This is a genomic window from Faecalicatena contorta (assembly GCF_021531895.1).
Lineage (GTDB): Bacteria > Bacillota > Clostridia > Lachnospirales > Lachnospiraceae > JAFBIX01.
Map to the genome: position 1 here is coordinate 1 of NZ_JAFBIX010000007.1, position 103656 is coordinate 103656.

At 41.3% G+C, this 103656-nt stretch carries 105 protein-coding genes and 1 tRNA gene; 89 read left to right on the forward strand and 17 right to left on the reverse strand.

Features of this window, described 5'->3' with window-relative positions:
* Nucleotides 1-130 precede the first annotated feature (130 nt).
* The 9 genes from JQM81_RS03335 (at nt 131) to rfbC (ending at nt 8272) form a co-directional block, all read left to right on the forward strand.
* Nucleotides 131-514, forward strand: coding sequence for a glucosaminidase domain-containing protein (locus JQM81_RS03335; RefSeq protein WP_331473065.1), 384 nt, complete (start codon nt 131-133; stop codon nt 512-514).
* A 32-nt stretch (nt 515-546) separates the two neighbouring features.
* Complete coding sequence (locus JQM81_RS03340) at nt 547-1128, forward strand: GerMN domain-containing protein (protein WP_235232117.1); 582 nt, start codon at nt 547-549, stop codon at nt 1126-1128.
* Between the two features lie 39 nt (nt 1129-1167).
* Entirely contained in the window at nt 1168-2355 is a 1188-nt protein-coding gene (locus JQM81_RS03345) for a MerR family transcriptional regulator (RefSeq protein ID WP_235232223.1), read from the forward strand.
* Between the two features lie 133 nt (nt 2356-2488).
* Entirely contained in the window at nt 2489-3772 is a 1284-nt protein-coding gene (locus JQM81_RS03350; protein WP_235232118.1) for an AAA family ATPase, read from the forward strand.
* A complete protein-coding gene (locus JQM81_RS03355; protein WP_235232119.1) occupies nt 3765-4409 on the forward strand; it encodes a hypothetical protein in 645 nt (214 codons plus the stop codon). The genes JQM81_RS03350 and JQM81_RS03355 overlap by 8 nt, the downstream gene beginning before the upstream one ends.
* A 118-nt stretch (nt 4410-4527) precedes the next feature.
* Complete coding sequence (rfbA, locus tag JQM81_RS03360) at nt 4528-5424, forward strand: glucose-1-phosphate thymidylyltransferase RfbA (RefSeq protein ID WP_235232120.1); 897 nt, start codon at nt 4528-4530, stop codon at nt 5422-5424.
* 225 nt (nt 5425-5649) lie between these two features.
* A complete protein-coding gene (gene rfbB / locus JQM81_RS03365) occupies nt 5650-6669 on the forward strand; it encodes a dTDP-glucose 4,6-dehydratase (protein WP_235232121.1) in 1020 nt (339 codons plus the stop codon).
* A gap of 23 nt (nt 6670-6692) precedes the next feature.
* Nucleotides 6693-7634, forward strand: coding sequence for a dTDP-4-dehydrorhamnose reductase (gene rfbD / locus JQM81_RS03370; RefSeq protein ID WP_235232122.1), 942 nt, complete (start codon nt 6693-6695; stop codon nt 7632-7634).
* Nucleotides 7635-7663: 29 nt separating this feature from the next.
* Nucleotides 7664-8272: a dTDP-4-dehydrorhamnose 3,5-epimerase gene (gene rfbC, locus JQM81_RS03375; protein WP_235232124.1), complete on the forward strand. Its 609-nt coding sequence runs from the start codon at nt 7664-7666 to the stop codon at nt 8270-8272.
* Nucleotides 8273-8316: 44 nt separating this feature from the next.
* On the opposite strand, the gene JQM81_RS03380 is transcribed toward rfbC, so the two are convergent.
* Nucleotides 8317-9297, reverse strand: a complete 981-nt coding sequence (locus JQM81_RS03380; protein ID WP_235232125.1) for a glycosyltransferase family 2 protein — start codon at nt 9295-9297, stop codon at nt 8317-8319.
* Nucleotides 9298-9530: 233 nt separating this feature from the next.
* Here JQM81_RS03380 and JQM81_RS03385 point away from each other — a divergent pair, with 233 nt between their 5' ends.
* The 7 genes from JQM81_RS03385 to glmS all read left to right on the forward strand — a co-directional run bounded on the left by JQM81_RS03385 (nt 9531) and on the right by glmS (nt 19314).
* The gene (locus JQM81_RS03385; RefSeq protein WP_235232126.1) at nt 9531-10934 is read left to right on the forward strand and encodes an undecaprenyl-phosphate glucose phosphotransferase; all 1404 of its coding nucleotides are present in this window, start codon (nt 9531-9533) and stop codon (nt 10932-10934) included.
* Nucleotides 10935-10955: 21 nt separating this feature from the next.
* The gene (locus tag JQM81_RS03390; protein WP_235232127.1) at nt 10956-12092 is read left to right on the forward strand and encodes an LCP family protein; all 1137 of its coding nucleotides are present in this window, start codon (nt 10956-10958) and stop codon (nt 12090-12092) included.
* Nucleotides 12070-13389, forward strand: coding sequence for an O-antigen polymerase (locus tag JQM81_RS03395; RefSeq protein ID WP_235232128.1), 1320 nt, complete (start codon nt 12070-12072; stop codon nt 13387-13389). The genes JQM81_RS03390 and JQM81_RS03395 overlap by 23 nt, the downstream gene beginning before the upstream one ends.
* On the forward strand, nt 13382-14320 hold the full coding sequence (locus JQM81_RS03400) for a glycosyltransferase family 2 protein (RefSeq protein WP_235232129.1): 939 nt from the start codon (nt 13382-13384) through the stop codon (nt 14318-14320). The genes JQM81_RS03395 and JQM81_RS03400 overlap by 8 nt, the downstream gene beginning before the upstream one ends.
* 94 nt (nt 14321-14414) lie before the next feature.
* Entirely contained in the window at nt 14415-15782 is a 1368-nt protein-coding gene (locus JQM81_RS03405) for an LCP family protein (protein WP_235232130.1), read from the forward strand.
* A gap of 38 nt (nt 15783-15820) precedes the next feature.
* Nucleotides 15821-17350 (forward strand): cohesin domain-containing protein, encoded by a 1530-nt coding sequence (locus JQM81_RS03410; RefSeq protein ID WP_235232131.1) that lies wholly within the window; start codon nt 15821-15823, stop codon nt 17348-17350.
* A 137-nt stretch (nt 17351-17487) separates the two neighbouring features.
* Nucleotides 17488-19314: a glutamine--fructose-6-phosphate transaminase (isomerizing) gene (gene glmS / locus JQM81_RS03415; RefSeq protein WP_235232132.1), complete on the forward strand. Its 1827-nt coding sequence runs from the start codon at nt 17488-17490 to the stop codon at nt 19312-19314.
* A 7-nt stretch (nt 19315-19321) separates the two neighbouring features.
* On the opposite strand, the gene JQM81_RS03420 is transcribed toward glmS, so the two are convergent.
* The 4 genes from JQM81_RS03420 to pdaA all read right to left on the reverse strand — a co-directional run bounded on the left by JQM81_RS03420 (nt 19322) and on the right by pdaA (nt 21218).
* Complete coding sequence (locus JQM81_RS03420) at nt 19322-19603, reverse strand: DUF3791 domain-containing protein (protein ID WP_235232133.1); 282 nt, start codon at nt 19601-19603, stop codon at nt 19322-19324.
* Nucleotides 19604-19606: 3 nt separating this feature from the next.
* Nucleotides 19607-20083: a DUF3990 domain-containing protein gene (locus JQM81_RS03425; RefSeq protein ID WP_235232134.1), complete on the reverse strand. Its 477-nt coding sequence runs from the start codon at nt 20081-20083 to the stop codon at nt 19607-19609.
* The gene (locus JQM81_RS03430) at nt 20080-20295 is read right to left on the reverse strand and encodes a DUF3791 domain-containing protein (protein ID WP_235232135.1); all 216 of its coding nucleotides are present in this window, start codon (nt 20293-20295) and stop codon (nt 20080-20082) included. Before JQM81_RS03430 ends, JQM81_RS03425 begins: the two co-directional genes overlap by 4 nt.
* Nucleotides 20296-20393: 98 nt before the next feature.
* Entirely contained in the window at nt 20394-21218 is an 825-nt protein-coding gene (gene pdaA / locus JQM81_RS03435; RefSeq protein WP_235232136.1) for a delta-lactam-biosynthetic de-N-acetylase, read from the reverse strand.
* A 138-nt stretch (nt 21219-21356) separates the two neighbouring features.
* Between pdaA and JQM81_RS03440 the strand changes: the two genes are divergently transcribed.
* The 13 genes from JQM81_RS03440 to thiI all read left to right on the forward strand — a co-directional run bounded on the left by JQM81_RS03440 (nt 21357) and on the right by thiI (nt 33167).
* Nucleotides 21357-21947 carry a YdcF family protein gene (locus JQM81_RS03440; protein WP_235232138.1) on the forward strand — a complete coding sequence of 197 codons (591 nt, stop codon included), beginning with the start codon at nt 21357-21359 and terminating at the stop codon, nt 21945-21947.
* A 9-nt stretch (nt 21948-21956) separates the two neighbouring features.
* Complete coding sequence (locus JQM81_RS03445; RefSeq protein ID WP_235232139.1) at nt 21957-22931, forward strand: leucine-rich repeat protein; 975 nt, start codon at nt 21957-21959, stop codon at nt 22929-22931.
* Between the two features lie 16 nt (nt 22932-22947).
* A complete protein-coding gene (locus tag JQM81_RS03450; protein WP_235232140.1) occupies nt 22948-24240 on the forward strand; it encodes a VWA-like domain-containing protein in 1293 nt (430 codons plus the stop codon).
* A gap of 292 nt (nt 24241-24532) precedes the next feature.
* The gene (locus JQM81_RS03455) at nt 24533-25393 is read left to right on the forward strand and encodes an Rpn family recombination-promoting nuclease/putative transposase (RefSeq protein WP_235232141.1); all 861 of its coding nucleotides are present in this window, start codon (nt 24533-24535) and stop codon (nt 25391-25393) included.
* 236 nt (nt 25394-25629) lie between these two features.
* A complete protein-coding gene (locus tag JQM81_RS03460) occupies nt 25630-25911 on the forward strand; it encodes a nucleotidyltransferase family protein (protein WP_235232142.1) in 282 nt (93 codons plus the stop codon).
* On the forward strand, nt 25892-26305 hold the full coding sequence (locus JQM81_RS03465) for an HI0074 family nucleotidyltransferase substrate-binding subunit (protein ID WP_235232143.1): 414 nt from the start codon (nt 25892-25894) through the stop codon (nt 26303-26305). The genes JQM81_RS03460 and JQM81_RS03465 overlap by 20 nt, the downstream gene beginning before the upstream one ends.
* Nucleotides 26306-26335: 30 nt before the next feature.
* The gene (locus JQM81_RS03470; RefSeq protein WP_235232144.1) at nt 26336-27838 is read left to right on the forward strand and encodes an ATP-binding protein; all 1503 of its coding nucleotides are present in this window, start codon (nt 26336-26338) and stop codon (nt 27836-27838) included.
* A 17-nt stretch (nt 27839-27855) separates the two neighbouring features.
* On the forward strand, nt 27856-28203 hold the full coding sequence (locus JQM81_RS03475) for an arsenate reductase family protein (protein ID WP_235232147.1): 348 nt from the start codon (nt 27856-27858) through the stop codon (nt 28201-28203).
* A 241-nt stretch (nt 28204-28444) separates the two neighbouring features.
* Complete coding sequence (locus JQM81_RS03480) at nt 28445-29011, forward strand: manganese efflux pump MntP family protein (protein ID WP_235232148.1); 567 nt, start codon at nt 28445-28447, stop codon at nt 29009-29011.
* 45 nt (nt 29012-29056) lie between these two features.
* Entirely contained in the window at nt 29057-30010 is a 954-nt protein-coding gene (gene prmA / locus JQM81_RS03485; RefSeq protein WP_235232149.1) for a 50S ribosomal protein L11 methyltransferase, read from the forward strand.
* A gap of 9 nt (nt 30011-30019) precedes the next feature.
* Nucleotides 30020-30757: a 16S rRNA (uracil(1498)-N(3))-methyltransferase gene (locus JQM81_RS03490; RefSeq protein WP_235232150.1), complete on the forward strand. Its 738-nt coding sequence runs from the start codon at nt 30020-30022 to the stop codon at nt 30755-30757.
* Between the two features lie 43 nt (nt 30758-30800).
* Nucleotides 30801-31961, forward strand: coding sequence for a cysteine desulfurase family protein (locus JQM81_RS03495; RefSeq protein ID WP_235232151.1), 1161 nt, complete (start codon nt 30801-30803; stop codon nt 31959-31961).
* A 24-nt stretch (nt 31962-31985) separates the two neighbouring features.
* Nucleotides 31986-33167, forward strand: coding sequence for a tRNA uracil 4-sulfurtransferase ThiI (gene thiI / locus JQM81_RS03500; RefSeq protein WP_235232152.1), 1182 nt, complete (start codon nt 31986-31988; stop codon nt 33165-33167).
* A gap of 74 nt (nt 33168-33241) precedes the next feature.
* Here thiI and JQM81_RS03505 read toward each other — a convergent pair whose 3' ends face one another.
* Nucleotides 33242-33475: an HPr family phosphocarrier protein gene (locus tag JQM81_RS03505; RefSeq protein WP_235232153.1), complete on the reverse strand. Its 234-nt coding sequence runs from the start codon at nt 33473-33475 to the stop codon at nt 33242-33244.
* A 148-nt stretch (nt 33476-33623) separates the two neighbouring features.
* Here JQM81_RS03505 and mtaB point away from each other — a divergent pair, with 148 nt between their 5' ends.
* The 8 genes from mtaB to JQM81_RS03545 all read left to right on the forward strand — a co-directional run bounded on the left by mtaB (nt 33624) and on the right by JQM81_RS03545 (nt 40102).
* On the forward strand, nt 33624-34907 hold the full coding sequence (mtaB, locus tag JQM81_RS03510) for a tRNA (N(6)-L-threonylcarbamoyladenosine(37)-C(2))-methylthiotransferase MtaB (protein ID WP_235232154.1): 1284 nt from the start codon (nt 33624-33626) through the stop codon (nt 34905-34907).
* 57 nt (nt 34908-34964) lie between these two features.
* Nucleotides 34965-35228, forward strand: coding sequence for an IreB family regulatory phosphoprotein (locus tag JQM81_RS03515; RefSeq protein ID WP_235232156.1), 264 nt, complete (start codon nt 34965-34967; stop codon nt 35226-35228).
* Nucleotides 35229-35233: 5 nt separating this feature from the next.
* Entirely contained in the window at nt 35234-35659 is a 426-nt protein-coding gene (ruvX, locus tag JQM81_RS03520; RefSeq protein ID WP_235232158.1) for a Holliday junction resolvase RuvX, read from the forward strand.
* A 23-nt stretch (nt 35660-35682) separates the two neighbouring features.
* A complete protein-coding gene (locus JQM81_RS03525) occupies nt 35683-35943 on the forward strand; it encodes a DUF1292 domain-containing protein (RefSeq protein ID WP_235232159.1) in 261 nt (86 codons plus the stop codon).
* 6 nt (nt 35944-35949) lie between these two features.
* Nucleotides 35950-36405 (forward strand): Fur family transcriptional regulator, encoded by a 456-nt coding sequence (locus JQM81_RS03530; RefSeq protein WP_235232161.1) that lies wholly within the window; start codon nt 35950-35952, stop codon nt 36403-36405.
* Between the two features lie 27 nt (nt 36406-36432).
* Complete coding sequence (locus JQM81_RS03535) at nt 36433-38100, forward strand: ribonuclease J (protein ID WP_235232162.1); 1668 nt, start codon at nt 36433-36435, stop codon at nt 38098-38100.
* Between the two features lie 93 nt (nt 38101-38193).
* A complete protein-coding gene (locus JQM81_RS03540; RefSeq protein WP_235232163.1) occupies nt 38194-38877 on the forward strand; it encodes an O-methyltransferase in 684 nt (227 codons plus the stop codon).
* Complete coding sequence (locus JQM81_RS03545) at nt 38867-40102, forward strand: peptidase U32 family protein (protein WP_235232164.1); 1236 nt, start codon at nt 38867-38869, stop codon at nt 40100-40102. Before JQM81_RS03540 ends, JQM81_RS03545 begins: the two co-directional genes overlap by 11 nt.
* 116 nt (nt 40103-40218) lie before the next feature.
* On the opposite strand, the gene JQM81_RS03550 is transcribed toward JQM81_RS03545, so the two are convergent.
* The 3 genes from JQM81_RS03550 to JQM81_RS03560 form a co-directional block, all read right to left on the reverse strand.
* A complete protein-coding gene (locus JQM81_RS03550; RefSeq protein ID WP_235232165.1) occupies nt 40219-41259 on the reverse strand; it encodes a PTS sugar transporter subunit IIC in 1041 nt (346 codons plus the stop codon).
* 207 nt (nt 41260-41466) lie between these two features.
* Entirely contained in the window at nt 41467-42318 is an 852-nt protein-coding gene (locus tag JQM81_RS03555) for a response regulator (protein WP_235232166.1), read from the reverse strand.
* 2 nt (nt 42319-42320) lie between these two features.
* A complete protein-coding gene (locus JQM81_RS03560; protein WP_235232167.1) occupies nt 42321-43589 on the reverse strand; it encodes a sensor histidine kinase in 1269 nt (422 codons plus the stop codon).
* Between the two features lie 150 nt (nt 43590-43739).
* Here JQM81_RS03560 and sigK point away from each other — a divergent pair, with 150 nt between their 5' ends.
* The 25 genes from sigK (at nt 43740) to JQM81_RS03685 (ending at nt 67903) form a co-directional block, all read left to right on the forward strand.
* On the forward strand, nt 43740-44357 hold the full coding sequence (gene sigK / locus JQM81_RS03565) for an RNA polymerase sporulation sigma factor SigK (protein ID WP_235232168.1): 618 nt from the start codon (nt 43740-43742) through the stop codon (nt 44355-44357).
* 132 nt (nt 44358-44489) lie between these two features.
* Entirely contained in the window at nt 44490-45206 is a 717-nt protein-coding gene (locus tag JQM81_RS03570) for a FadR/GntR family transcriptional regulator (protein WP_235232169.1), read from the forward strand.
* A 178-nt stretch (nt 45207-45384) separates the two neighbouring features.
* Complete coding sequence (locus tag JQM81_RS03575; RefSeq protein ID WP_235232170.1) at nt 45385-46752, forward strand: aldehyde dehydrogenase family protein; 1368 nt, start codon at nt 45385-45387, stop codon at nt 46750-46752.
* A gap of 14 nt (nt 46753-46766) precedes the next feature.
* A complete protein-coding gene (locus JQM81_RS03580) occupies nt 46767-47684 on the forward strand; it encodes a phosphate butyryltransferase (protein ID WP_235232171.1) in 918 nt (305 codons plus the stop codon).
* A 9-nt stretch (nt 47685-47693) separates the two neighbouring features.
* Nucleotides 47694-48803, forward strand: a complete 1110-nt coding sequence (buk, locus tag JQM81_RS03585; protein WP_235232172.1) for a butyrate kinase — start codon at nt 47694-47696, stop codon at nt 48801-48803.
* Nucleotides 48804-48826: 23 nt separating this feature from the next.
* Entirely contained in the window at nt 48827-50329 is a 1503-nt protein-coding gene (locus JQM81_RS03590; protein ID WP_235232173.1) for a sodium:solute symporter family protein, read from the forward strand.
* Nucleotides 50330-50504: 175 nt separating this feature from the next.
* Nucleotides 50505-52043 carry a YifB family Mg chelatase-like AAA ATPase gene (locus JQM81_RS03595; RefSeq protein ID WP_235232174.1) on the forward strand — a complete coding sequence of 513 codons (1539 nt, stop codon included), beginning with the start codon at nt 50505-50507 and terminating at the stop codon, nt 52041-52043.
* Nucleotides 52044-52051: 8 nt separating this feature from the next.
* Complete coding sequence (gene dprA / locus JQM81_RS03600) at nt 52052-53131, forward strand: DNA-processing protein DprA (RefSeq protein ID WP_235232175.1); 1080 nt, start codon at nt 52052-52054, stop codon at nt 53129-53131.
* A gap of 40 nt (nt 53132-53171) precedes the next feature.
* The gene (topA, locus tag JQM81_RS03605; RefSeq protein ID WP_235232176.1) at nt 53172-55253 is read left to right on the forward strand and encodes a type I DNA topoisomerase; all 2082 of its coding nucleotides are present in this window, start codon (nt 53172-53174) and stop codon (nt 55251-55253) included.
* A gap of 72 nt (nt 55254-55325) precedes the next feature.
* Nucleotides 55326-56108 carry a GTP-sensing pleiotropic transcriptional regulator CodY gene (gene codY, locus JQM81_RS03610; protein WP_235232224.1) on the forward strand — a complete coding sequence of 261 codons (783 nt, stop codon included), beginning with the start codon at nt 55326-55328 and terminating at the stop codon, nt 56106-56108.
* A 92-nt stretch (nt 56109-56200) separates the two neighbouring features.
* Nucleotides 56201-56506, forward strand: coding sequence for a hypothetical protein (locus tag JQM81_RS03615; RefSeq protein ID WP_235232177.1), 306 nt, complete (start codon nt 56201-56203; stop codon nt 56504-56506).
* Between the two features lie 115 nt (nt 56507-56621).
* Nucleotides 56622-56906: a co-chaperone GroES gene (locus JQM81_RS03620; protein ID WP_235232178.1), complete on the forward strand. Its 285-nt coding sequence runs from the start codon at nt 56622-56624 to the stop codon at nt 56904-56906.
* 63 nt (nt 56907-56969) lie between these two features.
* Nucleotides 56970-58595, forward strand: a complete 1626-nt coding sequence (groL, locus tag JQM81_RS03625) for a chaperonin GroEL (protein ID WP_235232179.1) — start codon at nt 56970-56972, stop codon at nt 58593-58595.
* A 110-nt stretch (nt 58596-58705) separates the two neighbouring features.
* Nucleotides 58706-59197, forward strand: a complete 492-nt coding sequence (locus JQM81_RS03630) for a DUF6106 family protein (RefSeq protein ID WP_235232180.1) — start codon at nt 58706-58708, stop codon at nt 59195-59197.
* Nucleotides 59198-59307: 110 nt separating this feature from the next.
* On the forward strand, nt 59308-60762 hold the full coding sequence (guaB, locus tag JQM81_RS03635; RefSeq protein ID WP_235232181.1) for an IMP dehydrogenase: 1455 nt from the start codon (nt 59308-59310) through the stop codon (nt 60760-60762).
* A 210-nt stretch (nt 60763-60972) separates the two neighbouring features.
* Complete coding sequence (locus JQM81_RS03640; protein WP_331473053.1) at nt 60973-62001, forward strand: aldose epimerase family protein; 1029 nt, start codon at nt 60973-60975, stop codon at nt 61999-62001.
* Between the two features lie 91 nt (nt 62002-62092).
* Nucleotides 62093-62785, forward strand: coding sequence for an N-acetylmuramoyl-L-alanine amidase family protein (locus JQM81_RS03645; RefSeq protein WP_235232183.1), 693 nt, complete (start codon nt 62093-62095; stop codon nt 62783-62785).
* 93 nt (nt 62786-62878) lie between these two features.
* Nucleotides 62879-63664, forward strand: coding sequence for a shikimate kinase (locus JQM81_RS03650; RefSeq protein WP_235232184.1), 786 nt, complete (start codon nt 62879-62881; stop codon nt 63662-63664).
* Entirely contained in the window at nt 63664-64167 is a 504-nt protein-coding gene (locus JQM81_RS03655; RefSeq protein WP_235232185.1) for a YqeG family HAD IIIA-type phosphatase, read from the forward strand. The genes JQM81_RS03650 and JQM81_RS03655 overlap by 1 nt, the downstream gene beginning before the upstream one ends.
* Nucleotides 64168-64282: 115 nt before the next feature.
* A complete protein-coding gene (efp, locus tag JQM81_RS03660) occupies nt 64283-64846 on the forward strand; it encodes an elongation factor P (RefSeq protein WP_235232186.1) in 564 nt (187 codons plus the stop codon).
* 145 nt (nt 64847-64991) lie between these two features.
* Nucleotides 64992-65867, forward strand: coding sequence for a DUF5688 family protein (locus JQM81_RS03665; protein ID WP_235232187.1), 876 nt, complete (start codon nt 64992-64994; stop codon nt 65865-65867).
* 134 nt (nt 65868-66001) lie between these two features.
* A tRNA-Arg gene (locus JQM81_RS03670) sits at nt 66002-66073 on the forward strand.
* A gap of 31 nt (nt 66074-66104) precedes the next feature.
* Complete coding sequence (locus tag JQM81_RS03675) at nt 66105-66734, forward strand: hypothetical protein (protein WP_235232188.1); 630 nt, start codon at nt 66105-66107, stop codon at nt 66732-66734.
* A gap of 132 nt (nt 66735-66866) precedes the next feature.
* Nucleotides 66867-67574 (forward strand): AzlC family ABC transporter permease, encoded by a 708-nt coding sequence (locus JQM81_RS03680; RefSeq protein ID WP_235232189.1) that lies wholly within the window; start codon nt 66867-66869, stop codon nt 67572-67574.
* On the forward strand, nt 67565-67903 hold the full coding sequence (locus JQM81_RS03685; protein WP_235232190.1) for a branched-chain amino acid transporter permease: 339 nt from the start codon (nt 67565-67567) through the stop codon (nt 67901-67903). Before JQM81_RS03680 ends, JQM81_RS03685 begins: the two co-directional genes overlap by 10 nt.
* Here the strand turns inward: JQM81_RS03685 and JQM81_RS03690 are convergent.
* The 3 genes from JQM81_RS03690 to JQM81_RS03705 form a co-directional block, all read right to left on the reverse strand.
* Complete coding sequence (locus tag JQM81_RS03690; protein WP_235232191.1) at nt 67900-68721, reverse strand: hypothetical protein; 822 nt, start codon at nt 68719-68721, stop codon at nt 67900-67902. The two genes, JQM81_RS03685 and JQM81_RS03690, sit on opposite strands and share 4 nt — an antisense overlap.
* Nucleotides 68722-68850: 129 nt before the next feature.
* Nucleotides 68851-69225 carry a GntR family transcriptional regulator gene (locus tag JQM81_RS03700; RefSeq protein ID WP_235232192.1) on the reverse strand — a complete coding sequence of 125 codons (375 nt, stop codon included), beginning with the start codon at nt 69223-69225 and terminating at the stop codon, nt 68851-68853.
* Nucleotides 69226-69321: 96 nt separating this feature from the next.
* Entirely contained in the window at nt 69322-69969 is a 648-nt protein-coding gene (locus JQM81_RS03705; protein WP_235232193.1) for a flavin reductase, read from the reverse strand.
* A gap of 189 nt (nt 69970-70158) precedes the next feature.
* Between JQM81_RS03705 and argS the strand changes: the two genes are divergently transcribed.
* The 5 genes from argS to JQM81_RS03730 all read left to right on the forward strand — a co-directional run bounded on the left by argS (nt 70159) and on the right by JQM81_RS03730 (nt 76284).
* Entirely contained in the window at nt 70159-71925 is a 1767-nt protein-coding gene (argS, locus tag JQM81_RS03710) for an arginine--tRNA ligase (protein WP_235232194.1), read from the forward strand.
* A gap of 3 nt (nt 71926-71928) precedes the next feature.
* Nucleotides 71929-73080 carry an alanyl-tRNA editing protein gene (locus JQM81_RS03715; RefSeq protein WP_235232195.1) on the forward strand — a complete coding sequence of 384 codons (1152 nt, stop codon included), beginning with the start codon at nt 71929-71931 and terminating at the stop codon, nt 73078-73080.
* A gap of 92 nt (nt 73081-73172) precedes the next feature.
* Nucleotides 73173-74438, forward strand: coding sequence for a S1C family serine protease (locus JQM81_RS03720; protein ID WP_235232196.1), 1266 nt, complete (start codon nt 73173-73175; stop codon nt 74436-74438).
* Nucleotides 74439-74485: 47 nt separating this feature from the next.
* The gene (gene glyA / locus JQM81_RS03725; protein ID WP_235232197.1) at nt 74486-75724 is read left to right on the forward strand and encodes a serine hydroxymethyltransferase; all 1239 of its coding nucleotides are present in this window, start codon (nt 74486-74488) and stop codon (nt 75722-75724) included.
* 137 nt (nt 75725-75861) lie between these two features.
* Nucleotides 75862-76284 carry a hypothetical protein gene (locus tag JQM81_RS03730; protein ID WP_235232198.1) on the forward strand — a complete coding sequence of 141 codons (423 nt, stop codon included), beginning with the start codon at nt 75862-75864 and terminating at the stop codon, nt 76282-76284.
* Between the two features lie 90 nt (nt 76285-76374).
* Here the strand turns inward: JQM81_RS03730 and JQM81_RS03735 are convergent, their stop codons facing one another.
* The 3 genes from JQM81_RS03735 to JQM81_RS03745 are packed head-to-tail and all read right to left on the reverse strand — an operon-like array spanning nt 76375 to nt 77534.
* Nucleotides 76375-76986: a manganese catalase family protein gene (locus JQM81_RS03735; RefSeq protein WP_235232199.1), complete on the reverse strand. Its 612-nt coding sequence runs from the start codon at nt 76984-76986 to the stop codon at nt 76375-76377.
* Nucleotides 76987-76989: 3 nt separating this feature from the next.
* Nucleotides 76990-77259 (reverse strand): spore coat protein CotJB, encoded by a 270-nt coding sequence (locus JQM81_RS03740; protein WP_235232200.1) that lies wholly within the window; start codon nt 77257-77259, stop codon nt 76990-76992.
* Nucleotides 77256-77534 carry a spore coat associated protein CotJA gene (locus tag JQM81_RS03745; RefSeq protein ID WP_235232201.1) on the reverse strand — a complete coding sequence of 93 codons (279 nt, stop codon included), beginning with the start codon at nt 77532-77534 and terminating at the stop codon, nt 77256-77258. The genes JQM81_RS03740 and JQM81_RS03745 overlap by 4 nt, the downstream gene beginning before the upstream one ends.
* A 137-nt stretch (nt 77535-77671) precedes the next feature.
* Here JQM81_RS03745 and JQM81_RS03750 point away from each other — a divergent pair, with 137 nt between their 5' ends.
* The 19 genes from JQM81_RS03750 to JQM81_RS03840 all read left to right on the forward strand — a co-directional run bounded on the left by JQM81_RS03750 (nt 77672) and on the right by JQM81_RS03840 (nt 97312).
* On the forward strand, nt 77672-78847 hold the full coding sequence (locus tag JQM81_RS03750) for an FtsW/RodA/SpoVE family cell cycle protein (RefSeq protein WP_235232202.1): 1176 nt from the start codon (nt 77672-77674) through the stop codon (nt 78845-78847).
* Nucleotides 78848-78967: 120 nt separating this feature from the next.
* The gene (locus tag JQM81_RS03755; protein ID WP_235232203.1) at nt 78968-79807 is read left to right on the forward strand and encodes a DegV family protein; all 840 of its coding nucleotides are present in this window, start codon (nt 78968-78970) and stop codon (nt 79805-79807) included.
* A gap of 69 nt (nt 79808-79876) precedes the next feature.
* Nucleotides 79877-80134: a hypothetical protein gene (locus JQM81_RS03760; protein ID WP_235232204.1), complete on the forward strand. Its 258-nt coding sequence runs from the start codon at nt 79877-79879 to the stop codon at nt 80132-80134.
* Nucleotides 80135-80344: 210 nt separating this feature from the next.
* The gene (gene mraZ, locus JQM81_RS03765; RefSeq protein WP_235232205.1) at nt 80345-80785 is read left to right on the forward strand and encodes a division/cell wall cluster transcriptional repressor MraZ; all 441 of its coding nucleotides are present in this window, start codon (nt 80345-80347) and stop codon (nt 80783-80785) included.
* A gap of 11 nt (nt 80786-80796) precedes the next feature.
* A complete protein-coding gene (rsmH, locus tag JQM81_RS03770; protein WP_235232206.1) occupies nt 80797-81732 on the forward strand; it encodes a 16S rRNA (cytosine(1402)-N(4))-methyltransferase RsmH in 936 nt (311 codons plus the stop codon).
* A 38-nt stretch (nt 81733-81770) separates the two neighbouring features.
* Nucleotides 81771-82298 (forward strand): hypothetical protein, encoded by a 528-nt coding sequence (locus JQM81_RS03775; RefSeq protein WP_235232207.1) that lies wholly within the window; start codon nt 81771-81773, stop codon nt 82296-82298.
* Between the two features lie 7 nt (nt 82299-82305).
* Nucleotides 82306-84183, forward strand: a complete 1878-nt coding sequence (locus JQM81_RS03780; protein WP_235232208.1) for a peptidoglycan D,D-transpeptidase FtsI family protein — start codon at nt 82306-82308, stop codon at nt 84181-84183.
* 84 nt (nt 84184-84267) lie between these two features.
* Nucleotides 84268-85992: a peptidoglycan D,D-transpeptidase FtsI family protein gene (locus JQM81_RS03785; protein ID WP_235232209.1), complete on the forward strand. Its 1725-nt coding sequence runs from the start codon at nt 84268-84270 to the stop codon at nt 85990-85992.
* A gap of 63 nt (nt 85993-86055) precedes the next feature.
* Nucleotides 86056-87012: a phospho-N-acetylmuramoyl-pentapeptide-transferase gene (mraY, locus tag JQM81_RS03790; protein ID WP_235232210.1), complete on the forward strand. Its 957-nt coding sequence runs from the start codon at nt 86056-86058 to the stop codon at nt 87010-87012.
* A gap of 19 nt (nt 87013-87031) precedes the next feature.
* Entirely contained in the window at nt 87032-88387 is a 1356-nt protein-coding gene (gene murD, locus JQM81_RS03795; protein WP_235232225.1) for a UDP-N-acetylmuramoyl-L-alanine--D-glutamate ligase, read from the forward strand.
* A gap of 13 nt (nt 88388-88400) precedes the next feature.
* Nucleotides 88401-89483 (forward strand): putative peptidoglycan glycosyltransferase FtsW, encoded by a 1083-nt coding sequence (locus JQM81_RS03800; RefSeq protein ID WP_331473062.1) that lies wholly within the window; start codon nt 88401-88403, stop codon nt 89481-89483.
* A gap of 35 nt (nt 89484-89518) precedes the next feature.
* Nucleotides 89519-90265, forward strand: coding sequence for a cell division protein FtsQ/DivIB (locus tag JQM81_RS03805; RefSeq protein ID WP_235232211.1), 747 nt, complete (start codon nt 89519-89521; stop codon nt 90263-90265).
* 137 nt (nt 90266-90402) lie between these two features.
* Nucleotides 90403-91644 carry a cell division protein FtsZ gene (ftsZ, locus tag JQM81_RS03810; RefSeq protein WP_235232212.1) on the forward strand — a complete coding sequence of 414 codons (1242 nt, stop codon included), beginning with the start codon at nt 90403-90405 and terminating at the stop codon, nt 91642-91644.
* A gap of 412 nt (nt 91645-92056) precedes the next feature.
* A complete protein-coding gene (locus tag JQM81_RS03815; protein ID WP_235232213.1) occupies nt 92057-92884 on the forward strand; it encodes a sigma-E processing peptidase SpoIIGA in 828 nt (275 codons plus the stop codon).
* Nucleotides 92850-93590: an RNA polymerase sporulation sigma factor SigE gene (sigE, locus tag JQM81_RS03820; protein WP_235232214.1), complete on the forward strand. Its 741-nt coding sequence runs from the start codon at nt 92850-92852 to the stop codon at nt 93588-93590. Before JQM81_RS03815 ends, sigE begins: the two co-directional genes overlap by 35 nt.
* A gap of 49 nt (nt 93591-93639) precedes the next feature.
* Nucleotides 93640-95253 carry an MBL fold metallo-hydrolase RNA specificity domain-containing protein gene (locus tag JQM81_RS03825; protein WP_235232215.1) on the forward strand — a complete coding sequence of 538 codons (1614 nt, stop codon included), beginning with the start codon at nt 93640-93642 and terminating at the stop codon, nt 95251-95253.
* A 206-nt stretch (nt 95254-95459) separates the two neighbouring features.
* On the forward strand, nt 95460-96236 hold the full coding sequence (gene sigG / locus JQM81_RS03830) for an RNA polymerase sporulation sigma factor SigG (RefSeq protein WP_235232216.1): 777 nt from the start codon (nt 95460-95462) through the stop codon (nt 96234-96236).
* Nucleotides 96237-96367: 131 nt separating this feature from the next.
* Nucleotides 96368-97015 carry an HAD family hydrolase gene (locus JQM81_RS03835; protein WP_235232217.1) on the forward strand — a complete coding sequence of 216 codons (648 nt, stop codon included), beginning with the start codon at nt 96368-96370 and terminating at the stop codon, nt 97013-97015.
* Nucleotides 97016-97048: 33 nt separating this feature from the next.
* Nucleotides 97049-97312, forward strand: coding sequence for a glyoxalase (locus tag JQM81_RS03840; protein WP_235232227.1), 264 nt, complete (start codon nt 97049-97051; stop codon nt 97310-97312).
* 31 nt (nt 97313-97343) lie between these two features.
* Here the strand turns inward: JQM81_RS03840 and JQM81_RS03845 are convergent, their stop codons facing one another.
* Complete coding sequence (locus JQM81_RS03845; protein WP_235232218.1) at nt 97344-97778, reverse strand: hypothetical protein; 435 nt, start codon at nt 97776-97778, stop codon at nt 97344-97346.
* A gap of 151 nt (nt 97779-97929) precedes the next feature.
* On the opposite strand from JQM81_RS03845, the gene pth reads away from it, so the two are divergent.
* Genes pth through JQM81_RS03860 form a run of 3 tightly spaced genes read left to right on the forward strand, consistent with a single transcriptional unit; the run spans nt 97930 to nt 102992 of the window.
* A complete protein-coding gene (gene pth, locus JQM81_RS03850; protein WP_235232219.1) occupies nt 97930-98514 on the forward strand; it encodes an aminoacyl-tRNA hydrolase in 585 nt (194 codons plus the stop codon).
* A gap of 2 nt (nt 98515-98516) precedes the next feature.
* Nucleotides 98517-101861, forward strand: a complete 3345-nt coding sequence (gene mfd / locus JQM81_RS03855) for a transcription-repair coupling factor (protein ID WP_235232220.1) — start codon at nt 98517-98519, stop codon at nt 101859-101861.
* A 51-nt stretch (nt 101862-101912) separates the two neighbouring features.
* Nucleotides 101913-102992 (forward strand): peptidyl-prolyl cis-trans isomerase, encoded by a 1080-nt coding sequence (locus tag JQM81_RS03860; RefSeq protein ID WP_235232221.1) that lies wholly within the window; start codon nt 101913-101915, stop codon nt 102990-102992.
* A gap of 64 nt (nt 102993-103056) precedes the next feature.
* Here JQM81_RS03860 and JQM81_RS03865 read toward each other — a convergent pair whose 3' ends face one another.
* The gene (locus JQM81_RS03865; protein WP_235232222.1) at nt 103057-103503 is read right to left on the reverse strand and encodes a GatB/YqeY domain-containing protein; all 447 of its coding nucleotides are present in this window, start codon (nt 103501-103503) and stop codon (nt 103057-103059) included.
* Nucleotides 103504-103656 lie beyond the last annotated feature (153 nt).

Here is a 103656-nt window from a genome sequence, read left to right on the forward strand (position 1 = left end):
TCAATGCGAGAGGTATACGGCTTAGATAAAGCATTACGCGAGTAAACTCGCATAAGCGGTTCCCGCAAGTCCGGACAGACGGTTTCCCGTCTGCCGGATTTGCGGTGTTACCGCACAGGAATATTCAGCTATTGCAGAGAATGTAAAGCCAGAAGTAGTATTTGGGCAGGCAATGAAAGAAACTGGGTATCTCCAATATGGAGGAGACGTGAAGCCAGAGCAATACAATTTTGCGGGAATTGGTGCAATAGGAAACGGAGTACCGGGAGAATCTTTTGAAAATGTACAGATAGGTTTGCGTGCGCAGGTTCAACATTTGAAAGCATATGCATCGGTTGAGCCATTAAATCAGGACTGTGTAGACCCAAGATTCAAATATCCGACACGAGGATCAGCACCTTATGTTGAATGGTTGGGAATCTCGGAAAATCCGAATGGAAAAGGATGGGCAGCTGCTGTCGGTTATGGATTTAGTCTTATGAAAGATTATATTAATCCGATTTTTGCATTGTAAATATAAAATGTATGAAAAGAGGAGTGCGAATCATGAAAAAGAGAATAATGTTATCTAGCTTGCTATTAGTAGGAATATTATGTTTGACTGCTTGTAGTAAAACCACAGATGCTGAGAAGACATCCGAATCAGCAACACAGGAAGAAAAAGAAAATGAATCTATAGTGGATCAGGAAGAATCTGACCAGGCAGAAGAATCAGAAGAAGTTGGTGATACACAAAAATCCGAAGGACAGCCAGCGGATATTACGATATACTACAGTAATGATGATGCTACAGCATTTACCACTGAGGAAGTACAGATTAACTCTTTGTCTCCAGAAGAAGTATTGAATGCATTAATTGAAAAAGGAGCAATTGCAGCGGATGTTGAGATTCTGTCATTTGAGACAACGACTGTAGACGGAAAATCGACAATATTACTTGATTTCAATGACGCATTCGCTTCTTATATTTCCAGCATGGGATCTACTGGTGAATACTTTGTAATGGGAAGTATCTGTAATACATTCCTGGATGCATATGATTGTGAACAGATTCAGGTTACAGTGGATGGAGATACTTTGTCTACTGGACATGCTGAATATCCAGGCTATATGACAACATTTTCATAGAATTTGACAGGTGAGAGGATACACTGGAAGGAGTACATGATGAAAAAAACAGGTTATTATTCTTCCGGTGAATTTGCCCGTATGGCGCATGTGACTTTGCGGACAATTCGCTATTATGACAAACAAGATATATTAAAGCCCTCCTTCGTGAGCGAAGCGGGGGCTCGTTTTTATACAGATGAGGATTTTGCAAGATTGCAGCAGATTCTTTTGTTGAAGTATCTGGGATTCTCATTAGATGATATTAGGGAGATGACCATTGATGATGCAGATTATCATTTTATGTTGAATGCATTGAATATTCAGCTGAAACTGGTGCAAGATCGTATCGAGCAGATGCAGCTGGTGGAGAAGGCTATTAAGGATACTTCTGAGGCGATTCAGGCGGAGCATACCATAGACTGGAATCAGATGTTGAATCTGATTCATCTGACTGGGATGGAGAAGAGCATGAAGAACCAATATCAGAATGCGTCGAATATATCTGCCAGGATTCATCTTCACAGTCTGTATTCGCAGAATCCACAAGGATGGTTTCCGTGGATCTATGAACAGATGGAGATGCGGTCGGATATGCAGGTGTTGGAGATTGGCTGTGGTGATGGTACGTTATGGAGCAGTAATTTGAAAAAGTTACCGAAAGAAGTGGGGATAACGTTATCGGATATATCAGAAGGAATGCTTCGAGATGCAAGACGAGCTATTGGTATGGAAGATTTGCGGTTTACATTTCGGGTGTTCGATTGTCATCAGATCCCTTGTGAGGATGAGAGCTTCGATTTGGTGGTGGCGAACCATGTTCTGTTCTATTGTGATGATGTTTCGAAGGTGTGTCAGGAGGTACGGCGGGTACTTAAGCCGGGAGGATGTTTCTTGTGTAGTACCTATGGAAGGAACCATATGATAGAAGTCAGCCGTTTGGTCCAGGGATTCGATGACAGAATCGTACTTTCAGCAGATAAATTGTATGAGCGGTTTGGGAAAGAGAATGGTGCTGAGATTCTAAAAGATTACTTTTCGGAAAATGAATGGAGAGAATATGAAGATTATCTGTTGGTTCCGGAACCGGAGCCATTAATCTCTTATGTACTTTCCTGCCATGGGAATCAGGGCCAGTATATTGCGGAACGGTATAAGGAATTTCGTGCGTATGTGAAGAGAAAGACGGATGTGGGATTTCGGATTACGAAAGAAGCAGGGATATTCATTTCCCGAAAGCATATTTAAAATAATAGGGATTATTGTCAGATAATGTCGACAAAACGATGGCAAGAATTTGAATCTTTCCTTGTGATTTTTAATAGTTATTGTTATACTGAACTCAAGATGAATAAATGAAATGGGCAGAAGGTATTTTAAAATGAAATTAATTATTGATAATTTTGCGAAAATAAAGCATGCAGATATAATGATTGATGGGATTACAGTAATAGCAGGAGAAAACAATTCGGCAAAAAGTACAATTGGAAAAGTATTATATTCTTCTTTTAATTCTCTATATGATATAGAAGGAAAGATAGAAAAGCGAAGAATTGAGAATATATATGATGTATGCAATAGGGGTATGCGCAATGCATTTATGCATGAATTACGTTCACCAAGAACGATATCTGACAGAATAAGTAAAGAGTTTAGCAATATTCTTGTGAGACAGGGTACAGTTGATAAATTAAAATATCATAAGATATTAATAGATATTCTAAAAAAATATAATGTAGAATTATCAGAAGAAAGAGTTGAAGAGATTCTTGAAAATACATATGATAAAATTGTTTCGTTAAAGAAAAATGACGATTATGAGATTGCATTAGAATTAATACAGAGATTTTTCACACAGGTATTTGATTCTCAAATCCAATGTTTAAAAGGAGCTGAAAAAAAAGCAAAGGTAACATTGGTAATTAAAAATAAAGAATTATCAATTCAGTTTGAAAATAATGAATGTGTCAAATGGGAGACAGAGTATAATATTTTGCATGAAGCTTTTTTTATTGACGATCCTTTTGTTTTGGATAATTTAACAGGATTTTATTTCTTGTCTAATAATACAATTCGTAATCAATTGATTGAACGATTAAGTGACGATGATCTAATGGAAGGTATATTTGATGCAGTTAAGGCGAAAGATAGTCTAAAAGAGATATATAATATTTTGGATCAGATAACAAAAGGAAAGATATCCGTGCGAAATGGACAATGGGAATTAAGCTCAGAAGAATATCAAGAGCCAGTTCATTTTGAGAATCTTTCAGCAGGGTTAAAGTCTTTTGTATTAGTAAAGATGCTGTTGGAAAAGGGAATTCTTAAAGAAAAAGATGTACTTATTTTGGATGAGCCAGAGATTCATCTTCATCCTGAATGGCAATTGGTTTATGCAGAATTAATTGTTCTTTTGCAGAAAATGTTTGATCTGAGTATTGTAGTTACAACACATAGCCGTGATTTTTTGGAGGCTATAGAATTAAGTGTAAAAAAATATAAGTTAAATGACAAGAGTAATTTTTATTTGTCGAGAATGGAGGATGAATTAGTAGTTTTTGATAATGTTACAAATAATTTGGAAAGAATCTATAACCAACTGGTAACTCCCAGTATGTTATTAGATAAACTTAGGTATGAAATAGGAATGGATGAGGATGAGTAATTTTGATGTATTTAAAGACACAGTAGTGAGATATTTAATGAGAAATGGAATAGAATTATCATTTTTATCTTCTTTACATGAAGTGTCCCTGAATAATACAAATGATGAATCACGATATCTATGTAATAGTGGTGGAGATTTAGAAGTGGTATCTATGGATGTATTAGCAAAAGATGGGTATAGAAAAGTTAAGGCATCTTCCTTGAAGGAGAATCCTATTACTACTGTAGATGCATTTATGATTAACAAAAATAATGAATGGTATTTGATTGAATTTAAAGATTGTCCTATAAGAAGTGATAAAAAAACAACAAAGGATAATATCATTAAAAAGGCATATGAAAATTGGTATATGATATTAGACATGTTTTATACAATGACAGAAGAAGGATATGAAAATGCTATTTTTGACGTGGTAAATCCTGTTAAGTTTGCTAAGTTACATGTTTATTACATATTGGTTTGTAGTGCAGATAAAAATGCAAATATTTATAATCAGGTAAAGAACAAGGCATTGTTAAATCAGAATTATACACCACCTTTTATGCAGAGGTTGAAAGATTATATTTTTAAAGATGCATTTGTCTATACAGAAGATTTTTTTGAGAAAAAATTTGTGAATAATTTTGTTTATTAAAAATTAAAAAAGTACTTGAAGGTGACCTAAGGTCACCTTTTATAATGTGTTTAGACAGGATGAAATCGACTGAATTGGGAACATAATAATTACATACATTACAAAGGAGGTTCCTATTATGAAGGGAATTATATTAGCAGGAGGTTCTGGTACACGCCTGTATCCTCTGACCATGGTAACATCGAAGCAATTATTACCAATTTATGATAAACCGATGATCTATTATCCGATGTCTGTATTGATGAATGCAGGTATCCGTGATATCTTGATTATCTCTACACCACAGGATACACCGAGATTTCAGGAACTGTTGGGAGATGGACACCAGTATGGTGTGAATCTTTCTTATGCAGTTCAGCCAAGCCCGGATGGACTGGCACAGGCATTTATTATTGGTGCAGACTTCATTGGTGACGATACCGTTGCAATGGTTCTGGGAGATAATATATTCGCAGGTCATGGCTTGAAGAAGCGTCTGAAAGCGGCCGTGGAAAATGCAGAGTCTGGAAAAGGTGCGACAGTATTCGGCTATTATGTAGATGATCCGGAACGTTTTGGTATCGTAGAATTCGACCACAACGGAAAGGCAATCTCTATTGAAGAGAAGCCAGAGCATCCAAAGAGCAATTACTGTGTAACAGGATTATACTTCTATGATAACAAGGTCGTAGAGTATGCGAAGAACCTGAAGCCTGGAAAAAGAGGCGAGTTAGAGGTCACAGACCTGAACCGCATCTATCTGGAAGACAATCAGCTGAATGTAGAGCTCCTTGGACAAGGATTTACCTGGCTGGATACCGGAACACATGAAAGTCTGGTAGATGCAACAAATTTTGTTAAGACAGTAGAGACACATCAGCATCGTAAGATCGCATGCCTGGAAGAGATCGCATATCTGAATGGCTGGATCAGCAAAGAAGAAGTCATGAAAGTCTATGAAGTACTGAAAAAGAACCAGTACGGACAGTACCTGAAAGACGTATTAGATGGGAAGTATCAAGAAAACTTGTATTAAAAACGTTACTATTCACAGTTATTTCAGAAGAATAATCAGGCTTTTCGTGTTTACACGTAAAAGAATGGTTATTCTTCTGAAATTGAACTGCGAAGCAGGAACTTCACCCACATAAGCAATCTTAGCTGCATAGTAGCGAGATTGGAGCCTCGAAAAGAGGCGACGATTGCGCATGTGGAGTGAAGAACTGTGAAGAACATTAGAACACAAAAGGAGAATATGATTATGACAATTATTGTAACTGGCGGAGCTGGATTTATTGGAAGTAACTTTATATTTCACATGTTAGAGAAGTACCCGGATTATCGTATTGTATGTCTGGATTGTCTGACTTATGCAGGAAATTTATCCACACTGGCACCTGTCATGGACAACCCGAATTTTAGATTTGTAAAAGAGAGTATCACAGATCGTGAAGCAGTGTACAGATTATTCGAAGAGGAGCATCCGGATATCGTGGTGAACTTTGCAGCAGAGAGTCATGTAGACCGTTCTATTGAGAATCCGGAAGTATTCTTGGATACGAACATTAAAGGAACAGCAGTGTTGATGGATGCTTGTAGAAAATATGGAATTACCCGTTATCATCAGGTATCTACTGATGAGGTGTACGGAGATCTTCCACTGGACAGACCAGATCTGTTCTTTACAGAGGAAACACCAATTCACACAAGTAGCCCATATAGCTCTTCGAAGGCGGCAGCTGACCTGTTAGTGCTGGCATATCATAGAACCTATGGTCTCCCTGTGACCATTAGTAGATGTTCGAACAACTATGGCCCATATCATTTCCCAGAGAAGCTGATTCCATTGATGATTGCTAATGCACTGAATGACAAACCACTTCCGGTATATGGTAAGGGAGAGAATGTCCGTGACTGGCTGTATGTAGAGGATCACTGTAAGGCAATTGATCTGATCATTCACAAAGGACGAGTTGGTGAAGTATACAATATCGGTGGACATAACGAGATGAAGAACATTGACATTGTTAAGATTATCTGTAAAGAATTAGGGAAACCAGAAAGCCTGATTACTTATGTAACAGACCGTAAAGGTCATGATATGCGTTATGCAATCGACCCAACCAAGATTCATAATGAATTGGGATGGCTTCCGGAGACAAAGTTTGCAGATGGTATCAAGAAGACGATTCAGTGGTATCTGGATCATAAAGAATGGTGGGAGACTATTATCTCTGGTGAATATCAGAATTATTATGAGAAGATGTATGCAAATCGTTAATTGTGGCAGCAGGAGGTAATCGTATGAAGGTATTAGTAACAGGCGTTGGCGGCCAGCTTGGGCATGATGTCATGAACGAACTGGCAAGGCGTGGATATGAAGGAATTGGAAGTGATATTGCTCCGGAATATAGTGGAGTGGCAGATGGTTCTGCAGTTACTACAATGCCATATATTCCGATGGATATCACAGATGCAGCTTCTGTAGAAGAGAAGATTACAGAGGTTCATCCAGATGTAGTCGTTCACTGTGCAGCATGGACAGCAGTGGATATGGCAGAAGATGATGATAAGGTTGAAAAAGTACGTGCCATTAATGCAGGTGGCACAGCCAATATTGCGAATGTCTGCAAGAAGCTGGATTGTAAGATGGTATATATCAGTACGGACTATGTGTTTGATGGCCAGGGACTGAAGCCTTGGCAGCCGGATTGTAAGGATTACAAGCCATTGAATGTCTATGGACAGACCAAGCTGGAAGGAGAATTGGCAGTATCTGAGACTTTAGAGAAATATTTCATCGTGCGGATTGCATGGGTATTTGGTAAGAATGGTAAGAACTTTATCAAGACGATGCTGAATGTAGGAAAGACCCATGATAAATTAACGGTGGTGAATGATCAGATTGGAACACCGACTTATACGTTCGATCTTGCAAGATTATTAGTGGATATGATTGAGACAGAGAAGTATGGTTATTATCATGCAACGAATGAAGGCGGTTATATCAGCTGGTATGACTTCACAAAAGAGATCTTCCGCCAGGCAGTAGAGATGGGGCATGAAGAGTATGCAGAAGACAGATTGACCGTATCTCCGGTAACGACCGAAGAGTATGGAATCTCTAAGGCGGTGCGTCCATTCAACAGCAGACTCGACAAGAGCAAGCTGATAGAGAATGGTTTTGAACCATTGCCGACATGGCAGGATGCATTGGGTAGATATCTGAAAGAGATTGAATTTTAATTCGCGTTATAATATAGGAGATGATATAGATGGGACAGATTAAAGTTGAGAAAAATGCCGGTGGAATTCCGGGACTGTGCGTAATTGAGCCGACTGTTCATGGAGATGCCAGAGGGTATTTTATGGAGACCTACAATCAGAGGGATATGGAAGAGGCAGGACTTACTATGAATTTTGTACAGGACAATCAGTCCTGCTCCACAAAAGGTGTCCTTCGGGGATTACATTTCCAGAAGGAATTTCCACAGGGGAAATTGGTGCGAGTTGTGAAAGGTTCTGTGTTTGATGTAGCAGTTGACCTCCGAAGTGATAGTGAGACTTATGGGAAATGGTTCGGGGTAGAATTGACAGAAGAGAATAAGAAGCAATTCTATATTCCAGAAGGATTCGCACATGGGTTTTTAGTGTTGAGCGATATTGCAGAATTCTGTTATAAATGTACAGACTTCTACCATCCGGGAGATGAAGGTGGCTTGGCGTGGAATGATCCGGAGATTGGAATTGAATGGCCACAGTTGACTGGCGCGTACCAGGGGACAGCGTCTGCTGACGGATATCAGTTGGAAGATGGAACAGCATTGAACTTAAGCGATAAAGATCAGCTCTGGGTTGGATTGAAGGATACTTTCCGTTTTTAGAGACAGAACAGGCTGCCAAGATGGCAGCCTGATATTATGAAAAATTAACGCTTTAGAATCTTTCGGGTGGTCCAGTCTTTCACATAAGCAAAAGTATGGATAATAAGCTCGAGTTCAATTTTTATATAATTTGTAAGATGGCGCAGTTGAAACTTTACTTTCTTCTGCGCTTTCATTGTCTGAAGTCCTTCTATGATCCCTTCTTTGTAATCCTTTCCAAAGCCTTTTTTGATAAAGAAAGCATATTTGACAACATATCCTGTAAAAAGCGGAAAAAAGTTCAGAATCAGCTGCAGGATCGGCATATTCTTATAATTCAGATAGATGTTGTTCCTTGCGGATAACTTGACCTTGAAGGAGTTATATTTGGAACCGCTGGTGCCACTGCCTACATGATAGACGAGCGCAGTAGGGCAATAGGTATTCTTGTAGCCATAGATCTTGGCACGGTATCCTACGTCAATGTCTTCCAGATAAGCAAAGTGATTCTCATCGAAATAACCGATCTTGCCAAAAGCCGAGCGTCGGTAAATAGCAGCACCTGCACAGGCGGTGAAGATCTCATCGGCTTCTGTATAGTTGCTCACTGGGCGTCCGGTGCCACGACATACACCCCAGCCGAGAAGTGTATAGAGGTCGCCGGCACTGTCAATAAGTTCTGGGTGATACATCTGAATCATCTTGCTGCTGACAGAGAAGATCCTTGGTGACCGTTCGATTGCCTTGATCATCTCTTCTACATAATGTGGGTCTACGGTGGTGTCGTTATTCAATAGAATGACATAAGGTGTGGTGGAATGTTGGATTCCTACATTCACGGCCTTACTGAATCCGTAGTTTTTATCCAGGGCGATCACTTCAATCTCGGGATAGTGTTCCTTCATATATTCAAGGCTTCCATCAGTGGAAGCGTTATCTACAACAAGAACTTTATAATCTTGGCAAGTCTGTTCTTTTAATGATGCCAGACATGGTTCCATAAAGTGTTTCCCGTTATAGTTAGGGATTACAATCGTTACTTTCATCTTATCAAACTCCATTTTGTGTCGTTATGGGCATATTATATCAAAATTAAGAAGTATATGCCACTGAATTTTGCAAGATATAAATGAAAATATTTCAAAAGTATTAATAGAATGTTAAGAAAAAGTGCATGCCAATGGGTTGTCGATTTTGACAAATTATTGTATTATAAAGTGTAATGGTCAGAACTGTGTGTCTGAAAGACTGGAATATTTTAGAAAAACGGGTGAAAAATGTGATTAAGGATAATCAAAAGTTATTGAATAGATTGCATGTAGTAATGGATGCTTTAGTGATTGTATTTTCATATGTAGCGGCATGGTACCTTAGATTCAAGAGTGGCATCTTCGAGCTGGATCCATGGTTCTTATCGCTACAGGAATATATGAAGGTACTGTTCTTCATTGTTCCGGGGTATCTGATTCTGTACTATGCCTTCCAATTGTATACGCCGAAGCGAGTACAGGGCAGACGTCTGGAAGCATGGCATATTATGCAGGCGAATTCCATAGGACTGATGGCATTCATCCTGCTCTTATATCTGACAAAGCAGCCGGATTTCTCCAGAACCATGATTTTTATCTTCTTCTGTGTGAATGTGTTCTGTGAAGTTCTCATGAGAAATATTATCCGGGAGATTCTGCGTAATATGAGAACACAGGGGTATAACCAGAAGCATATTCTGCTGATTGGTTATAGCCGGGCAGCAGAGCAGTATATTGACCGCATTAAGAGTCATCCTGAGTGGGGATATATTGTCAGAGGAATTCTGGCAGATAATGTTCCGAGAGGAACAGAATACCGAGGGATTAAGGTCCTTGGACGGACAGAGAATCTGACGATCATTCTACCAGAGAACAAGTTGGACGAGATTGCGATCACTCTGGGACTGGCAGAATATCATAAGTTGGAGCATATTGTAGGTATGTGTGAGAAGTCAGGTGTGCATACGAAGTTTATTCCTGACTATAATAATATTATCCCTACCAAGCCTTATACAGAGGATCTGTTAGGACTTCCGGTTATTAACATCCGTCACGTACCATTGAATAATATGCTCAATGCTGTTATGAAGCGTTGTGTGGATATATTTGGCTCGTTGGTTGCAATTATATTGTTTTCACCAATTATGGCGGTGGTAGCGATTATTATTAAAGTGACTGCTCCGGGACCGTTGATATTCAAGCAGGAGAGAATCGGGCTTCAGAATAAGCCATTTTATATGTATAAGTTCCGTTCCATGATAGTTCAGGAGGCTAAGGAGGAGAAAGCAGGATGGACGACTAAGAATGATCCCCGTGTAACTCCGATTGGAAAGTTCATCCGTAAGACGAGTATTGATGAACTCCCACAGCTCTTTAACATCCTGAAAGGTGACATGAGTCTGGTAGGACCGAGACCGGAGCGGCCGCAGTTTGTTGAGAAGTTCAGTGAGGAGATACCAAGATATCGAGTAAAGCATCAGGTGCGTCCTGGTCTTACAGGATGGGCACAGGTCAATGGATATCGTGGAGATACTTCCATCCGTAAGCGGATTGAATACGATCTCTATTATATTGAGAACTGGACTTTGGGATTTGACTTTAAGATTATATTTTTAACATTTTTTAAAGGTTTTGTTAATAAGAACGCTTATTAGTCTATACGAGGGAGATACAGTATGAGTAAAAAGAAGCGTATGAGTAAGAAGGCTGAGCGTGAAGAACGCAAGAAGCGTAGACGAAGAAAGAGAAGAAAAAGAATCGCTGTCTTATTCGTTGAAGTAGTGATATTGGCTGCCTTATGTGTAGTGGCATATGGCATCTTTAAGCTTGATAAGCTGGATATGAATGTTCTGAATCTGGATAATCTAGAAGCGTATCGGGACACAGGACCGTATACCAATATTGCATTGTTTGGTCTGGATTCCAGAAATGGTGAATTAGAGGGCGGTGTACAGAGTGACTGTATCATGATCGCAAGTATCAATAATGAGACACATGATGTCAGGATTGTGTCTGTGTACCGAGATACACTTCTTCAACAGGCGGATGGAACTTATGAAAAGGCGAATTCAGCTTATAATATCGGAGGTCCGGAAGATGCAATCAGCCTGTTGAATCGGAATTTCGATCTGGATATTCAGAATTATGTGAGTGTGAACTTCAGTGCGTTGGTGGATGTGATCGATGCATTGGGCGGAATTGAGATGGATATGACTGCAGAAGAAGCATTTTACAGTAATGGATATGCCTTTGAGACGGCGCAAGTGGTAGGACAGGAGATGATTCCGATTGAAGAAAAGGCGGGAACCCAGCTGTTGGACGGTGTTCATGCGGTAGGATATGCCAGAATCCGTTATACGGAAGGAAATGATTTCAAGAGAACGGAGAGACAGAGAGTGGTATTGCAGAAAGTGGCAGAAAAGGCAAAAAAAGCGAATGTTCTTACATTGAATGAGATTGTTAATAAGGTGTTTCCGCAGATCTCTACGAATCTGACGATTAAGGATATGTTAGGATTCGCGGCACATATTCTGGATTATAATATCGTAGATACTTCTGGATTCCCATACGCGGTAACGACAGATGAGTCTGTACGAAATCATGAGGGCTCTTATGTTATACCTATTGATTTTGTAGGTAATGTGACACAATTGCATGAGAATTTATTTGGTGAGACTTCTTATCAGCCATCAGAAAAAGTACAGCAGATACATGATGATATTATCTATCTGTCAGGAGTGACAGAGGATACCAATGCCATGGAGTCTACATTTGAAGGAGATATACACGATGAGGGAACGCAGTCGGAATAATATTATATTGGAATATGGAACATATATGCTGACATTTTTCGCCAGCTATATCGCATCTCTTGCTGGGTTTTATTATCTGTCAGGAGCAATTCTCATAGGAGAAGCACTATTTCTGTATGCGCATTGGGTATGCGAGACTGGTGGTCTGGTAGAATTGCGGGCATTATTTACATTGGCCTGGGTCGGCGGTCAGGGGATTGCCTGCCTTCAGCTAAGTAAGTTACAGACAGATTGGAGTTATATTACCTGGCTATGCTTTTTCTTGATCTATGCCGGATTCGGCATTGGGTATGAGTGGGGACAGAGATATGGTAAGATAGAAGAAAAAGAGCTGGAGAAGAATGAGAAGCAGGCGAAAAGATTGTTCCAATGTATGATTGGACTGGCGGTTGCATCGGTAGTATGCTTTGCATTTGAAGCGTTGAAAGTAGGATTTATTCCATTGTTTTCGAGTGAACCACATGCCTATTCTTATTTTCATGTGTCGGGGGTACATTATTTCACGATTAGTTGCATCCTGATTCCGGCGATTACTATATTATATGTGAAGGTCAGTAATGGAATATCAATCATAAATAAGCTGATTCTGGCAGTTACGAATATAATTGCGATAGCCATTCCGTTTTTGTGTGTTTCTAGATTCCAGCTATTATTTGCAGTTGGGTTTGCGGTGGTTACATATATTATAGTCAATAAGAAGATTCGTCTGCGGACGATGGCAATACTGATTGTGGCAGTAATTCCAATTTATGTTATCCTGACGGTATTCCGACATCATGATGTGACTTATCTGAACAGCATCTTCGAGATGAAGTATGAGAAGATGCCAATCTTCGTCACCCAGCCTTATATGTATGTGGCGAATAATTTTGAGAATTTTAACTGTATGGTAGTGCAGCTGACGGAACATACCTGGGGAATCAGAATGTTGTTCCCGGTATTTGCTCTGACAGGTTTGAAATTCATATTTCCGCAGTTGACATCTTCTGCGGTCTATCTGACGAAACCAGAATTGACTACATTGACGATGTTCTATGATGCATATTATGACTTTGGGATTGTCGGAGTATTCTGTGCAGCACTGATGATCGGAATAGCTGCGAAAGTGTTGACTCGTATTGTGAAGAACAGCAAGAATCCGGTTGCGTATCTGTTCTATGGGCAGCTGGCAATCTATCTTGGGCTGGCTTTCTTTACGACGTGGTTCAGTAATCCGACAACATGGTTCTGGCTGGTATTGACAGGGGTGATGTATTGGTTTGTCGGATATGATGAGAGTAAGAAAAGGAATGAGTAGTAAGATGAGCAATCAGAGTAAGGTGGATGTGGTCATCCCGACATATCATCCGGATGAAAAGTTTGAAGAACTCTTAAGAAGGTTAGGAAAGCAGAGCTATCCGGTGCATCATATCTATGTTATTGATACAAGATCAGACCATTTTCCAGAAGAAGTGGAGCAGATGCCAGGGGTGACGGTGCAGCGTATTCTGCCGGAAGAGTTCGATCATGGTGCAACACGTGACTTGGGGTTATCCATGTCGGATGCGGATGTAGTGGTATTCATGACACAGGATGCTGTGCCTGCGAATGCAAGATTGATTGAGGCATTGGTACGGCCGCTGGAAGAGTATGAGAAGGTAAGTGTATCTTATGCAAGACAACTTCCGGCCAGGGATTGTGATTTTATTGAGCGTTATACGCGTACATTCAACTATCCGGGAGAAAGCAGAATCAAAGGGAAGGAAGATCTCACGGAATTGGGGATTAAGACTTACTTCTGTTCGGATGTATGTGCAGCTTATCGCAGAAAAGTGTACCTGGAATTAGGGGGATTCACGAAGAAGACGATCTTCAATGAAGATATGATTATGGCAGCACAGATGGTGCAGCATGGATATTCTGTGGCATATGCGGCAGATGCCCAGGTGATTCATTCGCACAATTATTCAGGAATCCAGCAGTTCCATCGTAACTTTGATCTGGCAGTGTCACAGGTGGATCACCCGGAAGTGTTTGAGGGGATCCGGTCCGAAAGTGAGGGGATTCGCCTGGTAAAGCGGACTGCGCTGCATCTGATAAAGAGTAAGAAGCCTTATCTGATTCCGTGTCTGGTCTATAAGAGCGGATGCAAGTATCTGGGATACAAATTAGGACAAAAGTATAAGAAATTGCCGCTGTGGCTTGTAAGGTTCTGTTCTATGAGTACGACATATTGGGAAAATCCTTAGAAAACCGCGATTTTTCATTGAAGTTTTGAGGAAAATGGAGTAATATAGTGAAGAGTGTTACCATAAGCAGGAATAGAAGAAAGGATTTTGGATAATGGCAAAAGGAAGAAAGCACTATAGACGTGGTCGCAGATCGAAGAAACGTGGATTTGCTGCCTGGTCATTAGGTAAGAAGATTGGAGCCATTCTTGGTGGAACCGTAGCGTTGGTTGCAGCGGCCGGAGCTGTGATTCTGGCAAGTAAATTGTCGAAGATTGAGACGACAGAGCTGGATAGCGAAGCGTTAAGTATATCAGAAGAAGCGAAGGAACGAGGTACGGGTTATCTGAATGTTGCACTTTTCGGTGTGGATTCCCGTGATAATGAGTTGGATGGGGATACTCGAAGCGATACAATCATGATTGCCAGTCTGAATCGGGAGACTATGGAAGTGAAGATTGTCTCTGTGTATCGTGATACCTTGATGGAGCAAAAAGATGGTACCTTGAATAAGGCCAATTCAGCGTATTCCTTTGGCGGGCCGGAAGATGCACTGGCAATGTTGAATAAGAATCTGGATCTGGATATTGAACATTATGTGACGGTGAATTTTAATGCGTTGATTGATGTGATTGATGCAGTTGGCGGCATTGAGATTGATGTCCAGGAAGAAGAGATCTCTTACATCTGTGGTTATGCGACCGAGATTATGAAGGTGACAGGAAAAGAATCACCTGGAGTGACTGAACCGGGGCTTCAGACATTGAATGGAGTACAGGCGACCGCTTATGCCAGAATCCGATATACGGCTGGAGATGATTTCAAGCGTGCGGAACGACAGAGAGATGTCCTGACGAAGATTATAGAGAAGCTGCAGGGGGCAAGTCTTGCACAGATTAACAAGATTATTGACGAGGTATTCCCAGAAGTGTCTACGAACTTTACTTTGACAGAGATTCTGGAGTATGCCAAGGATGCATTTGATTATCAATTGGGAGAGACGACAGGTTTTCCATTTGACAAATCAACGGATACATTAGCTAATGTAGGAAGTGTCGTAATTCCGGTTACTTTGAGCAGTAATGTGGAACAGCTTCATAAGTTCTTGTATGGAGAGAGTGATACGTATACGGCATCGTCGACGGTGAATTCCATCAGCAGTAAGATTGTAGCGAAAGCCGGTGACAGACAGGCAGACACCGATGAAGCGACACAAGGAATTATGGAACAGCCTGAGGAGACCTATTCTGGCAGTGGAACAGGAAATTCTTCCGGAACGACAGGTGGAAATAATAATTGGAGTGGCGGAACCGGCGGCAATGCAGGAACCGGTGGAAGCAGCGGAACCGGCGGCAATACAGGAACCGGTGGAAGCGGCGAAACCGGTGGAACCGGGGAGACCGGCGGCGGAGAGACCGGCGGCGGAACTGAAGAAACTGGCGGAGGAGAAGCCGGTGGTGGAGCTGACGAGTTCGGTATGTAAGAAGAAAAGTGGAGTATAGAGAAAACGAGGTAGATTACATGAGAAGAATAAGAAAAGCACTTGCTTCATTATTGTTGGTGTGTATGTTATGTCCATGCATATCCACGGTTGTGAATGCGGCATCTGCAGAATTGCGTTTTACAGACCCGTCTACGACCGTAGGCGCGGAAGTTGAAGTAACTGCAAAGTTAACGTCATCAGTGAATATACAGTCTTTGGATGCAACATTGACTTATGACAGTAGTATGTTGAAGTTTATCAGTGGTGATAATGCATCTGGAGGGGATGGAACGATTACACTGTCAGGTAGTGGAAGTGGAACGAGTATGGATTTTATCCTTAAGTTCCAGGCTCTGGAAGAAGGTACTGCGAAGGTTGAGGTGTCACAGGCATCAGGAAAGGATTCTTCTGGTTCTTCTCTGCAGATTACCAATGGTAGTTCAGCAGTAACGATTGGTCCCGGAGATCCGTCTCTGATTACGGAAGATGAGGATACAGGCACAGTCAGTGGAGATGGTCCACAGGTGGAAGTGGATGGCGTACAGTATGTAGTTTCCAATGATTTTTCAGATGCTGTGATCCCGAGTGGATTCGAGAGAAGCGAGATGACCTTTGAGGGAACAACTTGTCAGGTTGTGACACAGGCAGCCAGTGGTGAATCTGCAATGTATCTGACACCGGTGGATGGCGGAGAGGCAGACTTCTTCTTATATATCAGTGACAGCGGAACCTTTATCCCATTCGAGGAAGTGGAGATTGCACAGGATCGATATCTGGTTCTTTTACGGGATGATGGATCGACAAAGCTTCCGAGTCAGTATCAGGAAACGACTCTGACCATGAATGGAAAAGAGTTCACCGCATGGCAAGATACAGACAATGCAGATTATTATATGATCTATGCGTTGAATTCAGATGGAGAGAAGGCGCTGTATCGTTATGATACGGTGGATAAGACATATCAGAGATATGAGCCACAGGCATCTGCCGATGATACACAGACGAAATCATCTCCCAAGGGATTATGGGGTAAGATACTTCGGTTTATTGAAGATTTCCTGGATATTGCAGTCATTCTTGGTGGACTTCTTCTGCTCATATTATTGATTATTATCATTGTGGTTGCTGTCAAGCTGCGTCATCGGAATCTGGAATTGGACGATCTATATGATGAATATGGTATTGATCTGGATGAAGAGGAAGAAGAACAGGCAAAAGGTAAGAAGGCGTCAAAAGGGAAAAACACAGAGAAGAAGGCTTCGGGAAAGGCTAAGAATGAGCCGGCGGTTCGAGTTCCTGCGAAGACAGCTAACCTAAGAGACGAAGATGATTTTGACGATTATGGTGATGAAGACGACTTTGATGAGTTTGAAGAAGTTGATTATGAGGATGCCGATTACGATGATTTTGACGATGAAGTTGATTACGAAGAAGAATACGGCTATGATAACGATGAGCCAGAAGATATCATCGATGACCTGGATGAACTTCTGAGCAGCCAGCCTAAGAAGCGTGGTCATATGGAACCAGATGATACGTTTAAGGTTGACTTTATTGATCTTGATTAATGTTATACGAAGGGGAATGCGGGGCGCATTCCCCTTCGTTCTTTACATTTGAGTGAGAATTTGATACAATACACATTGATAATGCAAAAAAAATATTGTTTTGTACAAATACAAGAACAAAGTAAGGAGAAAAAAATATGTGTGGAATTGTAGGATACATCGGAAATCAACAGGCAGCACCAATTCTCTTGGACGGATTATCCAAACTGGAATACCGTGGATATGATTCTGCCGGCATTGCAGTATACAATGGTGAGAAGATTGATATGGTCAAGTCTAAGGGAAGACTGAAGGTACTGAATGAACTGACACATGATGGGGCAACACTTCCGGGGACAGTGGGAATCGGTCATACGAGATGGGCAACTCACGGTTCACCGTCAGATGTGAATGCACATCCACATTTCAATAAGGATAAGAGTATCGTAGTGGTACATAATGGAATCATTGAGAATTATCTGAAGCTGAAGAAGAAGTTAGAGAAGCATGGATATGAGTTCGTGTCAGAGACGGATACGGAGATTATTGCACACCTGCTGGATTATTATTATCATGGTAACCCATTAGAGGCTGTGACGAAGATCATGCATCGTATGGAAGGCTCTTATGCATTGGGAATCATCTTCCAGGATCATCCGGATGAATTATATGCTGTGCGTAAGGACAGTCCATTGATCGTGGGGCATACAGAGGGAGGAAGCATTCTTGCGTCTGATGTACCGGCAGTTCTTCGTTATACCAGAGATGTGGTCTTTATTGAGAATGAAGAGATTGTCCGCATGAAAGCAGATTCTATGGAATTCTTTAATGTGGATGAAGAGCCGATAGAAAAGAAGGCTACCAGAATTGAGTGGGATGTGAACGCGGCTGAGAAGGGTGGCTATGAATACTTCATGCTGAAGGAGATGTATGAACAGCCGAAGGCAATTACAGACACGTTCTCTCCGAGAATCAAGGATGGTAATATTGTGATTGAAGAATTAGGAATGACAGATGAAGAGATTCAGAAGGTTCAGAAGATTATGATCGTTGCTTGCGGATCGGCTTCTCATGTGGGATATAGTAGTAAATATATCTTTGAAGATCTGACGAGGATACCGGTAGAAGTAGATCTTGCGTCTGAGTTCCGTTACAGGAATCCCATTCTGGATGAGAATACCATGGTGGTTGTCATCAGTCAGTCTGGTGAGACGGCAGATACGTTGGCTGCACTTCGAGAGTCCAAGAAAAGAGGCGCGAGGGTACTTGGCGTTGTGAATGTTGTGGGAAGTTCGATTGCAAGAGAAGCAGATAATGTTATGTATACGTGGGCTGGACCGGAGATTGCGGTTGCAACGACCAAGGCTTATTCTGCGCAGTTGATCGCGATGTATCTTCTTGCAATGAAGTTTGCACATGTAAGAGGGCAGATTGATGACAAAGAGTTGGCAGAGCTGCTGGCTGATCTGAAAGCGCTTCCGGCACAGGTTGAGATGCTGCTGAATAATAAGGAGAATATTCAGAAATTCGCGAACCGCTATCTGGCAGCAAGAGATGTCTTCTTTATTGGACGAGGAATTGATCATGCGATTTCCATGGAAGGTTCTTTGAAGTTAAAAGAGATCTCTTACATTCATTCAGAGGCTTATGCAGCAGGTGAACTGAAGCATGGTACCATATCCCTGGTGGAAGAGGGTACACTGGTGGCTGCAGTTCTTACTCAGAAGGATCTGTATAAAAAGATGATCAGTAATATGGAAGAGGTCAGAACTCGTGGTGCATTCGTTATGGCAGTGACAATAGAAGGTAATACAGATGTAGAGCGAGCAGCAGATTACGTGATCTATATTCCAGAGACGAACAAGTATTTTACCAATTCTCTGGCAATTATTCCTCTACAGCTCTTTGCATATTATATTGCAGTAGGACGTGGATGTGATGTAGATAAGCCGAGAAATCTGGCCAAATCCGTTACCGTTGAATAAGATTCTATTATGAATTGAGAAGCTTTGTAAGGGCATCTTGATAGGCAGTCAGCCTGTCGAGCTGCCCTTTTTGATATTCTTTTTTATAGTGGTATTCTAAGATGATTTCATCTGCAAGATAGTAATCACTTCTGCAATGCAAGTCACTGACACCTTCTTCTATTAATTGGCGTGTAGTAGAACAATAGAAGAGATCCAGGGCATGTTCAGTTGAACATTGCAGCTTTTCAGCAAGTGCAATGACGATTTTGGCGTATTTCATATGAAGGAGAGTTTTATTTGCTTCCATATATTATACCTCGTAATAGGATTGAAAAATCAGATGTTGATCGAGCAGTTCCTGGCTGGTAATACATATCTGATAAGACGGTTTATGGTATTGCAATCGTCCTAGTGTTTCTTCTTCAGATATTAAGTGTTCCAGATATAATTCAATAGTATTGAATACTTTATCATTGGCAATGCCGCCGCGAATCAGATCATATTCAGAAGATGAGATATGTCCTTGTCGGTTCTGTACAACGAAGCGGAGCCATTCAGAATCATAATGCAAAAAGGTCTTGATGCGATATTCATGCAACTTATCTTCATTGAGCTGATATTGGTTAATAATTCCAGGAAGATCCTGGCGTTTGTACTTTTGTACCCATCGTACAGCCTGAGATTCTAGAGGAGTCAGATAGAATCCTTGTCCGAAGTCCAGACGCTTTCTGGAATGTTCGGTATCAGGATGTTCAATTATCTGATAGGAGCCATGGTATAGAATCATAAGACACCTCTTTCTTGCATAATGTGAATCAGATCATCTACGATATATTCTTTACTCTGCGTATGGAGGCTGTCATAGCAAGGTATGACATAGTCATAGAGAAGATTACTTTTTTGAGTGAGTGCCTGATATATTACTTTGGCGTCGGTTTTTTGTTCTTGAGCTACCGATTCAATACAGAAAATTGCAAATTCCAATTCTTGGGTTGTCATGATCATAGACCTCCTATTAATGTTATCATACGTGTTTATCATTGTGATTTCAAGCCTTTTTATCTCCTCGGAGTATGGAAGAATACTCCGAGGTATGTCTATATCTCATCTAGAGATTCGAATGTGTATCCCATCTCTTCCCATTTGCTTAAGAGTTCATCAAGAATCTGAGCATTGGTGCTGGAAGTACTGTGAAGAAGAACAATGGCACCCGGATGGATCCGGGTGAGAAGCTTATCGAAGGCTTCCTCTTTGGTTGGCTGTTTATCTTCGTACCAGTCTACGTAGGCAAGACTCCAGAAAAAAGTGCGATATCCCAGATCTTTGGCCATCTGGAGATTCTCAGTACTGTATTTACCTTGCGGGGGTCGATAGAACTTGTTCATGGTTTTACCGGTGATCTCCTGATACAAGTCTTCTACATCTTTTAATTCCTGTGCAAAGGCTTCTTTGGTTGAGATCTGGGACATGTCGGGATGATGGAAGGTGTGGTTCCCTACAATGTGCCCTTCTTCGACCATTCGTCTGATTAGATCTGGGTTGTCAGAGAGGAAGTTCCCAACTACGAAGAAGGCAGCGGGTGTGTTATGTTTCTTTAGGGCATCTAAGATAGCAACAGTATTGCCATTTTCATAACCACAGTCAAAGGTCAGATAGATGACTTTTTTATCAGTGTCCTTGGCATAATATGCGTTGTATTTTTCTAATTCATCAAAAGTTGCATTTGCGATTGGTGGCTGTCCCTCTTCCTGAAAGCTTAGTCCCCAGTTCTCTGTTGTTGGCAGGACGGATGTGGAAGAGACAGGAGAGTCGGCAGAGTCAGAGGAGATCTGTCTGGAGGCGACAAACCGACCGGCAAAAAAGCAACATATGAAGAGTAGAAGAATACCGATATATCGGATGAATTGGTGGATTGACAGCATAGATACTCCATAGAATATTGTTATCATATATATATGAGAGCTGGAAAACAATCATGTATGGAATCATATGTGCCTATTTCCTTGAAAAGAAAGTGGAAAGAGTGTAAAATACATGGAGTACGAAAGAAGGAAGAGAATATGAAGAGATTAAAGAATAGAATTGGATGGCTGGCAGCGGGAGTATTAGCAACGAATGGATGCTTATTTTGTATGATGTTTCGTGCCCCGAAGAAGTGTTGGGAGCAGGATAAATATGATTGTGCAGTTGTCTGTGGATGTCAGGTAGAAGAGGATGGAACCCCTTCTGATCTGTTGAGGAGCAGGGTGGAGAAAGCAGTGGAACTGTGGAAGGAAAAGAAAGTCCGTTATCTGATTATGTCTGGAGCTGCTGTACATAATGCATATGTGGAAGCTGAGGCAATGAAGCAGTATGCGATGGAACTGGGAGTACCGGAAGATTATATTCTGGAAGAGAAACAGGCGGTCAGTACATATCATAATCTGATGTATGCTGCAAAGTTGATGAGGCATTGTGGCTTTCGGGATTGTGTGGTAGTGACGAACGGGTGGCATCTTCGAAAGGCAGATCACTATGCCAGGAGAAGTGGCGTGCGGTATGTAATGGCTGCAGCAGAGAACCCACAGGAACAGAGCCTGAGACAGACAATCTGCCTATATATAGAGACGAATCTGCATATGTATTTGAACATGTGGAAAGGGTATTATTAATCAGAGAATATGTGGGAGAAGAGAAGTGGGCAGATCTGCCCAGAGATTCATTATAAAGATACGAATCAAGGTATTGTGATTACAAGTTGTTATGGTATCGAAGGACAAATCATCCTGCCGGATGAGATTCATGGCGTACCAATTGTTGGAATTGCCCCTTATGCGTTCGCTGAAAATCGTGAAGAGGAAGAAGGGGTATCTGTCTGGGAACATGAAGATGCAAGTCTTGTGGGAAAGCGGAATAGAATCTGTGGAACTTCTGTGACTGAGATCTGGCTTCCGGCGCAGGTAAGAGAGATTGGAAGATATGCATTCTATCGCTGCAGGAATCTTAAAAGGCTTATATTGTCAGATAGTCTGCTGGACTTGGGAGGCGGCGCACTGACGGGATGCCATCTGGAAGAAGTAGAGATTCATTTCTTCTACGGAGAACGATGCTGTCTGAAATCAATTGTAGACGAGATGCGATATGCAATCCGCACAAAGCTGTATTATGAAAATGGAATGGCGCAAGTATTATTTCCAGAGCATTATGAAGAGGCTGTGGAGAATACGCCGGCAAGAATTCTGGTGACCCATCATCATGGCGCCGGAGGATATTATCGTCAGTGCTTCTATGATCGGAAGCTGGATTATAAGAAATATGATGAACTGTTGTACCATACGGTAGCGGAGGAGCAGCCGGATGTAGCAGCGGAATTAGTGCTGAACCGGGTAAGATACCCTTATCAGTTGTCAAAAGCAGCGCAGGATGCTTATGAGGTTTATCTTAGAGAACATGTAGAGGTGGCAGCAGATGTTCTGATTACAGCAGAAGATATAGAAGGACTTCATTTTCTGTCTCTGGGGAATTATTGGACGCCGGAAGCACTGGAGCATGCAGTGAAGAAGGCGACAGAGGAGAAGAAGACGGAAGTGTTGAGTTTTCTTATGGATGAAAAGCACCGATGCTTTCCAAAGAAGAAAAAGACATTTGAATTATAGAGAAAGCTTAGTATCTATGGAGAGAGAATTAACGACAGGTGATAAATTGAATATGGTCAGCCAGAAGATTCTGAAGGCTGCCAGAAATGAGTTGTATCTGAAGATGAGATTCCTGGATGTGGCCTTGAGCAGTCTGGTATATGTCATGGATGAGGGCTCAGAAGGCATGGGAACGGATGGACTCTATCTGTATTATCATCCTCAGTATCTAGGTGGACTGTATCGGGAAGACCGGATACAGGTGAATCGGATCTATCTTCATCTGGTTCTTCACGGAATCTTCCGGCATATGGTCAGAAGAAGAGGGCGGGAAGAGCGGCTGTATCATCTTGCCTGTGATATCGTGACAGAATCCATGATTGATGGTATGCAGCATCGTTGTGTAATGAAGAGTCGTTCCTGGCTTCGAAGAGAGACTTATCGGAAGCTTCACAAGGAGATGAAAGTTCTTACTGCAGAGAAGGTATATGGTGTATTGATAAGGTGGGGACTGTCTGAAGATGAGATGGTGCGTATGGAAGCAGAATTCCGTATGGATGACCATAGTTATTGGCCCTCCGACGATGATCAGAAGAAGCAGGAGCAGATTGAACAAAGGTGGAAGGATATCAGTGAGCAGATGGAGACTGATATGGAGACGTTTTCCAAGGAGGCATCTGCAGAGGCGGGGAATCTGGTAGAACAGGTACGAGTAGAGAACCGGGAACGGATGGATTATCGGCAGTTTCTGCGGAAGTTTTCAGTATTGAAGGAGGAGATGGCAGTCGATCAGGATTCCTTTGATTATGTCTTCTATAGTTATGGTCTGTCACTGTACGGGAATATGCCGTTGATTGAACCGCAGGAGTGGAAAGAGGTTCAGAAGGTAGAGGAATTCGCGATTGTAGTTGATACTTCTATGTCTTGTTCTGGAGAATTGGTGAAGAGATTTCTGGAAGAGACATACAGTGTACTAAGTGAAAATGACAGCTTTTTTCGAAAAGTAAATATTCACATTATTCAGTGTGATGACCAGATACAGATGGATCAGAAGGTGACTTGTGAAGAAGAATTAAAGGAATATATGGAGCATCTGGAGCTTAGAGGAGAAGGAGGAACGGATTTTCGTCCGGCATTTGCCTATGTGGAACAGCTGATGGGCCAACATGCATTTGAACGATTGAAAGGACTGCTTTATTTTACCGATGGGAAAGGTATCTATCCTTCCAAGATGCCGCCTTATGAGACAGCATTCGTGTTCCTGAAAGAAGATTATGAGGATGTAGATGTGCCGCCATGGGCGATGAAACTTATATTAGATATAGAATAATGGAAAGGTAGTCTCTTCTGTCAGCCCGGCGGTGACTGAGGGTATTGAATGGAATACCTTCAGTCATTGCAAAAGGGCTGAAAGAAGATATGAAAATTGTACGAAATTGATTAAGTGTATAGTTACGGATTTGAAAATGAGGGCAGATGAAATCCGTGAAGCAAAAAATCAGATTGAAGATGGTGTATATCAGGAAGAATTATATAGTGATTTATATTAATATATAGTATCACTTGATTTCATATGCTATAATCAACTCATAGAATTCCTCTGCATATGTGGAGGAAATATTATGAAGCAAAGGAAACAATTAAAGGAACTTACAATCAAGGACAATTTCATGTTCGGCGCAGTGATGATGGAAGAAGATAATTGTAAGAGTTTTCTGGAACTTGCGTTAGGGTTTCCAATTGACCGGGTAGAAGTCAGTAAAGAAAAAAGTATCGTGTATCATCCGGAATATAAAGGGGTTCGTTTGGATGTCTATGCTAAGGATGAGAAAAATACGCGTTATAACGTGGAGATGCAGGTCGCAAAGAAGTCAGAACTGGGAAAGCGATCCCGTTATTATCATGGACAAATTGATATGGAGTTGTTGCTAAGTGGCAGTGATTACGCGGAACTGCCAGATGTGTACGTTATTTTCATTTGTGATTTTGACCCATTTGGCAAGCAAAGGTATCGTTATACTTTTGAATGGCGCTGTGCAGAAGATGCAGATGTAATGCTTCGGGAAGGCTGTAAAAGTATTTTTCTGAGTACACGTGGGGAAAATGAAGAAGAAGTCCCGGAAGAGCTTGTGAAGTTCCTGCACTTTGTTAAAGCAGATCTTGACGAAAGTGAAATCGATTTTAAAGATGATTTTGTAAGAAAACTTCAGAATACCATCTATAGGGTAAAATCGAATCGTGAAATGGAGGAGCGTTTTATGATCTTTGAAGAAATGTTGAGAGATGAACGCGCAGAGGGAAAAGCAGAGGGAAAAGCGGAAGCCAAAATAGAAGATATATTGGATATATTGGAAGATAAATGCCAGCTTCCAGCAGATCTTCGAAGCAGAATCGAAGATGAGAAGAATCTGCAGACACTGACAAGATGGTTGAAACTAGCAGCCAAAGCAGATTCCCTGGAGGAGTTCCTGAGTCAGATGTAAAGAGCGGATTCCATATTCAGTAATATCATATCTATGACCGGATGTTGTAAAGGTATATGGCTTTATAATATCCGGTTATCGTAACAATCACAATATTCATGCCAATTCAGGCACATATCAGAAAGAGATGCAGAGGAATTCTATCAGTGTTCAGTTGAGAGAGTCTTGATATTATATTTCCTTTGAAGTAAAATAAAATCGGCTTTAAGTATGATGGAAAAGAGGGGGCCTTTATAATGAATGTGATGCCAGTATCAGAATTGATTGATAAAGTGAAGCGAATATGCCAGGATCATGGCGTAGAACGATTGGATTTGTTTGGTTCTTTTGCTACAGGTACTGCATTGCCAACCAGTGATATTGATTTTGTGGTATATGGGTGTAAAGATGTTGAAAAGCTTGAACGAGAACTGGAAGAAATTGACACGCTGCGAAAGATAGACATTTTTGATTATGACAGTATTCACAATGAATTTCTTTTGGAGGATATAAAAAATTATGGAAAGCAAATATATTAATCGATACAATACATTTTGTAAAAGTTTGAAAAATCTGGAAAAGAGTAGAACTGCGGATCCGAAAGCTGATTTTGTTCTGGAAGGTACAGTATTGAATTTTTCACTTACTTTTGATATCTCATGGAAAGTTATGAAAGATATTCTGGTAAAACAGCTTGGTGTCCTTGATTTTGCCATCGGTTCTCCACGGGCAACTTTGCAACAGGCTTTTACGAACCATATGATAGATGATGATCAGTGGATGGTAATGTTGAAGACTCGAAATCAACTTGCCCATGATTATGACGGAACTTTTGCAAAAGAAAGATTTCAGGATATTATAAATGTGTATTATCCATTGTTTGTGAAATTTCAGGACACAGCTAAAAAGTATTATGAGGACATTACAGAATAAATGATAGGACAGAGATAAAAAGGACAGATTATGGATATCAAGAGAGCAAAACAAGAGATTAAGGATTCGATTGAAGCGTATTTGAAGAAAGATGCGGATGGGGAGTATATGATACCGGCGATCCGTCAGCGCCCGATTCTTCTGATGGGGCCTCCGGGAATCGGTAAGACACAGATCATGGAGCAGATTGCGAAGGAGTATAAGATTGGACTGGTGTCTTATACGATCACGCATCATACGCGGCAGAGTGCTATCGGTCTGCCGTTTATTCAGGAGAAGATGTACGGCGGCAAGAAGCATTCGGTCACAGAGTATACCATGAGTGAGATCATTGCTTCGGTGTATGATAAGATAGAGGCTACAGGAATCAAAGAGGGAATCCTCTTCATAGATGAGATTAACTGTGTGTCAGAGACTTTGGCACCGACAATGCTGCAGTTCTTGCAGTGTAAGATGTTCGGCAACCAGAAAGTGCCGGAAGGATGGATCATTGTGGCAGCGGGGAATCCGCCGGAGTATAATAAGTCCGTGCGGGACTTTGATATCGTGACTTTGGATCGCATCAAGAAGATTGATGTGGAAGAGAATTATGAAGTGTGGAAGGAATATGCTTATCAGGCGGAGATTCATCCGGCGATTCTGGCATATCTTGAGATCCGCAAGGATCATTTTTACCGGATTGAGACGACGGTAGATGGAAAGGTATTTGCAACAGCCCGTGGCTGGGAAGATCTGTCTCAGCTTTTGAAGGTATATGAAGCTTTGGGTAAAAAAGCAGACCGTGAGGTGGTCCATCAGTATATCCAGCACTGGAAGATTGCTAAGGATTTTGCCAATTATCTGGTGTTATATGAGAAATATAAGAAGGATTATGGTCTGGAGAAGATTATAGAAGGCTGTTATAGTAAAGAGACTCTGGAACAGCTGAATTATGCTCCGTTTGATGAACGGCTGAGTGTGGTTCATATGTTGATTGGAAGACTGGGAAGTCTGTTCAAGGAATACTTTGTAGAAGATCAGTATGTGACGATGCTGTATGAATATCTACGACTGTACAAGGAGAATCTGGATCTGGAAGAAGTGACTGCTCAGGCGGAAGGTGCTTATGAGACCTTGCGTAAGGCAGAGCAGTTGACGAAACTGCAGGATAAGATTTATCGAAAGGTTGTTGAGACTTTAGAGCGGTTCGGACAGATGGTGCAGCAAGATCATCTTACAAGTGAGGCGGCATTTGCCAGGGTAAAAGAGGAATTTCAACAGTCAGTGGAAGTACGGGAGCAAGTAGTGGAACATACATTACAGTCACTGAATCATGCGTTTGATTTTATGGAAGATGCATTTGGGGACAGTCAGGAGATGGTTGCCTTCGTCACAGAACTGAATACGAATTATTACAGTATTCAGTTCCTGAAAGACAATGATTGTGATAAATATTATCGCTATAACAAGCGGTTACTGTTCGATGAACAGCAGCAGGAGATCCTGAAGGAATTAGATGAAGTGGAACAGGATCTGAATACTGCTTTGAAATAAGAGGAGGAGAAAGAAGAATGTTATTCGTATATTATCCAAAATGCAGTACTTGCCAGAGGGCAAAGAAATGGCTGGAAGAGAAGCAGATTATATTTGAAGCGCGGGATGTTAAGCTTCAGAATCCTACGAAAGAGGAATTGATCGAATGGCATCAGAGAAGTGGACTTCCATTGAAGAAATTTTTTAATACCAGTGGTATGCTCTATCGGGAGATGCAGTTAAAGGACCGGCTTCCTGAGATGTCTGAAGAAGAGCAGTATGACTTGCTGGCTTCTGATGGAATGCTGGTGAAGCGTCCGATTGTTGTGACGGATGATCTGGTGTTGGTCGGATTCCGTGAGAAAGAGTGGGAAAAGCTAGTATAACTTGGATAATTTTTGTGTTTTTTATTGACAGCAATCGAAAGAATTTCTATAATATCAATTACGGTAAGGGAGTAGTTGGCGCTAAGAATGCGTAGTTTTGTCAACATACTGATGCACAAGGCATCTGGCATTACTTTAAATGATGAGACTTATCCGTGGATATGCCACGGATAGGTCTTTTTATATGCACTCCTGTTGCCGGGTATCCGGAAGATAGAATATTCACAAAAGGAGAAGGAATATGGGATTGATAGAATTATTTTTGATTGCGGTAGGCTTGTCTATGGATGCATTTGCAGTATCTGTCTGTAAGGGCCTTGCGATGAAGCGGTGTACGTGGAGCAAGGCGGGGATTGTTGGACTGTATTTTGGTGGATTTCAGGCATTGATGCCGTTGATTGGTTATATTTTGGGTGTGCAGTTTAAAGATGTCATTACTTCGGTTGATCATTGGATTGCGTTTATCCTGTTGGGAATCATAGGAGGAAATATGATTCGGGAAGCACTGGGTTCCTGTGATGAGTGCGAGGAGACGGATGAGTCATTGGATGTGAGAACCATGTTGGGTCTTGCGGTGGCAACCAGTATTGATGCATTGGCAGTTGGGGTGACATTTGCCTTTTTACAGGTAAATATTGTACCTGCAGTAAGTTTTATTGGGGTGATTACATTTACTTTATCCGTCGCAGGTGTTAAAATAGGCAATGTATTCGGAACAAAATACCAGACGAAGGCAGAGAGTATTGGCGGTATTATCCTGGCTCTTATGGGATGTAAGATTCTGCTGGAGCATCTGGGCGTAATATAGAGACGAATGACGTAGAAGTAATGTTCAGAAAAAAGGAGAAGACTGATGAAGTGGAATCAATTTCGTTTGACGACGACAACAGAAGCAGAAGATATTGTCAGCAGTATGTTGATGGATCTGGGAATCCAGGGGGTACAGATTGAGGATAAGGTACCTTTGACTCAGGGAGACAAAGAGCAGATGTTCGTAGACATATTGCCGGATATGCCGGAAGATGACGGAAAGGCTTATCTGACGTTTTATCTGGATGAAGATGAGGACGCAGGAGCCATCCTGATGCAGGTGCGCAGAGAACTGGAAGAGATGAGAAGTTATCTGGACGTGGGTGAGTGCACGATTGAGGAGTCTCAGACAGAGGATGTAGACTGGGTGAATAACTGGAAGAAGTATTTTCACCAGTTTTATATTGATGATATCCTTGTAATTCCGTCCTGGGAGAATGTCGAGCCGAAGGATCAGGATAAGATGATCATTCATATCGATCCGGGAACTGCATTTGGAACAGGAATGCATGAGACGACCCAGCTTTGTATCCGCCAGTTGAAGAAATACGTGACGGAAGATACAGAGATCCTGGATGTGGGATGTGGAAGCGGAATCCTGGGGATGTTGGCACTCAAATTTGGAGCAAAGCATTCTGTAGGTACGGATCTGGATCCATGTGCGATTGATGCTACCCATGAGAATATGGAAGTCAATGGGATTCGGAAAGATCAGTATGAAGTCATGATTGGCAATATTATTGATGACAAGGAAGTTCAGGATAAAGTCGGATATGAGAAATACGATATCGTAGTGGCAAATATTCTGGCAGATGTTCTGATCCCGTTGACGCCGGTCATTCTCCATCAACTGAAGGCTGGCGGAATCTATATTACCAGTGGTATTATAGATGTGAAAGAAGAAGTGGTTGTAGAAGCTGTGAAGGCATCTGGCCTTGAGGTCCTGGAAGTGAATCATCAGGGAGAATGGGTGTCTGTTACAGCGAGAAAGAATTAGGAGCAGAGTATGCAGCATTTTTTTGTGACACCTTCACAGGTGAAGGAAGAATGGATCTATGTGGAAGGGTCTGATGTGAATCATATGAAGAATGTTCTGCGCATGCGTACAGGAGAAGAATTGATGGTCAGTGATGGCAATAATCTCCAGTATCGGTGTGCGGTAGAGCGTTATGAGGAAGAACTGGCGGTGTTGAAGATCCTGGAAGAATTGCCGGTGGATACAGAGTTGCCTTCGAAGATCTATCTGTTCCAGGGATTGCCGAAGCAGGATAAGATGGAACTGATCGTACAGAAATCGGTAGAATTGGGAGTTTATCAGGTTATTCCTGTGGCAACAAAGCGTGCGGTCGTGAAGCTGGATGCGAAGAAGGCTGCCAGGAAGGTGGAACGATGGCAGCAGATTGCCCAGAGCGCAGCGAAGCAGGCAGGGCGAGGATATATCCCGGAAGTGGCAGACGTAATGTCTTATCGTGAGGCATTGGAGTGTGCTTCGAAGCTAGATGTTGTACTGATTCCATATGAACTTGCTGAGGGGATGAAGGAGACCAAATCTGTGATTGAATCCATTTATCCCGGACAATCGATTGGAATCTTCATCGGGCCAGAAGGTGGATTCGAGAAAGAGGAAGTAGAACAGGCGTTAGAGTATGGTGCCCATGCAATAACATTGGGAAAGAGAATCTTGCGGACAGAGACGGCAGGACTTACGACATTATCCGTTTTGATGTTCCATTTGGAAGGGTAATCACATAATCTGGTAGTAAGAAGAAGCATAGGAAGTGAAAATGATGAAAGAGATCTATTTGGACAATTCTGCGACGACCCGGGCTTATGACAGTGTCGGGGATCTTGTGCGGAAGGTAATGTGTGAAGACTATGGCAATCCGTCTTCCATGCATGCAAAAGGCGTGGAGGCAGAGAAGTATATAAAAGAAGCAAAGGAGACATTTGCGAAGCTTTTGAAGGTTCAGGAGAAGGAAGTGTTCTTTACTTCTGGCGGAACAGAGAGTGATAATCTGGCGCTGATTGGTGCTGCAAGAGCGAATCACAGGGCTGGAAAACATCTGATCACAACATCCATTGAACATCCGGCAATCATTAATACGATGCGATATCTGGAGGAAGAGGAAGGTTTTCGTGTTACCTATCTTCCTGTTGATAAGTACGGAAGAGTGAAGCTGGATGCTTTGCAGGATGCGCTTTGTAAGGATACGATTCTGGTGTCCATTATGTATGTGAATAATGAAGTGGGATCGGTGCAGCCCATACAGGAAGCTGCAAGTATTGTGAAGGCTTATAATAAGAATATCCTGTTCCATGTAGATGCAGTACAGGGCTTTGGCAAGTATCATATATATCCGAAGAAATTAAAGGTAGATATGTGTTCTATCAGTGGCCATAAGATCCATGGCCCGAAAGGAACGGGGGCATTATATATCGGTGAGAATGTTAAGATCAAGCCAATCGTATTCGGAGGCGGACAGCAGAAGGATATCCGTTCCGGTACGGAAAATGTTCCGGGAATTGCCGGACTTTCTCTGGCAGCGAGGACGATTTACAAGGATTTGGACGCCAAAGTGGCAAAGATGCGAGAATTGAAGCAGCATTTTATCGATGGCGTCAGTCAGATTGAGGATATAACGATTCATGGATTGTATGATGAGACTTCAGCACCGCATATTATCAGCGTGGGATTTGCTGGAATTCGAAGTGAAGTATTGTTGCATGCGTTAGAAGATAAGGGGATCTATGTGTCTTCCGGTTCGGCATGTGCTTCCAATCATCCGCAGATCAGCGGCGTTCTCAAAGGGATTGGAGCAAAACAGGAATTCCTGGATGCGACGCTTAGGTTCAGTATGTCAGAATTTACAACCTTAGAAGAGATTGACGATACGCTGGAGACACTATATAATATAGTACCGATGTTGAGAAGATATACCAGACATTAGGAGAATCTGATAGGAGAATAGAAGATGAGATTTCATACTTTTTTGTTAAAATACGGTGAGATAGGAATTAAAGGAAAGAATCGCTACCTGTTTGAGGATGCACTCGTCAGACAGGTGCGCTTCGCCCTGAAGGATGTAGATGGAGAATTTCAGGTACACAAGTCTCAGGCAAGGATCTATGTGGACTGTGAAGGAGATTATGATTACGATGATGCAGTGGAGCATCTGAAGAGAGTATTCGGTGTGGTTGGAATCTGTCCGGTTGTCCGCATGGAAGATCAGGGGTTTGACCAGCTGAAAAAAGATGTAGTTGCATATATGGATGAAGTATATCCGGACAAGAATCTGACATTTAAGGTAGAATCCAGACGTGCCAGAAAGTCTTATCCAAAGAATTCTATGGAGATTAACTGTGATCTTGGAGAGGCGATTCTGGATGCATTTCCAGAGATTCGTGTAGATGTACATCACCCGGATGTGATGTTGAATGTGGAAGTGAGAAATGAAATCTACGTCTATTCTCAGATTATTCCTGGAGCAGGTGGAATGCCGGTTGGAACCAATGGAAAAGCGATGCTTCTGTTATCAGGAGGAATAGACAGTCCGGTAGCTGGTTATATGATATCCAAGCGCGGAGTAGGCATTGAGGCTACTTATTTCCATGCACCGCCGTATACCAGCGAACGTGCGAAGCAGAAGGTGATAGACCTGGCTAGAATCGTTTCTCGCTATTCTGGACCGATCAAGCTTCATGTAGTGAATTTTACAGATATTCAATTGTATATTTATGATCAGTGTCCGCACGATGAACTGACGATTATTATGCGTCGTTATATGATGCGTATTGCGGAGCATTTTGCAAAGGAAGATGGATGCCTTGGACTGATTACCGGAGAGAGTATTGGACAAGTAGCCAGTCAGACGATGCAGAGTCTGGCAGCAACGAACGATGTCTGTACGATTCCAGTCTATCGTCCGGTTATCGGATTCGACAAGCAGGAGATTGTAGACATCGCAGAGAAAATAGATACGTATGATACATCTATTCAGCCTTTTGAAGATTGTTGTACGATCTTTGTGGCAAAGCATCCGGTTACGAAGCCGAATATCGATGTGATCCGCCGTTCTGAAGAGAACTTGAGTGAGAAGATTGATCAGTTGGTACAGGAAGCAATTGATACTGTAGAGATTATCGAAGTGAAGTAAGCGTAATAGATCTGGTTGAGAAAAAAAGGTCAGACCCTGTAAGATACAAGGCCTGACCATTTTCCATCATTTTATTAGCAGATGTATGGCTTTAATGTCTCAAGAATTGTGTCGATTTCTGCATTGTCAGCATGGATATTCAGATCAATTGGTTTAGAAAGATCCAAACTGAAGATACCCATGATAGATTTTGCATCAATAACGTATCTTCCAGATACCAGATCAAAATCATAGTCGAACTTTGTGATATCATTTACAAAAGATTTTACCTTATCGATCGAATTTAAAGAAATCTGAACTGTTTTCATGTTGGAAATACCTCCTTAGCTTCATTTCGTGTTCTATAAACATCTTAAGAGTAAGGGGTATAAAAGTCAAGGAACAATTTGCCAAAGAATGTAAATTAATTTTAATGAATCTTACAACAATATACATAGAAAGGGTTTGTGGGAAGATATGAAGAAAGTAGCATTACATAATCTGGGGTGTAAGGTCAATGCATATGAGACAGAGGCGATGCAGGAACTCCTGGAGGAACATGGCTATGAGATCGTACCTTTTAAGGAAGGGGCAGATATCTATATTATTAATACATGTACGGTGACCAATATGGCGGACCGTAAATCACGGCAGATGCTGCACCGTGCCAGAAAGATGAATCCGCATGCGATTGTTGTGGCTTGTGGATGCTATGTGCAGGCGAAAGCGGACGAGTTGGATGAGTGCATTGATATTGTGGTCGGGAATAACCGCAAGAAAGATATTATTGAGATTTTAAAGGAGTATGAAAGAGGAAGGGAAGGTTCCTGCCAGGAGATGGTGGATATTAACCATACGAAGGAGTATGAGGAAATGCATCTGACCAGAACAGCAGAGCATACCAGAGCATATATTAAAGTGCAGGATGGATGTAATCAGTTCTGTTCTTACTGTATTATTCCTTATGCAAGAGGAAGGGTTCGAAGTCGTGATCATGAAAGCGTACTTCGGGAAGTACAGGGGTTGGCTTCCAATGGATATAAGGAAGTCGTTCTGACAGGAATTCATCTGAGTTCTTATGGAATGGATACGGGAGATCATCTGTTGAATCTGATTCTGGATATTCATGAGGTTCCGGGAATTCAGAGAATCCGTCTCGGCTCTCTGGAACCGCGCATCATTACGGAAGAATTTGCACGTACTCTTGCCAGTCTTCCGAAGATGTGTCCGCATTTCCACTTGTCTTTGCAGAGTGGGTGTGATGCGACATTGAAGCGGATGAATCGTCGCTATACGGCAGAAGAGTATTATGAGAAGTGTGTCCTTCTGCGGAAATATTTTCATAATCCAGCATTGACGACGGATGTAATCGTTGGATTCCCTGGGGAGACAGAAGAAGAGTTTGCACAGTCAAAAGCATTTGTAGATAAGGTGAATTTCTATGAGACGCATGTATTCAAGTATTCCAGACGTGAGGGTACCCTTGCAGCCAAGATGGAGAACCAGGTGCCGGAGACGGTGAAGACAGTCAGGAGTAATGAACTTCTGGAATTGAGCCGTAGAAAACAGAGGAATTATGAGGAAGCGTTGATTGGAACGACGCAGGAAGTATTGATGGAAGAAGAGATTCTTCACGAAGGAGAGAAGTACCAGGTGGGACATACGAAAGAGTATGTAAAAATTGGTCAGAAAACGACAGAGAATCTGACGAATCAACTGGTAAATGTAGAAATTGAGAGTCAGTTGCAAATAATGCATTGAATTTTTGGTGCTAATAGGGTAGAATAACATTGAAGTATTTTTGGAGGACGTGAGTATATGAAAGATTTAAGCAGCACTCAGTTTTTTCAGGTAGAAAGCGGTCCACAAATTCAAGCAAAAGATATACTTGAGATTGTGTACAAGGCATTGAGTGAAAAGGGATACAATCCTGTGAATCAGATTGTGGGTTATATTATGTCAGGAGACCCGACATATATTACCAGCCATAATGGAGCCAGAAGCCTGATCATGAAGATGGAGCGAGATGAATTGGTAGAAGAGATGCTTAAGACGTATATTGAGCATAATAAGTGGGTATAATTTCTATGAGAATCATGGGACTGGATTACGGTTCTAAGACCGTAGGAGTGGCAATCAGTGATCCTTTGGGAATTACTGCTCAAGGAATAGAGACCATATGCCGAAAGGACGAGAACAAACTGCGTAAGACCTGTGCACGGATTGAAGCGTTGATTGAAGAGTACGGGGTAGAGCGGATTGTACTTGGCCTTCCGAAGCATATGAATAATGATATTGGGGATCGGGCAGAACATTCAATAGAGTTTGGAAAGATGCTTTCCCGACGGACCGGCCTGGAAGTCGTGATGTGGGACGAGCGTCTGACTACAGTAGAAGCAGAACGGACTTTGATTGAGAATAAAGTAAGGCGAGAAGACCGCAAAAAATACATTGATAAAATTGCGGCTGTTTTTATATTACAAGGATATTTGGACTCGATTCACATGAACTAAAACCATTTTCGAGGTGTATATATATGGAAAAGATTAAATTCATGTCGGAAGAGATACAGGAAGAGATAGATTTTTTTGTGCTAGAGCAGACCAAGGTGAACGGGGTATCTTATATTCTGGTCACTGATTCGGAGGATGATGAAGCGGAATGTTTAATTCTGAAGGATACATCAGATGAAGCGTCAGCAGACAGCGTCTATGAGATCGTAGATGATGACGTGGAGCTTACTGCTGTTTCAAAAGTGTTTGAGGAACTGCTCGAGGATGTTGATATTGAAAGGTAATATACTATGTCTATCAGTAAAGAAAAGTTTAAAGAAATGCTGAAAGAAAAGGGTCTTAAAGTAACCAATCAGAGGTTGCTTGTATTGCAGGTGCTGGCAGAACACAGAGACAGACATATGACTGCAGAAGATATTTATGAACTGGTAAAAGAGGACTACCCGGAGATTGGGCTGGCAACTATTTACCGGACAGTGCAATTGTTATTAGAAATGCAATTGGTGGATCGTATCAATCTTGATGATGGATGTGTGCGTTATGAGATTGGTGAGTCTTTCGATGGAGTGGAAAGACACCATCACCATCATTTGATATGTAAAACTTGTGGGAAAGTGCTTCCTTTTAAGGATGATTTATTGGACGAACTGGAGCGTCATATAGAGGAAGAGACCGGTTTTCACGTGTTGGACCACGAATTAAAGTTCTATGGACAATGCCAAGAATGCCAGAAAGGGCAAAATTAGTACGGAGAAGCACGTGGAGGTGTAAATTTGAAAAAAGAGAACAACGGAAAATTGCGTATCATTCCGCTCGGAGGACTTGAGAAGATCGGAATGAACATTACTGCCTTCGAATATGAAGACAGTATTATTGTCGTGGATTGTGGTTTGGCATTCCCGGAAGATGATATGCTCGGAATCGATCTTGTGATTCCGGATGTGACATATCTGAAAGATAATATTCAGAAGGTAAAGGGATTTGTGATTACGCATGGACATGAAGATCATATTGGAGCTTTGTCCTATGTGCTGCGTGAGATGAATCTTCCTATCTATGCGACGAAGCTTACTATGGGTATTATTGAGAAGAAGCTTTCAGAGCATAATCTGCTTCGCAGCACCAGAAGAAAAGTAGTAAAGCATGGACAGTCTATTAATCTGGGGCAATTTAGAATTGAATTTATTAAGACAAATCACAGTATTCAGGATGCGGCAGCTCTGGCTATCTATTCACCGGCAGGAATTGTAGTCCATACCGGAGACTTTAAGGTGGACTACACACCTGTATTTGGCGATGCCATTGATCTTCAGCGCTTTGCTGAGATTGGTAAGAAAGGAGTTCTGGCATTGATGTCAGACAGTACCAATGCGGAGAGGAAAGGATTTACCCAGTCCGAGCGTACCGTGGGAATTACATTTGACCACATATTTGCAGAGCATCAGAATTCAAGAATTATCATTGCAACATTTGCTTCCAATGTAGATCGTGTGCAGCAGATCATCAATTCTGCATGCAAGTATAATCGTAAGGTTGTAGTAGAAGGAAGAAGCATGGTCAATATTATACAGGTTGCCCAGGAGTTAGGGTATCTGAATGTACCGGAAAATACATTGGTTGAGATTGATCAGTTGAAGAATTATCCGCCGGAAAAGACCGTGTTGATCACTACCGGAAGCCAGGGTGAGTCTATGGCTGCCCTGTCACGTATGGCAGCAGATGTGCATAAAAAAGTGTCCATTATGCCTGGAGATACGGTAATCTTCAGTTCGAATCCGATTCCAGGTAATGAAAAATCAGTTTCCAGGGTTATTAATGAACTCTCCTCCAAAGGAGCTAACGTTATATTCTCCGATGCCCATGTATCCGGTCATGCATGTCAGGAAGAATTAAAATTAATCTACTCCCTGGTAAAGCCAAAATATGCGATACCGGTACACGGCGAGTACCGTCACTTAAAAGCAAACGCAGGAGTTGCCATGAATCTTGGTATTCCAAAAGAGAATATTTTCATCCTGCAGTCAGGCGATGTATTGGAATTGAGTGATAAAGAGGCCAAAGTCGTAGATAAAGTACACACCGGCGCGATCCTCGTAGATGGTCTCGGAGTAGGAGATGTAGGAAATATCGTACTTCGTGACAGACAACATCTGGCAGAAGATGGAATCATGATCGTAGTACTTACATTAGAAAAAGGCAGTAACCAATTGCTGGCAGGACCTGACATTGTATCACGTGGATTTGTCTACGTCAGAGAATCAGAAGGTCTGATGGAAGAGGCTCGTAATATAGTGACAGAAGCAGTCGAAGATTGCCTGCTGCACCAGCGTAATGCCGACTGGAGCAAGATAAAAATGGTAATCCGCGATACCATGAATGAATTCATTTGGAAACGGACAAAAAGAAAACCAATGATCTTGCCAATTATTATGGATGTGTAAAAAGGTGAAAAAGGGGACGTAGTATTTTTTAATTTTACTACGTCCCATATTGCGATTTGTGGTGTACCAAAATGAAAAAAGGGGTGTCCCAAAATGATTGTTGATGAAAGAATGGTGACGTATATTCATTCTCTGGAGACGCCGGAGAGTCCGTTGATTGAGCAGATTGAGCAGGAGGCTTTGGATACGTATGTGCCGATTATCCGTAAGGAGACGCAGAGTTTTCTGAAGGTGTTGTTGATGATGAAGAAGCCTGTGCGGGTTCTTGAGGTGGGAACTGCGATTGGTTTTTCGGCGCTTTTGATGTGTGAGTATTTGCCGGAAAATGGGCATATTACGACGATTGAGAAGTATGAGAAGCGGATTCCGATTGCGCGGGAGAATTTTAAGCGTGCGGGCAAGGAAGATCGGATTACATTGATTGAAGGTGATGCGCTTGAGGTGATGCGTTCTTTGGAAGGGCCGTTTGATTTTATATTTATGGATGCGGCTAAGGGACAGTATATTCACTATATGCCGGAGGCGATTCGTCTGCTTTCTAAGGATGGTGTGTTGATGTCTGATAACGTGTTGCAGGATGGCGATATTATAGAATCACGGTTTGCAGTGGAACGGCGGAATCGTACGATTCACAGTCGGATGAGGGAATATCTGTATGAATTGAAGCATAATGACCAGTTACAGACATCCATTATACCACTGGGGGACGGTGTGGCTCTTAGTGTGAAGAAGACCATGACGGTAGAAGATAAAGGAGAATTACAGAATGAAGAATAGACGACCTGAACTCTTGATTCCAGCCAGCAGCCTGGAAGTATTGAAGACTGCGGTTATATTTGGCGCAGATGCAGTATATATTGGCGGTGAGGCTTTTGGACTTCGTGCGAAAGCGAAGAATTTCTCGATGGAAGATATGCGCGAAGGAATTGAATTTGCCCATGAGCATGGAGTGAGAGTTCATGTAACGGTAAATATTCTTGCCCACAATGATGATCTGGAGGGCGTAGAGGAATATTTGAGAGAATTGAAAGAAATAGGCCCGGATGCGTTAATTATCGCGGATCCGGCAATCTTTGAGATGGCAAAGGAGATATGTCCGGAGATTGAGCGTCACATCAGTACGCAGGCCAATAATACGAATTATGGAACGTATCGTTTCTGGTGGAAGCAAGGCGCGAAGCGAGTGGTATCTGCCAGAGAGCTGTCACTAAAAGAGATTAAGGAGATTCGGGAACGTATTCCGGAAGAGATGGAGATTGAAAGCTTCATTCATGGAGCTATGTGTATCTCTTATTCTGGAAGATGTCTGTTGAGTAATTATTTCACCGGACGCGATGCCAATCAAGGAGCATGTACGCATCCTTGCCGTTGGAAATATGCGGTGGTAGAGGAGACCAGACCAGGTGAATATATGCCGGTTTATGAGAATGAGCGTGGCACATATATCTTCAATTCGAAGGATCTGTGCATGATTGAGCATATTCCGGAGATGATTGATGCAGGAATTGACAGTTTCAAGATCGAAGGACGTATGAAAACGGCATTGTATGTGGCGACGGTAGCCAGAACTTACCGAAAGGCTATTGATGATTATCTGGAAGACCCGGAGAAATACAAAGCAAATATGCCATGGTATCTGGATCAGATCTCCAATTGTACTTATCGCCAGTTCACGACAGGGTTCTATTTTGGAAAGCCGAGCGAAGAGAGCCAGATCTATGACAGCAATACGTATGTCAAGGAGTATACTTATCTGGGAATCATCGGCAGTGAAAAGGATGGAATGTATCGGATCGAACAGAGAAATAAGTTTTCAGTCGGAGAGACGATCGAAATCATGAAACCGGATGGCCGCAACATCGAAGTGACGGTGAGACGAATCGTCGATGAAGATGGAAATGAGCAGGAGAGTGCGCCGCATCCGAAGCAGGTACTGTATATTGACTTTGGAGAAGAGGCAGAACAGTATGATATCCTGAGGCGTGCGGAACCTGAGACTTAGAAGAACTAATGTATGATAGGAATGTGAAAGAGCAGAAACCCTTGGAAGGATAAGGTGTTTCTGCTCTTTCTTTACATTTCCTGAAATATTTACAATAAATAAGTAATAATTGAGATTTAGCATTCTGCGTTTGTAGCTTCATTGCCAAGAAGCTCAGCAGCAGGAGTTTTCACACGCTTTTTAAATACCATACTTCCGAGCAATCCAGCTGTTATTCCACCGAGTACAGCAAAGACGAGTGCAAGAATTACTTTTACTGGTGAATTGAAAGCAAATGGTGCCAGAAGTCCAGGGATAGGGGAAGCAGTTCCCGGTGCATTATTGATGATATGGAACGCTGCCGCAGATATTCCGGCAAATCCGCCTCCGAAGAAGTTAGAACAATAGATCGGGATTGGGTTCGCGGTAATAATGTCAGCCTGTGTTAAAGGCTCCAACATCACTGCGATGACATTGCTTCTGTCACCTAATTTTAATTTTGAGAAAATGATTCCGTTCGTAAAGGATCCGCCGACACAGGCGATGGCAGCAATTCCCATAGCCAGTCCATCCAGGCTCAACATGGCAGTCAGTGCCATAGAACTGAGTGGAGATGTACAGATCATCTTTATAATACCACCAAGTAAGAATCCCATGACGATCGGAGACTGTTCGGTTGCAGCAGAGATCGTGCCGCCGATTTTTACTAATGTAGCATTAACCGCAGGGTTCACTGCAAATGCAATAAAACGTGCCATTGGTGCGATTAATAAAGCACCGCCGATCATGTTAAGACCTTCTGGCAATTTCTTTTCGATGATTGGAGAAACCAGACCAACGATATAGCCTGCAATAAATCCTGGCAAGATTCCGTAACCGCCGACAGCGACACCAGCAGTCACTGCAAAGACCGGATTAGCACCCATGGAGATAGGAACCATGATTGCAGCGGCTACGCCGCCAAGACTTCCGGAAGTTTCACCAACTGTACGGAAGAATTCAAGACCTAACAAGTCGCCAGTGATATATTTGTGAACTGCTTCTACCAAAAATGTGGCAATGGCAGCATTGGCCATACCGGACATAGCAAGCTGTCCTTTGGGCATTTTTAGACTGAATAAAGAAAAACCAGCCAATGTGATTAATAATAATCCGACTCCAGATAAAATTGTTAACATAGACATTCCCTCGCATTTCATATTGAATTTTTGAATAAGTTCCGTTTCTCTATTGATATAGTTAATATAATAACGAGACTTCAAAAAGTATCAAACGGTATCAAAATAGACGAAAAAAAAGAAGTATCATTAGAAATTTTGTGACATTTCACAAAAATACTCTAATGATACTGTATATAATAACGAAGAAAAATGTCTTTGAAATTATTAGTGGGACAGACAATATACCACCAAAGCATTCAGAAAGCTCTTGATCTTTACATTTCCATGCTTTTTACTTTTCCCGCGGATATAGTCCATCTCTTTTCGAACCTGCTCAAAATTATAAAGAGTATTCGAATATTCGGTAAATATTTCATTGCTGTAATCTTCAATTCCTAAGTGGGCCAGATTGACAAGCCCGGTGTTGACCGTTCGACGGATGCGCTGTTCCATGGATTTGGGTGAATCACTGAACTTGCTGCAAAGTTCATTTAATGTGGTGTCATTCATCTGTTCTTTATGCTCCATCAGGTATTCTGCAACCAGGGCAATATCTTTGCTTCCAATGTCTCCGATAATACCCAGCTGCTGTAAAACATTGCGGAGTGTAGAAGAAGATTCGCTGTTTGACGGAAGAGAAGATTCTGGCTTTATCTCTGGCTGCATACCTTCCAGGAATATATTTTGCATCTTGTTCATGGTACGCTGCATGGTAAGAGAACTACTGACTTTTTTTATGACTGTCTCGACCTCGATACTGTTAAGTGGTTTTTGGATAAAAAATTCAATACCTGCTTCATAGGCGGAAGCTATCATATCCTTGGAAGAGACTTGGGAAAGCATGATGTAGGATGCACCAGGAAGTTGGGCTTTTGCATGTTCCACAAAAGTGATTCCATCCATTTTAGGCATTAATAAGTCTACGATTACGATGTCCGGCTTGAGTGAAAGCAGATCATCCAAAGCATCCTGACCGTTATCGGCAGAGCCGCAGATGGTACCTAAGTTCCGTTCTGTAATAATGATTTTTAATATATTTCGGACATTTTGATCATCATCAATTAGGTAGAATTTCATAATTATGACCTCTTTTCAAGAATTTGTCTGGGAATCTGAATGGTAAATGTAGTTTTGCCAGGGCGGGAAGTAAGGTCTATCTTTCCATTCAGCTGGTTTTCGACCAGATCTTGTACTAGATTCAGTCCCAATCCTCGATTGACTTCCCCAGTTGTAAAATTAATCTTTGTAGAAAATCCAGGATGAAAAACTTCGTTAATATATTCTTCTTTGATACCGGGACCTTGATCGGTAACTTCAAATGTGCAGAAGTCTGAATTGGAAGTCTGAGATACTAAGATTGTCACACAAGACTCGGTAGCAGCTTCTATAGCATTATTAAATAGATTCCGGAAGACAGACATCAGTGCGTATTGCTTGTCTGTATAAAAATTATCGGAACATCTGGCAGATAAGGAAAGTTCTTTTCCCTGTTCTCTTGCTGTCAGAGTGACAGAGTCTTTTAATAGTGTAAGAAGGTCTTCCAGATACATTCCATCGCTTTGAAATTCCTGGTCAAGCGCTTCAGATATTCCACGTAAGATCAACAAATATTCCTTTTTGATTTCATGGATATCTTTTGCCACTGACAGAGCAGATGAAGAGATTTCCGGATCTGTGTCAGATGCTTTTAGTTTTTCAAATAATCGATAAGAAGTGTTCATAGTCTCTTCGATAAGCGAGGTATTCTTGCGCATCCAGACCATTTCCCCATTTAATTTGGATATCAACAGAAGAAGGCGCTTGTAGCGATCTTCATGTTCTTGCTGTAAAAGTAATAACTTATATCGATCAAAAATGGTCAGGACGCACCAGATGACCAATGTACGCAGACAAGCGACCAATAAGATACTAAGTTGTGTCTTAACTGTTAAAGCATCATTTTGCATACGTAAAAAAAGTTCCGTAAAATTTGCTGTGTAGTCAATGAATATCAGTGGCAGAACAACCAATATTCTTGATAGGGTTCGATTCTTCAGCCAGTGCGTGTACAGGCAGAGAAGAAGACCGTAACAGATGTAAAATCCTGTCTCCGGGAAAAAAGAGGCTATACTTCCATCCAGCGTTCCCGATTGAAACCAGTTCATCAGTACACGCAAGGCGAATACGCCAAATGCAGAACAAAAAGTAACGGGAATCAGGGGGAAGTTCTCTGTCAAAAAGAAAAAGACAGGAATAAAAATAATGGCAATAGAAATCTTAAAATCTGCAATAAAAAGATTCATGCTAAGCTGTGCAGCCAGTATGATAAATATACTATAATACAAAGTTTTATTCAGTTTGTGATTCATGACATACCCCAAATCGTCAATATAAATCCATAGTTATTTATATTTACTATAACTTTTTTGGCGCTTTTTGTATAGAGAAAATTGAATGGAAAAGCACAAAAGAAATTAAATTTACATAAACTATATTAAATACGCTTAGAGGTGCTTTCCTTGAAATCATTTCCCCAACCCCTCACTGCAGCGGAAGAAAGAGAATATCTGCAAAAATATACGGAGGGTGATCTTGAAGCGAAACATATCTTAGTCGAGCGGAATCTGCGCCTCGTCGCTCATATCGTGAAAAAATATCAGTCTTATGAAGAAGAGGCGGAAGACCTATTATCCATCGGAACTATTGGACTTATCAAAGCGGTCGTAACATTTAATCCAGAAAAATGTGTTCGATTAGGGACATATGCGGCACGCTGTATTGAAAATGAAATCTTGATGTATCTTCGGGCCAAAAAAAAATCATCCAAAGAAATATCCTTGTATGAACCTATAGGAACCGACAGAGAAGGAAATGAAATTCAGCTTTTTGATATTATTGAGACAGAAGAGACAGATGCACATAAAAAAGTAGAACTAAGTGATGATATTCAGATATTATATGAGCGGGTAGAGTCAGAATTGTCACCAAGAGAAAGACTGGTATTGAAAATGCGGTATGGATTGTATAACGGAGAAGAGTATACACAGCGGGAGATTGCTAAGCAGTTAGGCATCTCTCGTTCTTATGTTTCAAGAATTGAAAAAAGTGCTATCGAAAAATTGCGAGGATATTTTTAAAAAGGGACATTGCACTGGGGACGGGGTTTTTGAAAAAACCCCCGTCCCCGATTCACAAATCCGAAAAGAGATGTTATAATATGGGATATGTGAAATTTATGAGATATTTCGATACGAAAGGTGAATTTATGTATGGGAAGTAACAATCTTTTTGCGGAATTGCCAAAGGGATCTATCTCTGAGATTATTATACAGAGAATTACGGATGCTTTGATCAGTGGGGAATTAAAGCCGGGCGATAAGATTCCGACAGAAATTGAATTTAGTGAGAAGCTTGGTGTAAGCCGCAATGCGATCCGGGAAGCGATTAAGGTGCTGGTCGCATTTGGAGTGTTGGAGATACGGCGTTCAGAAGGAACTTTTGTTGTTGAAGAATATAATAACAAATTATTGGATCCGTTGTTGTATGGATTGATTTTGTCTGAGCATTCGATGGAGGAACTTCTGGAGGTGAAGATTGCGGTGGCCAATTCAGTGCTGTATCTTGCGATCTTGAATGCTTCGGATGATGATATCCGTCAGTTGAGACAACTTGGTTTGGAATTTAAACGGATCATGAATGAGGCGCCGGCGGATATTGAGAAGATGTATCAGGCGAGTAAGCGTTTTAATGAATATTTGAGTGAAATATCTCAGAATAGGATGTTATATCAGTTGGACAGCATTATCCGTAAGATTGCATCATTTACAAGGCACAAAGCGATAGAAGTGTCGGTTGAGAGAAATCAGCTGAATGCACTCCCGGATAATTATCTGAAAGAGGTAGACATATTGGAAGCGAGAGATAAAAGTGCAATTGCAGCCTTTATGGATGAAAGATTAAAATTATGGCAGGATTTGCTGTTGTGAGAAAGATTGGTAAAAATTTATCAAATACGTTAAAATATCAACAAAATGAGGTTGTGTTTTTTGTATAGTTTACACAAAAAACCAACCTCATTTTGTTGATATATGCCGATTGAAATAGAACGTACAATGTAGTACATTAAACATACAATGATGGAACGATTTTAAGGAGGCAATAAGAATGGAAGCAAAAGAATATGTATTGGATCTGATTCAAAAAGGAAGAGCAGCACAGCAGGAATTTGAGCAGTTCTCACAGGAAGATGTAGATAAAGCTGTACGCGCGATCGGAAAAATTATCTATGACAATGGCGAAATGTTGGCAAAGATGGCTGTAGAAGAGACACGTATGGGAGTCTATGAGGATAAGATTAAAAAGAACAAAGGAAAATCAAAGGCTGTATGGAACAAATTAAAAGGTGTTAAGAGCCGTGGAATTATTGAATACGTGGAAGAGGAAGGCATTGTAAAAGTTGCAAAGCCAATTGGTGTTATTGGAGCTGTTTCTCCGACAACGAACCCTACCATGACTCCAATGCAGAATGCCATGATCGCATTGAAGGGGGGTAATGCAATCATCGTCGGACCACATCCACGTGCAAAGAAAACAGGGGTTGAAACTGTAAATCTTATGAGAGAGGCATTAAAGTCTGTAGGAGCTCCTGAGGATCTGATCCAGATTATCCCAGAACCAACCGTAGAACTGTCTGGCTTGTTGATGTCCGAGTGTGACGCTTGTATTTCTACAGGAGGTCCAGGAATGGTAAAGGCTGCGTATAAGAGTGGAAAACCGGCATTTGGTGTAGGAGCTGGAAATGTACAGACGCTGGTAGATACAGATGCGGATATTGCAGCAGTCGCAAAGAAAGTTGCCACAAGCCGTACTTATGATAATGGTGTTCTTTGTACTTGCGAACAGTGTGTACATATCCCGGCATCCAAACATGATGAGATGGTAGAAGAACTGGTAAAACAGGGTGCTTATTATATCAACAAACCAGAAGATGTTGAGACACTTCGAAAAGGTCTGTTCCCGAATGGTGTAATCAACAAAGACGCAGTAGGTGCTTCTGCAACATTTATCGCTGAGCTGGTAGGCCTGGAAGTTCCGGCGGATACAAGATTTTTACTGGTAGAGATTGAAAAATCTGGAGCAGAAGAGTGCCTTGCAAAAGAAAAACTGTGTCCGGTTCTGGCAATCAACAGCTATGATACCTGGGAAGAAGCAGTAGATAAGGCTGTCACAAACCTGAAAAATGAAGGAGCAGGCCACAGTGCCGTTGTTCATTCTAATACAAAAGAACATGTCGAGTATGCAGCAGAATTACTTCCGGTATCCCGTATTGGTGTAAACATGATCGGTTCTTCCGGACTTGGCGGTGGATTTGACAATGGTCTGAATCCAACAGCAACACTTGGATGCGGAACCTGGGGCAATAACTCCCTCAGCGAGAACTTATGGTGGAATCATCTTGTAAATATTGCAAGAATCGCATATGTATTGCCAGATAAGCCGATCCCGACAGATGAAGAGATCTGGGCTGAGTAGATTGGAGACATGTTATGATTCGTAGTTTTAAAGAGTTAATTGAAAAAGTACAGAATGGGGAGCCACAGACTTTGTCTGTGGCTGTTGCCCAGGATGCAGATGTTCTGTTGTCTGTCTGGAATGCATACCAGAATCGGATCATTCAAGGGGCATACCTGGTAGGAAATGAAAAAGAAATAAGAGAAATCGCGAAAGAACAGGGAATTGACCTGTCTAAATTTGAAATTGTAAATGAAGAAGAAAAGCCGGAAGCATGTGCAGCTGCAATTAAGCTGGTAAGAGAAGGGAAAGCATCCCTTCCGATGAAAGGATTCGTAGATACTTCGGTTGCATTAAAGGCTTTATTGAATAAAGAATACGGATTAAGAACCGGAAATCTGATCTGTCACGTAGGATTGATGGAAGTAGCAGGATTTGACCGTATGTTTTTGTTAAGTGATTCTGCCATGACGATCGCGCCTACATTGGAACAGAAGGTAGATCTGATCAAGGCATGTACACAGATTGCACATGCTATGGGAAATGACAATCCGAAAGTGGCAGTTCTCTGCGCGGTAGAGAAGGTCAACCCTAAGATGCCGGCAACTCTGGATGCAGCAGAGCTTACCAGGATGAATGAAGAAGGAGAGATCACTGGATGTATGGTCAAAGGTCCTCTTGCCATGGATAACGCAGTATCTGTTGAAGCTGCGCGCCATAAGGGAATTGACCATCCGGTGGCTGGAAATGCGGATATTCTGATCACACCGGATATTGAGGCGGGAAATATTCTGAATAAATCTATGGAATATTTTGCAAAATGTGAAAAAGCCGGATGTATTATGGGTGCTGCAAAACCTATGGTTTTGACATCCAGAGCAAGTTCGGATACATCCAAGATGAATTCTATTGCACTTGCTGTACTTGCTGCGCAGGCAGTGGGAAAGAATTAAGGAGGGCATATGTATCGAATTATTGTATTAAATCCTGGATCAACTTCTACAAAAGTTGCATTGTATGAGGATGATCAGAAGGTTTTTTCGGAGACAATTGATCATCCAGCCAAAGATCTGGCGGTATTTCCGAATATTGTGGATCAACTTCCTTATCGCAAGGAGATCATTACAAAAACTTTGAAGGAAAAAGGTGTTGATCCGAGTACGGCAGACGCATTTTCTGCAATCTGTACAGGACTATTGCCGATGGCAGGCGGTGTGTTCGAAGTAAATGAGAAAATGTATGAGCACGGGCAGATTGGGCCAGGAAGTAAGCATCCGGGAAATCTAGGCCCCCTTCTTGCAAAAGACTTTGCGGAAGAGTTTGGTGGACGTGCATTTATCGTTGATGCGAGCAGTGTTGATGAATTTGAAGAAGAAGCGCGTATGACAGGTTTTGTAGAACTGTTCCGTACCAGTCGTGGACATCCGCTGAATCAGCGCGCAGCAGCCAGAAGATATGCGGTTGATTGTCAAAAAGCTTACGAAGAATTGAATCTCGTTGTAGCGCATCTTGGTGGAGGAATCTCTGTCAGTGCACATTGTCAAGGAAAGATGGTAGATACCGTTGACAGTACACGTGGAGAGGGACGTATGGCTCCGACCAGAAGTGGCACCGCTCCACTTGCAGATGTAATTGAACTCTGTTATTCTGGAAAATATACGAAAAAGGAAATGCTTACGAAGGTAATGAAGACCGGTGGCTGGACGGCACATCTTGGAACGTCTGATGCCCGTGAAGTAGAGCAGAGAATTGAAGATGGCGATAGATTTGCAGAATTGGTATACCGGACAACGGCTTATCAGATTGCAAAAGATATTGCAGCGATGGCATCCGTTATGAAAGGAAAGGTTGATGCTATTATTTTGACCGGCGGAGTTGCCTATTCAGAGATGATGGTAAATATGCTGAAAGAGCGAGTTGAGTTCATTGCACCGGTTAAGGTATATCCGGGAGAATTTGAGATGGATGCATTGGCTGCAGGCGCTCTTCGTGTACTCGAAGGCAGAGAAGAGCCGAAATCATATACCGGAGAACCTGTTTTTCCAGGGTTTGACGTTATATACAAGAACTAGATAAGAAACGAGGAGAAGGAACATTGGACATTGGAATATGGAATCTGTTAGGAATTATACTGATTATAGCCATTATCATTGGCGTAGGTATCTATTCAGGAAGAATGGTATCGGATGCCTCAGATTTTGATACTGGTGGAGGAAAGGCAGGACCATGGATCGTGTGTGGAGCCATTATGGGAAGTCTGGTCAGTGGTCAGGCGACCATCGGGACTGCACAACTGGCTTTTGAATATGGAATGTCAGCCTGGTGGTTCACTTTAGGATCTGGAATTGGCTGCCTGATTCTGGCAATCGGGTATGTGATTCCATTACGGCACAGCGGCAGTATTACGTTGCTGGAAGTTATCGGAAAAGAATATGGCGCGAAGGCTGAATATGCAGGATCTGTATTGTGTTCCATTGGTATTTTTATCAGCGTGATTGCACAGGTATTGTCTAGCTGTGCACTTTTGACGACCATTTTTCATATGGATTTCTTGCCGGCAGCTATGATATCTGTCGTAGTTATGATGATTTATGTGGTGTTCGGTGGTGCATGGGGCGCCGGAATGGGTGGAGTGGTAAAACTGATTCTGCTCTATGGCGCATCCATATTGGGATTAGGAATTGTTCTGACGAACAGTCACGGAATCAGTGCTTTGGTTGATCAATTACGTGCGACACTTGTGGGAACGGATGTAGGAGAATTGGCTGGGATTACAGCTTCTGAAGATATGTCAGCAAGATATTTCAGTCTGTTTTCCAGAGGATTTTTGAAAGATATGGGTTCCGGCCTGTCACTTTTATTGGGAGTACTGGCAACACAGACCTATGCCCAGGCAATCTGGTCCGCCAAAAGTGACAGTAAGGCAAGAAAAGGTGCCATGTTAAGTGCAGTACTTATTCCGCCGATTGGAATTGCATGTATATTTATTGGAATGTTTATGAGAAATCATTGCATGACGACGAATGAAATTGCAGCGCTTACAGAAGCGGGAAAGAGCATTCCGGAGGGAATGATTGAGATTGCAAGTTCTTCGCAGGTATTTCCGACGTTTGTTCTGCATTATATGCCAAAGTTTATCGGGGGAATAGTACTTGGTACACTGCTGGTTACTGTTATCGCCGGAGGTGCGGGTCTGTCCCTTGGTGTGGCAACGATCTTGGTGAATGATATTTTCTGTAAGATATCAAAGCAGCTGGCGGATGTAAAGAAGAAGTTATATACAACAAGAGTTACGATTGTGGTCATTCTCTGTTGTGCAGCGGCAATTGCTCTGGTTGTTCCAGGAGCAATTATCAATGATTTTGGATTCTTGTCTATGGGAATTCGGGGAACAGTCGTATTTATTCCGCTTACCTGTGCTTTATTTGCCAAAGGGAAGGTGGCATCCTGGGCAGTGCTTGTCTCTATGGCCGCAGGACCAATTGCAGTGCTGGGCGGTAATCTTTTGGGGCTGCCGTTTGATTCCCTGTTTCTTGGAATCTTCGTATGTCTTGTGATTATCGGAGCCGGAGTTCTGGCACCTTCTAAAAATGCATAGAATCATATAAAAAAATAATTGACATTGCTGAATGATTGGGATAAGATGGATTCACATTTATGATAAGAGAATCCTCTTATCCCGATTTTTTTCTAGATAAAAATCTTATCGGACTGTTTCGGTCCAAATCATCCAAAGTATAATTTGATAATTGCAAAGAGAAAGGAGTGCGTAAATGGCATTTAGTTCAGTATTATCCGCTGCAATTCACGGCCTTCATGTAGAGTTGATACACGTGGAAGCAGATGTAAGTAACGGACTGCCAGTATTTCACATGGTGGGATATCTGTCTTCAGAGGTGAAAGAAGCCTCGGAAAGGGTACGGACTGCAGTACGGAATTCAGAGATTCGTATTCCGGCGAAAAAGATGGTAATTAATCTGGCACCGGCCACAGTAAGAAAGCGGGGAGCTTCTTTTGATCTGCCGATCGCGCTGGCGTTATTGGCTGCATTGGGAATATTCCCGGAAGAGAAGCTTAAAGATGTTCTTGTGCTAGGAGAATTGGGGCTGGATGGAAGTGTACAGGCGGTGTCGGGAGTTCTTCCGATTGTGATGAAAGCACGGGAGGAAGGCTGTAAGGCCTGTATTCTTCCAAAGCAAAATATGTCGGAGGGAGCATTAGTAGAGAATATGCAGATTCTTGGAGTAGAACATCTGAAAGAAGCATGCGCTTATCTGAAGGGTGAGAAGGCATTGCAATATGTTAACTCTAAACATAAGCAAGGAATGGAGAATCCACTTGGAACAACGCTGGTAGATTACAGTGATATTCAAGGACAGCAGGCGGTCAAGCGGGCAGCAGAAGTGGCAGTGGCAGGAGGGCATAACCTGCTCCTTGTGGGACCGCCTGGAAGCGGAAAATCCATGATGGCCCAGAGAATCCCGACCATACTGCCACCTCCGACTCTGGAAGAAAGTATGGAGATTACGAAGATATATAGTGTCTTAGGAATGGTAGATAAAGAACATCCACTGATTACCGGGAGACCGTTTCGCAGCGTACATCATACAGTAACAAAGGCTGCACTAATAGGCGGAGGGCTGATCCCAGTGCCGGGAGAGATCAGCTTAGCGCATGGTGGTGTACTGTTCCTGGATGAATTGGCAGAATTTCAGAAGCCGGTACTGGAAGTGCTACGGCAACCGTTAGAAGAACATCAGATTCGGATTACCAGAAGTCATGGGAATTACGTGTTCCCGGCGAATTTTACATTGGCTGCAGCTATGAATCCATGTCCATGTGGAAATTATCCGAATCTTGAGAAATGCACATGTACTCCTTCACAGATTCAGCAATATCTTGGCAGAATCAGTCAGCCATTCTTGGATCGGATTGATATCTGTGTAGAAGCACCAAGAATTTCTTATGAAGAATTAAGCGCTGGAGAGAGACAAGAGAGTTCGGAATCTATACGCAGACGAGTCTGTCAGGCAAGAGAGATTCAGAACCTGCGTTATTTGGAAACGACAATCAGGACGAACTCCATGCTTAGTGCGAAGGATTTGCAGAGATATTGTGTCTTAGGAGCAAAAGAAGAACGTCTGATGAAGCAGGCATTTAACGTATTAGGACTTACAGCACGGACTTATCATAAGATATTACGTGTTGCACGGACGATTGCCGATATGGAGATGAGTGAGCAGATTCGGGAGCATCATCTGAAAGAGGCAATTGGATATCGAACAATGGAAAAGAAGTATTGGGGAAGGTGAATGAGTAAATGATGTATGAATATTGGCTGTCAGCAATTCGCCCGTTATCTGACAAGAAAAAAAGACTGTTGAGAGAAGAATATGGAGATGGAAAAACTATATATAATATAGAAGAAATACATCTGCGATTCCTGAACTTTTTGGAAAGTCGAGATGTGGATACTATTTTAAGATCAAAAAAAGAATGGGAGATAGAGAAGTGTTGGGAGAAACTGCAGGAACAAGGGATACGGATGATTCCGTATTTTTCAGAAGAATATCCCAAGAAGCTTACGAATATTTCGCAGCCACCTTACGCACTCTATGTAAAAGGTAGCCTTCCCAGGGAAAATCAGGTTTCAGTTGCAATTGTAGGTGCAAGAAGATGTACACACTATGGTGAACAGATTGCGTTAGAGTATGGTGAGGCTTTGGCTTCAGAAGGAATACAGATTATCAGCGGAATGGCGAGAGGAATTGACGGGGCGGGGCAAAGAGGAGCGCTGAATGCAGGAGGAGCAACCTATGGAGTGCTGGGATGTGGGGTAGATATCTGTTATCCCAGGGAGAATATTGGATTATATATGGATATTCAACAAAAGGGAGGAATCATATCTGAACAGATTCCCGGACAGCCCCCGTTGCCGGCTTATTTTCCTGAAAGGAACCGAATCATCAGTGGACTGGCGGATGTGGTTCTTGTAATAGAAGCAAAAGAAAAAAGTGGGTCGCTGATCACGGCTGATATGGCACTGGAGCAGGGAAAAGATGTGTATGCTTTGCCGGGACCTGTGACGAGTTCTATGAGTCAGGGATGCCATCGTTTGATTCGTCAGGGTGCAGGAATCCTGATATCCCCGGAAGATTTATTGATTGAGTTAGGTATAAATATTGTGAATCAAGGGCAAATAATTGACAAAAATGAAAAAGTGCTTGAAAGTACAGAAAATATGGTGTATAGTTGTCTCGGTTTATTTCCAAAGGGAATGAGTCAGCTATTAGAGGAGACTGGACTGAATGTACAGGAACTCCTGGAACAGCTGATTACTCTGGAAATGAAAGGATATGTGAAAGAAATATCTAAAAATTATTATGTAAAGCTCCGGTAGATGATACCGGTGGATATATTTTCATGGAGGAAATTATTTTATGGCACGTTATCTTGTAATTGTGGAGTCACCAGCAAAAGTGAAGACCATCAAGAAATTTTTAGGAAGTAATTATGTGGTGACCGCATCAAACGGACATGTAAGAGATCTGCCCAAGAGTCAGCTTGGAGTTGATGTTGAGCATGATTACGAGCCGAAGTATATTACAATCCGGGGAAAAGGAGAGATTCTTGCCAACCTTCGCAAGGAAGTGAAGAAGGCCGATAAAGTGTATCTCGCAACTGACCCGGACCGTGAAGGAGAAGCAATTTCATGGCATCTGAGTCAGGCTTTGAAATTGGAAAATAAAAAGACGTACAGAATCAGTTTTAATGAGATTACAAAAAATGCGGTAAAAGCATCTCTGAAAAATGCGCGAGAAATCGATATGGATCTTGTTGATGCACAGCAGGCACGAAGAATTCTTGATCGAATTGTTGGATATAAGATTAGTCCGCTTTTATGGGCAAAGGTAAAGAGAGGATTAAGTGCCGGACGTGTACAGTCGGTAGCACTTCGAATCATTGCAGACAGAGAAGATGAGATCAATGCTTTTATTCCAGAAGAATATTGGACGTTGGATGCGAATCTGAAGGTAGAGGGAGAGAGAAAGCTTCTGACAGCTAAGTTCTATGGAACAGATAAGAAGATGACGATTCATTCTCAGAAAGAGCTGGATGCAATCATGAAGGATCTGGAGCATGCAGACTATTCAGTGGCAGATGTAAAAAAGGGTGAGAGAACGAAGAAGTCACCAGTACCTTTTACGACAAGTACTTTACAGCAGGAGGCATCTAAAGCGCTCAATTTTGCAACAGCTAAGACAATGAGGATTGCCCAGCAGTTATACGAAGGAATTGATATTAAAGGAAATGGAACGGTAGGTCTGATCACTTATCTTCGTACCGATTCCACCCGTGTCTCTGAAGAGGCAGATGCCAACGTGCGTGAATATATTGCTTCAAGTTATGGACAGGATTATGTGGCTGTAAATGAGGCGAAGTCTGGAGATGGGCATAAGATTATTCAAGATGCCCACGAAGCAATTCGTCCGACGGATGTGACACGCACTCCGGCAGCAATGAAGGATTCCTTAACCAGAGACCAGTTCCGTTTGTATCAGTTGATCTGGAAGCGTTTTGTTGCCAGCAGAATGCAGCCCGCAAGATATGAGACCACATCTGTGAAGATTGCAGCTGGAAAGTATTATTTTACAGTGGCGGCTTCCAAGATTGCATTTGAAGGATTCCGAACGGTATACACAGAAGCAGGAGAAGAAAAAGAAGAAAATAATGTATTGCTGAAAGGATTGGATAAGGATTCCGTTCTTTCTAAGGAAAGTTTTGAGACAAAACAGCATTTTACACAGCCACCGGCACATTATACAGAAGCAACCTTGGTAAAGACATTGGAAGAGTTAGGAATTGGACGTCCGAGTACTTATGCACCGACGATTTCTACCATTATTGCAAGACGTTATGTGGCAAAAGAGAATAAGAATCTGTATCTGACGGAACTTGGAGAGGTTGTGAATAATATTATGAAGCAATCCTTCCCAAGTATTGTGGATGTGAATTTTACAGCCAATATGGAAAGCCTTTTGGACGGTGTGGCAGAAGGTAAAGTGAATTGGAAGACAATTATTGAGAATTTCTATCCTGATCTGGAGGCAGCAGTAGAGATTGCGGAGAAAGAACAGGAACAAGTGAAAATCGAAGATGAAGTGACGGATGTCATCTGTGATCAGTGTGGACGAAATATGGTCATTAAATATGGACCACATGGACGTTTTCTGGCATGCCCGGGATTTCCAGAATGTCGTAACACAAAGCCTTACCTAGAGAAAATAGGTGTTCCTTGTCCGTTGTGTGGTAAAGATGTGGTAATTCGAAAGACGAAAAAAGGAAGAAAATATTACGGATGTGAGAACAATCCAGAATGTGAATTTATGTCATGGCAGAAACCATCTACAAAGAAATGTCCAAGGTGTGGAAAATATATGGTAGAGAAAGGGAATAAGCTTCTCTGCGGTGATGAGCAGTGTGGATATGTAGAAAATAAAGAAAATAACAAAAATAATTAGGAAATTCAGGAAATTAATTGAAACTTCTAGAATTGTATGATAATATATCAATTAAAGGATGGTGGAATGTCAATGAGCGTACAATTGTTAGATAAAACCAGAAAAATCAACAAATTACTGCACAACAACAATTCGAGTAAAGTTGTATTTAATGACATTTGTGAAGTGCTTACGCAGATTTTAGATTCGAATGTATTAGTCGTAAGTAAAAAGGGAAAGGTACTTGGGGGAAGCAAATGTGACAATGTACCTTATATTAAAGAATTGATTGAGCAGGAAATCGGGAAACATATTGATGATATGCTAAATGAGCGACTTTTGAGTATCTTGTCAACCAAAGAGAATGTGAATCTGCAGACCTTAGGTTTTTCTGAAGATGCAGTGAAAAAATATCAGGCAATTATTACGCCGATTGATATCGCAGGAGAGCGCCTGGGTACTTTATTTATCTATAAAAAAGAACAGATGTATGAGATTGATGATATTATCTTGAGTGAGTATGGAGCAACAGTTGTAGGATTGGAGATGCTTCGTTCGGTGAATGAAGAAAGTGCCGAAGAGACCAGAAAAGAACATATTGTACAGTCGGCAATCAGTACATTATCTTATTCAGAGTTAGAAGCTATCATTCATATTTTTGATGAACTTGACGGAACCGAGGGAATTCTGGTTGCAAGCAAGATTGCGGATCGTGTTGGAATTACGAGATCTGTAATTGTAAATGCACTCCGTAAGTTCGAGAGTGCCGGCGTAATTGAATCACGTTCTTCCGGTATGAAAGGAACCTACATTAAAGTTGTTAATGATTATGTATTTACAGAATTGGAACATATCAAAGCAGAACGTATGAAATAGTCAGAGTAGAAAGGGTATCGGGCAACTGATACCCTTATTTGAGTTTAGCTGTAATATCTCGGCGGGGTATCAATAGGAAAGGAGAAATATATATGTACGAAAAGTGTCCGGCAGAGCTTCGAATGTCGAGAATGGTACTTAAAGACGGATATTTTGATGAAACTTCTCATCGCTGTAAAATCATTACGTATAATCCAGACGAAGAATGCATATATTTTCTATCAGAGGAGACAGAACTTCCGATATTTTCACTGGATGGAATCTATGAATGCCATATTGAGACGTCAAACGGAAATATTGGGTGCAATGGATTCATCAAAGAACGTTATTGGAATAAATCGGGGAAGATATTGAAGTTTCAGATTCGAAATGGATTTTATAAAAAACTTGTAAACTAAATAGAAAGTGTGTTGACAAAGTAGAAAGAGAGTGCTATTTTATATCTAGAGTCTTTTAGCACTCTCTTTTTGTGAGTGCTGACAAATCTTTGGATATAATTAAGGAGGAATAAATATGAAATTAGTACCATTAGGAGACAGAGTTGTATTAAAGCAGTTGGTTGCAGAAGAGACTACAAAGTCAGGAATAGTCATTCCTGGACAGTCAAAAGAAAAACCACAGCAGGCAGAAGTAATTGCTGTTGGACCAGGTGGAACAGTTGATGGAAAAGAAGTGACAATGAATGTTGCAGTTGGACAGAAGGTTATTTATTCTAAATATTCAGGAACAACTGTAGAGATTGAAGACGAAGAATATATTATTGTAAAACAGGATGACATTCTTGCCATCTGTGAATAAAGAACAGTCAATAATAATGAATATAGAAAAGATTTTTAATAGAGTATAGGAGGCAGATTTATCATGGCAAAAGAAATTAAATATGGCGCAGAAGCAAGAAGCGCATTGGAAGCAGGAGTTAACCAGTTGGCAGACACAGTGAGAGTAACACTTGGACCAAAAGGACGTAATGTTGTTCTTGACAAATCATTCGGTGCACCACTGATTACAAATGATGGTGTTACAATTGCAAAAGAGATCGAATTGGAAGATGCTTTTGAGAATATGGGAGCACAGTTAATCAAGGAAGTTGCATCTAAGACAAATGATGTTGCCGGAGATGGTACTACAACAGCAACTGTATTAGCACAGTCTATGGTACATGAAGGAATGAAGAACCTGGCAGCAGGTGCTAATCCGATTATTCTCCGTAAAGGTATGAAGAAAGCAACAGATGCAGCGGTTGAAGCAATTGCTAAGATGTCCAGTAAAGTAAGAGATAAAGATCAGATCGCAAAAGTTGCAGCAATCTCAGCAGGCGATGTAGAAGTTGGAGAGATGGTTGCAGATGCAATGGAAAAGGTATCTAACGATGGAGTTATCACAATCGAAGAGTCCAAGACAATGAAGACAGAACTTGATCTGGTAGAAGGTATGCAGTTTGATCGTGGATATGTATCTGCATATATGGCAACGGATATGGATAAGATGGAAGCTGTTCTGGATGATCCATATATCTTGATCACAGATAAGAAGATTTCTAATATTCAGGAGATTCTTCCATTGTTAGAGCAGATTGTACAGTCTGGTGCAAGATTATTGATCATTGCAGAGGACGTAGAAGGAGAGGCACTTACTACGTTAATCGTGAACAAACTGCGTGGAACATTCAATGTAGCTGCTGTAAAAGCTCCTGGCTATGGTGACAGAAGAAAAGAAATGCTTAAAGATATTGCTATTCTGACAGGCGGACAGGTCATCTCTGATGAACTGGGAATGGATCTGAAAGAGACTACTCTGGATCAACTTGGACGTGCAAAATCTGTAAAAGTACAGAAAGAGAACACAGTTATCGTTGATGGTATGGGCGATAAGAAAGCAATCGCTGACCGTGTAGCTCAGATTAAGATGCAGATTGAAGAGACAACATCTGATTTCGACAGAGAGAAACTTCAGGAAAGACTTGCAAAACTTGCAGGTGGTGTAGCTGTAATCCGTGTTGGTGCAGCAACAGAGACAGAGATGAAAGAAGCAAAACTTCGTATGGAAGATGCACTTGCAGCAACAAGAGCAGCTGTTGAAGAAGGTATTATTGCAGGAGGTGGTTCTGCATATATCCACGCTACAAAAGAGGTTGCAGCTCTTGCAGATACTCTGGAAGGTGATGAGAAGACAGGTGCGAATGTAATCCTGAAAGCTCTGGAAGCTCCATTGTACCACATTGCAGCAAATGCCGGATTGGAAGGTTCTGTGATCATCAATAAAGTAAAAGAATCAGAGCCAGGTATTGGTTTCGATGCATTGACAGAGAACTATGTAGATATGGTAGAGAGTGGTATTCTTGATCCGGCTAAGGTAACAAGAAGTGCGCTTCAGAATGCAACAAGTGTTGCATCTACACTTCTGACAACGGAGTCTGTTGTTGCCAATATCAAAGAAGAGACCCCGGCAATGCCAGCTGGTGCAGGCGGCGGAATGGGCATGATGTAAACAGATACACATAAAGTGTGAAAATTTTGAAAACTCCTCTTGTGAGGAGTTTTCTTTTTGTCCTAAAATGTGCTACAATATCTTTAATTAAAATTTTGGAGGAAGAAAAAATGAGCGACTATTATACTGAACAATTGGTGAAGAAAAAACCAGATATGAAAGATATGATGACGAAAGCGATACTGATTGCGGTGACAATTGTATCTATTCTGGCAGTGCTTTATTATCCGATTATTATTCTGGTACCAGTTCTGTTAATCGGGCTTGATATATTCATGTTCCATCGGCTGAAAGTTGAGTATGAATACTTATATGTGAATGGCGATCTGGATATTGACAAGATTATGAATAAGTCAAAAAGAAAAAGAGTATTTTCGATGAATGTATCTGATCTGGAGATGCTGGCGCCGGCAGATGCAGTGGAGTTGCGTCAGTATCAGAATGCAAAGGTCTATGATTATAGTTCGGGAACTGGACAGGCAAGAGTGTATGCTCTGATAACAGCGAATCAGGGTGAGGTAAAGAAGATTCTGTTTGAGCCAAATGAGACGATTGTGGAAGGATTCTTCCTGATGGCGCCACGTAAAGTTATTCGCAAATAAATTGTCTGAAAAGAAAAAAGCGGACGAAATATGTTGACAAGTGATATACAAATTAGTTATTATAGCAGATAATCATAAAATTGAAGAGAGAGAAAGAGAGGATGACAATCATGGGAAAGATAATCGGAGAAGGCATTACGTTTGATGATGTACTTTTAGTTCCGTCTTATTCAGAAGTAATTCCAAATCAGGTGGATTTATCAACTTATTTAACAAAAAAAATCAAGTTAAATATACCAATGATGAGTGCAGGTATGGATACGGTAACAGAACATCGTATGGCCATTGCAATGGCTCGTCAGGGAGGAATTGGTATTATTCATAAAAACATGTCAATCGAACAGCAGGCAGAAGAGGTTGATAAGGTAAAGCGTTCCGAAAATGGGGTTATCACAGATCCATTTTATCTGTCACCGGAGAATACTCTGGAAGATGCCAACAATCTGATGGCTAAGTTCAGAATTTCAGGTGTGCCAATTACTGAAAATGGAAAACTGGTAGGTATTATTACAAACCGTGATTTAAAATTCGAAGAAGATTTCTCTAAAAAGATTAAAGAATCTATGACTTCCGAGGGATTGATTACAGCACCGGAAGGAATCACTCTGGAAGAGGCAAAGAAGATTCTTGCAAAAGCAAGAAAAGAAAAACTTCCGATTGTAGATGAGGATTTCAATTTGAAAGGTCTTATCACAATTAAAGATATTGAAAAACAGATCAAATATCCATTATCCGCAAAGGATTCCCAGGGACGTCTGCTCTGTGGTGCAGCGATCGGAATTACAGCAAACTGTCTGGAGAGAGCACAGGAACTTGTGAACGCAAAGGTTGATGTTGTTGTTATGGATTCTGCTCATGGGCATTCTGCCAATGTCATCCGAACTGTAGATATGGTAAAATCAAAATTCCCAGATCTTCAGGTGATTGCGGGTAATGTAGCGACAGGTGAGGCAACAGAGGCTTTGATCAAAGCTGGTGTAGATGCTGTGAAAGTTGGTATTGGTCCAGGATCCATCTGTACGACACGTATTGTGGCAGGTATTGGTGTTCCGCAGATTTCTGCAGTTATGGATTGCTATGAGGCAGCAGACAAGTATGGAATTCCGATTATTGCCGATGGTGGTATTAAGTATTCCGGCGATATGACAAAGGCTATCGCAGCCGGAGCCAATGTCTGCATGATGGGAAGCATTTTTGCCGGATGTGACGAGAGCCCGGGAACATTTGAACTGTATCAGGGAAGAAAGTATAAAGTATATCGTGGAATGGGATCTATCGCAGCGATGGAGAACGGAAGCAAAGACCGTTACTTCCAGTCCGATGCGAAGAAACTGGTACCGGAAGGTGTAGAAGGACGTGTCGCATATAAGGGCTCTGTAGAAGATACGGTATTCCAGTTAATGGGTGGACTTCGTTCCGGTATGGGCTATTGTGGAACTCCGACAATCGAAGATTTGAAGAGAAATGGCAAGTTTGTTAAGATTTCTGCTGCTTCTCTGAAAGAGAGTCATCCGCATGATATTCATATTACAAAAGAGGCACCAAACTATAGCACAGATGAATAAAATATAATAATTTTTATAAAAGGCTATCCGCTTTACAGATATTGTAGAAGTGGATGGCTTTTTTAGTAGAATCGGTATAAATAATGTTGACGATAGAATCAAAATGATATATGGTTTAGATTATGGAATAAATATTTCAGTAAGGAAGAGAAAGGTACAACGGTTGTGGTCCGCCTGTCTCTTCACGATTAAGAAAAAGAGGGTATGAGAATGAAAAGTGATTTTGGGACAACAGCAAAAGGAGAGAATGTGGTAAAATATTCTTTGAAAAATCAGAATGGAATGGAAGTTGTTGTGTCTGATTATGGTGCAACTTTGGTACAAGTTTTAGTTCCGGACAAGAATGGTTGTCTTCTGGATGTAGTGTTGGGATATGATACGGTAGAAGGCTATGAAAATGGTACGGTCCATCTGGGAGCAACGGTCGGCAGAGTTGCGAATCGGATTGGAAAGGCAGAGTTTAAGTTGAATGGAACGACTTATCATCTGACGCAGAATGATAATCAGAATTCTCTTCATGGCGGAAGGGATTACTATAATAAGAGAATGTGGCAAGTGGAAGAAGCAGATGACAGTCATGTAAGATTCTATCTTTACAGTCCGGATGGTGATCAGGGATATCCAGGAAATGCCAGGATTTATGTGACCTATACTTTGACAGAAGAAAATGAAGTAAAGATTCATTATCAGGCAGTTTCGGATGCAGATACATTAATGAATCTTACGAATCACAGCTATTTTAATCTGGCAGGACATGCGTCCGGAACGATACTTGATCAGGAAGTTATGATCTGTGCAGATGCGTTTACCAGAGCGGATGCAGAGTCTATTCCCACGGGAGAGATCGTTCCGGTAGAGGGAACACCTATGGATTTCCGACAGATGAAGGCAATCGGCAAGGAGATCGATATGGATTATGAAGCTCTGAAATTCGGCCTGGGATATGATCACAACTGGGTATTGAATGGTACGGGCGAGCGTAAGATCGCACAGATGTATTGTGAACAGACTGGAATTACCATGGAAGTATCTACAGATCTTCCGGGAGTGCAGTTTTATACAGGCAATTTCCTTGAGCATGAACAAGGTAAGGAAGGTACAGTATATGAGAAGCGTCAGGCCGCTTGTCTGGAGACCCAGTATTTCCCGGATGCTATCCATAAAGAGCATTTTGAAGGACCGGTTTTGAAAGCAGGAGAGAAATACGATACAACAACGACTTACAAATTCATAGTTTAAGAGGATTTTATCGGTTTTTAAGAAAGTCTTCATGAATACATAAAAAAGTTATGGTATACTCAGATGCAAGAACGTTAAACGGAGAAGACTCATGAAGAAGCGAAAAAGAAGATACCATAGAAAACTGACTGAAGCACAGCAAAAAAGAAGGGTCCAGCGTAATATACGTCTGGGCCTGCTCTTATTAGTCGTGCTATTCGTTCTTTTCATTATATTAAGAATTGCAAAGCCTTCCTGGTTTACAGACCAGTATATGGAATTGGATAATGACAGAATAGAGGCTCTGAAGCCGGATATTGATGTGGCACTGCTGACGGTGAATCCTTATTCCAGACCGGGAATAGAGACGAATAAAATTACAGGAATCGTTGTTCATTATACGGCCAATCCAGGGGCAACTGCCATGGAAAACCGAGATTATTTTGAGAGCCTGAAGGACGGACATGATACCAAAGTCAGCAGTAATTTTGTGATAGGTCTGGAAGGTGAGATTGTACAATGTGTGCCGACCTGGGAAGTAGCTTATGCCTCCAATGACCGGAATATTGATACTGTTTCCATCGAATGCTGTCACCCGGATGATACGGGAGAGTTCAACGATGCTACTTATCAGTCTATGGTACAGCTTTGTGCCTGGTTATGTCTAAAATTTGATCTGAACGAGGAGGATGTTATTCGGCATTATGATGTGACCGGGAAGAACTGTCCTAAATATTTTGTAGAAAATGAGGCAGCCTGGCAGGCATTCAGACAGGATGTTAAGAAAACATTGGAAAGTTATTAATGGAGTTGTCAAAGGAAAATCTTGCGCAACCTGTGGATTGTTGCTATAATACACACGTGCGTATGGTTAGTTAGAAAGTAGGAGAAGAGAAGGATGAACGACTTAGAGATGTACAGAGAACAACTCGGGCTGTGCGATGACAAGATTATTGATGCCTTAGTTGAGAGAAACTCCATTGTAGAAAAGATTATGGCGTATAAAGAAGAATATGGAATGCCAATTCTTCAGCCACAGCAGGAAGAGAAGCAAAAGAGACGGTTGGAAGCAAAGCTTGTTGATAACAAATACAGGGATGAGATATTTGATGTATTCCACTGTATTTTAAGAAATAGTAAGAGAATCCAGGCAAGAAAACTATTTGATTATAATATTGTGTTGATTGGGTTCATGGGTGCAGGAAAGTCTACGATTTCAGATTATCTGAGTATCATGTTTGATATGGATATCGTAGAGATGGACAGGGTGATTGCAGAACGTGAAGAAATGAGTATCCCGGATATTTTCTCTACCTATGGAGAAGAATATTTCCGAGATCTGGAGACGAATCTTCTGATCGAGATGCAGGCTCATAAAAATACGGTTATCTCCTGTGGAGGAGGAGCGGCACTTCGGGAACGTAATGTGGAAGAGATGAAGAAAAATGGAAGAGTGGTGCTCTTAACGGCAAGTCCTGAAATTATCTATGAGCGTGTCAAGGACAGTGATGATCGTCCGGTATTGCGCGGAAGAAAGAATGTAGAAGGTATCTCAGAGTTGATGGAGCAGCGCCGAGGAAAATATGAAGCAGCAGCAGATATTGTGATTAATACTGATAATAAGACGGTTCTTCAGATCTGTGAAGAACTGGTTCAGCGTCTGACAGAAATGGATGAAAAATAATGTTTGATATGTTTTTTCCAGATGCTTATGTAGCGTCTACGTATGTGATTGATTTTGAAAAATTATATGAGGAAGGTTACCGGGGCCTGATTTTTGATATTGATAATACATTGGTTCCTCACGGGGCGCCGGCTGACCACAGGGCAGTGGCACTGTTTGAGCGGCTGAAGAAGATAGGATTTTGCTGTTGTCTGATCTCTAATAATCAGGAACCGAGAGTCCAGATGTTTAATAAAGATATTCAGGTAGATTATGTCTATGACGCCCATAAGCCATCTACAAAAAATTACAAAAAGGCGATGGAGATCATGGGCACAGATCAAAGTAATTCATTGTTCATCGGAGATCAGCTTTTTACCGATGTGTGGGGAGCGAAACGTGCTGGAATCCGTAATATTCTGGTTAAACCGATTCATCCGAAAGAAGAGATTCAGATTGTATTAAAGAGATATTTGGAGAAGATTGTGCTGTATTTCTACAAAAAGAGCCTGAAACAGCGGTAGAATCCACTTTTAGCGGGTAAAAAAAGGTTGAAAAAAGGCATAATCTATTATAGAATGAATAGAGTGAAAAGAACGTAAAGTGCCATATGGGGCACAATTTAAGGAGGATTATATAATGGCTAAAAAAAGCGCAGGCGAATTTAGAAATGGTATGACATTAGAGATTGAGGGAAATGTATATCAGGTATTAGAGTTCCTTCATGTAAAACCAGGAAAGGGTGCAGCATTCGTTCGTACCAAGCTGAAAAATGTCATTGATGGAGGTGTTGTAGAAAGAACATTCCGTCCTACAGAGACATATGACGAGGCCTATATCGAGAGAAAGAAAATGCAGTATCTGTATAATGATGGAGATCTGTATTATTTCATGGATCAGGAAACTTATGATCAGATTCCGGTCAGCAAAGATACTGTTGGTGATTCTCTGAAGTTTGTCAAAGAGAATGAAGAAGTAACGATCGTTTCTTATCAGGGTAATCCATTTTCAATTGAGCCACCTCTTACTGTAGAGCTTCTGATCACAGAATCAGAGCCAGGTGTAAAAGGTAATACAGCAACAGGTGCTACAAAACCAGCTATCGTTGAGACCGGCGCTCAGGTAATGGTACCATTGTTCGTAGATCAGGGAGAGACGATTAAGATTGATACACGTACTGGAGAATATCTGTCCAGAGCATAATGATGAGATTTGTCGAACGAAAAGCCTTGCAATTGATGCAAGGCTTTTTTATAATTGTATTACCATAATATTTTATCTTTTTTCAGAGGCAGATTTCCTGCCATTTTCCATACTTAATTTATTGCTGCATAAGGAAAGGAGAAGAATGACATATTATCAATTTATCCGTGCAGTAGAAGGAAAAGTAAAGGAGGGAGTAAAGGACAACGTATCTGTATATATTCACACAACAGTAAAAAATAATGGTACGAAGAGAGAAGGACTGACGATTGCAGAAAGAGGAATCAATATTTCTCCGACTATCTATTTGGAAGAATATTACCAGCAATTTCAGCAAGGGGATTCGGTAGATGCGATTGCAGGTGATATATTAAAACTATATAGTGAGGTTAGGTTTCAGCGTTCCTGGGAAGGTGAATTTATTAAGGATTATAATAAAGTAAAGGGAAAGATTATCTATCACTTGATTAACCGGGAAGCAAATGAAGAATTATTAGAAAATGTACCTTATGAAGATTATCTGGATCTTGCGATTGTATTCTATGTGTTGCTGGAAATAAATACCTATGGCATGGCATCTATGATGATTCGCAATGAACATCTTGAAATGTGGGATGTTACGTCGTCTGAGATTTATCACCGCGCCTGTCAGAATACCTGGAGACTTCTTCCGAGTGAATTACAGACAATGCAATCGGTTATTGAACATCTTACTGGGAATCTAGATGAAGAAGTAAAGGATTTTATGTTTGTTTTGAGTAACCAGGCCCATAATTATGGTGCAACGGTAATTCTGTATGATAATTGTCTTCAGATGATAGGTAACTATCTGAAGGAGAACTACTATGTGCTTCCAAGCAGTGTTCATGAGGTCATAATTATCCCGGAAAGCGAATCAATCTCACAGGGGGAATTAAGCCGCCTTGTGAAGGAGATAAATGAGACACAGGTGGCGGAAGATGAGATTCTCTCTAATCAGGCATATTATTTCGATCGGAAAAAGAAAAAACTAATATTGTAACAAGAAAAGTAAAGGAAATGTGAGATTTGTCGAGATCATTTCCTTTACTTTATGGAATAAATATGTTAATATAACAGTTGCAATTTCATATAAGTTGTCTTATGGACTATATTGATTCCATAAGTAGAGTTTATGCACCCGTAGCTCAGGGGATAGAGCACCGCCCTCCGGAGGCGGGAGCGGCGGTTCGAATCCGCCCGGGTGTGTATTTTTTAAGTGCATATGGAGGTAGTCTTTATGGAGGGAAAGAAAAAAGGCTATTCTGCAAGGTACAAGAGGCATGTGCGGGGAACGATTTTGTTTGTCCTCTTATTGTTGGTACTCATTAGCGGACTGGTCAAAGCAAACCTCACAGAAGCAAAAGTCCAAAAAGCACAGAAGATAAATTCCAGAGATGTGAAAGTGGAGAATGCGGGATGCGAAAGCATGGAATTGAATCCACTTCAACAGGAGAAATATCCGGAAGTGACCGAAGTGGTACAGAGGTATTACCGGTCGTTGGGTGAAAAATCTAGCTTTGCCGATTCTTATGATGATATTATCGTATATACAAAGCTGGGGGAATACAAAGATACCTATGTGGCATTTGTCAGGTATGATATGAAAATAAAGGATATATATACGAAAGTTCCGGGGCTTGGTACCGTATATGTTGCGAAGGATGCGGAAGGTGAGTATCAGGTCAGTGCATCGCCAGAGGATGAAGAAATCAATGCATTTATTCAGGAGATTGCACAGCATGAAGATGTACAGGCACTTTTAGAGGAGACACAGACTGCGTATCATGAGGCAGTTCAGTCAGATGCTTTATTACAGGAAGCGCTGACAGATTTGAAAAATGCTTATGAAGACTCTACTGGAAGCTGAGAGAAGTTTGAATGAGGGTCAGATCCCTGTGATTGTGCAGTGGTCTGGCTCTTTTTTTGTTATTTCGTCTCTGATGCGATGCATCCGGGATAGATACGGTGACGGGCGTGGGAACGAAAGAAAGGAAAAGATATGTCTGGCTATAAAGAGGCGTTTAAAAAAGCATTTCCATATACGATTCCAGTATTGACTGGTTATCTGTTTATCGGAATTGCATTTGGGGTAATGTATGCTGAGAAAGGATATTCTTTCTTATGGGCAGTATTAATGAGTTTGTTGGTATATGCGGGGTCGGGGCAGTATCTTGCGGTTAATTTTTTTGTGCCGGGAGTATCGTTTTTGCAAGTGATATTTATGACGCTGATGGTGAACATACGGCACATTTTTTATGGAATATCATTGTTGGAAAAGTTTAATAAAATGGGAAAAAAGCGATGGTATATGATATTCGGACTGACGGATGAGACTTATTCTCTGCTCTGTACCACAAGAATACCGGAAGGGGTAGAAGAAGATAAGTTTTTATTTGCTATTTCTATTATGGATCAGTCTTATTGGGTCATTGGTTCGGCAATCGGCGGACTTGCCGGAACTTTGATTCCATTTAATTCAGAAGGTATTGATTTTGCCATGACTGCTCTGTTTGTGGTGATTTTTGTGGAGCAATGGATGGACAAGAAGAACCGGATTCCAGAAGTGATTGGAATTGCAGCAGCAGTTATCTGTCTGCAGGTTTTTGGAGCAGACAGCTTTGTACTTCCGTCTATGATTTTGATTATTTTGGTTCTCTTTATGATAAAACCGCGTTTAGAAGGGAAGGAGGATGACATATGCCAATAAGTGCTGCAAAATCATTTCTTATTATATTAGTTGTGGCAGCGGCTACTTTTTCAACACGTCTTGTGCCATTCCTGCTCTTCCCAAAAGGAAAAGAAATACCGCCGGTTATTCAATATCTTGGAAGGGTATTGACACCGGCGGTGATAGGAATGCTAGTTGTATATTGTCTGAAAACGACTCCAGTACTAACAGCTCCGCATGGAGTCCCGGAAGCCATTGCAGTAGCAGTCACGGCCGGTCTCCATGTATGGAAGCGGAATAACTTGTTGAGTATTGGAGTTGGAACCATCTTATATATGGTTCTAATCCAAGTGGTTTTTGTCTGTTAGGCCAGATTGATCTTTCGTTTCATTAAAAAGTACGTTACGATATATAAGGCTACCGTAAGTATGAAAGACAGTACAGTTCCGAATGCCAGGCTGTGAGAAAGAAAGTCCAGAGGATTCGGAGACACATCGTTGATCAATGATGATGCAAAGGCATCATTAAAGATTCCAAAGATCAGCATAACGGCGAAAGCAAAAAGCGAAAGCAAAGTGGTCAATACGAAGTACATTACTACAGCACCAAGAATTCTGTGCCCGGAAAAAAGCTGTCCAAGTGCGATGGAGGCATACAGCATCAGGATGTTCGATAAAACATCAATAATCAGGCTTAGTACAAAGAACAGGATCAGGATGGAAAAGCTGCCGGAATATTCGTTCAACCCCAAAATGTCCAGAAATTCTGCCCGGTTTTCTTGATAAAAGTTTACGACAGCAGGAGTAGCTATGGTGATGTACATTGCAGCCATTACCAAGGCAGTGTCTATAAATCCCCAGACACTTCCAGTAATCGTCTTGGACAAAAGATGCTGTCCACAGGTAACAGGAAGGGTACGGGACAGATATCCCTCATTGGAGAATAGATTCTGATAAAAATGAATTCCGATGACGATATAAGTTCCAAAGGTCACGCCTATAATCAGAATGACATAGAGGATTATGGTTAACGCAAGCAAGATACCATTGGTCTTGCCTTCCAGATCAGTAATCCGTCCTGTAAGGAAGAAGCGGGTTAAAACTGCGAAGATCATTAAAAAGCAATGAATGATTATCAGAAAGCGGTTCAGGGCTTTCAGGTCGTATTTGATTAATTTCCTTAACATCTGAATACCTCCCGAAATAAAGCGTTTACGATCTGCCCTTTCTCTAAAGATAAATTTAGATTATTCAATGCATAAAAGTTCTTATATTGTTTTGAAAGTCCCTGACATTCTAAAATAGGATTCATATCATTATTCCCCCTTTGTATTAGATATTACTTCTTGGAGAAGCTGGAAAATCTCCGCCTCTGCAAAGCCTAATTGCTTCATTTTCTCCATAAATTCCTGAATATGCTGGAAAGCAAGGTCGTGTTTTAGCTGCTTCAGCATCTGTTCATCTCTGGTAATATAACGTCCGCTTGTTCTTTGAGAATGGACAAGGCCACTGCGTTCCAGCTCGGATAGGGCTTTCTGCATGGTGTTTGGATTCACTGAGGCTTCCAGGGCAAGTTCTCTGACTGAAGGAAGTTTATCTCCGGGGCCATAGACTCCAGATATAATATCTTGTTGGATACGCTCCATCAATTGAAGATAGATGGGACGGTTGTCATCCAAGTTCCAAGGCATTGTATTCACTCCTTTTCAATAAAAAAGTTCGCATTATTGTACTATTTATATAATACAATAATACGAACTGTTTAGAATGTCAAGATAAAAGACATTTTATTTTTTGGTAAACTTTTCTTTTCCCTGTTTGCAGATTGGACAAGTATAAGTATCTGGTAATTCTTCAAAAGGAATCTCGCCATCATATACATATCCACAAATACTGCATACCCATTGTGTGGCAGCCGCTTCTGGCTTGCTGTCTTCTTCCGGCAGATAGGTAGGTGCATTCTTTGGACTCTTACCTTTGACTACATTATGGTAATAAGCATAAGTCATGGCAGGAGAAGAACCAATGGTGTCACAGTCAATCACTTCACCAAGAAAAACGGTGTGGGTAGAAGTTTCCATTTTATCAATGACTTTACAGACGATATAGCCACAGGAATCATTGATAACAGGTAGTCCTTCCTTGATGGAAAAATCTATACCGTCAAATTTGTTGACATCTTTTCCGGATTGGAATCCAAATCGTCCGATTAAAGCGGCATCGGATTCTTCTGAGAGAATAGAGACTGCGAATTTTCCGGTCTTGGCAATACAAGAATTGGTATAGTTGTCATGATTCATGCTGACTGCAATGGTTGCAGGAGATGAAGTGATCTGCATGATACTATTAGCAATGCATCCAGTATTGCGTTCGCCATCCAGTGTGGAAACGGCATAAACGCCGTATGATAAATTGCGGAATACGCGTGTATTCATATAAAAATCCTCCTTTGAATAATAATAGTAATTGTTATTGTTATATTAACATATAATGGAATTTTTTGCAATAAGAGTTTGAATATTAGGTTGTTGCAAGGAAAGCCTTGTGTTAGAATAACTAAGTAAATGCATTAGTTATGTAATTTTAGAATGAGAATCAGATAGATAAGACTAGGAGGATATCATATGAAGAAAATGATGGATCTAATTGCCGAAGAGCTTGCCGAAGCATTTGAAAAAGCGGGGTATGACAAATCTTATGCCAAGGTTACGTTGTCAAATCGTCCGGATCTGTGTGAGTATCAGTGCAATGGTGCGATGGCAGGTGCGAAGACATATCGTAAGGCACCAATAATGATCGCTAATGATGTTGTGGACAATCTAAAAGAAAGCAAATATCTGGAAGAAGTAAATGCTGTGAATCCAGGATTTATTAATATGAAGCTGAATAAGAAATTTGTGGCGGATTATCTGAATCAGATGAAGAGCGAGGAATCTCTTGGATTGGAGAAGACAGAGAATCCGCGTATGATCGTGGTAGACTATGGTGGACCAAACGTTGCAAAACCTCTTCATGTTGGACATCTTCGTTCTGCAATTATTGGAGAAAGTGTGAAGCGTATTGCCAGAAAGATGGGACATAAGGTCCTGGGAGATATTCATCTGGGTGACTGGGGATATCAGATGGGGCTGATCATTACGGAATTAAAGAGGCGCCAGCCGGAGCTTCCTTATTTTGATGAAGATTTTGAGGGAAATTATCCGAAAGAAGCACCTTTTACTATTGGTGAGCTGGAAGAGATCTATCCAACTGCAAGTGCGAAAGCTAAAGAAGATGAGGCCTACCGGGAAGAGGCGTTGCACGCAACATATCTGTTGCAGAATGGGCATAAAGGATATACGGCAATCTGGAATCATATTATGCAGGTATCTGTATCAGATCTTAAGAAGAATTATGCGAATCTGAATGTGGAATTTGATCTGTGGAAAGGGGAATCTGATGCACAGGCATATATTCCGGATATGATAGAAAGACTGAAAGAAGAAGGATTTGCCCATGTGGATGAAGGTGCCCTCGTCATTGACGTGCAGGAAGAGACAGATACGAAGGAGATTCCTCCATGCATGATTCAGAAATCTGATGGAGCATCTCTTTATGGAACAACAGATCTGGCAACACTGGTGCAGCGTGTACAGGATTATCATCCGGATCAGGTGATTTATATTGCTGATAAGCGTCAGGAATTGCATTTCCTTCAGGTGTTCCGTGCGGCTAAAAAGACTGGAATTGTTCCAGAAAAGACAGATCTTCAGTTCCTGGGATTTGGTACTATGAATGGAAAAGACGGTAAGCCATTTAAAACCAGAGAAGGCGGTGTAATGCGTCTGGAGAATCTGATCGCCGAGATTACAGAAGAGATGTATAAGAAGATTACGGATAACCGTACGGTAGAAGAAGCAGAAGCGCAGGCAACGGCAAAGGTCGTAGGAATGTCTGCAATTAAGTATGGGGATCTGTCCAACCAGGCATCAAAGGATTATGTGTTTGATGTTGACCGCTTTACTTCCTTTGAGGGCAATACCGGACCGTATATCTTATATACGATCGTACGTATTAAATCAATCTTGAATAAATATCAGGCAGAAGGAAAGGCACTGGACGGTCTGCAGATAGAAGCAGCACATAATGACAGTGAGAAGGCACTGATGCTGGAGGCATTAAAATATAATGAAGTGATAGAGAATGCTTTTGAAGAGATGGCTCCTCACAAGATTTGTGCATTTATTTATGACCTTGCCAATGCATTTAACCGTTTCTACCATGAGACAAAGATTCTTGCAGAAGAAAATGAATCGGTACAGAAGAGTTATGTTGCGTTGCTCGTACTTACGAAGCAGGTTCTGGAGTCTTGTATTGATGTGCTTGGATTTGAAGCACCGGAGAGGATGTAAGATATGACGGAGAAGTTATTCTACCAGGATAGTCACAGGAAAGAATTTCAGGCGAAAGTTCTTGCCTGTGAGAATAATGGGGAGCAATATCGTGTGGCGTTAGATCAGACTGCTTTTTTCCCCGAAGGTGGTGGTCAGTACGCGGATACGGGATATCTGGAAGATGTAGAAGTAACGGACGTTCATGAAAAAGAAGGGATTATTTTTCATACGGTAAAGGCTCCTTTGGAAGTGGGAAAGATGATAACCGGGAGATTGAACTGGGAAGAACGATTTGAAAAGATGCAGCAGCATACAGGAGAGCATATTGTGTCTGGCCTGGTTCATCAAAGATTTGGATATGAAAATGTGGGATTTCATCTGGGAAGTGATTATTGTACCATGGATTTTAATGGTCCGATTTCCAGAACAGAATTGAAAGAAATTGAACAGGAAGCAAACCGCGCAGTATTTCAAAATCTGGATATTCAGGTGACATATCCTTCCAAAGAGGAGTTAAAGAATCTGGAATACCGAAGCAAGATTGAGATTGAAGGTCAAGTCCGAATTGTAACAGTTCCAGGATATGATGTGTGTGCCTGCTGTGCACCCCATGTTGATAAAACTGGTGAGATCGGTATCATCAAGCTAGTTAATATGGCCAATTACAAAGGCGGAGAGCGTATTACGATGCTCTGTGGTTCCCGTGCTCTTAGGGATTATGAGATTAAGGACGAGAATACTAAGGCTATCTCTGCTTTGCTTTGCGCCAAAGAATACGAGGTGGCTGATGTAGTTTCGCATCTGAAAGAAGAACAGGCCAGCCTGAAAGGACGGGTGGCATCACTTCAGCAGAAATTGTTAACTTATCAGGCACAGAAGATTCCGGTTGATTCCGAACTTGTAATGGTGTTTGATTCCGGACTATCCGGCAATGCGCCAAGAGAATTGATGAATCTTCTTCTTGACCGGAGCGCAAAAATATGTGCTGTTTTTGCCGGGACGGATTCAGATGGATACCGCTATGTGATTGGCAGCCGGTCAGAAGATGTCCGCCCGATCAGCAAAAGACTGAATTGTGCGTTTGGCGGCAGAGGCGGCGGTAAGCCGGAGATGGTCCAAGGCTCTTTGATGGGAACAGAAGTACGGATCAGGGAAGAACTTTCCAGGATTTAATCATTTTGTCACGATTCCATCACAGTTTAAACACAATTTGGCGTTAGACTACTTACATAAAGAAAAAGGAAGATATGAAAGGAGTCTTATATATGGAAAACCAATATACTTATTATAAACCAGAGCAGGATCCGCAGAATCAGTCAAATATGGGTGGTGGAGATATGAGTCGACAAGGACAACATCATAAAAACGGAGCCTCAAAACTAATCAAAACAATCTGTCTGGGGTTGGTGTTTGGTTTGGTTGCAAGTGCGGCCTTTCAGACCAGCAATATAGTGGCCGGGAAGATTCTTGGAAAGACTAATAATACGAAGCAGACGGAGACTGTGAGCAACACGAAGCTTACAACATCAAGCAGCAGTACGGTGAATTCAGACATTGCAAATATTGCTAAGAATACGATGCCTTCGGTCGTATCAATTACGAATATGAGTGTTCAGGAGGTGCAGAGTTTCTTCGGAGGAACACAGGAGCGGCAAAGCGAGAGTGTAGGTTCCGGTATTATTATCGGGCAGAATGATTCTGAATTATTAATCGTAACGAATAATCATGTAGTAGAAGGCAACGATACACTGACCGTTTCATTTATTGATGAAGCAAGCGTAGAAGCGAATGTAAAAGGAACAGATCCTAATAAGGATCTGGCAGTTGTCGCCGTTGACCTGAGTAAAGTGGAAGAAAGTACGCTGGATCAGATTGCAGTAGCAACCATGGGAGATTCTTCACAGATTCAGGTCGGAGAGACTGCAATAGCAATTGGAAATGCACTGGGATATGGACAGTCTGTGACGACTGGAATTATATCTGCTACTGGTCGAGAGTTAGACGGTATTGATGTGAAACTGATCCAGACAGATGCGGCAATTAACCCAGGTAACAGCGGTGGCGCTCTGCTGAATTCCAAGGGTGAAGTGATAGGTATTAATACTGCGAAGGTAGCAACAGATTCTGTAGAAGGAATGGGATATGCAATCCCTATCTCTGAAGCACAAGAGACGATTGAAAATCTGATGAACCAGGAGACAAAGACGAAAGTTGACGAAAAAGACAGAGGCTATATAGGAATCCAGGGTGTTGATGTAACAGAAGATACTTCTAAGATGTATAATATGCCGACTGGTGTGTATGTTTCAGAAGTTAGTTCGGGCGGTGGTGCTGATAAAGCTGGTATTACAAAAGGATGTGTTATCACAGCGATTAATGGCACTTCAGTCAATGACATGGAAGCACTTCAGGAACAGCTGCAGTATTATGCGAAAGGTGAGACCGTGACATTGACTATCCAAGTCCCTGGCAATAACGGAGAGTATACTGAGAAGCAAGTAGAAGTTAAGCTTGGAAGTGCTGGAAAATAATGTTACAATAGAATCCTGGGGAAAATATGACACCTAGGAGGAAAAACATGTATTCATTTGACGAGATTAAAAATGTAGACAGTGAGGTTGCGGATGCAATCCAGGGCGAGATGAATAGACAGAATTCCCATATCGAACTGATTGCATCTGAAAACTGGGTAAGTAAAGCTGTTATGGCAGCTATGGGAAGCCCATTGACAAACAAATATGCAGAAGGATATCCGGGAAGACGATATTACGGTGGATGTCAGTGCATAGATATTGTGGAGAATCTGGCGAGAGACCGTGCAAAAGAGTTGTTTGGCTGTGAATACGCAAATGTGCAGCCGCATTCTGGTGCACAGGCGAATCTTGCAGTTTTCTTCGCAATGTTAGAACCGGGAGATAAAGTACTTGGTATGAATCTGGATCATGGCGGACATCTGACGCATGGTTCACCGGTAAATATTTCAGGAAAGTATTTTCAGATTGTATCTTATGGTGTAAATGACCAGGGTGTGATTGATTATGATGAAGTTAGAAAAATTGCATTGAGAGAAAGGCCAAGATTAATTATTGCCGGTGCAAGCGCTTATGCAAGAACCATAGATTTTAAGAAGTTCCGTGAGATTGCAGATGAAGCAGGTGCATATCTGATGGTGGATATGGCTCACATTGCCGGACTTGTGGCAGCAGGGCTACATCCGAGTCCGATACCGTATGCTGACGTGACAACAACGACAACGCATAAGACGCTTCGAGGCCCAAGGGGTGGAATGATTCTTTGTAATCAGGGGGCAGCAGAAAAATTTAACTTTAATAAAGCACTTTTTCCTGGAATCCAGGGAGGACCGCTTGAACATGTAATTGCCGCAAAGGCAGTCTGTCTGAAGGAAGCGCTTCAGCCAGAGTTCAAGGAATATCAACGGCAGATCCTTAAAAATGCAAAGGCTTTGAGTGAGGGATTAATGAAGCGGGGCGTAAAGATTGTATCCGGAGGAACAGATAACCATTTGATGCTGGTTGATCTGAGCGGGCTGGATGTGACTGGAAAAGAACTGGAAAAACGGCTTGATGATGCACATATTACCTGTAATAAGAATACGATACCAAATGATCCAAGATCACCATTTGTCACCAGTGGAGTCAGATTGGGGACTCCGGCTGTCACCTCTCGTGGTATGAATGAGGAAGATATGGATTTGATTGCAGAAGGAATTGCACTGGTGATTCAGAGTGAAACGAATGTTGAAAAAGTTAGGGGTATGGTGGAAGAATTAACAAAGAAATATCCATTATGCCAGTAAGTGGAATTTTGTAGATTTTAGAACAATTTTTTTGAAATTTCTTATGAAATGTAGTATAATAATTACGTATGTGAAACGTATGCTGTCAGACAGCATGGGATAGCAAGAATATTTACATTATGAGGAGGGACTTTTCGATGAAATGTCCAATATGTGGTCAGGAATTAAAACCGGGAAAAAAAGATCCGAATTATCTGTTATGCTATAATTGTAAAAAGAAATTTAAAGTTCCACAGAAAAAAGTGAAGACGGTAGAGAAGGAACAGGAACCAGGGCAGGAAGATCAGAAGTATTCAAATATACCGCCAAAGCATGTTCGCCAAAAACGCGAAGAAGAGATGCGCAAAGCTTACGATGAATTATTGGCTGTAGGCGATGGAAAGAGCAAGAAGAAAAAGAAAAAGCAGCCAGAACCGAAGAAAGAAGAATACTTTGACGATGATTTTGATGACGATTTTGACGATGATGACGATGAGAAAATGTCAAAAGCTCCGATTATCATTCTCGCAATTGCTATTGTAGTAGTGGCTGCATTGATAGTTTTCATGCTGTTAAGATAATTCTATTTTGCTATTATTTAAGGGTTAAGATTAAATATGATAATTAAGAAAATGACGTGGCAATCTGCCACGTCATTTTCTCGATAGTGTTTATTTGTTATTTGAACACACATCAAATTCCGGGTTGATAGCATAGAAGTTTTTACTGTCAAGGTGATCCTGTACGATGCGGAGACTTTCACCAAAACGCTGGTAGTGTACAATCTCGCGTTCTCTTAAAAAACGGATTGGATCGCAGATTTCAGGATCTTTGACAAGGCGGAGAATGTTATCGTATGTGGTGCGGGCTTTTTGCTCGGCGGCCATATCTTCATGCAGATCTGTGATAGGATCGCCTTTGGATTGGAAGTAAGTAGCAGTCCAAGGGGTTCCGCCTGCTGATTGAGGCCATAACGCTAGTGTGTGATCCACATAATATTTGTCGAATCCTGTTTTTTCGATTTCTTCCGGCGTTAGATTTCGTGTCAGTTGATGGACGATAGCGCAGATTATCTCCATATGGGCGAGTTCCTCGGTCCCGATATCAGTCAGGATTCCGGTGACTTCACGATAAGGCATCGTGTATCGCTGGGATAGATAGCGCATAGAAGCGGCGAGTTCGCCATCCGGGCCACCGAATTGCGATATGATGACTTGAGCAATCTGCGGATTAGTCTGAGAGATTTTCACTGGATATTGTAAACGTTTTTCATAGTTCCACATAGACTAACAGCCTCCTTCCTGCCATGGCCATGGCTCATTGATCCAGCACCAGTGTTCGGACGAAGTACTGGCAGTATCCAGGGTCAGTGGACCATAGTATTTCGCATATTCTTTTAAAGCCTGCACTCGTTGTTTCTTGAATTCGTCGAAGAATTCCATGGCTTCTCTGTTGCAGGGATGTGTATCTAGAAATAATTTTGTGTCATCCACGGCGAAGCTCACTACATTGATCCATTCTAATAATTCTCTGCGGCTTGGTCTGTTTTCACTCATCTGCAACATCCTCCTTTCCCGTGAAATGGTTTATCCAGTTCTTCGAAAATGGTTCCCCGATGAAATCCTTTTTGTACCTCATATAATGCCCGCCATTCCTGCCAAGGCACATATGCCATTGCAAGAGGCATGCCATTCAGTTCATCATTTTCAGATTTGTCTTCGCAGCAACTGGAACCAGAATTGACAGAATATACAGAAGAGGGTGACATTGTCTGGCGGCCATAGGTATTCCGTCGCATATGATCCGAGGTGTTATAGCGATAATTTGGCATACGTCATACTCCTTTTTAGAAACATTTGCAATAACATAGTATGGAGAATTCGGAAGATTGGTGCAGAGTTTCGCTTTTTCTAGGTTGTTTTTACAGGAATATCTGAGTATAATAGATACGATTGGAGTGTAAATGTAATGACAAAAAGACAAGAGACCAAAAAGAAAAAAACGAATACCGTTCAGTTTTTTGATTATAGTATGCTTGCTGTATTGATTTGTCTGGTTTGTTTTGGACTGGTCATGCTGTACAGTACCAGTGCATATAGTGCTCTGGTGAATTATGGAGACAGTATGCATTATTTTAAACGTCAGCTTATTTTTTGCGTGGCAGGTCTGATCGGAATGTATATTATTGCAAAGATTGATTACCATATCTACATAAAATGGGCAAAGAAGATATATTTCTTTTCTATATTTATGATGGCACTTGTACAGACACCTCTTGGAAAAGAGGTTAACGGTGCCAGACGATGGATCAAGCTTCCGTTTGATCAACAGCTGCAGCCTGCTGAAATTGCGAAAATTGCGGTGATTTTGTTTATCCCTGTTCTGATCTGCAATATGGGCAGAGAGATTAAGACTTGGAGGGGGATTATGAAAGTGCTTCTGTGGGGCGGCTTTGCATCTGCCTGTGTCTTATTTCTCACTGATAATCTGAGTACCGCAATCATTGTTATGGGGATTACCTGTATCATGATATTTGTTGTGCATCCGAAGACGAAGCCATTTCTTGCAATTGTGGGAATTGTGATGACAGCGGTTCTTGCAGGAGTTTTGATTCTACAACAACTGATGAATTCGGAGCTCGGGAAAAAGTTGTCGGAGAATTTCCGCCTTCGTCGTATTCTTGTGTGGCTGGAACCGGAAGAATATGCTTCCAAAGGTGGATATCAGGTTATGCAGGGACTCTATGCAATAGGTTCTGGAGGCTTTTTTGGAAAAGGACTTGGGAATAGTGCACAGAAGATGATTATCCCGGAAGTTCAAAATGATATGATTCTTTCTATTGTATGTGAGGAGCTGGGGGTATTCGGAGCAATTATGGTTTTGCTGCTGTTTGGACTGTTGCTGTATCGTTTGATGTTTATTGCCCAGAATGCGCCAGATATATATGGATCTTTAATTGTGACGGGAATATTTGCCCATGTTGCACTTCAGGTTATATTGAATGTATGTGTTGTGATTAATCTGATCCCGACAACTGGTATTACACTGCCATTTATTAGTTATGGAGGAACATCCAGTTTGTTTTTGATGGCAGAGATGGGAATTGCATTAGGGGTTTCACGAAAAATAAAATTCAATGAATAAAAGTCTTTTATTTCCTATATAAATGTGCTATTATTAATCAGGTAGTATTTAAAACTACATAGTACGGAAATGAAAGACATGCCAGAAAGATGTTTGTACCGGCATGCCGGGAGGAACGATATGAGTTATAAGATTATTGTTGATAGTTGTGGAGAATTGACGGATAAGATGAAAGCATCAGGGTGTTTTGAGACGGCTTCACTTCAGATTGATGTGAATGGACATCATATTGTGGATGATGAGACGTTTAATCAGGCCGAATTTTTAAAAATTGTTGCCGAATCGCCGGAATCTCCGAAGTCTTCCTGCCCATCGCCGGAGAGATATATGGAAGGATATTGTTGTGAGGCAGACCATGTATATGCAGTCACTTTATCAGCTGAATTGAGTGGCTCTTACAATAGTGCGGTATTAGGCAAGAATTTATATCAGGAAGAATACGGTGAGAAGGATATCTATGTGTTTAATTCACGCTCAGCATCTGTCGGCGAGACATTGATTGCTATGAAGATTGCAGAGTGTGAAGAGAAAGGAATGTCATTCTCAGAAGTTGTTGATACTGTAGAAGCGTATATTAATTCACAGCATACGTATTTTGTACTGGAGACATTGGATACGCTTAGAAAAAATGGAAGATTGACTGGAATAAAGGCAGTAATGGCTACGGCTTTAAACATTAAACCTGTTATGGGTTCAACGCCGGAGGGAACGATTCAGCAGCTTGGTCAGGCACGTGGCGTAAAAAAGGCATTGGCAAAGATGGGGGACGAGATTATCAAGGAATTGGAGAATTCCAGAGATAAGATTCTTGCAATTTCTCATTGTAATTGTCCGGCACGCGCAAAATATGTAAAAGAAATGCTGACAGCCAAAGCACAGTTCAAAGATGTAGTGATTTTGGATACTGCAGGAATCAGCAGTATGTACGCAGCTGATGGTGGAGTAATTGTAGTTGTATAATTTCCTGAATTGTGGTAGAATAACCTTTAGTTGGTACGTAAGTGTACTTAGAAAAAGGAGTCAGAAAGTATGAGCCAGGAAAAAGTAGACAGATATAAAAAAGAAAAAGCAAACCGCAAGAAAAACATGAAGAAAGAGAAGTTTCAGAACATCTTACGTAAATGTGCAGTAGCTCTTGTGGGAATTGTGCTGATAGGATGGATTGGATTTTCCGCATATAATACTTATGAATCGAAGCAGCCAAAGGAAGAAGCACAGATAGATTATTCTTCTTTGACGAATTTATATAATAATCTGGCTGAAGTCGAGGCAACATCCGCTGAATAATCAATAAATCAATAAAAAAAGAAGCAGAAAGGTCTGCTTCTTTTTTTATTGCCATTATGAGTATAAAGTGTAACCTTTTTGTGCAAAATCGTAAAAAGGTCTTGAAATCAATATAAAAGTGGTTTAAAATGAATGCAAGTGGTAGAAAGTGGTGAAAAGTGGAGCAAAGTGGTATGAATGTGGAGACCACTTGGAAGAAGGTGAGTTCTAATGTTGAAAGGGGAGTACAGTCATAATATTGATGCAAAAGGCCGATTAATCATTCCGGCAAAGTTCCGTGACGATCTAGGGGAGCATTTCGTCATAACAAAAGGAATGGAGAATTGCCTTTATGTCTACCCGGAAGACGAATGGACCACTTTTGAAGCAAAACTGAACGCCTTACCAACCACCACAGATAAAAAAGCCCGTGCGCTTGCATATTTCTTTCAGGGAAGTGCGACAGACGGGGACCTTGATAAGCAAGGTAGAACACTTATCCCTTCTGTTCTCAGAGAATTTGCTCACTTAGATAAGGAAGTAGTATTTATCGGTATGGGGAAGCGTGCCGAGATCTGGGACAAAGCAAGATGGGATGAAAAGAATGCTGAAGTGGAACTTAACATTGAAGATATTGCATCTGATATGGAAGCTAGCGGATTCAGTATCTAGAGGGAGAAGATATGGAATTCGAACACAAATCAGTACTGTTAAATGAAACAATTGATGGATTAAACATCAAGCCGGATGGCATCTATGTAGATGGCACGCTTGGTGGAGGTGGACATGCATATGAAGTGTGCAGACGCCTTGGTACAAAGGGGAGTATTGTAGGAATAGACCAGGACGCAGCAGCTATTGAGGCGGCGGGCGCCCGCTTAAAAGACTTCGGGGAGAAAGTTACAATAGTCCGGAGCAACTATTGTGATATGAAGTCACGGCTCCATGAATTGGGAATTGACAAGGTCGATGGGATCGTACTTGATCTGGGCGTATCATCTTATCAGTTAGATACGGCAGAACGAGGATTCTCCTATCGCGAAGATGCACCTCTGGATATGCGGATGGATACTCGTCAGAAGATGACGGCCAGAGACATCGTCAATGACTACAGTGAGATGGATCTTTACCGCGTAATCAGAGATTACGGGGAGGATAAGTTTGCGAAGAACATTGCAAAACATATCGTAGCAGAACGCGGTAAGAATCCCATCGAGACAACAGGCCAGCTGACAGAGATTATCAAAGCGGCCATTCCAATGAAGTATCAGAAGAAGTCTGGGCATCCGGCAAAAAGGACGTTCCAGGCTATCCGTATTGAACTGAACAGGGAGTTAGAAGTTCTTAGAGATTCATTGGATGATATGATTGAATTATTAAATCCAGGAGGAAGGTTATGTATTATAACGTTCCATTCACTGGAGGACAGGATTGTCAAGAGCGCATTTAAGAAAAATGAGAATCCATGTACCTGTCCACCAGATTTTCCCGTATGTGTATGCGGAAAAGTCTCAAAGGGGAGTATTGTTACTAGAAAGCCGATTTTGCCGAGTGAAGAGGAGATAGAATATAACAGCCGCTCTAAGAGCGCAAAGCTTAGAATCTTTGAACGGAAGTAAAATGGCTAAAAGAATATAGATAGAAAGGGGTGACGTACATGGCAGCAAGGCAGACTTATTCAAGAAACAGACAACAGTACAGTGGGATGTATGTGTATGGAAATACAGTGACCAAACCGGCAGCTGAACCAAGACGTCATGAAAAGTCACCCAAAATACCAAAAAAAAGGACAAGCAGCAGACAGGTCCGTAAAAATAGAAGACATGCTCTTCATATGAATTCAGCATATGTGATTTTTCTGGCAGTTGCTGCTGTTATGGCATTAATTGTGTGTGTAAATTATGTTCAATTACAGTCACGCATTACCAGTCGCTCTAAAAATATTACAGCAATGCAGGAAGAACTGGCAGAACTGAGGGAAGAGAATAACACCAAATATAATGCGGTTATGGACTCTGTGAACCTAGAGGAAATCCGAGATAAGGCTCAGAATGAGTTAGGAATGGTGTATGCTTCGCCGGAACAGATTGTGGAATATGATAATCCGGCTACGGATTATGTAAAACAGTATGAAGATATTCCGGAAGACGGAGTGCTTGCTCAGTCAGACAAAGATTCGAGATAGGTGAGTTATGGCAAGACAGAAAAAAAGTATTTTTCGAAGAAAATTTTCAAAATTTATGCAGAAAAAGCTAGTGATGATTTTTGTGGCAATCGTACTAGCTTTTGTTTTCTTAGTAGGAAGAATTACATATATTAATGCATCCAATGGCGCCAAATATACAAAGATTGTATTGAATCAGCAACAGTATGACAGTCGTACGATTCCATTTAAACGAGGAGATATCGTGGATCGTAATGGAACGAAGCTTGCGACCAGTGAGAGGGTATATAATGTCATTTTGGATGTAAAAGTTTTGACGGAAGATGAGGATTGCATTGAGCCAACAATCAAAGTGTTAGAAGATTGTTTTGGAATTGAAGAAGAAGTAGTACGGACATTGATAAAGGATAGTCCGTCCAGCAGATATAATATACTAAAAAAGGGGATTGATTATGAGACAGCGCAGGCATTTGAAGAGATTGATGAAGATGATGAAAAGTACTCGGATGTAAAAGGAATCTGGCTGGAAGATGATTATGTAAGAAAATATCCTTATAATACATTAGCAAGTGATGTGATTGGATTTACCGTAAATGGAAATGTGGGAAGCAATGGAATCGAAGCATCTTATAACTCTATCTTGAATGGAACGGATGGCAGGGAATATGGATATCTGGATGACAGTTCTTCTTATGAAAGAACGGTGAAAGAGCCAGAAAATGGAAGTACAATTGTATCAACAATAGATCTGCAGGTGCAGAGTATTGTGGAAAAACATATACTCGCCTTTAATGAAGCCCATAAAAATGAGGCATCTGTTGGAGAAGGAAGTAAGAATACAGCGGTAATTGTAATGAATCCACAAAACGGTGAGATTCTGGCAGAAGCTTCTTATCCGAATTATGATTTGAACAATCCGAGAAAATTTCTTGAATCTTATTCGGATGAAGAATTGGAAGCAATGGCAGAGGAAGCATCAGAAGCGGAAGGTGTAGAAAAGACGGTAGATGACATAAAGATAGATTTGTTGAATGAAAGATGGAATAATTTCTGCGTCAGTGATGTGTATGAACCGGGTTCTACTTTTAAGCCATTTACGATAGCTGCAGGCTTGGAGACCGGTGTTTTGACGGGGAATGAGAATTATACTTGCGGAGGCGTCATGCATGTGGGAGATCATGATATTCATTGTAGTAATCGTGATGGACATGGGCCGCAGACATTGAAGCAGTCTCTGGAAAATTCTTGTAATGTTGCGTTGATGCAGATTGGCGCAAGCCTTGGTACAGAGGAATTCTGTAGATATCAGAAATTATTTGGCTTTGGAGAGTATACAGGAATAGATCTTCCGGGAGAGGCTGTCGGACTTTTATATTCTGCAGAAGATATGGATCCTGCCAGCCTGGCAACCAATTCGTTTGGACAAAACTTCAACGTAACAATGACGCAACTTGCGGCTTCTTTCTGTTCGCTGATTAATGGCGGAGATTATTATAAACCACATGTAGTGAAGCAGATTCAGGATGAAAATGGAAATATTACAGAAAATAAGGATCCAGTATTGCTGAAAAAGACAGTTTCTAATGAAACCAGTGATATTATCAAGGATTATTTACTTGGAGTCGTACAGGAAGGTACTGGTTCATCGGCAGCAGTAGAAGGGTATGATGTTGGCGGTAAAACAGGAACTGCAGAGAAGATCCCTCGTGGCAATGGTAAATATCTGGTATCATTCATTGGATATGCTCCGCAGGAGAATCCGCAAGTGGTAGTGTATGTGGTTATTGACGAACCGAATGTTGCGCAGCAGGCATCCAGTTCTTATGCGACTGAACTGGCATCTTCGATTATGGAAGAAATCTTCCCTTATCTTGGTGTTAAAAAAACAGAACAAGTCAGTGAGTAAGATATGAATTTACAATAATTACAGAATAACCTTGCAAAAGCTATAATAAGTTATAAAAAATGCTTTTGCGAGGTTTTTTGTTTTATGAAAAATAAAACATATAATAAGAAGAAAATTCTTGTTGTATTCTTGTGTGCAGTGACGGTGATTCTGGCACTGGTTGGACGACTTGTGTATCTGATGGTATTTGATGCCGAATATTATCAGAAAAAAGCGGAAGCGCTGCATGAAAGGGAACGTGAAATTAAGGCTGCACGAGGTGAAATCATAGACGCCAATGGAACAGTCCTTGCTACGAACAAAACTGTCTGTACTATATCAGTCATTCACAGCCAGATTACGGATTCCGAACGGGTGATTCAGGCATTAGCTCAGACTTTGGAGATGGAAGAGGAGATTGTTCGAAAGAAAGTGGAAAAAGTGTCTTCTATGGAAAGAATAAAAACAAATGTTGACAAAGAGACTGGAGATAAGATTCGGGATATGGAATTAGATGGAGTAAAAGTGGACGAAGATTTTAAAAGATATTATCCATACAATGAGTTAGCGTCAAAAGTACTGGGCTTTACTGGAGGTGATAACCAGGGGATTATTGGTCTGGAAGTCAAGTACGAAGAGTATCTGAAAGGAATCAATGGAATGATATTAACGACTACAGATGCCAGAGGGGTAGAGCTTGAAGGAGTCGCTGAAGATCGTCTGGAGCCGGTTGCTGGAAATACCTTACAGATTAGCTTGGATTATAATATACAGACTTATGCGCAGCAGATGGCGGAGAAGGTCATGGAAGAAAAGCAGGCCGATAAAGTCGCAATCTTGTTGATGAATCCACAGAATGGAGAGATACTGGCAATGGTAAATGTCCCGGAATTTGATCTGAATGATCCATTTACGTTGAATACAGGGGAAGAGAGCAGTAATATGTCAGATGAAGAAAAGCAGGGTGCTTTGAACCAGATGTGGCGAAATGGATGTATCAATGATACCTATGAACCTGGTTCCACTTTTAAAATCATCACGGCTTCTGCTTGTCTTGAGGAGGGAGTTGTCCATCTGGATGATTCCTTCAGCTGTCCAGGATATCGAATTGTGGAAGATCGAAAGATTCGATGCCATAAAGTGGGTGGTCATGGGGCAGAGACATTTGTACAGGGGATTCAGAATTCCTGTAATCCGGTGTTTATCGATATCGGACTTCGATTAGGAGTGGATAACTTTTACAAATATTTTCAACAATTTGGTCTGTTGAACCTTACGGGAGTAGATCTTCCGGGAGAGGCGGGAACGATTATGCATAAGAAAGAGAATATTGGTTTGGTAGAATTGGCAACTATGAGTTTTGGACAGTCGTTTCAAGTGACTCCGATTCAGATGGCAACAACAGTCAGTTCTCTGGTAAATGGAGGAAGAAGGATTACGCCGCATTTTGGTGTCAGGGTTCTTGATTCAGATGGCAATGAAGTGGAAGAATTTCAATACGAAGAGAAAAAAGACATTGTGTCGGAAGAAACTTCGGCGACTATGCGGATGCTGTTGGAAAGCGTAGTATCAGAAGGCTCTGGAAAGAACGCATATATTGAAGGATATGAGATTGGAGGAAAGACGGCTACTTCTCAGACGCTTCCCAGAAGTGCGAATAAATACATCTCTTCTTTTATTGGATTTGCGCCGGCGGATCATCCACAGGTTTTGGGGATGTGTATCATTTATAATCCTCAGGGCGTATATTATGGAGGAACGATTGCTGCACCGGTGATCAGAGAAATATTTGAAAATATATTACCCTATCTTGGCATTGAAAAAGAATAAGAAATGAAGTATACTAGGTTAGGTTGAAAAGTGAATTAACAAAAGAAATAAAGAGGTGGATATATGGATTATAAAGTGTTTATTCCAGTATTAATATCGTTTGCACTGAGTGTGATTATGGGGCCGTTGATTATCCCGGTATTAAGAAGGCTGAAGATGGGGCAGACGGAAAGAACAGATGGTGTACAGTCACATCTGAAGAAGGCTGGCACTCCGACAATGGGCGGTGTGATCATTCTTTTAAGTGTAGTAATTACATCTGTATTTTATATTAAAGATTATCCGAAGATCATACCAATTCTATTTGTGACACTTGGTTTTGGTCTGATTGGATTTCTGGATGATTATCTTAAGGTTGTAATGAAGCGTTCTGATGGTTTGTTCCCAAAGCAGAAAATGGCACTTCAGATTGTTGTGACAGCAGTGTTTGCATTCTATATGGTCAGATTCACAGATGTTTCGCTTGCGATGATGATTCCGTTTTCTGGAGGAAAGTACTGGGATATCGGCTGGCTGGCGATTCCACTGATGTTCATTGTAGTAATCGGAACGGTGAATGGTGTGAACTTTACAGATGGTCTGGATGGTCTGGCTTCCAGTGTGACTGTGCTTGTTGCGACATTCTTCACTGTAGTTGCAATTGGAACAAAAAGTGGTATTGAACCAATCACCTGTGCAGTGGTAGGAGCACTTTTGGGATTCTTGTTGTTCAATGTATATCCGGCAAGTGTATTCATGGGAGATACAGGCTCCCTGGCATTAGGAGGATTTGTTGCATCAACAGCATATATGCTTCAGATGCCGATTTTCATTATTATTGTCGGATTGATCTATCTGGTAGAAGTATTGTCTGTTATGATTCAGGTAACATATTTTAAGAAAACTGGCGGAAAACGTATCTTTAAGATGGCGCCAATACATCATCATTTCGAATTGTGTGGATGGTCAGAGACAAGAGTTGTGGCAGTGTTTTCAATTGTTACAGCGATTCTTTGTCTGGTGGCATTGATGGCTATGTAGGAGGAAACAAAGGTTGAATATGGAAGTTGCAGAGAAAAGAGTACTCGTATTTGGTTCGGGAATCAGTGGAATTGGGGCAGTAAAATTATTAGAAAAGCATCAGGCAGATGTGGTTCTCTATGATGGAAATGAAAAATTAGAAGAGGCACAGATCCGTGCAAAATTAGGCGTGGACAGTAAAGCAAGAATCATAATCGGAGCTTTTCCAGAAGAATTATTAGAAGAATTAGATCTTGTTATTTTGAGTCCTGGAGTTCCGACAGATCTTCCGGTGGTAGAGAAGATGAGGGAGAAGAATATTCTGGTTATAGGAGAGATTGAACTGGCATATCAGATGGGAAAGGGAGATGTGCTGGCGATTACCGGAACAAATGGTAAGACAACAACAACGTCTCTGTTGGGAGAAATTATGAAAAATTATCAGGACGACGTGTATGTAGTGGGAAATATTGGAAATCCGTATACGATTGCGGCAGATCAGATGACGGAACATACGATTACAGTCGCTGAGATGAGTAGTTTTATGTTGGAAAGTATTGTAGATTTTCGCCCGAGAGTCAGTGCGATTCTGAATTTTACACCAGATCATCTGAATCGTCATCATACGATGGAAGCGTATGTGAATGCGAAGAAAAATATAGCCAGAAATCAGACGGAAGAAGATTATTGCATTTTGAATTATGAAGATGATCTCACCAGAGAATTTGGAAAAAATCTGAAAACACAGGTTCTATATTTCAGCAGTCAGCGTAAACTAGAAGAAGGAATTTATCTTGAGGATGGCAACATTATATTCCATTATCATGGTGTAGAAGAAACAATCTGCCATGTGGATGAATTGCAGATCCTTGGAACACATAATCATGAAAATGTAATGGCTGCAGCTGCGATGGCAGCTGTCTATGGAGTACCGATGAATGTCATCCGTGAGAGTGTCAAGGCATTTGGCGGAGTAGAGCATCGTATTGAATATGTGACGGAAAAAAATGGCGTCGTGTTCTATAATGATTCAAAAGGAACGAATCCGGACGCTGCAATCAAAGGAATTCAGGCTATGAATCGACCGACGGTCCTGATCGGTGGAGGATATGACAAAGGTTCCGAATATAAGGAATGGATTCAGAGCTTTGATGGAAAAGTGAAGAAACTGGTCCTTCTGGGAGCCACGAAGGAAAAAATTGCAAAAGATGCCAAGTGCTGTGGATTTACAGATTATATGTTTGCCGATACATTTGAAGAAGCCGTTCTTACTGCGGCAAAGTTGGCAGAGCCGGGAGAAGCAGTTTTGTTATCTCCGGCATGTGCAAGCTGGGATATGTTCTCTAGTTATGAAGTACGTGGAGAGAAGTTTAAAGAGATTGTAAATTCCTTATAAGGAGTGGCATAGATTGACACTATTGAACAGGAAAAAGTATGATTATACACTTCTTGCTGCGTTATTTCTGCTCGTTATTATGGGGCTTGTGATCCTCTATAGTACGAGTGCATATAATGGAGAAGTAAAGTTCCATGATTCGTTTTACTATCTGAAGAAGCAGGCTTTTGCAACACTGCTTGGAATTGCCGGAATGTTTGTGGCTTCGAATATGGATTATCATATATGGAAGCATCTGGCAGTTCTTGGATATTTTACGGCAATCTTATTGTCAATAGCAGTTTTGTTTATAGGCGATGAATATAATGGGTCCAAAAGATGGCTGTCTTTGGGCCCGTTTTCTTTTCAGCCGTCAGAATTTGCAAAAGTAGCAGTGATCCTCTTCCTCGCATATATGGTGACAAAAAATGTTCAAAATATGGGAAAGATGCGAACGATGATTAAGATTATCGTGATGATTCTGCCAATTGTGGCACTGGTGGGTGCCAGCAATTTGAGTACAGCAATCATTATTCTGGGAATAGCGGTGATTCTAGTGTTTGTGGCAAGTCCGAAGTATGGACAGTTTGTTGTCATGGGTGTTCTTGGAGTAGGATTTATGACTATTTTTCTGGGATTGGAAAGTTATCGACTAGAGAGACTGGCAATTTGGAGAAATCCAGAAGCTTATGAAAAAGGATATCAGACTCTCCAGGGACTGTATGCAATTGGGTCAGGAGGACTCTTTGGAAAAGGTCTGGGGCATAGCATTCAGAAGCTTGGGTTTGTGCCTGAAGCACAGAATGATATGATCTTCTCAATCATCTGCGAAGAACTTGGGCTGTTTGGGGCTGGATTCATACTAATTCTGTTTTTGATTCTGATCTGGCGCTTTTTTGTGATTGCCACTCATGCTCAGGATTTGTTTGGAGCATTGATTGCTACGGGTGCAATGGGGCATATGATGATCCAGGTGATATTGAATATTGCAGTGGTGACCAACACGATTCCGAATACTGGAATTACACTTCCATTTATAAGTTATGGAGGAACGTCCGTGGTTTTTTTACTTTTTGAAATGGGACTTGTACTAAGTGTATCATCTTTGGTAAAATAAAACACAAGAGTAAGCAGACAAAAGGGAGCATAATAATGGGAGAGACAAAAAAGAAAAAAAAGAAGACGCACCGACTATATGCATTTATTGTGTTGGTTTTAGGTGTTGCAATTATCGCGTTGGGTATATTAATTCTTTTCTATGTACAAGAGATAGAAGTCAGTGGGAATGAATATTGTTCTGACCAGGAGATTGTGGATACAGTGCAAAATGATAAATATTCTGTTAATACACTGTATATTGTCGGAAAATATGCTTTGGGATATGGAAAAGAACTACCATGTTTTGAAAGCATGAAAGTGAGTTTGAAATCTCCCTGGGCGTTAAAGGTGACGGTAAAGGAAAAGACAATCGTAGGATATGTTCAAAACGGTGATCATTATGATTATTTTGATAAAGAAGGGCTGGTAGTGGCCGAGTTACCTTCTCTGATAGAAGGACTACCGTGTATTGAAGGAATTGAAGTGAAAGACATCAAGCTATATCATAAGTTGAAAAGTGATGATGTTGGCATTTTTGAAGAAATATTAGAGACTTCGCAGGAAGTGACAAAATACAATCTGACTACAGACAGGATTGTGTGTAAGGATGATGCAATCTATCTATATATAGGAAATATATGTGTTAATCTGGGGGAAAATGTATCTTCTGAGCAGATTGCCCAGATTGAACCAATTATAGAAAAACTGGGTGATCAGCCGGGAACGCTTCATCTGGAAAATTATTCTGAGAATAATACAATAATAACCTTTGACAAGGAAGAAATTCAGGAAGAAAATTAAGAAAAATAGCCAAATTCTATTGATATTTTGTACGAAAGTCTTTATTATATAGTATATATGGCAAACTGAACTCATTTCATTTGCTTTATGTATGGGATGTATAATATATAATAAGGATAACAAAGGAGGAGAAACCCTTGCTAGAAATTAAAACGAATGAATCAGAAGCAGCGGCAAAAATAATTGTTGTTGGAGTCGGCGGTGGCGGTAATAATGCTGTAAACCGTATGATTGACGAGCAGATTGCCGGTGTCGAATTTATTGCTATTAATACAGATAAGCAGGCGCTTCAATTATGTAAAGCCCCAACATTAATGCAGATCGGGGACAAGATCACCAAGGGACTTGGTGCAGGTGCAAGACCTGAAATCGGAGAGAAAGCAGCAGAAGAAAGTGCAGAAGAGATATCTGCAGCATTAAAGGGAGCAGATATGGTATTTGTAACTTGCGGTATGGGCGGTGGTACCGGGACAGGTGCTACACCAGTAGTTGCACGGATTGCAAAAGAGCAGGGTGCTCTGACTGTAGGTGTTGTAACGAAGCCTTTCCGTTTCGAGTCTAAGACACGTATGAATAATGCTCTTGCTGGAATTGAAAAGTTAAAAGAAAGCGTCGATACATTGATTGTTATCCCGAATGATAAATTGCTGGAGGTTGTGGACAGACGTACGACTATGCCAGAAGCTTTAAAGAAAGCAGATGAAGTATTGCAGCAAGGTATTCAGGGTATTACAGACCTGATCAATGTACCTTCACTGATCAACCTTGACTTTGCGGATGTTCAGACTGTTATGACGGATAAAGGTATTGCACATATCGGTATTGGACAGGGACGTGGTGATGACAAGGCACTGGAAGCTGTTAAGCAGGCAGTTGCCAGTCCGTTGCTTGAGACAACGATTGCAGGCGCATCTCATGTTATTATTAATGTATCTGGTGATATCACACTTATGGATGCATCTGATGCGGCTGAGTATGTACAAGAACTTGCAGGAGAAGATGCGAATATTATCTTTGGTGCAATGTATGATGATTCCAGAGCTGATGAAGCAACGATTACAGTAATTGCAACAGGCCTTCATAATGTAGGCGGAAGTGCTTCGAAATTAAAATCAAGACTTGAAAACCAGAGAGTTTCTTCAATGCCACATAATGCAGCAGCATCACAGGTATATGAAAGAGCTGGTCAGACTGCGCCACGCAGCTCTCAGGCTTCTCCAAGATTAGATTTTGGTGCAGCTCCTACACAGGGCGGTGGAACAACGTCTGCTCCGAGAAGACCAGTAGGAGGTACAACTCCTACTTTGGATACACCAAGAACACCAACCAGCAAAGTGAAAGAACAGTCTATTAAGATACCAGATTTCTTTAAGAAGTAATTTATTATTAAGAAGTAATTCATTAGATTATAAAAAAAGAATGTGCTTTGGCACATTCTTTTTTTATTGCTGTATAGCTTGAAGAATCAGCTGATGCAGAAGTTTTACGGTTGTGGAAAGTATCATTTCCACCAGGAAAAATATTCGGGAAGAAATGACAATAAACGCCAAAAAATCCTCTTTTTCTTTTCAAAATTCTTTCTTTTGTGCCAAAAAAGTATACCAAATATAGTATTTCTACAAATAGAATTCCCCAAAATGACTTTTCTGAATCTATATCTTGTGGTTCACAGGAACTGTCGAACGAAAATCAAAATCCACTCCATCATCTGACAAAATCTTTTCGAGATGACTCGTATAATAAATTTTGCTGATGTACCAAACCGGTGATGAAAATGAAAGAAGGTGGAGCGTGTACTATGAATTATACATAGATGTATTCTTTATGGTGAATTTTATGATGGATTATCTTGTACTGATGATTACTCGTAAGATGATAAGATGTTCTGTCCCTGCCTGGCGTGTCTGTCTGGCGGCTGTGGCAGGTGCATTTCTTACGTGTCTGATCGTAGTGGTTCCATTGAACAATACATTCATGAAATTCATACTGTTCCATGGTTTGGTAAGTGTTGCAATGATAAAAACAGGATTTGGAATCAGGCAGTGGCGTGAATTGATAAGAACTTGGATTCTGATCTATGTTAGCGGTTTCCTGATCGGAGGAGTGTTACTGTGCGTTCGACAATATGTACGAATAGGAAGCCTTTTCTTTGTTCTGGCTATTGTTAGTTATTATGTAGTGTCAGGAATCTGGAGCCTGATCAGCTATCTGGCACGGAGAAAGCAAAGTCGCGTAAAAGTAATTCTCTGTAATGGCAAAAGACAATGTCAGGTAGAGGCGCTGATAGATACCGGGAATTGTCTAAGAGATGAGATTACAGGAGGTCCGGTCAGTATTGTTGACCAGAAAGTAATCCGTGTTTTGTATGGGAAAGAAAATCTGACAAAACTTCGCTATATTCCGTATCATTCGATTGGACGTTCCGAAGGAGTTATGCCGCTGATCCGTCTGGATGGGATGTATGTCTGCCAAGAAAGAAGATTCTGGATTGCAGAACCGCTGGTCGCAGTTTCCGAAGAAGATCTGACAGCGGATGATTATCAGATGATTCTGAATCCTGATATATTAATAGGAGGAATCGATTATGGTGATAAAAGTGGCAGTGCCGCATCAATTTAAGCTGAAGGTAGTTCCGGACTTTCGTACATTCTTTTTCCCGGATAAAAAAGATATTCATTATATTGGAGGATCGGACATTCTGCCGGCTCCCTTGGACAGTAATGAGGAGATGGCTGCAATCAATGATCTGGGATCTGAAGATGATAAACAGGCGAGAAAGGTTCTGATTGAACACAATTTGAGGCTGGTAGTGTATATTGCAAAAAAATTTGATAATACAGGAGTGGGTGTAGAGGATTTAATTTCTATTGGTACAATTGGATTAATAAAAGCAATTAATACGTTTAATCCGGATAAGAATATTAAGCTTGCGACATATGCCTCTCGATGTATCGAAAATGAGATTCTGATGTATCTTAGAAGGAATAATAAGACGAAGATGGAAGTCTCAATTGATGAGCCTTTGAATGTAGACTGGGATGGTAATGAATTATTGTTGTCCGATATTCTGGGAACGGAAGAGGATACAATATATAAGGACCTGGAGAATGAAGTGGAGAGAAAACTTCTAATCCGGGCAATTAACCGACTGTCAGGAAGAGAACGTACGATCATTCAGATGCGTTTTGGCCTGGGGACGCCGGATGGCGAAGAGAGAACGCAGAAAGAAGTGGCGGATATGCTCGGTATCTCTCAGTCATATATATCAAGATTAGAGAAAAAGATCATGCAGAGATTAAGACGCGAAATGGTAAAGTATTCATAGCAACTTTTACAGAAAAGGTGTATAATGAAAACAAAAAGGGGTTGGTTTTATGAGACTTAGCTTTATCGGAGCAGCCCATGAAGTAACCGGTAGTTGTCATTTGCTAGAGGCGTGTGGAAAGAATATTCTGATTGACTGTGGTATGGAACAAGGGCCAGATCTCTATGAGAATCAGGAACTTCCTGTCACAGCGGGAGAGATCGATTATATACTTCTGACTCATGCACATATTGATCATTCTGGTAAAATTCCGCTCTTGTGTAAAGAAGGATTTAAAGGAGAGATCGTAACAACGTTTGCTACGGCAGATTTATGTAATATTATGCTTCGTGACAGTGCACATATTCAGGAGTTTGAAGCTGAATGGCGAAACCGTAAGGCCAAGAGGAGCGGCGCGGAAGTGTATGAACCGTTGTATACCATGGCAGATGCAGATGCTGCAATTCAGTTGTTATCACCTTGTGATTATGACCAGAAGATTACTTTGTGTGAAGGGATTGAAGTCCGCTTTTGTGACGTAGGCCATTTGCTGGGGTCTGCAAGTATCGAAGTGTGGATTACAGAAGGGGATATTTCTAAGAAAATTGTTTTTTCCGGCGATGTGGGAAATCGAAATCAACCTATTATCAAAGATCCACAAAAAGTTGCAGAGGCTGATTATGTGGTCATTGAATCAACTTATGGGGATCGTACACATGGGGATGAGATCCCGGATTATGTGGGAGAATTTACCAGGATTCTTCGAGAAACATTTGCAAAAGGCGGTAATGTGGTGATTCCGTCCTTTGCAGTGGGGCGGACGCAAGAGATATTATACTTTATCCGTGAGATTAAAGAAAAGAATCTCCTTCCGGAATATCCTGGCTTTGAAGTGTATGTGGATAGTCCATTGGCAATTGAAGCGACTAACGTATTTAATAAAAATGTAAAGTCATGCTTTGATGAGGATGCTATGGCATTGGTAGAACAAGGGATTAATCCATTGGTTTTCCCAGGGCTTAAGACAACGATTACCAGTGAAGAATCGAAGATGATCAATTTTGATGACAAGCCAAAAGTTATCTTATCGGCATCTGGTATGTGTGAGGCTGGAAGAATCAGGCATCATTTGAAGCATAATCTGTGGCGATCTGAATGTACGATATGTTTTGTGGGATATCAGGCGATTGGAACTTTGGGCAGAAAATTGATTGAGGGAGCGGAATGTGTCAAGCTGTTCGGAGAGAATATTACGGTGAATGCCCGCATTGAATCTTTGAAGGGAATCAGTGGTCATGCAGATATGAATGGCCTTCTGGACTGGCTGAAAGGATTTGAGAAGAAGCCACAGCGTGTCATTGTTGTGCATGGTGAGGATACGGTTACGGATCATTTCGCAAGTCTGGTGGAGGAGACCATTGGATGTCCGGCATTTGCTCCGTATTCTGGCGGTGCGGTAGATCTGGCAGCCAACGAGATCCTTACAGAAGGAGTGAAGGTTCCGAAGAAGGCTGTGGAGAAGCCGGCCAGGGTAAAGGCTGCTTCTGCTTTCAATCGTGTTGTTGCTGCTGCGAAGAGACTGCTTGAAGTTGTATATAAGAATGAAGGTCTTGCGAATAAAGATCTGGCAAAATTTGAGAGTCAGATTATGAATCTGGCAGATAAATGGGATCGAGAAGAATAAGCTGCTATAGTGAGTGGATGATAAGCGGGAACAGGGGCGCATAGATGATATGCGCCCCTGTTATAATGGGATATATTATGAGATACATATTTGTCAAGGAGTAAAACTTTTTTTATTTTCCTATGATGGAGAATAACGAAAGTGCATAATGAGAATCATTTTACTAGAGAAAAATTACTTTATTCATCTAGTAGGAGGGCTCAATTATGGCACAGGGAAAAGTTGAAATATGCGGTGTGAATACGGCAAAGCTTCCAATCCTGAATGAAGAGGAGAAGGAAGCTTTAATTGCGCGCATCAAAGTAGGGGATGCAGAGGCAAAAGAAGAATATATCAAAGGAAATTTAAGACTGGTATTGAGTGTAATCAAACGTTTTGGAGGAAGTAATGAGAATCCAGATGACTTGTTTCAGATTGGCTGCATAGGTCTGATTAAAGCAATCAATAATTTTAATACAGAATTAGACGTCAAATTCTCCACCTATGCTGTGCCAATGATTATTGGGGAAATTCGCAGATATATGAGAGATAATAATTCTATCCGCGTCAGCCGCTCGCTTCGTGATACTGCGTACAAAGCTATTTATGCGAAAGAAAATTATGTCAAACGCAATCTCAAAGAGCCAACTGTCCAGGAGATTGCGGAAGAGATTGGAATCTCTAAAGAAGACATAGTTTTTGCGTTGGACGCCATACAAGTGCCAATGAGCCTTCAGGAACCAGTATACAACGATGGAGGAGATGCGCTATATGTCATGGATCAGATTAGTGACACCAAGAACAAAGAAGATAAATGGGTCGAAGATCTGTCCCTGGAAGCCGCCATGGAACACTTAGGAGAACGGGAACGGTACATTATAAAACTGCGTTTTTTTGAAGGAAAAACACAGATGGAAGTAGCAGAAGAGATACAAATCTCGCAGGCACAAGTCAGCCGTCTGGAAAAAAATGCATTGAGGATTATGAGACAGTACCTCACTTAGGTACACCCTGTTTGTCGATTAGGTACACCACATTTTGCAAGTGGGGACGTAGACTTTTTTCAAAAGTCTACGTCCCCACTTGCATTTTTACCCCTCACATACTATGATTAGTGCATGGAGGGATTTGTATTATGAAGGCTTGTATATTTGATTTAGACGGAACATTGACAGATTCATTGGAATCTCTGGCGTATTCTGTAAAAGCAACTTTAAGGGAAATGGATCTTCCGGAGATTACGACGGATGAATGTCGCCGGTTTGTAGGTGATGGAGCAAGATGTCTGATGGAGCGCTCGCTTCGGGCAACGGGAGAAGAGAATGTAAAAAGAATTGAAGAAGCTATGGAGATATACGGACGTATATTTGATGAGAATTGTACATATCATGTAACACCATATGAAGGAATCGTCCAGATGCTGAAGAGTATGAAGGATAAGGGGATTAAGTTGGCGGTTTTGTCGAATAAGCCGCATCAGCAGACGGTGAAGGTGGTTCGTGAGGTTTTTGGCGAGGAGATGTTTGATTTTGCACAAGGGCAGAAGGAAGAGATCGCGAGAAAGCCGGATCCGGCAGGTGTTAATTATCTGATGGAGCAGATGGGCGTGTCACAGGAGGAATGCCTCTATGTGGGAGATTCTGAAGTAGATATCCGAACGGGAAAGAATGCGGGACTGCGTACTATCAGCGTGGCGTGGGGGTTCCGGTCGAAGGAAGTGTTAGAAACTGCAGGAGCCGATACTATTATTGGCAGCCCGGAAGAATTATTGCAGTTCGTTTAAAGAAAAAACGGAATAAGGGAGGATTTTGTGAAAATGTATGAGTACGATGAAGATTGCCTGAAGACATTTCTTAAGAATCAGGCACAGTTATTTGATGAGCCGGTTGCGGAGACGCTGGAAGAAGCGGAAGCGTTTCTGGAAGACTGTATGGCGGTTGTAGTCGATAGTATTGAAGAAGTCAGAGAATTTCTTGAAGAAGAAGGCATGGATGTGGATGGAATGTCGGAAGAAGAGCTGGAAGAAGCGTCGGAGGTATTTTCTATTCCGGGTGGAAGATATCTGATCGTAGAAGGATAATAGAATGAAGATTACATTGAAAAAGCCGAAGCTATTCAGAAGTTTCGGCTTTTTTCAATGCTTCTTCGATTGCATTTACAATCATCTGGGAAGTATATGGATTATCTTCAGAATATTGGATATTATCTAGTGATTGATTGTTGTATATCTGTTCTGCGATATCTTCTATCGTAGGTTGAATCAAAGGATACATTGCAGAAATACTTTCGTCAAGATTGGAGAAACGAATGGAGTTAATATGGGATTCGTCGACGGTTACTTCTACTTCAAGTGCAGTATTGTTTAATGACAGTGTGGACGTATAGACTCCTGGCATATATTTTGCTTCGTTTGATTTTGCTTCTTTATGTTTGGGAAGGAACATAAATACCAAAAGTAGAATTAATATGACTGCCAGCGCAGCAAAAATCAAGGTATAGATGATTTCCTTCATATGCAATACGACGATTTTGGTTTTGGAACTCATAGAGACCTCCTGTATTATGGATGAATTGTTACTTTCTATAATGTATGAGAAAAGAGTGGAAATTATTCATGGCTTCTTGTATAATAAAAAACTACGATTTCTATTAAAATTCTATAAATAAAATTCTATAAAATTACGAGGTGACAAACAGATGTATATTATTGCAGGACTTGGAAATCCCACATTACAGTATGAAGGAACACGACATAATGTCGGGTTTGATGTCATAGATACATTGGCGGATAAATATAATATATCGGTAGATGCGAGAAAGAGCCGTGCTTTCATTGGAAAAGGAATGATTGAAGGGCAGAAGGTTATTCTGGTCAAGCCTCAGACTTATATGAACCTAAGTGGGGAGAGTATACGGGGGCTCGTGGATTATTATAAGATTGATGTGGAACATGAACTGCTGGTAATCTATGATGACATCAGTCTGGATGTCGGTCAGCTGAGAATTCGTAAAAAAGGAAGCGCCGGAGGACATAACGGAATTAAAAATATTATTGCGAATCTGGGTACACAGAATTTTCCGAGAATTAAAGTGGGGGTTGGTGAGAAACCGAAGAAATATGATCTTGCAGATTATGTGCTCAGTCATTTTTCAAAAGCAGAGAGTGAGCTGATGGAAGAAGGATACCAGAAAGCAGTAAAGGCGGTGGAGATGCTCCTTGACGGAGAGATGGAAGCTGCTATGAATGAATATAACAGAAAAGTAAAGCCTAAGGAGGCATAGATATGCAAGCCTTAATCAGGCCATTGAATGAATTAGCAGAGTTTGAAGAGATTAGTAAAAAAAGGATGAAAGCACCGGGAATGATACGAGTATGTGGCTGTGTCAATTCTCAGAAATCCCATATGATGTATGCGCTGAGCGATGGCTGTCATTACAAAGTCATCGCTTGTTCCAGTGAATCTAAGGCGAAGCAAGTCTATGAGGAATATCGGTTCATGGATGCAGAGACTTATCTGTATCCGGCGAAAGATCTGTTGTTTTATCAGGCAGATATTCGAAGCAAGGAGTTGATCAGACAGAGAATGGAGGTGCTTCAGGCGATCGTTGCGGGAGGACCGATGACTGTTGTGACCAGTTTCGATGCTTTTATGGATTCCTTGCTCCCAAAAGAGGTTATTAGAGAGAGGATGCTCCATATTTCCAATGACAGTGTGATTGACCTGGAAGAAATGCAGAAGAAGCTTGTAGCACTTGGATATGATCGGGAAATTCAGATTGAAGGGCCAGGGCAGTTTGCAGTTCGGGGAGGAATTCTGGACGTCTATCCATTGACTGAGGAGCTTCCGGTTCGTATTGAATTGTGGGGAGATGAAGTGGACTCGATTCGTACATTTGATGTAGAGAGCCAGAGATCCATTGAGAATTTGACAGAAGTAACCATCTGCCCTGCATTGGAATTTCCACAGGAGGGGGAAAAAGGAGTATCTTTTTTAGATTATTTTCCGACAGATCAGACGATTCTTTTCTTAAACGAACCCGTCCGCCTTCTGGAAAAAGGACAAGGTGTAGAAGAAGAATTTATGGAGGCAAAGAAAAACAGGCTGGAAAGCGGATATCAGCTGGAAGAAGGAGAAGTCAAGCTGTATCAGACGGAAGCAGTTCTGAAGAAAATGAACGGTTACAGCAGCATCGGTTTTTTTTCGTTAGATATGCGTTGCAAAGGTTTGGAAGTTCGGGCATCTTACAGTCTTCAGACTAAGAGTGTGAATCCCTATAATAGTAGTTTTGATGCGCTGACACAGGATCTGAAGCGATTGAAGCGAAATGGATATAGAGTCATTCTGTTGTCGGGTTCCAGAACCCGGGCAAAGAGGTTGGCAGAAGATCTGAGAGATTATAATCTTAGTAGTTATTACAGCGAAGAGATGAATCGGGAAGTCATGCCGGGGGAGATTATGACGGCATATGGATATGTAGCAGAAGGTTATGAATATCCACTCCTTAAGTTTACTGTCATCTCAGAGACGGATATATTTGGTAAGACTAGAAAAAAGAAGAAGAGAAAGGTCTACGAAGGCCGTAAGATTCAGAGCTTTGCGGAATTAAAACCGGGAGACTATGTGGTACATGAGAACCATGGACTGGGAATCTATCAGGGAATTGAGAAGATTGAAGTAGACAAGATCTCAAAAGATTATATGAAGATTTCTTATGCGCAAGGTGGGAATCTCTATATTCCGGCAACTCAATTGGATCTTATTCAGAAGTATGCCAGTGCGGATGCAAAGAAACCAAGACTGAACCGTCTGGGAACCCAGGATTGGAATAAGACGAAGACGAGAGTACGGGGAGCGGTAAAAGAAATTGCAAAGGATCTGGTTGAACTCTATGCAGCCAGACAGAATCAGGACGGTTATGTGTATGGGGAAGATACCGTCTGGCAGAGGGAATTTGAAGAAATGTTTCCATTTGAGGAAACAGAAGACCAGTTACTGGCGATTGAAGCTGTAAAACGAGATATGCAGAGTCATAAGATTATGGACCGTCTGATTTGCGGGGATGTAGGGTATGGTAAGACAGAGATTGCGATCCGTGCTGCATTTAAAGCGGTTCAGGAGAATAAGCAAGTAGTCTATCTGGTACCAACTACAATATTGGCACAGCAGCATTATAATACATTTACACAGCGAATGAAGAATTTCCCGGTCAGAGTAGATTTGATGTGCAGATTTCGCACTCCTGCTCAGCAGAAAAAGACGATTGAGGACACGAAGAAAGGACTGGTAGATATCATTGTCGGTACTCATCGGGTATTGGGAGATGACTTGAAATTCAAAGACTTGGGTCTTCTGATCATTGATGAAGAGCAGCGCTTTGGTGTACAGCATAAAGAGAAGATTAAAAAATTAAAAGAGAATATAGATGTACTGACGTTGACAGCAACGCCAATCCCCAGAACACTTCATATGAGCCTGATAGGAATTCGTGATATGAGTGTGTTGGAAGAAGCCCCGAACGATCGTATGCCGATTCAGACTTATGTAATGGAATATAATGATGAGATGGTAAGAGAAGCTATTGAAAGGGAATGTTCCAGACAAGGACAGGTCTACTATGTGTATAACCGGGTCGAGGATATTGCGGAAGTTGCAGCCAGAATTCAGAAGCTTGTGCCAGATGTTACGGTGGAATATGCACATGGACAGATGCGGGAACATCAGCTGGAGAAGATTATGTATGAGTTTATCAATGGAGAGATTGATGTGCTGGTATCGACGACAATCATCGAGACAGGTCTGGATATTTCCAATGTTAATACGATGATTATTCATGACGCAGATCGCCTGGGATTGTCACAACTGTACCAGCTTCGCGGAAGAGTCGGACGTTCGAATCGAATGGCTTATGCATTCCTCCTGTATCGTAAGGATAAGTTGCTGAAAGAAGTGGCGGAAAAGAGATTATCTGCAATTCGGGAATTTACCGATCTGGGATCAGGATTTAAAATTGCAATGCGAGATCTGGAGATTCGAGGAGCAGGGAATCTTCTTGGCGCAGAGCAGCACGGTCATATGGAAGCAGTAGGATATGATCTGTATTGTAAGATGTTAAATGAGGCTGTGAAACATCTGAAAGGTGAGATGGATGAAGATACCTTTGTGACAACGATGGATCTGAATGTGGATGCTTATATTCCGGATTCATATATTCCGAATGAGTACCAGAAGCTAGATATTTATAAGCGGATAGCGGCCATAGAAAACGAGGAAGAAAAAGAAGACATGATGGAAGAGTTGATAGATCGTTTTGGAGATATTCCGAAGAAAGTGGAAAAATTATTGGATGTGGCAAGTTTAAAAGCAATGGCGCACAATGTATATGTCACCGCTGTAGAGCAAAAGGGAGAGATCTATACATTTACCATGTATGAAAAAGCAAAAATTCAGACCCAGAAGATTCCGGAATTCCTGGAAAAATTCAAAGGAGAGCTGATCATAAAAGCTGATGCGGTCAATCCTTGCTTTATCTATGAGAAAAAGAAGCGCAATAAAAAAGAAAAAGCGCCAGATGCACTATCGGTTGTGAAAAAAGTGTTAATTGAAATGAAAGCATTGATTGAAACGTAAAAAAAGGATATAATAAATGAGTTAATGGTACTAAGGAGGGTATATACAGATATGAAAAGAAGAATATTGATGCTTGCAATGGCGGGGGTGTTGGCGTTGACATCTCTTACCGGATGCAGCTCATTCAATGATGATGATGTGGTTGTCACCGTGAACGATACAGAGATTACGGCAGATGTTGCTAATTTTTATGCGAGATACATGCAGGCTCAGTATGAGACTTATTATTCAGCTTATCTGGGAGACGATATGTGGAGTTCAGAAGCAGAAGAAGGTAAGACGTACGAAGAATCTGTCAAGGACAGTGTCTTGGAAGAACTGGAAAAGATGGTTCTTCTTGAAGAACATATGGAAGAATATGATGTGTCTCTTTCTGATGAAGAGAAGCTTGTGATTGAAGATGCAGCCAAGGAATTTGATGAGGCAAATGCATTGGAGGACAAGGAGAAGGTATCTGGTACAGAGAAGGCTGTAAAGCGTGTGATGACGCTTTTGGCTATTCAGCAGAAGATGTCAGATGCGATTCAGGCAACTGCAGATACAGAGGTTTCAGATGAAGAAGCAGCACAGAAGAGCATGCAATATGTATACTTCTCTTATACTACCACGGCAGAAGATGGAACCACTCAGGATATGACGGATGATGAAAAGGCAGATGTAAAGGCGCAGGCAGAAGGTTTTGCAGAAGGGGCTGCAGCGGCAGAAGATTTCAATGTATATGCCCAGGAACAGGGACTTGAGACATCTACGGCGACTTTTGATAAAGACAGTACATCACCTTCCGCAGATCTGGTTGCAGCAGCGGATGCTTTGAATGAAGGAGAGATAACAGGGGTTATAGATACGGATAGCGGATGTTATGTTGCAAAAGTGACCAGTCTTTTTGATCAGGATGCAACGAATAGTAAGAAGCAGGAAATCATCAGCCAGAGACAGCAGGAGAAATATACAGAGACCTGTGATGGGTGGATGGATGATGCAGATATTAATGTCGATAAAAAGGTATGGAAGAAGATTGATTTTAATGATTTGAGTGTTACGATTAAGGAAGAATCCGAAGAACCATATGCAGATTCTATTCAGACAGATGATGTTGATGAGTCAGAAGATTCCGGCACAGAAGCAGAATAAAAAGAAGAACAAAAAAACCGATCTGAAATTGTGATTTCAAGATCGGTTTTTTATTGCCATCAGCTTAGCTCATAAAAGAAGATACAATCTCATTGACCAGCTTGCCGTCGGCTTTGCCTTTTACCTTTGGCATTAGATTTTTCATGATCTTTCCTTTGTCTTTTGCAGTCGGAGCATCCAGACCCATCTCGGCAAGAACGGAAGCGAAGATCTCCTTGATCTCGGCTTCATCCATCATCTTAGGGGCATATTGTTCTAATACAGCCAGACGTTTGGTGCATTCATCAATAATCTCTGTGCGGTCGGAAGGAGTCATTTCCAGAGTCTCTTTGGTCTGCTTGATCTCTTTCATGATAACCTGTGTCTCTTCTTCGGGAGTCAGATCAGCGCGTTTGTCAATTGCTTTATTCTTAAGAGCAGCCAACAGCATGGACAGCGTTTCCTTGGTTTCTTTGTCACCGGCCTTCATGGCTTTGACCATATCGGCACGAACTTCTTCGATTTTACTCATGTTTTCATTCCTCCTATCATTGTCTGATAACTTCTCGGAATCTTCAGCCCTGATTTTATAAGGCTTTCCGACCCTTATCTCAAAAAATCACCCACTTTTTTGCAAAAAACGCTTGACAAATCGCTCAAAATTTGCGGCGAAGCCGATTGATTA

Coding starts and splice junctions, on each gene's coding strand:
- JQM81_RS03340 (WP_235232117.1), top strand. CDS start 547: ATGAAAAAGAGAATAATGTTATCTAGCTTGCTATTAGTAGGAATATTA.
- JQM81_RS03345 (WP_235232223.1), top strand. CDS start 1,168: ATGAAAAAAACAGGTTATTATTCTTCCGGTGAATTTGCCCGTATGGCG.
- JQM81_RS03350 (WP_235232118.1), top strand. CDS start 2,489: ATGAAATTAATTATTGATAATTTTGCGAAAATAAAGCATGCAGATATA.
- JQM81_RS03355 (WP_235232119.1), top strand. CDS start 3,765: ATGAGTAATTTTGATGTATTTAAAGACACAGTAGTGAGATATTTAATG.
- rfbA (WP_235232120.1), top strand. CDS start 4,528: ATGAAGGGAATTATATTAGCAGGAGGTTCTGGTACACGCCTGTATCCT.
- rfbB (WP_235232121.1), top strand. CDS start 5,650: ATGACAATTATTGTAACTGGCGGAGCTGGATTTATTGGAAGTAACTTT.
- rfbD (WP_235232122.1), top strand. CDS start 6,693: ATGAAGGTATTAGTAACAGGCGTTGGCGGCCAGCTTGGGCATGATGTC.
- rfbC (WP_235232124.1), top strand. CDS start 7,664: ATGGGACAGATTAAAGTTGAGAAAAATGCCGGTGGAATTCCGGGACTG.
- JQM81_RS03380 (WP_235232125.1), bottom strand. CDS start 9,297: ATGAAAGTAACGATTGTAATCCCTAACTATAACGGGAAACACTTTATG.
- JQM81_RS03390 (WP_235232127.1), top strand. CDS start 10,956: ATGAGTAAAAAGAAGCGTATGAGTAAGAAGGCTGAGCGTGAAGAACGC.
- JQM81_RS03395 (WP_235232128.1), top strand. CDS start 12,070: ATGAGGGAACGCAGTCGGAATAATATTATATTGGAATATGGAACATAT.
- JQM81_RS03400 (WP_235232129.1), top strand. CDS start 13,382: ATGAGTAGTAAGATGAGCAATCAGAGTAAGGTGGATGTGGTCATCCCG.
- JQM81_RS03405 (WP_235232130.1), top strand. CDS start 14,415: ATGGCAAAAGGAAGAAAGCACTATAGACGTGGTCGCAGATCGAAGAAA.
- JQM81_RS03410 (WP_235232131.1), top strand. CDS start 15,821: ATGAGAAGAATAAGAAAAGCACTTGCTTCATTATTGTTGGTGTGTATG.
- glmS (WP_235232132.1), top strand. CDS start 17,488: ATGTGTGGAATTGTAGGATACATCGGAAATCAACAGGCAGCACCAATT.
- JQM81_RS03420 (WP_235232133.1), bottom strand. CDS start 19,603: ATGGAAGCAAATAAAACTCTCCTTCATATGAAATACGCCAAAATCGTC.
- JQM81_RS03425 (WP_235232134.1), bottom strand. CDS start 20,083: ATGATTCTATACCATGGCTCCTATCAGATAATTGAACATCCTGATACC.
- JQM81_RS03430 (WP_235232135.1), bottom strand. CDS start 20,295: ATGACAACCCAAGAATTGGAATTTGCAATTTTCTGTATTGAATCGGTA.
- pdaA (WP_235232136.1), bottom strand. CDS start 21,218: ATGCTGTCAATCCACCAATTCATCCGATATATCGGTATTCTTCTACTC.
- JQM81_RS03440 (WP_235232138.1), top strand. CDS start 21,357: ATGAAGAGATTAAAGAATAGAATTGGATGGCTGGCAGCGGGAGTATTA.
- JQM81_RS03445 (WP_235232139.1), top strand. CDS start 21,957: ATGTGGGAGAAGAGAAGTGGGCAGATCTGCCCAGAGATTCATTATAAA.
- JQM81_RS03450 (WP_235232140.1), top strand. CDS start 22,948: ATGGAGAGAGAATTAACGACAGGTGATAAATTGAATATGGTCAGCCAG.
- JQM81_RS03455 (WP_235232141.1), top strand. CDS start 24,533: ATGAAGCAAAGGAAACAATTAAAGGAACTTACAATCAAGGACAATTTC.
- JQM81_RS03460 (WP_235232142.1), top strand. CDS start 25,630: ATGAATGTGATGCCAGTATCAGAATTGATTGATAAAGTGAAGCGAATA.
- JQM81_RS03465 (WP_235232143.1), top strand. CDS start 25,892: ATGGAAAGCAAATATATTAATCGATACAATACATTTTGTAAAAGTTTG.
- JQM81_RS03470 (WP_235232144.1), top strand. CDS start 26,336: ATGGATATCAAGAGAGCAAAACAAGAGATTAAGGATTCGATTGAAGCG.
- JQM81_RS03475 (WP_235232147.1), top strand. CDS start 27,856: ATGTTATTCGTATATTATCCAAAATGCAGTACTTGCCAGAGGGCAAAG.
- JQM81_RS03480 (WP_235232148.1), top strand. CDS start 28,445: ATGGGATTGATAGAATTATTTTTGATTGCGGTAGGCTTGTCTATGGAT.
- prmA (WP_235232149.1), top strand. CDS start 29,057: ATGAAGTGGAATCAATTTCGTTTGACGACGACAACAGAAGCAGAAGAT.
- JQM81_RS03490 (WP_235232150.1), top strand. CDS start 30,020: ATGCAGCATTTTTTTGTGACACCTTCACAGGTGAAGGAAGAATGGATC.
- JQM81_RS03495 (WP_235232151.1), top strand. CDS start 30,801: ATGAAAGAGATCTATTTGGACAATTCTGCGACGACCCGGGCTTATGAC.
- thiI (WP_235232152.1), top strand. CDS start 31,986: ATGAGATTTCATACTTTTTTGTTAAAATACGGTGAGATAGGAATTAAA.
- JQM81_RS03505 (WP_235232153.1), bottom strand. CDS start 33,475: ATGAAAACAGTTCAGATTTCTTTAAATTCGATCGATAAGGTAAAATCT.
- mtaB (WP_235232154.1), top strand. CDS start 33,624: ATGAAGAAAGTAGCATTACATAATCTGGGGTGTAAGGTCAATGCATAT.
- JQM81_RS03515 (WP_235232156.1), top strand. CDS start 34,965: ATGAAAGATTTAAGCAGCACTCAGTTTTTTCAGGTAGAAAGCGGTCCA.
- ruvX (WP_235232158.1), top strand. CDS start 35,234: ATGAGAATCATGGGACTGGATTACGGTTCTAAGACCGTAGGAGTGGCA.
- JQM81_RS03525 (WP_235232159.1), top strand. CDS start 35,683: ATGGAAAAGATTAAATTCATGTCGGAAGAGATACAGGAAGAGATAGAT.
- JQM81_RS03530 (WP_235232161.1), top strand. CDS start 35,950: ATGTCTATCAGTAAAGAAAAGTTTAAAGAAATGCTGAAAGAAAAGGGT.
- JQM81_RS03540 (WP_235232163.1), top strand. CDS start 38,194: ATGATTGTTGATGAAAGAATGGTGACGTATATTCATTCTCTGGAGACG.
- JQM81_RS03545 (WP_235232164.1), top strand. CDS start 38,867: ATGAAGAATAGACGACCTGAACTCTTGATTCCAGCCAGCAGCCTGGAA.
- JQM81_RS03550 (WP_235232165.1), bottom strand. CDS start 41,259: ATGTTAACAATTTTATCTGGAGTCGGATTATTATTAATCACATTGGCT.
- JQM81_RS03555 (WP_235232166.1), bottom strand. CDS start 42,318: ATGAAATTCTACCTAATTGATGATGATCAAAATGTCCGAAATATATTA.
- JQM81_RS03560 (WP_235232167.1), bottom strand. CDS start 43,589: ATGAATCACAAACTGAATAAAACTTTGTATTATAGTATATTTATCATA.
- JQM81_RS03570 (WP_235232169.1), top strand. CDS start 44,490: ATGGGAAGTAACAATCTTTTTGCGGAATTGCCAAAGGGATCTATCTCT.
- JQM81_RS03575 (WP_235232170.1), top strand. CDS start 45,385: ATGGAAGCAAAAGAATATGTATTGGATCTGATTCAAAAAGGAAGAGCA.
- JQM81_RS03580 (WP_235232171.1), top strand. CDS start 46,767: ATGATTCGTAGTTTTAAAGAGTTAATTGAAAAAGTACAGAATGGGGAG.
- buk (WP_235232172.1), top strand. CDS start 47,694: ATGTATCGAATTATTGTATTAAATCCTGGATCAACTTCTACAAAAGTT.
- JQM81_RS03595 (WP_235232174.1), top strand. CDS start 50,505: ATGGCATTTAGTTCAGTATTATCCGCTGCAATTCACGGCCTTCATGTA.
- dprA (WP_235232175.1), top strand. CDS start 52,052: ATGATGTATGAATATTGGCTGTCAGCAATTCGCCCGTTATCTGACAAG.
- topA (WP_235232176.1), top strand. CDS start 53,172: ATGGCACGTTATCTTGTAATTGTGGAGTCACCAGCAAAAGTGAAGACC.
- codY (WP_235232224.1), top strand. CDS start 55,326: ATGAGCGTACAATTGTTAGATAAAACCAGAAAAATCAACAAATTACTG.
- JQM81_RS03615 (WP_235232177.1), top strand. CDS start 56,201: ATGTACGAAAAGTGTCCGGCAGAGCTTCGAATGTCGAGAATGGTACTT.
- JQM81_RS03620 (WP_235232178.1), top strand. CDS start 56,622: ATGAAATTAGTACCATTAGGAGACAGAGTTGTATTAAAGCAGTTGGTT.
- groL (WP_235232179.1), top strand. CDS start 56,970: ATGGCAAAAGAAATTAAATATGGCGCAGAAGCAAGAAGCGCATTGGAA.
- JQM81_RS03630 (WP_235232180.1), top strand. CDS start 58,706: ATGAGCGACTATTATACTGAACAATTGGTGAAGAAAAAACCAGATATG.
- guaB (WP_235232181.1), top strand. CDS start 59,308: ATGGGAAAGATAATCGGAGAAGGCATTACGTTTGATGATGTACTTTTA.
- JQM81_RS03640 (WP_331473053.1), top strand. CDS start 60,973: ATGAAAAGTGATTTTGGGACAACAGCAAAAGGAGAGAATGTGGTAAAA.
- JQM81_RS03645 (WP_235232183.1), top strand. CDS start 62,093: ATGAAGAAGCGAAAAAGAAGATACCATAGAAAACTGACTGAAGCACAG.
- JQM81_RS03650 (WP_235232184.1), top strand. CDS start 62,879: ATGAACGACTTAGAGATGTACAGAGAACAACTCGGGCTGTGCGATGAC.
- JQM81_RS03655 (WP_235232185.1), top strand. CDS start 63,664: ATGTTTGATATGTTTTTTCCAGATGCTTATGTAGCGTCTACGTATGTG.
- efp (WP_235232186.1), top strand. CDS start 64,283: ATGGCTAAAAAAAGCGCAGGCGAATTTAGAAATGGTATGACATTAGAG.
- JQM81_RS03665 (WP_235232187.1), top strand. CDS start 64,992: ATGACATATTATCAATTTATCCGTGCAGTAGAAGGAAAAGTAAAGGAG.
- JQM81_RS03675 (WP_235232188.1), top strand. CDS start 66,105: ATGGAGGGAAAGAAAAAAGGCTATTCTGCAAGGTACAAGAGGCATGTG.
- JQM81_RS03680 (WP_235232189.1), top strand. CDS start 66,867: ATGTCTGGCTATAAAGAGGCGTTTAAAAAAGCATTTCCATATACGATT.
- JQM81_RS03685 (WP_235232190.1), top strand. CDS start 67,565: ATGCCAATAAGTGCTGCAAAATCATTTCTTATTATATTAGTTGTGGCA.
- JQM81_RS03690 (WP_235232191.1), bottom strand. CDS start 68,721: ATGTTAAGGAAATTAATCAAATACGACCTGAAAGCCCTGAACCGCTTT.
- JQM81_RS03700 (WP_235232192.1), bottom strand. CDS start 69,225: ATGCCTTGGAACTTGGATGACAACCGTCCCATCTATCTTCAATTGATG.
- JQM81_RS03705 (WP_235232193.1), bottom strand. CDS start 69,969: ATGAATACACGCGTATTCCGCAATTTATCATACGGCGTTTATGCCGTT.
- argS (WP_235232194.1), top strand. CDS start 70,159: ATGAAGAAAATGATGGATCTAATTGCCGAAGAGCTTGCCGAAGCATTT.
- JQM81_RS03715 (WP_235232195.1), top strand. CDS start 71,929: ATGACGGAGAAGTTATTCTACCAGGATAGTCACAGGAAAGAATTTCAG.
- JQM81_RS03720 (WP_235232196.1), top strand. CDS start 73,173: ATGGAAAACCAATATACTTATTATAAACCAGAGCAGGATCCGCAGAAT.
- glyA (WP_235232197.1), top strand. CDS start 74,486: ATGTATTCATTTGACGAGATTAAAAATGTAGACAGTGAGGTTGCGGAT.
- JQM81_RS03730 (WP_235232198.1), top strand. CDS start 75,862: ATGAAATGTCCAATATGTGGTCAGGAATTAAAACCGGGAAAAAAAGAT.
- JQM81_RS03735 (WP_235232199.1), bottom strand. CDS start 76,986: ATGTGGAACTATGAAAAACGTTTACAATATCCAGTGAAAATCTCTCAG.
- JQM81_RS03740 (WP_235232200.1), bottom strand. CDS start 77,259: ATGAGTGAAAACAGACCAAGCCGCAGAGAATTATTAGAATGGATCAAT.
- JQM81_RS03745 (WP_235232201.1), bottom strand. CDS start 77,534: ATGCCAAATTATCGCTATAACACCTCGGATCATATGCGACGGAATACC.
- JQM81_RS03750 (WP_235232202.1), top strand. CDS start 77,672: ATGACAAAAAGACAAGAGACCAAAAAGAAAAAAACGAATACCGTTCAG.
- JQM81_RS03755 (WP_235232203.1), top strand. CDS start 78,968: ATGAGTTATAAGATTATTGTTGATAGTTGTGGAGAATTGACGGATAAG.
- JQM81_RS03760 (WP_235232204.1), top strand. CDS start 79,877: ATGAGCCAGGAAAAAGTAGACAGATATAAAAAAGAAAAAGCAAACCGC.
- mraZ (WP_235232205.1), top strand. CDS start 80,345: ATGTTGAAAGGGGAGTACAGTCATAATATTGATGCAAAAGGCCGATTA.
- rsmH (WP_235232206.1), top strand. CDS start 80,797: ATGGAATTCGAACACAAATCAGTACTGTTAAATGAAACAATTGATGGA.
- JQM81_RS03775 (WP_235232207.1), top strand. CDS start 81,771: ATGGCAGCAAGGCAGACTTATTCAAGAAACAGACAACAGTACAGTGGG.
- JQM81_RS03780 (WP_235232208.1), top strand. CDS start 82,306: ATGGCAAGACAGAAAAAAAGTATTTTTCGAAGAAAATTTTCAAAATTT.
- JQM81_RS03785 (WP_235232209.1), top strand. CDS start 84,268: ATGAAAAATAAAACATATAATAAGAAGAAAATTCTTGTTGTATTCTTG.
- mraY (WP_235232210.1), top strand. CDS start 86,056: ATGGATTATAAAGTGTTTATTCCAGTATTAATATCGTTTGCACTGAGT.
- murD (WP_235232225.1), top strand. CDS start 87,032: ATGGAAGTTGCAGAGAAAAGAGTACTCGTATTTGGTTCGGGAATCAGT.
- JQM81_RS03805 (WP_235232211.1), top strand. CDS start 89,519: ATGGGAGAGACAAAAAAGAAAAAAAAGAAGACGCACCGACTATATGCA.
- sigE (WP_235232214.1), top strand. CDS start 92,850: ATGGTGATAAAAGTGGCAGTGCCGCATCAATTTAAGCTGAAGGTAGTT.
- JQM81_RS03825 (WP_235232215.1), top strand. CDS start 93,640: ATGAGACTTAGCTTTATCGGAGCAGCCCATGAAGTAACCGGTAGTTGT.
- sigG (WP_235232216.1), top strand. CDS start 95,460: ATGGCACAGGGAAAAGTTGAAATATGCGGTGTGAATACGGCAAAGCTT.
- JQM81_RS03835 (WP_235232217.1), top strand. CDS start 96,368: ATGAAGGCTTGTATATTTGATTTAGACGGAACATTGACAGATTCATTG.
- JQM81_RS03840 (WP_235232227.1), top strand. CDS start 97,049: ATGTATGAGTACGATGAAGATTGCCTGAAGACATTTCTTAAGAATCAG.
- JQM81_RS03845 (WP_235232218.1), bottom strand. CDS start 97,778: ATGAGTTCCAAAACCAAAATCGTCGTATTGCATATGAAGGAAATCATC.
- pth (WP_235232219.1), top strand. CDS start 97,930: ATGTATATTATTGCAGGACTTGGAAATCCCACATTACAGTATGAAGGA.
- mfd (WP_235232220.1), top strand. CDS start 98,517: ATGCAAGCCTTAATCAGGCCATTGAATGAATTAGCAGAGTTTGAAGAG.
- JQM81_RS03860 (WP_235232221.1), top strand. CDS start 101,913: ATGAAAAGAAGAATATTGATGCTTGCAATGGCGGGGGTGTTGGCGTTG.
- JQM81_RS03865 (WP_235232222.1), bottom strand. CDS start 103,503: ATGAGTAAAATCGAAGAAGTTCGTGCCGATATGGTCAAAGCCATGAAG.